General features: G+C 54.2%; 113 protein-coding genes, 3 tRNA genes, 1 other RNA gene, 1 pseudogene and 1 other annotated feature (1 of these 119 cut by a window edge). Of the genes and pseudogenes, 58 read left to right on the top strand and 60 right to left on the bottom strand.

All coding sequences use genetic code 11. The features are described from left to right. On the top strand, positions 1–349 hold the final stretch of the coding sequence (locus IAI47_RS11120) for a YchO/YchP family invasin (protein ID WP_181405298.1). The gene continues 1,085 nt to the left of window position 1, outside the view; the window shows 349 of its 1,434 coding nt (coding positions 1,086–1,434); its start codon lies beyond the left edge, outside the window; its stop codon occupies positions 347–349. A gap of 69 nt (positions 350–418) precedes the next feature. Here IAI47_RS11120 and IAI47_RS11115 read toward each other — a convergent pair whose 3' ends face one another. Next, on the bottom strand, positions 419–619 hold the full coding sequence (locus IAI47_RS11115; protein ID WP_223296454.1) for a hypothetical protein: 201 nt from the start codon (positions 617–619) through the stop codon (positions 419–421). 91 nt (positions 620–710) lie between these two features. Further along, complete coding sequence (locus IAI47_RS11110) at positions 711–1,205, bottom strand: MarR family winged helix-turn-helix transcriptional regulator (RefSeq protein WP_033743259.1); 495 nt, start codon at positions 1,203–1,205, stop codon at positions 711–713. An 890-nt stretch (positions 1,206–2,095) separates the two neighbouring features. Between IAI47_RS11110 and IAI47_RS11105 the strand changes: the two genes are divergently transcribed. Continuing rightward, complete coding sequence (locus IAI47_RS11105) at positions 2,096–3,652, top strand: bifunctional diguanylate cyclase/phosphodiesterase (protein ID WP_187961127.1); 1,557 nt, start codon at positions 2,096–2,098, stop codon at positions 3,650–3,652. A gap of 76 nt (positions 3,653–3,728) precedes the next feature. On the opposite strand, the gene IAI47_RS11100 is transcribed toward IAI47_RS11105, so the two are convergent. Beyond that, positions 3,729–4,802: a porin gene (locus IAI47_RS11100; RefSeq protein ID WP_008926170.1), complete on the bottom strand. Its 1,074-nt coding sequence runs from the start codon at positions 4,800–4,802 to the stop codon at positions 3,729–3,731. Between the two features lie 926 nt (positions 4,803–5,728). Here IAI47_RS11100 and IAI47_RS11095 point away from each other — a divergent pair. From IAI47_RS11095 to spy, 6 genes are all read left to right on the top strand, one after another. Then, on the top strand, positions 5,729–6,949 hold the full coding sequence (locus IAI47_RS11095; RefSeq protein ID WP_003848361.1) for an aspartate aminotransferase family protein: 1,221 nt from the start codon (positions 5,729–5,731) through the stop codon (positions 6,947–6,949). Beyond that, positions 6,946–7,977 (top strand): arginine N-succinyltransferase, encoded by a 1,032-nt coding sequence (gene astA / locus IAI47_RS11090; protein WP_008926171.1) that lies wholly within the window; start codon positions 6,946–6,948, stop codon positions 7,975–7,977. The genes IAI47_RS11095 and astA overlap by 4 nt, the downstream gene beginning before the upstream one ends. Then, complete coding sequence (gene astD, locus IAI47_RS11085; protein ID WP_008926172.1) at positions 7,974–9,443, top strand: succinylglutamate-semialdehyde dehydrogenase; 1,470 nt, start codon at positions 7,974–7,976, stop codon at positions 9,441–9,443. Before astA ends, astD begins: the two co-directional genes overlap by 4 nt. Beyond that, on the top strand, positions 9,440–10,768 hold the full coding sequence (gene astB, locus IAI47_RS11080; RefSeq protein WP_008926173.1) for an N-succinylarginine dihydrolase: 1,329 nt from the start codon (positions 9,440–9,442) through the stop codon (positions 10,766–10,768). Before astD ends, astB begins: the two co-directional genes overlap by 4 nt. Positions 10,769–10,818: 50 nt before the next feature. Beyond that, the gene (gene astE / locus IAI47_RS11075; protein WP_003848357.1) at positions 10,819–11,814 is read left to right on the top strand and encodes a succinylglutamate desuccinylase; all 996 of its coding nucleotides are present in this window, start codon (positions 10,819–10,821) and stop codon (positions 11,812–11,814) included. A gap of 308 nt (positions 11,815–12,122) precedes the next feature. Then, positions 12,123–12,617, top strand: a complete 495-nt coding sequence (gene spy, locus IAI47_RS11070; RefSeq protein WP_003848356.1) for an ATP-independent periplasmic protein-refolding chaperone Spy — start codon at positions 12,123–12,125, stop codon at positions 12,615–12,617. Positions 12,618–12,691: 74 nt separating this feature from the next. On the opposite strand, the gene cho is transcribed toward spy, so the two are convergent. The 5 genes from cho to IAI47_RS11045 form a co-directional block, all read right to left on the bottom strand. Then, entirely contained in the window at positions 12,692–13,552 is an 861-nt protein-coding gene (cho, locus tag IAI47_RS11065; RefSeq protein WP_039660501.1) for an excinuclease Cho, read from the bottom strand. Positions 13,553–13,618: 66 nt separating this feature from the next. Continuing rightward, entirely contained in the window at positions 13,619–14,509 is an 891-nt protein-coding gene (yddG, locus tag IAI47_RS11060; RefSeq protein WP_008926175.1) for an aromatic amino acid DMT transporter YddG, read from the bottom strand. Between the two features lie 60 nt (positions 14,510–14,569). Beyond that, positions 14,570–15,394, bottom strand: a complete 825-nt coding sequence (gene nadE, locus IAI47_RS11055; protein ID WP_008926176.1) for an ammonia-dependent NAD(+) synthetase — start codon at positions 15,392–15,394, stop codon at positions 14,570–14,572. A gap of 133 nt (positions 15,395–15,527) precedes the next feature. Continuing rightward, on the bottom strand, positions 15,528–16,715 hold the full coding sequence (locus IAI47_RS11050) for a multidrug effflux MFS transporter (protein WP_003848351.1): 1,188 nt from the start codon (positions 16,713–16,715) through the stop codon (positions 15,528–15,530). Between the two features lie 75 nt (positions 16,716–16,790). After that, positions 16,791–16,964, bottom strand: coding sequence for a hypothetical protein (locus tag IAI47_RS11045; RefSeq protein ID WP_008926177.1), 174 nt, complete (start codon positions 16,962–16,964; stop codon positions 16,791–16,793). A 49-nt stretch (positions 16,965–17,013) separates the two neighbouring features. Between IAI47_RS11045 and osmE the strand changes: the two genes are divergently transcribed. Then, on the top strand, positions 17,014–17,349 hold the full coding sequence (gene osmE, locus IAI47_RS11040; RefSeq protein ID WP_003848350.1) for an osmotically-inducible lipoprotein OsmE: 336 nt from the start codon (positions 17,014–17,016) through the stop codon (positions 17,347–17,349). 65 nt (positions 17,350–17,414) lie between these two features. On the opposite strand, the gene IAI47_RS11035 is transcribed toward osmE, so the two are convergent. From IAI47_RS11035 to hxpB, 6 genes are all read right to left on the bottom strand, one after another. Next, the gene (locus tag IAI47_RS11035) at positions 17,415–17,822 is read right to left on the bottom strand and encodes a DUF6515 family protein (RefSeq protein ID WP_003848349.1); all 408 of its coding nucleotides are present in this window, start codon (positions 17,820–17,822) and stop codon (positions 17,415–17,417) included. 188 nt (positions 17,823–18,010) lie between these two features. Further along, entirely contained in the window at positions 18,011–19,402 is a 1,392-nt protein-coding gene (locus tag IAI47_RS11030) for an L-cystine transporter (RefSeq protein ID WP_003848346.1), read from the bottom strand. Positions 19,403–19,553: 151 nt separating this feature from the next. Beyond that, a complete protein-coding gene (locus IAI47_RS11025) occupies positions 19,554–20,144 on the bottom strand; it encodes a metal-dependent hydrolase (RefSeq protein ID WP_003848345.1) in 591 nt (196 codons plus the stop codon). A 140-nt stretch (positions 20,145–20,284) separates the two neighbouring features. Next, positions 20,285–21,046, bottom strand: a complete 762-nt coding sequence (kduD, locus tag IAI47_RS11020; RefSeq protein WP_008926178.1) for a 2-dehydro-3-deoxy-D-gluconate 5-dehydrogenase KduD — start codon at positions 21,044–21,046, stop codon at positions 20,285–20,287. A gap of 16 nt (positions 21,047–21,062) precedes the next feature. Further along, the gene (gene kduI, locus IAI47_RS11015; RefSeq protein WP_008926179.1) at positions 21,063–21,899 is read right to left on the bottom strand and encodes a 5-dehydro-4-deoxy-D-glucuronate isomerase; all 837 of its coding nucleotides are present in this window, start codon (positions 21,897–21,899) and stop codon (positions 21,063–21,065) included. 174 nt (positions 21,900–22,073) lie between these two features. Continuing rightward, a complete protein-coding gene (gene hxpB / locus IAI47_RS11010) occupies positions 22,074–22,742 on the bottom strand; it encodes a hexitol phosphatase HxpB (protein ID WP_003848339.1) in 669 nt (222 codons plus the stop codon). Positions 22,743–22,887: 145 nt separating this feature from the next. Here hxpB and IAI47_RS11005 point away from each other — a divergent pair, with 145 nt between their 5' ends. Next, entirely contained in the window at positions 22,888–23,424 is a 537-nt protein-coding gene (locus tag IAI47_RS11005) for a YniB family protein (RefSeq protein WP_003848337.1), read from the top strand. A 12-nt stretch (positions 23,425–23,436) separates the two neighbouring features. Here the strand turns inward: IAI47_RS11005 and IAI47_RS11000 are convergent, their stop codons facing one another. Both IAI47_RS11000 and ghoS read right to left on the bottom strand, forming a co-directional pair. Continuing rightward, on the bottom strand, positions 23,437–24,330 hold the full coding sequence (locus IAI47_RS11000; RefSeq protein WP_008926180.1) for a fructosamine kinase family protein: 894 nt from the start codon (positions 24,328–24,330) through the stop codon (positions 23,437–23,439). Positions 24,331–24,408: 78 nt separating this feature from the next. Continuing rightward, a complete protein-coding gene (ghoS, locus tag IAI47_RS10995; protein WP_003848334.1) occupies positions 24,409–24,729 on the bottom strand; it encodes a type V toxin-antitoxin system endoribonuclease antitoxin GhoS in 321 nt (106 codons plus the stop codon). A 351-nt stretch (positions 24,730–25,080) separates the two neighbouring features. Here ghoS and IAI47_RS10990 point away from each other — a divergent pair, with 351 nt between their 5' ends. From IAI47_RS10990 to IAI47_RS10920, 15 genes are all read left to right on the top strand, one after another. Further along, the gene (locus IAI47_RS10990; protein ID WP_003848331.1) at positions 25,081–25,842 is read left to right on the top strand and encodes a YdiY family protein; all 762 of its coding nucleotides are present in this window, start codon (positions 25,081–25,083) and stop codon (positions 25,840–25,842) included. Between the two features lie 247 nt (positions 25,843–26,089). Continuing rightward, positions 26,090–28,018 (top strand): threonine--tRNA ligase, encoded by a 1,929-nt coding sequence (gene thrS / locus IAI47_RS10985; protein ID WP_008926181.1) that lies wholly within the window; start codon positions 26,090–26,092, stop codon positions 28,016–28,018. Between the two features lie 3 nt (positions 28,019–28,021). Next, entirely contained in the window at positions 28,022–28,573 is a 552-nt protein-coding gene (gene infC, locus IAI47_RS10980; RefSeq protein WP_033732471.1) for a translation initiation factor IF-3, read from the top strand. Between the two features lie 99 nt (positions 28,574–28,672). Further along, positions 28,673–28,870: a 50S ribosomal protein L35 gene (rpmI, locus tag IAI47_RS10975; protein ID WP_004157374.1), complete on the top strand. Its 198-nt coding sequence runs from the start codon at positions 28,673–28,675 to the stop codon at positions 28,868–28,870. Positions 28,871–28,914: 44 nt separating this feature from the next. Beyond that, positions 28,915–29,271 carry a 50S ribosomal protein L20 gene (gene rplT, locus IAI47_RS10970; protein WP_003853267.1) on the top strand — a complete coding sequence of 119 codons (357 nt, stop codon included), beginning with the start codon at positions 28,915–28,917 and terminating at the stop codon, positions 29,269–29,271. Between the two features lie 117 nt (positions 29,272–29,388). Further along, positions 29,389–29,514, top strand: a sequence feature (Phe leader region). Next, on the top strand, positions 29,394–29,438 hold the full coding sequence (pheM, locus tag IAI47_RS10965; protein WP_106120997.1) for a pheST operon leader peptide PheM: 45 nt from the start codon (positions 29,394–29,396) through the stop codon (positions 29,436–29,438). It overlaps the preceding feature by 45 nt. A gap of 71 nt (positions 29,515–29,585) precedes the next feature. Next, positions 29,586–30,569 carry a phenylalanine--tRNA ligase subunit alpha gene (pheS, locus tag IAI47_RS10960; RefSeq protein WP_003853264.1) on the top strand — a complete coding sequence of 328 codons (984 nt, stop codon included), beginning with the start codon at positions 29,586–29,588 and terminating at the stop codon, positions 30,567–30,569. 14 nt (positions 30,570–30,583) lie between these two features. After that, positions 30,584–32,971, top strand: coding sequence for a phenylalanine--tRNA ligase subunit beta (pheT, locus tag IAI47_RS10955; protein WP_105099235.1), 2,388 nt, complete (start codon positions 30,584–30,586; stop codon positions 32,969–32,971). A 4-nt stretch (positions 32,972–32,975) separates the two neighbouring features. Further along, on the top strand, positions 32,976–33,278 hold the full coding sequence (gene ihfA / locus IAI47_RS10950; RefSeq protein WP_003853259.1) for an integration host factor subunit alpha: 303 nt from the start codon (positions 32,976–32,978) through the stop codon (positions 33,276–33,278). 178 nt (positions 33,279–33,456) lie between these two features. Further along, positions 33,457–34,440, top strand: coding sequence for a vitamin B12 ABC transporter permease BtuC (gene btuC, locus IAI47_RS10945; protein WP_008926184.1), 984 nt, complete (start codon positions 33,457–33,459; stop codon positions 34,438–34,440). A gap of 49 nt (positions 34,441–34,489) precedes the next feature. Beyond that, the gene (locus tag IAI47_RS10940; protein ID WP_008926185.1) at positions 34,490–35,035 is read left to right on the top strand and encodes a glutathione peroxidase; all 546 of its coding nucleotides are present in this window, start codon (positions 34,490–34,492) and stop codon (positions 35,033–35,035) included. Continuing rightward, entirely contained in the window at positions 35,036–35,785 is a 750-nt protein-coding gene (gene btuD, locus IAI47_RS10935) for a vitamin B12 ABC transporter ATP-binding protein BtuD (protein ID WP_003853253.1), read from the top strand. A 68-nt stretch (positions 35,786–35,853) separates the two neighbouring features. After that, complete coding sequence (locus IAI47_RS10930; protein ID WP_003853251.1) at positions 35,854–36,312, top strand: C40 family peptidase; 459 nt, start codon at positions 35,854–35,856, stop codon at positions 36,310–36,312. Positions 36,313–36,606: 294 nt separating this feature from the next. Further along, positions 36,607–37,353 (top strand): EAL domain-containing protein, encoded by a 747-nt coding sequence (locus IAI47_RS10925; RefSeq protein WP_008926186.1) that lies wholly within the window; start codon positions 36,607–36,609, stop codon positions 37,351–37,353. A 79-nt stretch (positions 37,354–37,432) separates the two neighbouring features. Further along, on the top strand, positions 37,433–38,884 hold the full coding sequence (locus IAI47_RS10920; RefSeq protein ID WP_008926187.1) for a protein adenylyltransferase SelO: 1,452 nt from the start codon (positions 37,433–37,435) through the stop codon (positions 38,882–38,884). 7 nt (positions 38,885–38,891) lie between these two features. On the opposite strand, the gene IAI47_RS10915 is transcribed toward IAI47_RS10920, so the two are convergent. Next, positions 38,892–39,938: a 3-deoxy-7-phosphoheptulonate synthase gene (locus tag IAI47_RS10915; RefSeq protein WP_008926188.1), complete on the bottom strand. Its 1,047-nt coding sequence runs from the start codon at positions 39,936–39,938 to the stop codon at positions 38,892–38,894. Positions 39,939–40,090: 152 nt separating this feature from the next. Continuing rightward, positions 40,091–40,918 carry a pyruvate, water dikinase regulatory protein gene (locus IAI47_RS10910; protein WP_003853242.1) on the bottom strand — a complete coding sequence of 276 codons (828 nt, stop codon included), beginning with the start codon at positions 40,916–40,918 and terminating at the stop codon, positions 40,091–40,093. Between the two features lie 436 nt (positions 40,919–41,354). On the opposite strand from IAI47_RS10910, the gene ppsA reads away from it, so the two are divergent. Next, on the top strand, positions 41,355–43,739 hold the full coding sequence (gene ppsA, locus IAI47_RS10905; RefSeq protein ID WP_008926189.1) for a phosphoenolpyruvate synthase: 2,385 nt from the start codon (positions 41,355–41,357) through the stop codon (positions 43,737–43,739). A gap of 68 nt (positions 43,740–43,807) precedes the next feature. On the opposite strand, the gene rprA is transcribed toward ppsA, so the two are convergent. Then, positions 43,808–43,915: antisense sRNA RprA (gene rprA / locus IAI47_RS10900), an RNA gene on the bottom strand. Between the two features lie 292 nt (positions 43,916–44,207). After that, positions 44,208–45,326 (bottom strand): AI-2E family transporter YdiK, encoded by a 1,119-nt coding sequence (ydiK, locus tag IAI47_RS10895; protein ID WP_003853236.1) that lies wholly within the window; start codon positions 45,324–45,326, stop codon positions 44,208–44,210. A gap of 205 nt (positions 45,327–45,531) precedes the next feature. On the opposite strand from ydiK, the gene IAI47_RS10890 reads away from it, so the two are divergent. After that, complete coding sequence (locus tag IAI47_RS10890) at positions 45,532–48,585, top strand: FAD-binding and (Fe-S)-binding domain-containing protein (protein ID WP_187961126.1); 3,054 nt, start codon at positions 45,532–45,534, stop codon at positions 48,583–48,585. A gap of 33 nt (positions 48,586–48,618) precedes the next feature. On the opposite strand, the gene IAI47_RS10885 is transcribed toward IAI47_RS10890, so the two are convergent. Further along, the gene (locus tag IAI47_RS10885) at positions 48,619–49,023 is read right to left on the bottom strand and encodes a hypothetical protein (RefSeq protein WP_033743294.1); all 405 of its coding nucleotides are present in this window, start codon (positions 49,021–49,023) and stop codon (positions 48,619–48,621) included. A gap of 388 nt (positions 49,024–49,411) precedes the next feature. On the opposite strand from IAI47_RS10885, the gene sufA reads away from it, so the two are divergent. From sufA to IAI47_RS10850, 7 genes are read left to right on the top strand one after another with little or no spacing between them, the layout of a single operon-like run. Further along, positions 49,412–49,786: a Fe-S cluster assembly scaffold SufA gene (sufA, locus tag IAI47_RS10880; protein WP_003853229.1), complete on the top strand. Its 375-nt coding sequence runs from the start codon at positions 49,412–49,414 to the stop codon at positions 49,784–49,786. A 7-nt stretch (positions 49,787–49,793) separates the two neighbouring features. Then, positions 49,794–51,287 carry a Fe-S cluster assembly protein SufB gene (sufB, locus tag IAI47_RS10875; protein ID WP_003853227.1) on the top strand — a complete coding sequence of 498 codons (1,494 nt, stop codon included), beginning with the start codon at positions 49,794–49,796 and terminating at the stop codon, positions 51,285–51,287. Positions 51,288–51,329: 42 nt separating this feature from the next. Beyond that, positions 51,330–52,076, top strand: coding sequence for a Fe-S cluster assembly ATPase SufC (gene sufC, locus IAI47_RS10870; RefSeq protein ID WP_003853225.1), 747 nt, complete (start codon positions 51,330–51,332; stop codon positions 52,074–52,076). Then, positions 52,051–53,331, top strand: coding sequence for a Fe-S cluster assembly protein SufD (gene sufD, locus IAI47_RS10865; RefSeq protein ID WP_008926193.1), 1,281 nt, complete (start codon positions 52,051–52,053; stop codon positions 53,329–53,331). Before sufC ends, sufD begins: the two co-directional genes overlap by 26 nt. Then, positions 53,331–54,554, top strand: coding sequence for a cysteine desulfurase SufS (gene sufS / locus IAI47_RS10860; RefSeq protein ID WP_033743296.1), 1,224 nt, complete (start codon positions 53,331–53,333; stop codon positions 54,552–54,554). The genes sufD and sufS overlap by 1 nt, the downstream gene beginning before the upstream one ends. A 21-nt stretch (positions 54,555–54,575) precedes the next feature. After that, positions 54,576–54,992, top strand: coding sequence for a cysteine desulfuration protein SufE (gene sufE / locus IAI47_RS10855; RefSeq protein WP_003853221.1), 417 nt, complete (start codon positions 54,576–54,578; stop codon positions 54,990–54,992). A gap of 56 nt (positions 54,993–55,048) precedes the next feature. Further along, positions 55,049–56,074, top strand: a complete 1,026-nt coding sequence (locus IAI47_RS10850) for a L,D-transpeptidase family protein (protein WP_008926195.1) — start codon at positions 55,049–55,051, stop codon at positions 56,072–56,074. A 79-nt stretch (positions 56,075–56,153) separates the two neighbouring features. Here IAI47_RS10850 and IAI47_RS10845 read toward each other — a convergent pair whose 3' ends face one another. From IAI47_RS10845 to IAI47_RS10820, 6 genes are all read right to left on the bottom strand, one after another. Continuing rightward, the gene (locus IAI47_RS10845; RefSeq protein ID WP_003853216.1) at positions 56,154–56,390 is read right to left on the bottom strand and encodes a major outer membrane lipoprotein; all 237 of its coding nucleotides are present in this window, start codon (positions 56,388–56,390) and stop codon (positions 56,154–56,156) included. Positions 56,391–56,693: 303 nt separating this feature from the next. Continuing rightward, positions 56,694–58,106, bottom strand: coding sequence for a pyruvate kinase PykF (pykF, locus tag IAI47_RS10840; protein ID WP_003853214.1), 1,413 nt, complete (start codon positions 58,104–58,106; stop codon positions 56,694–56,696). A 345-nt stretch (positions 58,107–58,451) separates the two neighbouring features. Continuing rightward, a tRNA-Val gene (locus tag IAI47_RS10835) sits at positions 58,452–58,528 on the bottom strand. Between the two features lie 11 nt (positions 58,529–58,539). Then, a tRNA-Val gene (locus IAI47_RS10830) sits at positions 58,540–58,616 on the bottom strand. 3 nt (positions 58,617–58,619) lie between these two features. Further along, a tRNA-Val gene (locus IAI47_RS10825) sits at positions 58,620–58,696 on the bottom strand. A 152-nt stretch (positions 58,697–58,848) separates the two neighbouring features. Beyond that, positions 58,849–60,222, bottom strand: a complete 1,374-nt coding sequence (locus IAI47_RS10820) for an MATE family efflux transporter (protein WP_008926196.1) — start codon at positions 60,220–60,222, stop codon at positions 58,849–58,851. Positions 60,223–60,425: 203 nt separating this feature from the next. Here IAI47_RS10820 and IAI47_RS10815 point away from each other — a divergent pair, with 203 nt between their 5' ends. Beyond that, positions 60,426–61,085, top strand: a complete 660-nt coding sequence (locus tag IAI47_RS10815) for a riboflavin synthase (protein ID WP_008926197.1) — start codon at positions 60,426–60,428, stop codon at positions 61,083–61,085. Positions 61,086–61,305: 220 nt separating this feature from the next. Here the strand turns inward: IAI47_RS10815 and cfa are convergent, their stop codons facing one another. Beyond that, positions 61,306–62,454 (bottom strand): cyclopropane fatty acyl phospholipid synthase, encoded by a 1,149-nt coding sequence (gene cfa / locus IAI47_RS10810; protein ID WP_003850297.1) that lies wholly within the window; start codon positions 62,452–62,454, stop codon positions 61,306–61,308. Between the two features lie 309 nt (positions 62,455–62,763). After that, complete coding sequence (gene punC, locus IAI47_RS10805) at positions 62,764–63,966, bottom strand: purine nucleoside transporter PunC (protein WP_008926198.1); 1,203 nt, start codon at positions 63,964–63,966, stop codon at positions 62,764–62,766. 107 nt (positions 63,967–64,073) lie between these two features. Between punC and punR the strand changes: the two genes are divergently transcribed. Continuing rightward, positions 64,074–64,979, top strand: coding sequence for a DNA-binding transcriptional activator PunR (gene punR / locus IAI47_RS10800; protein WP_003850292.1), 906 nt, complete (start codon positions 64,074–64,076; stop codon positions 64,977–64,979). On the opposite strand, the gene purR is transcribed toward punR, so the two are convergent. Then, positions 64,976–66,001, bottom strand: coding sequence for an HTH-type transcriptional repressor PurR (purR, locus tag IAI47_RS10795; protein ID WP_008926199.1), 1,026 nt, complete (start codon positions 65,999–66,001; stop codon positions 64,976–64,978). The two genes, punR and purR, sit on opposite strands and share 4 nt — an antisense overlap. 281 nt (positions 66,002–66,282) lie before the next feature. Between purR and IAI47_RS10790 the strand changes: the two genes are divergently transcribed. Continuing rightward, a complete protein-coding gene (locus IAI47_RS10790; protein WP_010245592.1) occupies positions 66,283–66,372 on the top strand; it encodes a YnhF family membrane protein in 90 nt (29 codons plus the stop codon). A gap of 43 nt (positions 66,373–66,415) precedes the next feature. On the opposite strand, the gene IAI47_RS10785 is transcribed toward IAI47_RS10790, so the two are convergent. Further along, positions 66,416–67,225 carry a C40 family peptidase gene (locus tag IAI47_RS10785; RefSeq protein WP_033743298.1) on the bottom strand — a complete coding sequence of 270 codons (810 nt, stop codon included), beginning with the start codon at positions 67,223–67,225 and terminating at the stop codon, positions 66,416–66,418. 364 nt (positions 67,226–67,589) lie between these two features. On the opposite strand from IAI47_RS10785, the gene IAI47_RS10780 reads away from it, so the two are divergent. Continuing rightward, the gene (locus IAI47_RS10780) at positions 67,590–67,925 is read left to right on the top strand and encodes a Grx4 family monothiol glutaredoxin (RefSeq protein WP_170933470.1); all 336 of its coding nucleotides are present in this window, start codon (positions 67,590–67,592) and stop codon (positions 67,923–67,925) included. Positions 67,926–67,968: 43 nt separating this feature from the next. Here the strand turns inward: IAI47_RS10780 and rnt are convergent, their stop codons facing one another. The 4 genes from rnt to IAI47_RS10760 form a co-directional block, all read right to left on the bottom strand. After that, positions 67,969–68,637 (bottom strand): ribonuclease T, encoded by a 669-nt coding sequence (gene rnt / locus IAI47_RS10775; protein WP_003850282.1) that lies wholly within the window; start codon positions 68,635–68,637, stop codon positions 67,969–67,971. 120 nt (positions 68,638–68,757) lie between these two features. Continuing rightward, positions 68,758–69,165 (bottom strand): lactoylglutathione lyase, encoded by a 408-nt coding sequence (gloA, locus tag IAI47_RS10770; protein WP_008926200.1) that lies wholly within the window; start codon positions 69,163–69,165, stop codon positions 68,758–68,760. A 116-nt stretch (positions 69,166–69,281) separates the two neighbouring features. Further along, positions 69,282–70,379, bottom strand: coding sequence for an alkene reductase (locus IAI47_RS10765; protein ID WP_003850277.1), 1,098 nt, complete (start codon positions 70,377–70,379; stop codon positions 69,282–69,284). Positions 70,380–70,429: 50 nt separating this feature from the next. After that, a complete protein-coding gene (locus tag IAI47_RS10760) occupies positions 70,430–71,026 on the bottom strand; it encodes a TetR/AcrR family transcriptional regulator (RefSeq protein ID WP_008926201.1) in 597 nt (198 codons plus the stop codon). A gap of 183 nt (positions 71,027–71,209) precedes the next feature. Between IAI47_RS10760 and IAI47_RS10755 the strand changes: the two genes are divergently transcribed. From IAI47_RS10755 to IAI47_RS10740, 4 genes are all read left to right on the top strand, one after another. Continuing rightward, positions 71,210–71,449 carry a DUF1289 domain-containing protein gene (locus IAI47_RS10755; protein ID WP_003850275.1) on the top strand — a complete coding sequence of 80 codons (240 nt, stop codon included), beginning with the start codon at positions 71,210–71,212 and terminating at the stop codon, positions 71,447–71,449. A gap of 68 nt (positions 71,450–71,517) precedes the next feature. Further along, positions 71,518–72,414, top strand: a complete 897-nt coding sequence (locus IAI47_RS10750) for an aldo/keto reductase family oxidoreductase (protein WP_003850274.1) — start codon at positions 71,518–71,520, stop codon at positions 72,412–72,414. A gap of 84 nt (positions 72,415–72,498) precedes the next feature. Beyond that, positions 72,499–73,017, top strand: a complete 519-nt coding sequence (gene sodC, locus IAI47_RS10745; protein ID WP_003850273.1) for a superoxide dismutase family protein — start codon at positions 72,499–72,501, stop codon at positions 73,015–73,017. Between the two features lie 130 nt (positions 73,018–73,147). Next, complete coding sequence (locus tag IAI47_RS10740; protein WP_003850272.1) at positions 73,148–73,615, top strand: hypothetical protein; 468 nt, start codon at positions 73,148–73,150, stop codon at positions 73,613–73,615. On the opposite strand, the gene IAI47_RS10735 is transcribed toward IAI47_RS10740, so the two are convergent. The 3 genes from IAI47_RS10735 to IAI47_RS10725 are packed head-to-tail and all read right to left on the bottom strand — an operon-like array spanning position 73,616 to position 76,712. Further along, the gene (locus tag IAI47_RS10735; RefSeq protein ID WP_003850271.1) at positions 73,616–75,616 is read right to left on the bottom strand and encodes an FUSC family protein; all 2,001 of its coding nucleotides are present in this window, start codon (positions 75,614–75,616) and stop codon (positions 73,616–73,618) included. Continuing rightward, positions 75,613–76,470, bottom strand: a complete 858-nt coding sequence (locus tag IAI47_RS10730) for an HlyD family secretion protein (RefSeq protein WP_003850270.1) — start codon at positions 76,468–76,470, stop codon at positions 75,613–75,615. The genes IAI47_RS10735 and IAI47_RS10730 overlap by 4 nt, the downstream gene beginning before the upstream one ends. Before the next feature lie 5 nt (positions 76,471–76,475). Continuing rightward, on the bottom strand, positions 76,476–76,712 hold the full coding sequence (locus IAI47_RS10725; protein WP_003850269.1) for a DUF1656 domain-containing protein: 237 nt from the start codon (positions 76,710–76,712) through the stop codon (positions 76,476–76,478). A gap of 150 nt (positions 76,713–76,862) precedes the next feature. Between IAI47_RS10725 and slyA the strand changes: the two genes are divergently transcribed. Next, positions 76,863–77,300, top strand: coding sequence for a transcriptional regulator SlyA (slyA, locus tag IAI47_RS10720; protein ID WP_003850268.1), 438 nt, complete (start codon positions 76,863–76,865; stop codon positions 77,298–77,300). Positions 77,301–77,340: 40 nt separating this feature from the next. Here the strand turns inward: slyA and slyB are convergent, their stop codons facing one another. After that, on the bottom strand, positions 77,341–77,808 hold the full coding sequence (gene slyB, locus IAI47_RS10715) for an outer membrane lipoprotein SlyB (RefSeq protein WP_003850267.1): 468 nt from the start codon (positions 77,806–77,808) through the stop codon (positions 77,341–77,343). A 282-nt stretch (positions 77,809–78,090) separates the two neighbouring features. Here slyB and anmK point away from each other — a divergent pair, with 282 nt between their 5' ends. Continuing rightward, a complete protein-coding gene (gene anmK, locus IAI47_RS10710) occupies positions 78,091–79,212 on the top strand; it encodes an anhydro-N-acetylmuramic acid kinase (RefSeq protein WP_003850265.1) in 1,122 nt (373 codons plus the stop codon). Positions 79,213–79,259: 47 nt separating this feature from the next. On the opposite strand, the gene IAI47_RS10705 is transcribed toward anmK, so the two are convergent. The 3 genes from IAI47_RS10705 to IAI47_RS10695 form a co-directional block, all read right to left on the bottom strand. After that, positions 79,260–79,493 carry a DUF4060 family protein gene (locus IAI47_RS10705; protein ID WP_003850264.1) on the bottom strand — a complete coding sequence of 78 codons (234 nt, stop codon included), beginning with the start codon at positions 79,491–79,493 and terminating at the stop codon, positions 79,260–79,262. A gap of 228 nt (positions 79,494–79,721) precedes the next feature. Continuing rightward, positions 79,722–80,933 carry a diguanylate phosphodiesterase gene (locus IAI47_RS10700; protein WP_003850263.1) on the bottom strand — a complete coding sequence of 404 codons (1,212 nt, stop codon included), beginning with the start codon at positions 80,931–80,933 and terminating at the stop codon, positions 79,722–79,724. A 98-nt stretch (positions 80,934–81,031) separates the two neighbouring features. Next, positions 81,032–81,556, bottom strand: a complete 525-nt coding sequence (locus IAI47_RS10695) for a GNAT family N-acetyltransferase (RefSeq protein ID WP_003850262.1) — start codon at positions 81,554–81,556, stop codon at positions 81,032–81,034. A gap of 288 nt (positions 81,557–81,844) precedes the next feature. Between IAI47_RS10695 and IAI47_RS10690 the strand changes: the two genes are divergently transcribed. Beyond that, the gene (locus IAI47_RS10690; RefSeq protein ID WP_003850261.1) at positions 81,845–82,078 is read left to right on the top strand and encodes a hypothetical protein; all 234 of its coding nucleotides are present in this window, start codon (positions 81,845–81,847) and stop codon (positions 82,076–82,078) included. 154 nt (positions 82,079–82,232) lie between these two features. On the opposite strand, the gene IAI47_RS10685 is transcribed toward IAI47_RS10690, so the two are convergent. Continuing rightward, entirely contained in the window at positions 82,233–83,381 is a 1,149-nt protein-coding gene (locus IAI47_RS10685; protein ID WP_008926202.1) for a sugar MFS transporter, read from the bottom strand. After that, positions 83,378–83,920, bottom strand: a complete 543-nt coding sequence (locus IAI47_RS10680; RefSeq protein WP_008926203.1) for a TetR/AcrR family transcriptional regulator — start codon at positions 83,918–83,920, stop codon at positions 83,378–83,380. Before IAI47_RS10680 ends, IAI47_RS10685 begins: the two co-directional genes overlap by 4 nt. A 543-nt stretch (positions 83,921–84,463) precedes the next feature. Between IAI47_RS10680 and IAI47_RS10675 the strand changes: the two genes are divergently transcribed. Beyond that, positions 84,464–84,739 carry a hypothetical protein gene (locus IAI47_RS10675; RefSeq protein WP_003850257.1) on the top strand — a complete coding sequence of 92 codons (276 nt, stop codon included), beginning with the start codon at positions 84,464–84,466 and terminating at the stop codon, positions 84,737–84,739. A 100-nt stretch (positions 84,740–84,839) separates the two neighbouring features. Here IAI47_RS10675 and IAI47_RS10670 read toward each other — a convergent pair whose 3' ends face one another. From IAI47_RS10670 to treZ, 4 genes are all read right to left on the bottom strand, one after another. Further along, positions 84,840–85,604, bottom strand: a complete 765-nt coding sequence (locus IAI47_RS10670; RefSeq protein WP_003850255.1) for an SDR family NAD(P)-dependent oxidoreductase — start codon at positions 85,602–85,604, stop codon at positions 84,840–84,842. A gap of 127 nt (positions 85,605–85,731) precedes the next feature. Then, positions 85,732–87,807 carry a glycogen debranching protein GlgX gene (gene glgX, locus IAI47_RS10665; RefSeq protein ID WP_003850253.1) on the bottom strand — a complete coding sequence of 692 codons (2,076 nt, stop codon included), beginning with the start codon at positions 87,805–87,807 and terminating at the stop codon, positions 85,732–85,734. A 56-nt stretch (positions 87,808–87,863) separates the two neighbouring features. Then, complete coding sequence (gene treY, locus IAI47_RS10660; RefSeq protein ID WP_008926204.1) at positions 87,864–90,392, bottom strand: malto-oligosyltrehalose synthase; 2,529 nt, start codon at positions 90,390–90,392, stop codon at positions 87,864–87,866. After that, entirely contained in the window at positions 90,389–92,173 is a 1,785-nt protein-coding gene (gene treZ / locus IAI47_RS10655) for a malto-oligosyltrehalose trehalohydrolase (protein ID WP_008926205.1), read from the bottom strand. Before treZ ends, treY begins: the two co-directional genes overlap by 4 nt. Positions 92,174–92,599: 426 nt before the next feature. Here treZ and IAI47_RS10650 point away from each other — a divergent pair, with 426 nt between their 5' ends. Further along, complete coding sequence (locus IAI47_RS10650) at positions 92,600–92,893, top strand: hypothetical protein (protein ID WP_008926207.1); 294 nt, start codon at positions 92,600–92,602, stop codon at positions 92,891–92,893. Between the two features lie 55 nt (positions 92,894–92,948). On the opposite strand, the gene IAI47_RS10645 is transcribed toward IAI47_RS10650, so the two are convergent. Beyond that, positions 92,949–94,205: a mechanosensitive ion channel family protein gene (locus tag IAI47_RS10645; RefSeq protein WP_003850244.1), complete on the bottom strand. Its 1,257-nt coding sequence runs from the start codon at positions 94,203–94,205 to the stop codon at positions 92,949–92,951. Between the two features lie 222 nt (positions 94,206–94,427). Here IAI47_RS10645 and IAI47_RS10640 point away from each other — a divergent pair, with 222 nt between their 5' ends. Next, a complete protein-coding gene (locus tag IAI47_RS10640) occupies positions 94,428–96,086 on the top strand; it encodes a methyl-accepting chemotaxis protein (RefSeq protein ID WP_008926208.1) in 1,659 nt (552 codons plus the stop codon). A 97-nt stretch (positions 96,087–96,183) separates the two neighbouring features. Here the strand turns inward: IAI47_RS10640 and katE are convergent, their stop codons facing one another. Then, positions 96,184–98,448, bottom strand: coding sequence for a catalase HPII (gene katE, locus IAI47_RS10635; RefSeq protein ID WP_003848945.1), 2,265 nt, complete (start codon positions 98,446–98,448; stop codon positions 96,184–96,186). A 387-nt stretch (positions 98,449–98,835) separates the two neighbouring features. Here katE and zinT point away from each other — a divergent pair, with 387 nt between their 5' ends. Further along, entirely contained in the window at positions 98,836–99,486 is a 651-nt protein-coding gene (gene zinT, locus IAI47_RS10630) for a metal-binding protein ZinT (RefSeq protein ID WP_143756070.1), read from the top strand. A 66-nt stretch (positions 99,487–99,552) separates the two neighbouring features. Here the strand turns inward: zinT and IAI47_RS10625 are convergent, their stop codons facing one another. After that, positions 99,553–99,918, bottom strand: coding sequence for an MmcQ/YjbR family DNA-binding protein (locus IAI47_RS10625; RefSeq protein WP_008926210.1), 366 nt, complete (start codon positions 99,916–99,918; stop codon positions 99,553–99,555). 102 nt (positions 99,919–100,020) lie between these two features. Between IAI47_RS10625 and IAI47_RS10620 the strand changes: the two genes are divergently transcribed. Further along, positions 100,021–101,031 carry a UV damage repair endonuclease gene (locus tag IAI47_RS10620; protein ID WP_008926211.1) on the top strand — a complete coding sequence of 337 codons (1,011 nt, stop codon included), beginning with the start codon at positions 100,021–100,023 and terminating at the stop codon, positions 101,029–101,031. Here IAI47_RS10620 and IAI47_RS10615 read toward each other — a convergent pair. The 3 genes from IAI47_RS10615 to IAI47_RS10605 form a co-directional block, all read right to left on the bottom strand. Then, positions 101,024–101,887: a glucose 1-dehydrogenase gene (locus IAI47_RS10615; protein WP_008926212.1), complete on the bottom strand. Its 864-nt coding sequence runs from the start codon at positions 101,885–101,887 to the stop codon at positions 101,024–101,026. The genes IAI47_RS10620 and IAI47_RS10615 overlap by 8 nt on opposite strands. 62 nt (positions 101,888–101,949) lie before the next feature. Next, entirely contained in the window at positions 101,950–102,798 is an 849-nt protein-coding gene (locus IAI47_RS10610; protein WP_008926213.1) for a manganese catalase family protein, read from the bottom strand. A 279-nt stretch (positions 102,799–103,077) separates the two neighbouring features. Continuing rightward, positions 103,078–103,272 (bottom strand): biofilm development regulator YmgB/AriR family protein, encoded by a 195-nt coding sequence (locus tag IAI47_RS10605; protein WP_223296455.1) that lies wholly within the window; start codon positions 103,270–103,272, stop codon positions 103,078–103,080. A 607-nt stretch (positions 103,273–103,879) separates the two neighbouring features. Between IAI47_RS10605 and IAI47_RS10600 the strand changes: the two genes are divergently transcribed. Next, positions 103,880–104,104, top strand: a complete 225-nt coding sequence (locus IAI47_RS10600; protein WP_003848959.1) for a hypothetical protein — start codon at positions 103,880–103,882, stop codon at positions 104,102–104,104. Between the two features lie 107 nt (positions 104,105–104,211). Here IAI47_RS10600 and IAI47_RS10595 read toward each other — a convergent pair whose 3' ends face one another. Next, positions 104,212–104,463, bottom strand: coding sequence for a hypothetical protein (locus IAI47_RS10595; RefSeq protein ID WP_003848961.1), 252 nt, complete (start codon positions 104,461–104,463; stop codon positions 104,212–104,214). Positions 104,464–104,800: 337 nt separating this feature from the next. Between IAI47_RS10595 and umuD the strand changes: the two genes are divergently transcribed. Beyond that, positions 104,801–105,220, top strand: coding sequence for a translesion error-prone DNA polymerase V autoproteolytic subunit (gene umuD / locus IAI47_RS10590; RefSeq protein WP_003848963.1), 420 nt, complete (start codon positions 104,801–104,803; stop codon positions 105,218–105,220). A 2-nt stretch (positions 105,221–105,222) separates the two neighbouring features. Continuing rightward, on the top strand, positions 105,223–106,491 hold the full coding sequence (umuC, locus tag IAI47_RS10585; RefSeq protein WP_003848965.1) for a translesion error-prone DNA polymerase V subunit UmuC: 1,269 nt from the start codon (positions 105,223–105,225) through the stop codon (positions 106,489–106,491). A 40-nt stretch (positions 106,492–106,531) separates the two neighbouring features. Here umuC and IAI47_RS10580 read toward each other — a convergent pair whose 3' ends face one another. Beyond that, positions 106,532–107,416, bottom strand: coding sequence for a LysR family transcriptional regulator (locus tag IAI47_RS10580; RefSeq protein ID WP_008926215.1), 885 nt, complete (start codon positions 107,414–107,416; stop codon positions 106,532–106,534). 281 nt (positions 107,417–107,697) lie between these two features. Here IAI47_RS10580 and IAI47_RS10575 point away from each other — a divergent pair, with 281 nt between their 5' ends. The 5 genes and pseudogenes from IAI47_RS10575 (at position 107,698) to IAI47_RS10555 (ending at position 111,033) form a co-directional block, all read left to right on the top strand. Beyond that, positions 107,698–107,910 (top strand): hypothetical protein, encoded by a 213-nt coding sequence (locus IAI47_RS10575; RefSeq protein ID WP_008926216.1) that lies wholly within the window; start codon positions 107,698–107,700, stop codon positions 107,908–107,910. A gap of 257 nt (positions 107,911–108,167) precedes the next feature. After that, a complete protein-coding gene (locus tag IAI47_RS10570; protein WP_003848969.1) occupies positions 108,168–109,418 on the top strand; it encodes an MFS transporter in 1,251 nt (416 codons plus the stop codon). Between the two features lie 147 nt (positions 109,419–109,565). Further along, positions 109,566–109,721 (top strand): annotated as a pseudogene (locus tag IAI47_RS10565) (DUF4113 domain-containing protein); the annotation flags it as partial. A 402-nt stretch (positions 109,722–110,123) separates the two neighbouring features. After that, complete coding sequence (locus IAI47_RS10560) at positions 110,124–110,738, top strand: TetR/AcrR family transcriptional regulator (RefSeq protein ID WP_008926218.1); 615 nt, start codon at positions 110,124–110,126, stop codon at positions 110,736–110,738. Between the two features lie 154 nt (positions 110,739–110,892). After that, positions 110,893–111,033, top strand: coding sequence for a hypothetical protein (locus tag IAI47_RS10555; RefSeq protein WP_223296456.1), 141 nt, complete (start codon positions 110,893–110,895; stop codon positions 111,031–111,033). Positions 111,034–111,055: 22 nt separating this feature from the next. Here IAI47_RS10555 and ycgZ read toward each other — a convergent pair whose 3' ends face one another. From ycgZ to IAI47_RS10535, 4 genes are all read right to left on the bottom strand, one after another. Next, on the bottom strand, positions 111,056–111,295 hold the full coding sequence (ycgZ, locus tag IAI47_RS10550; RefSeq protein WP_003848978.1) for a regulatory protein YcgZ: 240 nt from the start codon (positions 111,293–111,295) through the stop codon (positions 111,056–111,058). A 229-nt stretch (positions 111,296–111,524) separates the two neighbouring features. After that, positions 111,525–111,797, bottom strand: a complete 273-nt coding sequence (locus tag IAI47_RS10545) for a hypothetical protein (RefSeq protein WP_008926219.1) — start codon at positions 111,795–111,797, stop codon at positions 111,525–111,527. Between the two features lie 465 nt (positions 111,798–112,262). Next, positions 112,263–112,493 (bottom strand): YgdI/YgdR family lipoprotein, encoded by a 231-nt coding sequence (locus IAI47_RS10540; protein ID WP_003848985.1) that lies wholly within the window; start codon positions 112,491–112,493, stop codon positions 112,263–112,265. Between the two features lie 15 nt (positions 112,494–112,508). Beyond that, entirely contained in the window at positions 112,509–112,742 is a 234-nt protein-coding gene (locus tag IAI47_RS10535; RefSeq protein WP_003848987.1) for a YgdI/YgdR family lipoprotein, read from the bottom strand. Positions 112,743–112,958 lie beyond the last annotated feature (216 nt).

Raw genomic sequence — 112,958 nt, 5'->3', positions numbered from 1 at the left:
AACGCCGCCATGGCAACTGAGCAGTGGCGAGAGTCTGCCGCTGAAGCTGCAGGTGCGGGCCAGCAATGACATCAGGGCGGTAAGCTGGCAGGGTGATACGCAGGCGCTGAGCCTGACGCCACCGGCCAATAATGCCGATCCGCAGGGCTGGAGTGTCATCTTACCGCAATGGGATCCCTCACCAGAGGCCAGCAATGAATACCGCCTGTCGGTAACCCTTGAGGACAGCAAGCAGCAGCGTGTGACCTCTAACTGGATTACCTTAAAAGTTGAGCCGCCCATGGGCCTGGACACGGCTCCGCAGAACGATCGCTATGATTTGATGGCGCCTGCTGGTGCAGCACTTTAGCGGGTAAGTTCTGCTAAAAGAGAGGAAGGAGGGCGGTCTGGAACGCCGTCAGGCAGAGTGATCTGATGATCAGTTAACCAGTTTTGTCACAACGCGAACGGCTTTAGCGTAAATTTCTCTCTGGCCGTTGAACGATCGCGCCTGTTGAGATTGCAGAAATGCGATGATTTCCAGTACACCCGCAGTCTGGCCTGACTTCAGCAGGCTTGATACAGCATGGCCGACAACGGCATGGACATCATCCATATCCCCCGGTTTATCGCTACTCAAAAGAAACTCCAGCGGTAACTGGTTGGCTGAATTGCGCATAACGAAATACGCTGATTATTTAACATGTTCATTCGTTTATCAAAAGCCCCTTTCATGGCAGAGCCCTGAGCAATTTTTCGCGCAGCATGGCGACCTGGGTTGTCAGCAGGCCGAGCTCACTACAGTCAGTATCCATTACCGACACCATATCCGCCGGGACGCCAGCCGCGTCGATTTTAAGCTGGTGGCCCTGTTCTGTCAGAGAGATGAACACCCGGCGCTCATCGTTACCGGTGTCACGCTGGCGGCAGAGGATGCCCGCACCTTCCAGCCGCTTCAGAAGCTGGCTAAGCGTGCCGGAATCGAGCCGAACGCGGGCACCAATCTCAGAGACGGTCAGGCCATCTTTTTCCCACAACACCAGCAGCACAAGATATTGCGGATAAGTGAGTCCCAGCGGTTTTAGCCGGGATTGATAGAGCTTTGTCATGGCAAGTGAGGCGGAATAGAGCGCAAAGCAGAGAAACTGATCAATGGTTTCAGGCGCTGCGCTGGCGGGAGGCGTTTCAGAGTTCCCCGCGATTTCGTCATTCATACTTTTACTCATTCTGAGTCGGGGGAGATAAAGCCCGATGACGGGCAGTTTGCCAGCCTTGAATTCTCGCTAAGTGTCTCAGGAGAAATGGCTTGTTGCAGCCTCTCTTTGCTGGTGTCAGACATCAGATGTTCAGGCGCTATCGCGACGGAGGGAGCAGGCTACAGTGCACGTCTGACTGAAAGAAAGCACAGTATTGAGTCAAACTAAATTGAAGTCAATATAACCGGATGTACCTTCCGGCTTACCTCGCGCTTATTGATGTAATACAGAGTAAATCGACTGCAAAATTTAAGCACTTTGGCGGGCTGACAGGAGCACATTGCCCGTGTAATCGACCTTCGGTGTCAGCCTTTCCGGGAATCGGGTGTGCTTTTAACGCGTCAGGGCGCGGCGTCCAGCTGCTGGCGATTTTATTATTTCCGTTAAGGACCACTGCGCACGAGTGTCCAGAGAAATGAGAGGTTTTCCGTCCCTCTGTCTCATGCGTTCACCCTGTTGTAATAGCGTGGATAGAAATAAGAGGCCAATAGATTGATAAACCTGTTTTTATCGTCTAATGCCAGGGCTTGCTTTCCTCAGAGAACCCGCAGGCTGTTCATACTGCTTAAGCGGTTAAAGCCGTCCGTGTTCACAAATATAACTGGACTGGCCTGTTAATTTTGCCCGCGCTGCCGATAGAACACTCAGCAGGATTGATGACGGAACCGACATGTTCGGGGCTCCGCCGATCGTTTGTCTTGCTGCCGTAAGGCTGAGAACGGGCGAATGCTATGTCCAGACATAGCGGAGGCGGGCTTATTGCAGACGGCTTAACTGACAGGGTATGAGAAGTACGCCCCGGTTTTTTTACTGATCATTAAAACAAAACTCTGATACTTGCCATCACCGGGAACTAACGCATGCGCCTGAAACTTTTCTGGCTCGCAATGCTGAATATTGCGACCATTATTTTACTCTCCACACTGTGGGAGTTTGGGCTTGAAGCGCGGATTTGCCGCCTGCTTGGCCTGGGCTACGATACAAGTTTTGAAATCAGCGAGCGATTGCGGTTTATTCTCACCTCCTCCTCGTTTGCCGTGCTGGCGATGGTTGTTCCTGCGCTGCTTATCGCGGGGCTGATTCGCAAAACCCGAAGGGCGGAAAAAAACGCACTCAGGCTAGCCGGAACCGATGAGCTGACCGGTGTTATGAACCGCCGATCCTTCAATGCACACATTGCTTCGCTTAAAGCATGCGGGGCGGCCTACACTCTGACTCTGCTGAACGTTAATCACTTCAAGAGTATCAATGATCTGAATGGCCATCGTCAGGGTGACGCGACCCTGATCGCACTGGCTGATCTGCTGACCGCTTCGGCAGGCAGCACGAGCAAGGTGTTTCGTGTGGGCGGGGATGAATTCGCCATTGTTGCCGAAGATTCACAGGCTGAGCAGGCGCAGACTTTCGCCGAAAGTTTATGCGAACAGGCAGCATCGATACGGACAGGGCCGCACACCTTTCTGAGCCTCTCAGCAGGCATTGCAAGTTCCGCCTGTACGGGGCAGGCTGATGTCATGCGGGCGGCCGACCTGGCGTTATATGAAGCGAAGCAGGATAAGTGCTCTCATCTGGCACGATTCTCCCCGGACATGGAGCTGCGCTTTCGCCAGCGTGAATGGCTGGAGCAGGAGGTGGTGGCCGCCGTCAGCGGTCACGCCATCGTTCCCTTTCTCCAGCCGCTGGTCTCTTTGCGCACCGGAAACATTACCGGTTTTGAGATACTGGCACGCTGGATCACTGCGTCAGGCCAGACGGTTTCACCCACAGAGTTTCTGCCGGTGGTGGAGCGACTGGGGCTTATGGACAGTATGACCGTGGCGCTTCTGCAGGATGCGGTCAGTGCCACCCGTGCATGGCCCGCCGGGCTCTGCCTGTCGCTGAACATCACTCCGGAACAGCTGCTGAGACCGTCACTCACCAGCTGTCTGTCTCGCATTATGCAGCATGCCGGACCGGTAATGCTGGAACTCGAAATCACCGAACAAAATGTTATGGCCATTTCCGATGATGCCCGCGAGGCGATTCGTCAGCTGAAAGAGACAGGTATCGGCGTGGTACTGGATGATTTTGGCACCGGCTATTCCAACCTGTCGGTATTGCTGGGGCTGGGTATTACCAAAATCAAAATTGATCAGTCATTTATCGCCGGCATCGTGACCGGATCGGAGCAGCGGAAAGTCGTTGAAACGCTACTGGCGCTCTGTCAGGGGTTGAATGTGGTGATCACGGCAGAGGGGATAGAAGATGTCGCCACGCTGAGATGGCTGAGAAAACGCGGCTGTGATTACGGTCAGGGCTATCTTTTCACTCGTCCGGTGCCTGCCGGACAGGCAACCACGCTGCTGGCGTCTGCCAATGTGGAAGAACTGATGCAGGAAGCGACGGTAGCCGTCAGCTTAGTCAGGGCACTGGGTTAACGCCGCGTGACGGTGTCTGAAGTGTGGCGTGAGACAATAAACGGGCCTGGCGTGAAGTGCCAGGCCCATAATGACATCAGAACTGGTAAATCAGACCCAGCGCGGTAATGTCGTCGGTTGCCAGACCCAGCGGATTGTTATCTTTCAGCAGGTTAATGCGGTATTCACCATAAACCGACATGTTCTTGTTGAAGTAGTAAGTCGCACCCACTGCGGTGTATTTAATGATGTCGGCATCGCCGATATTCTCAATGTCCTTGCCCTTTGATGAGACGTAACCCAGGGATGGACGGAAACCGTTCAGGAACTGGTACTGCGCCACAGCTTCAAAATTCTGCGCTTTGTTAGCGAAGCCGCCGCTAATTGGGGTGGCATTCAGGGTCTCACCGTACATGGCGGCCAGATAAACCTGGTTCGCATCATATTTGACCGACGTCGCCCAGTGCTGGGCTTTCTCGCCTTCACCACGTGCGGCTCTGTTTTGCGCGGTCGTGCGATCAAGACTGGCAAACGCGCCAGCGAAGCTCAGACCGAAATCAAAGTCATAAGACGCGGACAGGGCGAAACCATCACCGTTGGAGCGACGTACGCCATCGATATTATTGCTGCGGTCGTTTTTGCCCTGATACTGCGCTGCAAGGTTTAATCCGTCTACCAGACCAAAGAAATCACTATTACGCCAGGTGAGCACGCCGGTTGAGCGGCCAGAGAGGAAGGCATCGGTATAACCGGAGTCGCCGCCGAAGAATGGCAGCATATCCGTATAGCTCAACACGTCATACACCAGGCCATAGTTGCGGCCATAATCCAGCGATCCCGCCTGGCCAAACTTCAGGCCTGCATAACCCAGACGGGTACGGTTGGTCGCCTGCGCATCACTGCCTTCGGAGTTGTGAAGGCTGTACTGATACTGCCAGAAACCATAGCCAGTGAGTTGATCAGTAATCTTTGTCTCACCTTTAAAACCAAAGCGGGCATAAGAGGAGGTATCACCGTTGTTATTATTATCATCTGAAAAAAGGTGAGATACGTTAATCTTGCCGACCAGATCCAGCTTATTGCCATCCTTGTTATAAACTTCTGCGGCCTGTGCGGAGGAGAGACCGATCAGTAACGGCATAACAACCGCCAGTGAAGTGCGCTTCATCATTTAATTATTATCCTGTCTTCATTAATTATTATTCCCCTGATGCGGGGCGAAAAGAAAATGACACAAAAAGATAAATTTACAAAGTGGAATATAAGTAACAAAATGTGATTTAGATATTCCGCAGGCAGGAAAGCGATAGAGAAGGAGATTAACTGAAAAGATAATAAGATTTTCTTCTTATATAAAATTATGGGTAATTTTAACTTAATCCTTTATAATCATGGGTTTGATTTGTTCCAGGGTGACATTAACAAATCCCGTCTGTTCATTTTTAAATCAACGCGTTCAATGCATTAATTATGAGTAACAGGTGTAGAAGAATAAAATTGTAATGTTTTCATTCTAACCATTAGCGTGCATATTAATATCTGAACATATTTTAATGAATAATATTTTTATTCCATATAATCACGCCAGAAATAATCTTTCCAGTCACTGATCAAATTATCGTCTGGTTGCTGATTAATTAATCAGGTTCAGATGCACGGATCTCTGCGTCAGTCGCGATAAATGAAATTATTTTGTTAAATCTAAACGATCAGCGTCTTTTGGAAGGATGACTCATCGATCCCGCGCTGCACCAGTGTGAGGCAAACCGCGCTAAAACAGGGCGCCGGCGGGGGTTTTCTGGAGAGATAATTTATCAGCGATCACAAAAGCGATATTTCATCCCGTGAATGCATAATTCCGCTGTTTAAAACCCGGCTATGCCGCTGCAATCAGACAATTATTCACTATATATGCAAATTAAGTGAATATTGATTGGTTGTAAGTTATTGATATTACGTTGTGAAGACCATTTTATGCATTAATTCTCTGGCTGGCACGTTAACTGCACTCTACAGTAGGGCAGCATTACAACATCTTTTAACAATTTTAAAACATAAGCTTTACCCAGCCGGTAAAGTCACGCAGGAGAATGGGTTATGGCACTGCACGTTTCACGTCACGATTTCGATCAATGGATGATGCCGGTTTATGCACCTGCGACCTTTATACCGGTTCGCGCGGAAGGCTCCACCGTCTGGGATCAAAACGGCAAGGATTATATCGACTTTGCTGGTGGCATTGCCGTCAATGCGTTAGGACATGCGCATCCGGCTTTACAACAGGCGTTGCAGGACCAGGCCGCACGGTTATGGCACACCGGGAATGGCTACACCAACGAACCGATCCTGCGGCTGGCGAAACAGTTAATTGACGCCACTTTTGCTGACCGTGTGTTCTTCTGTAACTCCGGCGCGGAAGCGAACGAAGCAGCCCTGAAACTGGCGCGTAAAGTGGCGCATGACCGGGTCGGGCCGCATAAAAGTGGTATCGTGGCGTTCAAAAATGCGTTTCACGGACGCACCCTGTTTACTGTGTCAGCCGGAGGGCAGCCCGCTTACTCAAAAGATTTTGCACCGCTGCCGCCAGAGATTCAGCATGCGCCATTTAACGATCTGGCCGCTGCGGCTGAACTGATTAATGACCACACCTGCGCGGTGATTGTTGAACCGATTCAGGGTGAGGGCGGCGTGTTGCCTGCCGATCCGGCGTTTCTGCGCGGACTGCGTGAACTTTGTGATAAGCATCAGGCCGTGCTGATTTTTGATGAGGTGCAGAGCGGCGTTGGCCGCACCGGCTCGCTTTACGCCTACATGCATTATGGTGTCACGCCGGATGTACTCACCAGCGCTAAAGCGCTGGGCGGCGGCTTCCCGATTGGTGCGATGCTGACCCGCGAAGATCTCGCAATGGTGATGGGCGTTGGCACCCACGGCACCACTTATGGCGGCAATCCGCTGGCGGGTGCGGTGGCCGGTAAAGTGATGGAGCTGATCAATCAGCCTGAGATGATGACCGGTGTCACACAACGTCACGCGTGGATTGTTGCGGCACTGGATGAGATCAACCAGCGTCTGCATCTGTTTAAAGAAGTGCGCGGTCTGGGGCTGCTGATTGGTGCCGTACTGAGCGACAACTTTGCCGGTAAAGCCAAAGAGATCAACCTGGCCGCCGCTGAGATGGGCGTGATGGTGCTGATTGCCGGTGCCAACGTGGTGCGTTTTGCCCCGGCACTGAATATCAGTGAGCAGGAAGTGAAGCTGGGCATGGCTCGCTTTGCCGAGGTGTGTGAGCGTCTGGTCCGAGGGTCCGCATCATGATGGTAATCCGTCCCGTTGAACGCGATGACTTAAGTCAGCTGATGGCACTGGCCGGCAAAACCGGTGGCGGGCTGACCTCGCTGCCCGTCGATAGCGCAACGTTACAGGCGCGTATTGATCGATCGCTGCAGACCTGGGAGGGTACGCTGCCCCGCGCTGAACAGGGCTATGTCTTTGTGCTGGCGGACAGCGAAGATAACCGCGCCGTCGGCATCTGTGCCATTGAAGTGGCTGTCGGCCTGCAGGAGCCCTGGTATAACTTTCGTGTCGGCACGCAGGTGCATGCCTCAAAAGAACTGAATGTCTATGCCGCGCTGCCAACCCTGTCACTGAGTAACGATCACACTGGCAGCAGTGAACTCTGCACGCTATTTCTCGATCCCGATTACCGTGACGGCAAAAATGGCTACCTGTTGTCGAAATCCCGCTTCCTCTTTATGGCTAATTTCCGTGAGCACTTCACGAATCGGGTTGTAGCTGAGATGCGTGGCGTCAGCGATGAGCAGGGGCATTCGCCATTCTGGGAGAGCGTGGGCAGCCGCTTCTTCTCAATGGAATTCAGCAAAGCCGATTTCCTCAGCGGCACCGGCCAGAAATCCTTTATTGCTGAGCTGATGCCGAAGCATCCGCTCTATATTGATTACCTGACGCCAGAGGCGCAGGCGGTCATCGGACAGGTGCATCCACAAACGGCACCTGCCCGTGCCGTGCTGGAGGCGGAGGGCTTCCGCTACCTTAACTATGTCGACATTTTTGATGGCGGCCCGACGCTGGAGTGCGATATCGACCACATCCGCGCCGTGCGTAAAAGTCGTCTGCGCAGCGCTGAACGGGGTGAAAATCCGGCGGATGCGCCACTCTGTCTGGTTGCTAATAACAATTACCGCCAGTTCCGTGTGGTGCTGATCCCGGCCCATGCCGACAGCGACAGCGTGCAACTGACGGATGAACAGATGCGGGCGCTCCACTGTCAGCCGGGCGACAGCCTGCGCGTAGTGACGCTCTGCAAAGAGGAGAAAACAGCATGACGCACCTGATAAAGGGAGAATGGGTAGACGGTGACGCGGAGGTCCTGACGAAAGCGGATCCGGTCAGCGGCGAGACGTTATGGCAGGGCAAGGCGGCATCAGTCGCACAGGTCACGGCAGCCTGTGACGCGGCGCGCGCTGCCTTTCCGGGCTGGGCCAGACGCCCGCTGGCGGAACGGCAGGCGATTATTGAGAAATTTGCGGCCGGGCTTGAGGTTCACAAAACAGACCTGGCAGAAACCATTGCCCGTGAAACCGGCAAGCCACGCTGGGAAGCACTGACCGAAGTCGGTGCGATGATCAACAAAATCGGCTTTTCGGTGAAGGCGTACCATAGCCGCACCGGTGAGCAGCATGAGGGCGAAAGCTCGCTGCGCCATCGTCCGCACGGCGTGCTGGCGGTATTTGGCCCTTACAACTTCCCCGGCCATCTGCCAAACGGTCATATTGTTCCGGCGCTGCTGGCGGGCAACTGCGTGGTCTTTAAACCCAGTGAACTGACGCCGCTGACCGCCGAAAAAACGGTTGAGATCTGGCTGGCTGCGGGTTTGCCTGCAGGTGTACTGGCGCTGTTGCAGGGTGGTCGGGAGACCGGTCAGGCGCTGGCAACCTGCAGCCAGATCGATGGCCTGCTGTTTACCGGCAGCGCCCATACCGGCTATCAGCTGCATCGCCAGTTTGCCGGTCAGCCTGAGAAGATGCTGGCGCTGGAAATGGGCGGGAACAACGCCCTGATAGTGGAAGATCCGGCTGACCTGGATGCCGCCGTCAATATTACCGTGCAGTCAGCCTTTATTACTGCGGGTCAGCGCTGCACCTGCGCCCGGCGTCTGCTGGTTAAACGTGGTGATGCGGGCGATGCCTTTCTGCAGCGGCTGACAGAGGTGGCGGGGCGACTGCAGCCGGCCGCCTGGAATGCTGAACCGCAACCCTTTATGGGAAGCGTGATCTCTACCGGCGCGGCAGAGAAGATTATAGGTGAGTGGCAACGGCGGGTTGATGCGGGTGGCGAGGTGCTGCTGGCGATGCGCTGGCCGGATCGTCACAGTGCCATTCTTACACCGGGCATTATCGATTTAACTGGTGTGCAGGGCATCCCGGATGAAGAGGTCTTTGGTCCGCTGCTCGGCGTAATCCGCTATGACACCTTTGACGAGGCGATAGCGCTGGCGAACCAGACCCGTTACGGCCTGTCGTGCGGATTGATATCGCCTTCACGTCAGCAGTTCGATCAGCTGCTGCTGGAAGCCCGTGCCGGTATCGTCAACTGGAACAAACCGCTGACCGGCGCAGCCAGCACCGCGCCATTTGGTGGCATCGGCGCTTCGGGCAACCATCGCGCCAGTGCCTGGTATGCGGCGGATTACTGTGCCTGGCCAATGGCCTCACTGGAGACGCCGGACCTGACGCTGCCCGCCACATTGTCGCCGGGACTCGATTTCTCCGCGCCGGAGAAGCGCTCATGAAGGCAACCGAAGCCAACTTTGATGGGCTGGTAGGATTAACGCACCACTATGCCGGGCTCTCTTTTGGGAACGAAGCCTCGACCCGCAACCAGCTGCAGCCGTCGAATCCCCGTCTGGCGGCAAAGCAGGGGTTGCTGAAGATGAAAGCGCTGGCTGATATGGGCTACGTGCAGGGCGTGATCCCGCCGCACGAGCGACCCAACATTGCGGTGCTGCGTCAGCTCGGCTTTAGCGGCAGTGATGAGCAGGTGCTGACGTCAGCCGGTAAAACCGCGCCGGGATTACTCTCCGCCGCCAGCTCCGCGTCGGCGATGTGGGTCGCCAATGCCGCTACGGTTTCGCCGTCCGCAGACAGTCTGGATGACCGGGTTCACCTGACGGTGGCGAACCTGAACAACAAGTTTCATCGGGCGATAGAAGCGCCAGAAACCGCCTGGCTGCTGCGTTCCATCTTCCGCGACGATCGCCATTTTGCCGTGCACGATGCGCTGCCGCAGGTGGCGATGTTTGGTGATGAAGGGGCGGCTAACCACAACCGTCTCGGCGGTGCCTATGGCGAGCGCGGCGTGCAGCTGTTTGTGTATGGCCGCGACAGCAGCCACGAAGGCAAAGCGCCGCAGCGCTATCCGGCGCGGCAAACCCGTGAGGCCAGCGAGGCGATTGCCCGCCTTCATCAGCTCTCACCCGAAAGCGTACTGTTCGCCCAACAGAATCCTGCGGTGATCGATCAGGGCGTATTTCATAATGATGTGATTGCGGTCAGTAACCAGCAGATGCTGTTCTGTCATCAGCACGCCTTTGTTGATCAGCCTGAACTGCTCGCGCAACTTCGGGCGCGCATCCCCGGCTTTGTCGCTCTGGAAGTGCCGGCAGACCGTGTCTCGGTGAAAGATGCGGTAGAGACTTATCTGTTTAACAGCCAGCTGCTGAGCCGTCCCGACGGCACGATGATGCTGGTATTGCCGGAAGAGTCACGCCAGCATCCGGGTGTGTGGCGCTACCTGTGTGAACAGGTCGAGGCGGATACACCACTGAAAGCTCTGAAGGTGTTTGATCTGCGCGAAAGCATGTATAACGGAGGGGGGCCTGCCTGCCTGCGTTTGCGGGTCGTGCTGACGCCAGAGGAGCAGCAGGCAGTGAATCCGGCGGTGCTGATGAACGATAACCTCTTCAGCACACTGAATAGCTGGGTTGACCGTCATTACCGCGATCGCCTGACCCAGGCCGATCTGGTCGACCCACAGTTGCTGCGTGAGGGACATGACGCGCTGGATGAACTGACGAAGCTGCTAGACTTAGGAAATGTTTACGCATTTCAGCAGTGAAGCAGGAGGCAGCACAGTCTGCCGTCTGCTCAGGGCGCAAAGGAGGAATGATGCAGGACTTTTTACAGCAAACGCTTTCCGGCGAGGTGCCGCGTAAGCGTAGTGGTGAAACGGCGCATCTTCGCTGGCAGTGGTTGTATCACGGCATACTGTTGATGGAGCCGACGGTGCCGGTTAAACAGGCGCTGGTGCTCTCTGCCGGGATCCACGGCAATGAAACGGCCCCGGTAGAAATCGTAAACCAGCTGGTTAACCCGCTGCTGCGAGGCGAAAAGCCGTTACAGCAGCGCATGCTGGTCATTCTGGGTAATCCCTCAGCGCTACGCGCCGGTAAGCGCTATGTGCGTTATGACATCAACCGGCTATTTGGCGGACGCTGGCAGCAGATTGATGATGGTGATGAGGCCCGCCGCGTGTTGCGGCTGGAGCAGGCGCTGGAAACCTTCTGGCAGTTGGGTGAGTGCGATGAGACGCGCTGGCACCTCGACATGCACACCGCCATTCGCGGCTCTTATCACCCTCAGTTCGGGGTGATGCCGCATAACGAGCGTCCCTGGCCGCCTGCATTTTTGGACTGGCTGGCCGCTGCCGGGCTGGAAGCGCTGGTGTTTCATCGCTCGCCAGGCGGTACCTTCACGCATTTCAGCTGCGAGCACTTCGGTGCGGCCAGCTGCACGCTTGAACTGGGCAAGGCGCTGCCGTTTGGCGAGAACGATCTCAGCCAGTTCAGCGCGGCGCAGCAGGCGCTGGCTTCTCTGCTCTATGGCGAAGCGATGCCTGTCGCGAGGGTGAAACCGCGTCACTATCGGGTTGCGCAGCAGATCACCCGACTGAGTGAGCACTTTACGCTGCATATGTCGCCGGAAACGCTGAACTTTACCGCGTTTCCTCAAGGGACGTTGCTGGCGGAAGATGGTAATACGCGCTATTACGTGCAGCAGGCGCGGGAATATGTGCTGTTCCCCAATCCCAACGTGGCCGCCGGGCTGCGTGCCGGACTGATGCTGATTGAAGAGGGTGAACAGACTCAGGCGCTGCCGGTGTGATAACCGTTCTTACTGTTGCAGTTCATCGGCGCTAAAAAAATCGACAGGAAAGCGGGAGATCGCCTTCCGCTTTCCAGTCGTAACCATTACACTCCTCCATGATTTCTGCCAAATTCGCTTTAAATTCATAAACTTTTTCAATTCCTCACGCCTTTCTTCTTATTCTCTTCATGATTGCCCGTTTTTTATCTTTTATGCTTTCACGGCTTTACTCAGGCTCTGAGTAGTTGACGTTCAGCGTCGTATGCTTGTTTCCGAAGACGCGACAGAGTGCTGTCGTCATTATCATGAATTATAAGGACACTATTATGCGCAAACTGACTTCCCTTTTACTGGCTTCTTCGCTGGCGTTTGGTGCAGCCAGCGCCGTCCATGCAGCAGCAGATAACCTGACTCCACCGCCAGCGGGCAGCGAAAAGGCGATGCACAAACCGCCAATGCGCCACGGCATGGAGATGATGTTTAAAGGTCTGAACCTGACCGACGCGCAGAAAACCCAGATGCGCGACATCATGAAAGAGAGCCACAAAGAGATGAAACGTCCGTCACTGGACGAGCGTCGCGCGGCTCACAGCATTATTGCGTCTGACAGCTTTGACCAGAGCAAAGCCGAAGCGCAGGCAGAGAAGATGTCCGCCAACGCGAAAGAGCATGCGCTGAAGATGCTGGAAACTCAGAACAAGCTCTATAACGTGCTGACGCCGGAGCAGAAGAAACAGTACAACGCGAACTTTGAAAAGCGTCTGACTGAGAAAGCCCCGCACGACGGCAAAATGGCGCCCCCAGCAGAACCGGCTGAATAATATTCGTTAAGCGAACGGTCTGAGACCGCCGACGCTGTCCACTGAACGTGAGTGGGCAGCGTCGGCGGTTTTTTTTATAGCGGAAGAATAGGGTAGACACCCGACAGAATCGGGCGGCAGAGGATTTTATAGCCGTCGTGATCAAAACCGCCTTTGGGCCGCTGGAGTTTTCTGGCCTCATCCATGCTGCTCACCGAACCGAGATAGAACCAGTGATCGATAACATGGATCTGCGTCATCTCTTTGCCTTCCTCCACCAGACCTACGGCACCCTGCCACGGCCAGCAGAAAACCCGCACATTTTCCAGTGCCTCCAGCAGCCGATCCTGATGGTCGCTGACCGGCTCTTTACCGCAACAGGCTCCGGCGCAACGACGCAGAGCCGAGCGGAAGCAGCCGCGTCCCGCACTCAGCGCTTCCAGACCCAGCAGCCCATGACAGAGCTGATACTCATCCGCCAGTTGCTTGAGCCGTTCCAGCGCCGCAAAGCGGCTGCGATAAAGTCCAAACAGGTTGGGTGACTGACTGAAATCGAGATCTTTTGCGTAAACCACATTCGGTTTGCCGTCGGTAATCTGCAGCGAACAGAGCTGGCGATTTTTGCGCAGTCGCTTATTGAACAGCGGCTGCTGGGTTTTGATCATCTGCGCTTCCAGCAGCAGCGCACCGAGATCGCCTGCTGTGGGGATCCAGCTTACGCGCCGTGACTGGCGCAGCATTTTCGCCTCGTCCGGCGTGCGGAAATGGGACATCACTCGCGAACGCAGATTGACACTTTTACCGATATAAAGCGGCAGTGACTCACTTTCGCCATGAAAGGTGTAGACGCCAGGATGATTCGGCAGGCCTTCCAGCCATTCACGCAGGTGTTCGGGATATTGATAAATTGTATTCGCGTCGGGTTCGGGGCGAAGAATGGCAGCACGTCTGACCAAAATGGACTCCATTTACTGGTTGTCCATACAGCATAACAGGCAGGTGAAATGATCGCCAGCTGTCTGTTAAAGACGCCGTGTCGCCAGCCAGCAAATCAGCGAGCCCAGTGTAATCATCGCAACGCCCTGCCAGAAAGCCAGCGGCGGCGTCAGACCCAGCCACAGCGATCCCAGCAGAGCCGACAGCACTGGCGTGAAGTAGGACGCGGTGGCCAGCAGCGTCAGATTGCCCTGCTGAATCCCATGATTCCAGGCGGAATAGGCGATAGCAGTGGAGAGGCCGACAAACAGCACCTCCATTATCGGTATCAGATCGAACGTTAACGGCACAGGACGATCGCTGAAGGCATATTTCAGCCACAGCGCCAGTGCGGTCAGTATAAAAAACAGCGTGACGCCGTTCGAGCCGCGGGCAAAACGGCGGGTAAGGTTGTTGTAGACCGCCCATGTCAGGGCGGCGATAAAGGCGAGTGCATAGGCGACAGGGTTGCGCAGTATATTCTGCCACAGTAGCGCGGGCGAACTGCTGCCACTGCCTTTCATCACCCAGACGATCCCCAGCAGCGACAGCAGCAGCCCTGGCCAGAGCCAGACACGGAAGCGCTGCTGATTAAACGGAATCGCCAGCACGATGGTCAGGCAGGGCCAGAGATAATTGATCATTCCCAGCTCCAGCGACTGGGTGCGATCGCTGGCCAGCCCGATAGCCAGCGCCAGGCAGATCTCGTAACCGACAAAGAGGGCACCGCCCAGCCACAGGTAGAGCGCGGGCAGTGCGCCAGGTCTGGGCAAACCGCGGGTCAGGCAAAGCAGGATCGCCGTGGTGGTGTAGATCAGCGCCGCGCCGCCAGTGGCACCGAAGGCTTCACTGACGCTGCGCAGCAGACCCACGGTGGTGCTCCAGAGCAAAATGGCGATAAGCCCGATGAGGGTAGCGCGCGAGACGGTGGGAGGCATGCAGCGTTCAACAAATTAAATGAGTGAAGCCTCCTTTGCCGGAGCAAAGGAGGCGCAGGATTACTTCCAGAAGTCGTCGAACACAGTGATCGGCGGACGACGTTTGTGCTCAGTTTTCAGATACCAGCCTTCGATAATACGGGCGTTGTCAGGATCGATGCTTTTGCCTTCCAGATAGTCATCAATCATCTCGTAGGTGACACCCAGCGCCACTTCATCCTGCAGGCCTGGACGATCATCTTCCAGATCGGCAGTCGGTTTCTTCAGATAAAGATGTTCCGGGCAGCCAAGATGCTTCAGCAGCTGTTTGCCCTGACGCTTATTCAGGCGGAAAAGGGGATTGATGTCAGTACCGCCATCGCCATATTTGGTGAAGAACCCGGTGACCGCTTCAGCGGCATGGTCGGTGCCGACCACCACCCCTTTGGTCATGCCGGCGATGCTGTATTGCGCCTTCATTCGCTCGCGCGCTTTTTCATTGCCGCGCACGAAATCAGACAACGTGATACCGGCATCTTTCAACGCGCGCTCACTGGCCAGCACGGACTCTTTGATGTTCACCGCCAGCGAACGGTCGGGCTGAATAAAGGCCAGCGCGTCCTGACAATCCTGCTCATCCGCCTGCACGCCATACGGCAGACGCACCGCAATAAAGGTGTAGTCGTTATCGCCGCTCTCCTGACGCAGCTCGCTGATCGCCGTTTGCGCCAGCTTGCCCGCAAGGGTTGAATCCTGACCGCCGCTAATCCCCAGCACCAGCGTTTTCAGTCCGCTGTGACGTTTCAGATAGGCTTTAAGAAAATCGACGCTGACACGCACTTCCTGGTCGGCGTCGATAACGGGCTTGACACCCAGTGCTTCAATAATTTCCTGCTGCAGTGACATGAACTTCTCCTCAGGTCAGTGGCCAGTCGGCTCGATGCGAACGTTTTAGTAAAGCTAACGTGCCGAAGCGAAAACAACAAGCTTAAGCGGCAACTGATTGCGGCTAAACGTTGCGAAATCAGTGAGTTTTTAATTACGACAGCGGTTTTTTCGCCAGCACGTTAAACATCAGAATCGCCATCATAAAGCAGCCAAAAATGGTGGCGCACATGCTCAGTACCGACGTGCCGCCAATGCCGGTGAGCGGCACGGTAATCGCACCCAGCGTGAACATGGTGACGCCAATGACTGCAGAGGCGCTGCCAGCACGGTGGCCCTGACTCTGCATCGCCAGTGACGAGGCAGTGGTAGCGATCACGCCGTTGCTGGCGATGGTAAAGAACAGCGCCAGCAGCAGCAGCGCTAACGGTGCGTGTAGTAGCGCGGCCAGCAGCAGCAGGCTAGAGGCGACAAAAGCCAGTGTCAGACCGCCTTTCAGCACCCGATATTCGCCCCACAACGGACAGAGGCGAGCGCTGGTCTGCGAAGCAATGATCAGGCCAAACCCGTTGGCCGCAAAGCAGAAGCTAAAGGCCTGGGGCGACAGGCCATAGAGTTGTTGCAGCACAAACGGCGAGGCACCGATATAGGCGAACATGCCGGACATCATAAAGCCCTGGGTCAGACAGAAGCCCATAAAGGGTCGATGGGTGACCACCTGACCGAGTGCCGCGTAGGCGGAGAAAATCGAGCCCTGGTTGCGGCGGGCTTCAGGCAGGGTTTCATGCAGCTTCCAGCGCGCCAGCAGGATCAGCAGAATGGCAATGCCGCCCAGTACCATGAAGATGCCGCGCCAGTCGACTATCGTCATCAGCACACCACCCAGTACCGGCGCGCCGACTGGAGCCAGACCGTTAACCAGCATCAGCAGCGCGAAGAAGCGCGTCAGCTCATGACCACTGTACATATCGCGTGCAATCGCCCGCGACAATACCGCGCCGCCCGCCCCCGCTAATCCTTCAAACAGCCGCGCCACCAGCAGTTGGTGGATGTCCTGCGCCAGCGCACAGCCGATTGAGGCGATAAACAGCAGTATCAGTGACAGGGTTAGCGGACGCAGGCGACCGAATTTGTCACTCATCGGGCCAAACAGCAGCTGCCCAAAGCCCAGGCCCAACAGACCGGCGGTCAGACTCAACTGCGCGGTCGCAGTTTCGGTGTGCAGATCCTGCGCCATTTGTGGCAGGGCTGGCAGATAAAGGTCGATACAGAGCGGGCCCAGTGCGGCCAGCAGGCCCAGTGTAATCGCATAAACCAGGCGGTCAGAGTGAGCAGGGGTCATTGTTCCTCGGGATAGTCAGCGATGGGTGAACAGAAGCGGGCATGACAAGCGAACAGCGTCCGAAGGGCGATAATCTCACCGCTCTGCGCGGATACCCATGAGGCAGAGGGTGTCTGAATCGGCGGGGCTATCCAAAACCTGTTTTGGCGGAAAGTATACGGCCGCATTGACAACAAAACAGCCTTCTTTACGAAATCCTGACATTTGATGCACCACTAATTGTTCCTCATAAACTTGATAAATCAGCATTTATGTTCCAGGCTTGTTTCCACATGGACAATAAATGAGGAACAACAAGATGAATAAAGTGATGGGATGTATCGCTGCGGCGCTGACACTGGCTGCACTGTCTGGTTGTACGACTTACGATCGTGCGGAAAGCTACGTGACTAAGCCAGTGGTAAAGGATGTTAAAAAGGGTATGACACGTGATCAGGTTCGTCAGATCGCGGGTGCACCTTCTACTGAAATCACCATGGTCCACGCGCGCGGCACCTGCCAGACTTATGTTCTGGGTCAGCGCGACGGTAAAGCGCAGACTTATTTCGTGAGCTACAACGACACGGGCCGTGTGATGAACTACGGCTTCCAGAGCTGTGCGGAATATGATACCGATCCGCAGGTTCAGCAGTAAGTTTTCGTCTCTCTGAATAGTAAACGGCCCGTAATTTGACGGGCCGTTTTTCGTTGTGGCGCTGACTACAATCCTGCCGGGCGCGGCACCTCAACATAATCACCGTCTATCTGCCGCTGGTAGAAATGACCTGCCTGCACATAGAAGCGTTTGCCGTTAAAGTCGAGTACCCGCATCTCACTGCTGACCCGCGACTCTGCTGGCGGCTCTACCACCACATATTCATCGCCGTGGCGCTGATAGTAACTGCCATTGAGCAGGTAGTAGGTCAGTCCGCCGATCAGCACCGCCGTTGCGGCTTCAGGCAGAAAGCGAATCGGTCCAGGTCCGCCCCAGTGATGTCCGGGACCGATCCAGTGTGGATCGGGTCCGCCATGTCGACCCCATCCCGGGCCCCAGTCGCCAGGATGGGCGAAAGCCAGAGCGGGTGTCAGAAGCGTCAGCGTCAGAAGCGAGGCGATTATCTTTTTCATCAGGTGTTCTCCTCATAATACTGGATGCAGAATTCGCCTTTTACCGGGCAAAGACAAGCACTAAAGCGCGGATTTTTCGCCTGTTTACCATGCTTAACGCTTTCTTAACGGCGTCGCCATCAATGGGGGAGATTATGGAGAAGAGAGACGGAAAAAACCTGGCGCGGGCGCGCCAGGTTTAAGGCAGATTAACGGTGCGCCAGCTCGGCGTTGTCGTCACTTTCCAGTACGCGCTTATCGGTCATGCCTAACCAGCGGCTGGTCAGGGAACCTGCGGTCATCGAACCGTTGACGTTCAGTGCTGTACGGCCCATATCAATCAGCGGCTCAATGGAGATCAGCAGCGCCACCAGGGTCACCGGCAGGCCCATCGCAGGCAGGACAATCAGTGCAGCAAACGTTGCACCTCCACCAACACCGGCCACACCGGCTGAGCTCAGCGTGACTATCCCAACCAGCGTGGCAATCCACAGTGGATCAAACGGGTTAATCCCGACGGTTGGCGCAACCATCACGGCCAGCATGGTCGGATAAAGACCGGCACAGCCATTCTGGCCGATTGTGGCGCCAAAGGATGCCGCGAAGCTGGCAATCGACTCCGGCACGCCAAGACGACGGGTCTGGGTTTCAACGCTCAACGGAATGCTGGCTGCGCTGGAACGGCTGGTGAAGGCGAAGGTGATAACCGGCCACACTTTACGGAAGAAGCGCATTGGGTTGATACCATTAACCGACAGCAGCAGGGCGTGGACACCAAACATGATGGCCAGACCGAGGTATGAGGCGACCACAAAGCTGCCCAGTTTGATGATGTCCTGCAGGTTTGAACCGGCAACCACTTTAGTCATCAGCGCCAGCACACCATACGGCGTCAGCTTCATCACTAAACGCACCAGCTTCATCACCCACGACTGCAGCGTATCGATCGCCACCAGCACGCGCTGACCTTTCACTTCATCATCTTTAAGCAACTGCAGTGCAGCCACACCCAGGAACGCGGCAAAGATCACGACGCTGATGATTGAGGTCGGACTGGCGCCCGTCAGATCGGCAAACGGGTTTTTCGGGATAAAGGAGAGCACCAGCTGTGGCACGGTCAGGTCAGCCACTTTGCCGACATAGTTGCTCTGGATCGCACTGAGACGCGCGGTCTCCTGCACGCCCTGTACCAGACCTTCTGCGCTCAGACCAAACAGGCCGGTGACGAAGACGCCGACCAGTGCTGAGATGGCGGTGGTAAACAGCAGAACGCCGATGGTCAGCACGCTGATTTTTCCCAGCGAAGAGGCGTTATGCAGACGAGCGACCGCACTCAGAATGGAAACGAACACCAGCGGCATGACGACCATCTGCAGCAACTGGACATAGCCATTACCGACGATGTTAAACCAGCTAATCGACTCTTTAACCACTGCGCTGTTTTCGCCGTAGATCAACTGCAACACCAGGCCGAACAGTACGCCGATCACCAGACCGGTCAGCACTTTTTTCGACAGGCTCCAGTTATGACGGCTGAAGCGGGAGAGCAATACCAGCAGCACCACAAAGGCCACGATATTAAGCGTAAGAGGAAGGTCCATGCTGAAACTCCAGAGTAATGCGGCCTTCCGTCATGGGAAGGCCGCATAATGTTAATCACGAATTAAGACAGCAGGAATGGTAACAGCAGGTGCAGAGGGTGCCTTATATCCAAATGGCATGGTTTATAACTAAATGGCGTTTTGCGCGTTTTTATTGCGCAGTATGACTGGAAATTAATCGCCCGACGCCATTTTGTAGCGTATCGAACAGCTGAGATGGCCAGCCGTTTGCACCAAAAGATGGCATCCCTACCGGGAACCACAGCGCATAGCCTACCAGTCCCAGACACAATGCCCGCTCCAGCTGATTGCCCTTCTGGCTGCGCAGAATCGGCAGGCGGAAGCGCCAGCGGCAGGGCCACAGCAGCGGAACCCCGGCGGGCGTCAGCATATCGGCCACTATATGGCTCAGGTAGCCGAGCGTCAGACCCTGCAGCACATCCGGTGGAATCGGTGACGACTGAGGCAGGTTAATCTGAAAAAGCCATAAACCGGCGGCAATCGCCAGCAGACTGTGGGTAAATCCCCGATGGCCGAACGCCCGTGCAATAGGATGAGAGAGCCAGCTGAGTCGCTGTCCCAGCAGAGATTTAGGATGATCGATGTCGGGCAGCAGACAGGTCAGCAGGGCTGAGGGAACAAGATGCCACCAGTCGGCCTGTGCCAGCACGGGTGTCAGCTCAGCACGCTTGGCAAAAATAGCGCTGGCAATGGCAAAAATGATGTGGCCTTCGCCCGTCATGATAGAACCTGGTTACAAAGAAAACTGTCGATGCATCCAGTATAGGGATTTATCCAGTAAATGAGAACATGTGACGCTGTAACGAAGCGTGAATTTTATTAATAAAATGGACAGTGCCAGGACACTGCCCGTTGGGGAAATTAACGCGCCAGCCAGCCGCCATCGACGGCCAGGGTGTAGCCGTTGACATAATCAGACGCAGCAGAAGCCATGAAGACTATCGGGCCCATCATGTCATCAGGCACGCCCCAGCGTCCGGCCGGTATCCGGCCCAGGATCTCTTCGCTGCGGGACGCGTCATTTCTCAACTGCTCGGTATTGTTGGTCGCCATGTAGCCAGGTGCGATGGCATTGACGTTAATGCCATGCTTTGCCCACTCGTTTGCCATGAGACGGGTCAGGCCCATCACGGCACTTTTCGAGGCGGTATAAGAGGGCACCCGAATTCCGCCCTGGAAGGAGAGCATGGACGCGATATTGATAATCTTGCCGCCGTGTCCCTGTGCGATAAATTGACGGGCAACCTGCTGAGACAGGAAAAACAGGCTCTTGCTATTGATATTCATCACGTCATCCCAGTCCTGCTCGCTGAAGTCCAGGGCGTCTTCCCGGCGAATAATACCGGCATTATTGACCAGAATGTCAATTTTACCTGCAGCGGCCAGCGCCTGCTCAACCACAGAGGCTACTACGCTGGTCTGCAACAGATCGGCCTGCACCGGCCAGAAGCGGCGACCCAGCGCCTCCACCTTGCTTTGGGTGTCATCCGGGCCGTTACGGTTAACGCCGACAATATCGCAGCCCGCCTGTGCCAGACCCAGCGCCATGCCCTGACCTAAACCGGTGTTGCAGCCGGTTACCATTGCCACTTTACTTTCCAGGCTAAACGTATTCAGTACCATAGTATTTCTCCTCTGCTTAGCGCAGTTCACTGATTTTGACGTGATCCATGTCATCAAAGACCTGATTCTCACCCACCATGCCCCAGATAAAGGTGTAACGCTGGGTACCGACACCGGCGTGAATTGACCAGCTGGGTGAGATCACCGCCTGCTCGTTATGTACCAGCAGATGACGGGTCTGCTGCGGTTGCCCCATCATGTGGAAGACGGCGCTCTCTTCGCTCATATCGAAGTAGAAATAGACTTCCATGCGACGTTCGTGGGTGTGGCAGGGCATGGTGTTCCACAGGCTGCCTTCATCCAGTTTGGTCAAGCCCATGGTGAGCTGACAGGTGGGCAGCACATCCGGCACGATGAATTTATGAATGGTTCGGCGGTTCGAGGTCGCGGCATCGCCCAGCGTGGCGGTAGCCGCCTCCTGCAGCGTGATTTTCCTGTCCGGGAAGGTGCTGTGTGCGGGTGCACTGTTGAAATAGAATTTGGCGGGCTGAGACGGATTCAGACTGCGGAACAGCAGGTTGCGGGCACCTTTGCCGATGTAAAGCGCCTCTTCGTGACCGATTTCCCACGCTTTACCGTCCACTTCCACACGCCCCGGTCCGCCAATATTGATCATGCCCAGCTCGCGGCGCTCGAGGAAATAGCTGACGCCCAGCTGTTTTCCCATTTCATCACCCATCGTCACGGGCGCGTTTACCGGCATGACGCCGCCAATGATGATGCGGTCGATGTGGCTGTAAGTCAGGGCGTAGTCATCGGCAGTGAAAATCGTTTCAATCAGGAACTCACGGCGCAACGCATCGGTGTCGAGTTGTTTAGCGTGATCGCTGTGAATGCTTTGACGAATGTCCATCTCAGGCCTCTCTGCAGGTCAGGTTTTTATGCCCCGAATGGGGACGCTTCGGGCATCTTAGGCAGAGTGGTACTGGAATTCAATAAAAATGAAACGTTGTTTTATTTTATTGCGAGTGAGATCAAGTGAGAAGATTGCCAGGCAAAAAAAAGCCCGCATCAGGCGGGCGGTTCTTCATCCCTGCAGATGCTGCAGGCTGAGCTGTGTCAGAGCATCCAGCCGGACATCCGCCAGCGCCCAGCGAGGGTCGTCACGGTGTTCAGCGGCGGGTACCACAATTGACCGCATACGCGCCGCTTTGGTGGCGATCATGCCGTTAAAGGAATCTTCCAGCGTGACACAGTTAAGCGGATCGATTGCCAGGCTGTCGGCTGCGTTGAGATAGACCTGCGGATGAGGCTTACTGTAGGGCAGGGCTTCTGCGGAAGAGAGCACATCGAAATAGTGGCGCAGATTGAACATCTCCAGCACCTGCTCAAGCATCCTGAGCGGTGAGGCTGAGGCAAGGCCGATTTTCAGTCCCTGTTCGCGGCACAGTTGCAGCGCCGTTTCCACGCCTGGCAGCAGGGGCCGCGTCTGATCCACCAGCGTCATCGCACGGGCAATAATACGATCAGTAACCTCCTGCTGCGAAGGACCCTGCCAGGGCAGTGTTTCGTACCACATCCGTACAGTCTGATCGATGCGCAGACCCAGAGTGTCGGGCATTTCACTGCGACGTGACAGGTCAACATCCAGCGTTGAAAAGATATCCAGCTCAGCCTGATCCCACAGCGGCTCAGAATCGATCAGTAAACCATCCATATCAAACAGGGCGGCGAGGACAGGGCGGTGATACGGCATCAGAGTTCTCCTTATAAAGTCGACTTTACCTTAACATCATTCTCTGCGGGCGCACTCTCTGCCCGATCGACCACGCTTTATTTGGGAAATTTCACCGTTGGCAGGTAGACTGACGGCAAATTGGATTCCAGGTTCAGGAGATATCATGACCTATCAACAGGCTGGCCGTATCGCCATCCTTAAGCGCGTGGCGGGCTGGGTGCTCTTTTTAGTGGCGCTGATGTCGACCATTATTTCTGTGCTGAGCTTTATGTTTAAGCACAGCGAAAAGCAGCCCGGCATTGATGCCGTTATGCTTGATTTCGTTCATGTCATTGTCGATATGCTGCGCTTCAATACGCCGTTCCTGAACGTTTTCTGGCATAACTCGCCGGTACCCGAATTTAACGGTCAGATGAACCTGGGCTTCTGGCTGATCTACATTCTGATTTTTGTCGGGCTGGCGCTGGAGTCGTCAGGCGCGCGGATGGGACGTCAGGCGCGTCACGTTAAAGAGGGCATTGAGGACCAGATGATTCTGGAACAGGCAAAGGGCCCGGAAGGGCGCACCCGTCAGCAACTGGAAGAGAAGGTGCGCGTCCCCCGCCACACCATCTTCCTGCAGATTTTCCCGCTTTATGTGCTGCCAGTGGTGATTGCGATAGCCGGTTATTTTGCACTGTCGCTGCTGGGTTTTATCTGACGGTAAACCTCGTCAGGCCGGCCTGGCCTGACTGTTGCCGAGTGCATCTTCATCCAGCAACTCGCCAATAGCGAACTGTGCATCGCCAGGCCAGTGCCCGCCAAACACGTTAGCCCGGTTCAGCAGATAGTAAAGCTGATAAACGGGCAGGCGCTGTGAAAACCCATCGGGTAACGGCCACACCGACTGATAACCGTCGTAAATCTGGCGGGGCAGGTCGGGGTACCAGCTTAGCATCGCTAAATCACATTCACGGTCACCCCAGTAGCAGGCGGGATCGAACAGCCAGGGGCCCTGGTCGCTGCTGGCGCAGTTAGCGGGCCAGAGATCGCCATGCAGCAGCGACGGTTGCGGATGATGGGACGCGAGCACCCGCTGCACGGAGGCGATAATCAACTCCGTATCGCCGTACTGAATGCCTTTTTCCGCCGCCAGCTGCAATTGCCAGCCAATGCGCTGTTCGGCAAAAAACACCGACCAGCGCCGCAGCCAGCTGTTAGGTTGTGGCGTGGTGGTAATATTATTGTCGAAATCCAGTCCGAACTGGGTCTGCTCGCTCCACTGGTGCAGGCGAGCCAGTTGCTGTCCCAACTGAAACGCGCTCTGTTCATCCAGCGGCTGTGGCCGGATATATTCCAGCAGCAGAAAGCTCTCCTCACGGTGATGACCCACACCATAGACTTTAGGCACCCGAACTGTGCCGGTGCGCGCCAGCAAGGCCAGCTGATCGGCTTCCCAGGTAAAAAGCGAAAGCATATCGCGGCTGTTACTTTTGACAAAGACGTCATGTTCACCGTAGCGGATATGCCAGGCAGGATGGATATCACCACCCGCAAGGGCGTGACGTTGAGTGATTTCGGCGTTGCCTAACTGCTCGCTTAACAGACGACTAATGGCTGACCACATTGGGCTATCCTCGTTATTCGCTGCGTAAGAACGATTGTATTGCCTAAATATTCACCAAAACGCGCACGATTGCACCTCTTATTCTGGCGCGGAGGTGGCGGGGCGAGAATCCGCCGTGTTGCGCAGATACTCTTCAACGGTCATGACAGTCACTTCAGGTTTCTGACCCAACGCGCTTTCACCGGCCGCCGTAACCTGTTGTCGCAGATCTTCAGCCTCCAGTGAACTGACAATGCCATAGCTGTTCGTTCCCAGCTCATGGGGGTGACCGTCGTTGTCAGTCAGCGTGGTGGTAAAACCGGCGGCGGTCATTGCGCTGGTCAGTTCCAGGATGTCACTCAATCCCGACTCCTGATAATGAAAGGTCACAATGTAGCGGGTTAAATCATTGCTGCTCATGCGGTACCTCCAGGGGAAAAGAAACTGAACTGAGCGTAGACCATGGCGAAAAATCAGGCGAATTATGAAGGAGATGCCGGGTATCGGACGTGACGCACAGCGTAAATCTGTGTAAGGAGCCAGGAGGATGATGAAAAATTCTTCTGCCGTTACGTCTGGCTTTTCATTTGTGCAGCACTATAATGCGCGACGTTAATAAGATGAGTCCCAATTAACAGGGGTTGTCAGGGCAATTCCAGGCATTTTGTGTAAGTTAATAATTTTTTACAAAACTTACCGTAAATTGCATTGAATGCCTGGCAAAACGCTTCAGACTCTCCGTTTTTTAAACAGTCGCACGGATCACATTTAATGAAAGCCTATAACAAGCTGTCTGCTGTTCTTTTGCTCTCCGCCGGAGCTTTTTGTCACCAGGCACTGGCCGATAACGCCGTATTTACATCAATGGATGACCCTTCTACCGCTAAAAAGCCATTTGAAGGTTCTGCTGCTGCGGGATACCTGGCGCAAACCGGTAACACGACCAGCTCATCCACAACGGCCCAGACCAATATGACCTGGTATCAGTCATCTATGGCATACAGCTTGTGGGGTAACGCAGCTAATACCTCTTCAAATGATGAGCGCTCTTCTGAGACCTACAACATTGGTGGTCGTTCACGTTACAACCTTAACTCGTATGACTACCTGTTTGGACAGGCGAGCTGGTTAAGCGATCGTTTCAACGGTTACGATTCACGCGACGTCCTGACTGCCGGTTACGGTCGTCAGATTCTGAATGGCCCGGTACATTCGCTGCGTGCGGAATTCGGTCCGGGCGTACGTTATGATGATTACCACGCCGGTGGCCATGAGACCAAGGCGCTGGGATATGGCGCAGTCAGCTATCAGTGGCAGCTGACCGATACCACTAAATTCATTCAGGGTGTCTCCGTGCTGAGTACCTTCGGAGAAGACACCACGGTGAACTCCGAAACCGGTCTGCAGGTAGCGATTAACAGCCATTTCGCGCTGAAACTGGCTTACAACGTGAGCTGGAACAACCATCCGGCTGAATCTGCGCCGGATCGTACGGATACCAAAACCTCAATCATGCTCTCTTACGCCATGTAAGCGCATTTTTGCCTGGGGTGTATCCGGCGGCCTGACAGTGTGTCAGGCCGCTTTTTTTTGTCCTCTCCATGGCTTAGGGAAAAGGGGATGGGTTTTTCTCAACGGGGAAAACTGCTATTATCTGCCCCGCACTAAAATCCTGGCGACATTCCGACAATGTGGGTCTGATATCACGCCAGGTCACTCATTCTACATTACATTGCATGTAGGCTTTCGTGTGGCTTACCACTGCAAATAAGGATATGAAATGCCTGTAATTACGCTTCCTGATGGCAGCCAGCGTGTCTTTGACCGCCCCGTCAGTGTGATGGATATTGCGATGGACATCGGTCCGGGTCTGGCAAAAGCCTGCATCGCTGGCCGTGTTAACGGTGAACTGGTTGATGCTGTCGATCCCATTACCGAAGATGCTGCTGTTGCGATTATTACCGCTAAAGATGAAGCGGGCCTGGAAATCATCCGTCACTCCTGTGCGCACCTGTTAGGGCATGCGATTAAACAGCTGTGGCCGGATACCAAAATGGCGATCGGTCCGGTCATTGATAACGGCTTCTATTATGATGTCGACATCGATCGTACCCTGACTCAGGAAGATATCGACCTGCTGGAAAAACGCATGCATCAGTTGGCTGAAACCAACTACGATGTGGTGAAGAAAAAGGTCAGCTGGCAGGAAGCACGTGACGTCTTTGCGGCGCGCGGCGAAATTTACAAGACCACCATACTTGATGAAAACATCAGCCATGACGATAAACCTGGCCTGTATCATCACGAAGAATATGTCGACATGTGCCGCGGTCCGCACGTGCCGAACATGCGGTTCTGCCATCATTTTAAACTGCAGAAGATCTCCGGTGCCTACTGGCGCGGCGACAGCAGCAACAAAATGCTGCAGCGTATTTATGGCACCGCATGGGCAGACAAAAAGCAGCTGGCAGCCTATCTGCAGCGTCTGGAAGAGGCGGCGAAGCGTGACCATCGTAAGATTGGTAAGCAGCTGGATCTCTACCATATGCAGGAAGAAGCACCAGGCATGGTCTTCTGGCATAATGACGGCTGGACCATCTTCCGCGAACTGGAAGTGTTTGTCCGCAGCAAATTAAAAGAGTACCAGTACCAGGAAGTTAAAGGTCCCTTCATGATGGATCGCGTCCTGTGGGAAAAAACCGGGCACTGGGAAAACTACAAAGAAGCGATGTTCACGACCTCGTCTGAGAACCGTGAATATTGCATCAAACCGATGAACTGTCCTGGGCATGTTCAGATCTTCAATCAGGGTCTGAAATCTTACCGTGACCTGCCATTGCGTATGGCGGAGTTCGGTAGCTGTCACCGTAATGAACCATCAGGTGCGCTGCACGGTCTGATGCGTGTACGTGGCTTTACCCAGGATGACGCGCACGTCTTCTGTACTGAAGAGCAGGTACGTGACGAAGTAAACAGCTGTATCCGCATGGTTTATGACATGTACAGCACCTTCGGCTTTGAAAAGATCGTGGTGAAGTTATCCACCCGTCCTGAGAAGCGCATCGGTACTGATGAAATGTGGGATCGTGCCGAGGAAGACCTGGCTGCCGCGCTGAACGAAAACAATATTGAGTTTGAGTTCCAGCCTGGCGAAGGTGCGTTCTACGGTCCTAAAATTGAGTTCACGTTGTATGATTGCCTTGATCGCGCCTGGCAGTGCGGCACAGTTCAGCTAGACTTCTCCCTGCCAAAACGCCTTGAAGCAACGTATGTGGGTGAAAACAATGATCGTCAGACGCCAGTGATGATTCACCGTGCGATTCTGGGATCAATGGAGCGTTTCATCGGTATTCTTACCGAAGAATTTGCCGGTTTCTTCCCAACCTGGCTGGCACCGCTGCAAGTCGTGGTAATGAATATTACCGATGGACAAGCGGAATATGTTGAGTCTTTGACGCGTAAGCTGCAGAATGCTGGCATTCGTGTGAAAGCAGACTTGAGAAATGAGAAGATAGGCTTTAAAATCCGCGAGCACACATTACGTCGCGTCCCTTATATGTTGGTCTGCGGTGATAAAGAGGTGGAAGCTGGCAAAGTTGCCGTTCGCACCCGCCGTGGTAAAGACCTTGGGTCGATGGATGTCGATGTGTTTGTTGCGAAATTGCAACAAGAGGTTCGCAGCCGAAATCTTCAACAATTGGAGGAATAAAGTATTAAAGGCGGAAAACGAGTACTACCTACGCGTCCGAACAAGATTAACAGTGAAATTCGCGCAACTGAAGTGCGCTTAACAGGCATGGATGGCGAGCCGATTGGCATTGTCACATTACGCGAAGCTTTGGAAAAAGCTGAGGAAGCGGGCGGCGACTTAGTCGAAATCAGCCCGAATGCCGAACCGCCGGTCTGCCGTATTATGGATTACGGCAAGTTCCTCTATGAAAAAAGCAAATCTTCTAAGGAACAGAAGAAGAAGCAGAAAGTTATTCAGGTTAAGGAAATCAAATTCCGTCCTGGAACCGATGATGGCGACTATCAGGTCAAACTACGCAACCTGATTCGCTTTCTGGAAGATGGCGATAAAGCCAAAATCACGCTGCGTTTCCGCGGTCGTGAGATGGCGCACCAGCAGATCGGTATGGAAGTGCTTAACCGCGTCCGTAAAGACCTGTGTGAAGATCTGGATTTGGCCATTGTCGAATCCTTCCCTTCGAAGATCGAAGGCCGCCAGATGATCATGGTGCTCGCTCCTAAGAAGAAACAGTAGGCTTTCAAGTAGCAGTAATCGCGCAACGCTTGCGTTGTGCGATTGTCTGTTCGCCTGTCTGGGTCATGTTATTAACAATGCGAAGTGGATATTTTTAAAATGCCAAAGATTAAAACTGTACGTGGCGCGGCTAAGCGCTTCAAGAAGACCGCTTCTGGCGGCTTCAAGCGTAAACACGCAAACCTGCGTCATATTCTGACTAAAAAATCTACTAAGCGTAAACGTCACCTGCGTCCGAAAGGCATGGTGTCTAAAGGCGATCTGGGTCTGGTTATTGCCTGCCTGCCGTACGCATAAGTAAATTTTTTTCTTTAATTCAGAATATTAAACAGGAGAGCTAAATGGCTCGTGTAAAACGTGGTGTAGTTGCTCGCGCACGTCACAAAAAAATCTTAAAACAAGCTAAAGGCTATTACGGTGCACGTTCACGTGTTTACCGTGTTGCTTTCCAGGCTGTTATCAAAGCTGGTCAGTATGCTTACCGTGACCGTCGTCAGCGTAAGCGTCAGTTCCGTCAGCTGTGGATCGCGCGTATTAACGCAGCGGCACGTCAGAACGGCATGTCATACAGCCGTTTCATCAATGGTCTGAAGAAAGCAGCCATTGAGATTGACCGTAAGATCCTGGCCGACATCGCTGTATTCGACAAAGTGGCATTCTCTGCACTGGTCGAAAAAGCGAAATCAGCCCTGGCGTAAGTCAGATGGAAAAGGGAGCTTGCTCCCTTTTTTATTGCCTGTAACTTACGCAAATGATTGACATTTTAGTCGCTGAGCATTTCAATAGTACCCCTGTATAGCATCACAAGGTAACCGCAAGCATGAATGCTGCTATTTTCCGTTTCTTTTTTTACTTTAGCGCCTGACATTCGGGGGCTTTTGCGCATAAGAGAAGAAACGAAAAATCGCGCTGAAAGCCTCCCTCGTGGAGGCTTTTTTGTTTCTGGCGCTAGCATATTGGACCGGCAGGTCCCAACGAGAACTGACCAGCCTGACTGGAAAAAGAGGAAATTATGTCCCAACTCGCAGAACTGGTGGCCAGCGCCACGGCGGCCATCGACGGGGCGACGGATATCGCCGCCCTTGACGCGGTGCGCGTCGAATACCTCGGTAAGAAAGGACATCTGACACTGCAGATGACCACATTACGCGAGCTGCCAGCCGAAGAGCGTCCTGCAGCGGGTGCTGTTATCAACGAAGCGAAACAGCAGGTCACCGAGCGTCTCAATGCACGCAAAGATGCGCTGGAATCCGCAGTGCTGAACGCCCGTCTTGCGGAAGAGACCATTGATGTTTCTCTGCCGGGCCGTCGTATTGAGAATGGCGGTCTGCATCCTGTGACCCGCACCATGGATCGCATTGAGACTTTCTTCGGTGAGTTAGGCTTTGCTGTCGTGACCGGACCAGAAATTGAAGATGATTATCATAACTTCGATGCGCTGAATATTCCTGCCCATCATCCGGCGCGTGCCGATCATGATACCTTCTGGTTCGACGCTACCCGCCTGCTGCGCACCCAGACCTCTGGCGTACAGATCCGTACTATGCAGGCTCAGCAGCCGCCAATCCGCATTATTGCACCAGGCCGCGTCTACCGTAACGATTACGACCAGACGCATACGCCGATGTTCCATCAGATGGAAGGGCTGATTGTTGATAAAAACATCAGCTTTACCAATCTGAAAGGGACGCTGCACGATTTCCTTAACAACTTCTTCGAAGAAGATTTGCAGATCCGTTTCCGTCCTTCTTACTTCCCGTTTACTGAGCCGTCCGCAGAAGTGGACGTGATGGGTAAAAACGGTAAATGGCTCGAAGTGCTGGGTTGCGGCATGGTACATCCAAACGTGCTGCGTAATGTCGGCATCGATCCGGAAGTCTATTCCGGCTTCGCCTTTGGTATGGGCATGGAGCGTCTGACCATGTTGCGCTACGGCGTGACCGATCTGCGTGCTTTCTTCGAAAATGATTTACGTTTCCTCAAACAATTTAAGTAAGGGCAGGATATCCAATGAAATTCAGTGAACTCTGGTTACGCGAATGGGTAAATCCAGCCCTGGACAGCGCTGCGCTGTCTGAACAAATCACCATGGCTGGCCTGGAAGTAGACGGCGTTGAGCCGGTTGCGGGTGCGTTTCATGGCGTCGTGGTCGGTGAAGTGGTGGAGTGCGGTCAGCACCCCAATGCCGACAAGCTGCGTGTGACCAAAATCAATGTGGGCGGCGAGCGTCTGCTGGATATCGTCTGTGGCGCGCCGAACTGCCGTCAGGGACTGAAAGTCGCCGTCGCGACCGTGGGTGCCGTGCTGCCAGGTGATTTCAAAATCAAAGCGGCCAAACTGCGTGGCGAGCCGTCTGAAGGTATGCTCTGCTCGTTCTCCGAGCTGGGCATTTCCGACGACCACAACGGCATTATCGAACTGCCTGCCGATGCGCCCATTGGCACCGACATCCGCACATACCTGCAGCTGGATGACAACACCATTGAAATCAGCGTCACGCCTAACCGCGCCGACTGCCTGGGTCTGATCGGTATCGCCCGTGATGTCGCTGTGCTGAACGGTTTACCGCTGAACAAGCCGCAGATGCAGCCGGTCACGGCTACGCTCAACGAGACATTCCCGATCCAGGTTGACGCAACAGAAGCCTGTCCGCGCTATCTGGGCCGCGTAGTGAAAGGGATTAACGTTGCGGCGGCGACGCCACTGTGGATGAAAGAGAAGCTGCGTCGCTGCGGCATTCGTTCAATCGATCCGGTTGTAGACATCACTAACTACGTTCTGCTGGAACTGGGTCAGCCGATGCACGCCTTCGACCTCGACCGCATTGACGGCGGTATCGTGGTGCGCATGGCGAAAGAGGGCGAAAAGCTGACACTGCTGGATGGCACTGAAGCCAGTCTGCAAAGTGATACCTTAGTGATCGCCGATCACCAGAAAGCGCTGGCCATGGCCGGTATTTTTGGTGGCGAACATTCAGGTGTGAACGGCGAAACGCAAAACATCCTGTTCGAGTGCGCATACTTTGACCCGCTTTCTATCACCGGTCGCGCACGTCGTCACGGTCTGCATACCGACGCGTCACATCGCTACGAGCGTGGCGTTGACCCGGCGCTGCAACACACCGCGCTGGAGCGTGCGACCGAGCTGCTGCTGTCAATCTGCGGCGGTGAAGCGGGCCCAGTCATCGATCAGACCCATCAGACAGCACTCCCTGTACCGGCGACGATCACCCTGCGCCGTGAAAAACTGGACCGTCTGATTGGCCACGTCATTGCGGATGATCAGGTTACTGACATCCTGACCCGCCTGGGCTGTGAAGTCACTGTGGGTGAAGGGCAGTGGCAGGCTGTGGCCCCGAGCTGGCGTTTCGATATGGCGATCGAAGAAGACCTGGTCGAAGAAGTGGCGCGTATTTACGGCTATAACAACATTCCGGATGTGCCAGTACAGGCCGGGCTGGTAATGACCCAGCACCGCGAAGCGAACCTGTCGCTGAAGCGCGCTAAAAACATGCTGGTGGATAAAGGTTATCAGGAAGCGATTACCTACAGCTTCGTTGATCCAAAAATCCAGCAGCTGCTTCATCCGGGTGAAGAGGCGCTGCTACTGCCAAGCCCGATCTCCAGCGACATGTCGACGATGCGTCTGTCACTCTGGACTGGCCTGCTCAGTGCAGTGGTTTACAACCAGAACCGTCAGCAGAGCCGCGTACGCCTGTTCGAGAGCGGCTTACGTTTTGTGCCCGATAGCCAGGCGGATTTAGGTATCCGTCAGGATCTTATGCTGGCTGGCGTGATCAGTGGCAACCGCGTTGAAGAGCACTGGGATCTGGCGCGTCAGACCGTTGACTTCTATGATTTGAAAGGCGATTTAGAGTCGCTGCTCGATTTAACCGGCAAACTGGATAACATCAGCTTCCGTGCTGAAGTGAATCCGGCGTTGCATCCAGGACAGAGCGCGGCGATTTATTTGCATGATGAACATATCGGTTTTATCGGCGTGGTTCATCCTGAGCTGGAACGTAAGCTTGATCTTAATGGCCGCACCTTAGTCTTTGAACTGCTTTGGAATAAGGTCGCAGACCGCGTCCTGCCTGACGCGCGCGAGATTTCTCGCTTCCCGGCGAACCGTCGTGATATTGCTGTTGTGGTGGCTGAAAACGTCCCTGCAGCAGATATCATCGCAGAGTGTAAGAAAGTTGGCGTAAATCAGGTAGTTGGCGTAAACTTGTTTGACGTGTACCGCGGTAAGGGCGTTTCTGAGGGCTACAAGAGCCTCGCAATCAGCCTGATTTTGCAGGATACCAGCCGGACACTCGAAGAAGAGGAGATTGCCGCGACCGTTGGCAAATGCGTTGCGGCATTAAAAGAGCGATTCCAGGCAACCTTGAGGGATTGAACCTATGGCGCTTACAAAAGCTGAGATGTCAGAGTACCTGTTTGAGAAACTCGGGTTAAGCAAACGCGATGCCAAAGAGTTAGTGGAGCTGTTTTTCGAAGAGGTTCGCCGCGCTTTGGAAAATGGAGAACAGGTTAAACTGTCTGGGTTTGGTAATTTCGACCTGCGTGACAAAAACCAGCGTCCTGGCAGAAACCCGAAAACGGGTGAAGATATTCCGATTACTGCGCGTCGCGTAGTAACGTTCCGCCCAGGACAGAAGCTGAAAAGCCGCGTAGAGAACGCTACACCCAAAGAGACTGACTGAATTTCAGCGTTTCAAAAAGGCCGCGAAAGCGGCCTTTTTTCATGGTTCCGGCACACAACATCACCGCTCCCCGCGCCGTTAATCGCCACGGCAGGCCTGCGCAAACCGCCTCATCAGCCTTTCTTTTTTCTGCAATCTCTCTACAATCAAATCACTGTTTTCTCAGCTAATCCTGCTTATGTCTCTGCTCGACACGTTCGCGCGCCAGTCCGACCAGCGCGGCCAGAAATGGCTGAGTGCGCTGGCTCTTACGCTCTGTGCACTGCTCTGTCTCAGCCTCTGTGCCGGAGACAGCTGGATCGCGCCCGCAGCGTGGTTCACCGAGAGCGGCAGACTCTTTGTCTGGCAGTTGCGGTTGCCCCGCAGCCTGGCGGTGGTGCTGGTGGGGGCGTCTCTGGCGATATGCGGTGTGGTGATGCAGGCGCTGTTTACCAATCCGCTGGCAGAGCCTGGCCTCCTTGGCGTCTCGAACGGCGCCGGTATTGGCCTGGTGCTCGGCGTGCTGCTGGGCAGCGGCTCGCTGTGGAGCCTCGGGCTGGCGGCGATGGCCGGTGCGTTGATTATTACGCTGATTCTGCTGCATTTTGCGCATCGTCAGCTTTCGGTCACCCGGCTGTTGCTGACCGGTGTGGCGCTGGGGATTATTTGCAGCGCCATCATGACCTGGGCGGTCTACTTCAGCACCAGTCTCGATCTGCGTCAGTTGATGTACTGGATGATGGGGGGATTCAGCGGGATTGACTGGCGCTATGGCTGGATGATGCTGGCGCTGCTGCCGGTGATGCTGGCCCTGGGAGCGACCGGGCCAATCCTCAATCTGCTGGCGCTGGGCGAGACATCCGCCCGTCAGCTCGGACTGTCCCTCTTTTACTGGCGTAACCTGCTGGTGCTGGCGATGGGATGGCTGGTGGGTATCAGCGTCGCGATGGCCGGTGCCATTGGTTTTGTCGGGCTGGTCATCCCGCATCTCCTGCGCCTGAGCGGTATCAGCGATCACCGTTATCTGCTGCCGGCCTCGGCGCTGGCGGGCGCGGCGGTGCTTCTGGCCGCCGATATCGTGGCACGTCTGGCGCTGACCTCGGCGGAATTGCCGATAGGTGTCGTGACCGCGACACTGGGCGCGCCGCTGTTTATTATTTTACTGGTGAAATCTTCGCGCTAGCTTCGGCTGGTTATTCTGGATCCACAACAGCATCCACAAAGGAAATAGCATGAACATTTATGAGACTGAACTGGTTACGCTCGATGGAGAAAAAACCACGCTGTCACAGTGGCAGGGCAAGGTTCTGCTGGTGGTCAATGTGGCCTCTAAATGTGGTCTGACGCCGCAATATGAAGAGCTGGAAAACCTGCAGAAAGCCTGGCAGGATCAGGGCTTCAGCGTACTCGGTTTCCCCTGCAATCAGTTTCTGGAGCAGGAGCCGGGCAGCAGTGAGGAGATCAAAACCTTCTGCAGCACGACCTATGGCGTCACGTTCCCGATGTTTGCCAAAACCGAGGTCAACGGCGAAGGTCGTCATCCACTCTATGCGCAGATGATCGCGGCCCGTCCTGACGCGGTGCGTCCGGAAGGCAGCGGCTTTTACGAGCGTATGGAGAGTAAAGGCCGCGCGCCGAAAGCGCAGGGCGACATTCTGTGGAATTTCGAAAAATTCCTGATTGGCCGTGACGGCAGCGTGATCCAGCGTTTTGCACCTGATATGACGCCGGAAGATCCAATCATTCTGGAAACCATTAAGCAGGCGCTGGCAAAATAGATGCTGTTACGCCTGCATCAGGCTGCTGTTCCCGGGCGGCTGCTGCCAATGAACGGTGAACTTGCCGCCGGTCAGCTGCTGCACGTGGCAGGCCCGAATGGCGCAGGTAAAAGCACCTTACTGAGTGTGATTGCGGGTCTGCAACCCGCCTCAGGGAGGGTGCTGCTGGATGAAAAGCCGCTGATTGACTGGCGCGGCGCGGCGCTCTCCAGGGTTCGGGGCTGGCTGCCCCAGCAGCAGGCGCCGCTGAGCCAGATGCCGGTCTGGCACTATTTACGTCTGCATCTGAAGCAGGCGGGGTCGCAGTCCGATGTCCGGCTCAGTACGCTGCTGCAACAGCTGCAGCTGCAGGATAAATTAACCCGTTCCCTGACCAGACTCTCCGGCGGTGAATGGCAGCGCGTCAGGCTGGCGGCAGTCTGTGCGCAGATTGATCCTCTCATCAATCCCCACGGGCGATTGTTAATTCTTGATGAGCCAATGACGGCGCTGGATATCGGCCAGCAGAAAGCGGCAGACGATCTGATTGCGGCGCTGTGCGCGGCAGGTATCAGCGTTATCGCCAGTAGTCACGACCTCAATCACAGCCTGCAACACGCCGATCGGGTCTGGCTGATGAACAGGGGACAGGTGGTTGCGCAGGGCGAACCGGCAAAGGTCCTGACGCCGCAGCGCCTGACTCCGCTTTACCAGATAACTTTCCGGCAGATTCAACTCGAAGGACGCACGCTACTGACCGTCCTGCCCTGACACTTGCTACATGGCGGGCTTTACCGCTACATTAAGCCGGTTGTAACTTCTGATAAGGACATTTGGCGATGCGCCTGGGTTTGCTGATTTTAGTTCTGCTGCTGACGGGATGCAGTCATCACGCTCCGCCGATTAATGGCCGTCTTTCCGATTCGATCACTGTGATAGCGGAACTGAACGATCAGCTCGGTCACTGGCGTGGCACGCCTTATCGCTATGGCGGCATGAGTCGTAACGGCGTTGACTGCTCTGGCTTTGTCTATCTGACCTTCCGCGACAAATTTTCGCTACAGCTGCCGCGCACCACCTCAGCCCAAAGCGATATTGGCACCCGAATCAGTAAAGATGAACTGTTGCCAGGCGATCTGGTCTTTTTCAAAACCGGACGTGGCGAAAATGGCCTGCATGTGGGTATTTATGACACCGATAATGCCTTCATCCACGCGTCAACCAGCCAGGGCGTAGTCCGCTCTTCGCTCGACAATGTCTACTGGCGGAAAGTGTTCTGGCAGGCGCGCCGTATTTAAACGCCGTTCGCCAAATCTGACTTAAGTCCAATTTTAAATAGAGCCGAAACAGAGAGTAAAAGCTTTATTTTAAATGACAGTTATTGACTGTGGGTTTTAATAACCAGAATAAATGCTTTTTTAATTCCACTAATAAGCGGTATTTTATCGCTATTATTTGGCTTAAGCGTGACTGCCTGTTGTCAAACGGCGATGGAAGGGCAAAGAAGTTCGTCTCTTCAATGATTTGGCACTATTGCCTGTACCCAACCATTACTATACGATATCTCCATCGCCGCTTATTCTGGCATCAAAATGAAAATTCATCTCTCGGCCGACTATCAGTCGGAAATCTGGTTCTATCCTGTCTGTGATGTTCACGGACGGTTGACCGCTGTCGAGCTGGTAACGCAGTTGGTGCATGAAAGTGCTCCCATCACTCTGCCGCAGGATCTGTTGCTGCCGCAGCTTGATGAGTCGCAGCAGCTGCGCCTTCTGCAAAGTCAGATTGGATTGCTGGAGCAGAATCGCGCGTTATTTGAAGCGCATTCTGTGTCAGCACTTATCCGTATTGATGAAGGGATGGCCCGGACACTGCTGGCCAGTGAATTAGTTATGCGGAAAATAAAGCAGCTGCCGTTCATTCTGTTGAATATCACTGAAACGTTTCCGCAACTGAAACTGGGCAAAAATAATCCCTTACTGGCTGACCTGCACGCTGAATTTAATTTAGCACTTTCACATTTCGGCGCGGGTAAGACACCCTCTAATGCAGTCTACGATAATTTATTCAGTTGTATCTGTCTGGATAAAGAGTTTATTCATTCGCTGGCAAAACGCGCGTCATTCGTGCCGTTTATTCAGAGCATTATCGATAATTTTCGCGCCCATTGTGACCGACTCATTATTTGTGGCATTGACGATGAAGTGTTGTTCGATAAAGTCAGCCAGCTGAACGGTGTCGACTTCCAGGGTGCGCTCTTCCCGGTAGTAAAATCGGATGCACTGCGTTCACTGCTCTGCGCCGATGATCGTATGCCATCTTCTCAGCATCCTGGTTGATACCCTCTTTTAATCCCCGCTATCAGCGTTACACTAGAGGACTCATCTACGTACCGCTGAGCAGCGCATGGGAGAAATAATGTCTTCTGGTAAGGCCACTTTTGACAACACCTGGTTTCGGGAACTGACAGGGTGTTACACCGCGCTAAACCCCACACCGCTGACAGGCGGACGCCTGCTGTATCACAACGCACCGCTTGCAACCTCAATGGGTCTGGATCCCGAACTCTTTGCCGGTAACGGTCATGACGTCTGGCACGGCGCAGCCCTGTTACCCGGCATGCAGCCGCTGGCGCAGGTCTACAGTGGCCATCAGTTTGGCGTCTGGGCGGGCCAGCTTGGCGACGGGCGCGGCATTCTGCTGGGTGAGCAGCGCCTTGAGGATGGCAGTAAACTTGACTGGCATCTCAAGGGCGCAGGCCTGACGCCATACTCAAGGATGGGGGATGGTCGCGCTGTAATCCGTTCCAGCGTGCGAGAGTTCCTCGCCTCAGAGGCGCTGCACCATCTTGGCATTCCCACCACGCGAGCATTGACCCTGTCGATAGGCGATGAGCCGGTCTACCGCGAAACCACCGAACGTGGCGCAATGCTGATGCGTATCTCACCGAGCCATCTGCGGTTCGGGCATTTCGAGCATTTCTTTTATAGTCAGCAGCAGGAGAAAGTGCAGCAGCTGGCCGACTACGCGATTCGTCATCACTGGCCGCATCTGGAAGCGGAAGCGGACCGCTATCAGCAATGGTTTACCGACATTGTGTTACGTACCGCGCGGCTGATTGCCCTGTGGCAGAGCGTGGGCTTTGCGCATGGGGTGATGAACACCGACAACATGTCGATTCTTGGCCTGACCATCGACTATGGCCCCTTTGGTTTTCTGGATGATTATCAGCCTGACTTCATCTGCAATCACAGCGACTATCAGGGTCGCTACAGCTTTGAAAATCAGCCGATGATTGGCCTGTGGAATCTTAACCGGCTGGCGCACGCGCTTTCGGGTCTGCTGACCACGGAGCAGTTGCGGACGGCACTGAGCGCCTATGAACCTGAACTTATGCGGGTCTGGGGCGAGCGGATGCGGGCGAAGCTCGGTCTGTTGACACAGCAGAGCAACGATAATGAGATTCTGACCGATCTGCTGGCCCTGATGACCCAGGAGCACAGCGATTACACGCTGACGTTCCTGCTGCTAAGTGAGACTCAACAGGCTGAAAGCCGCTCACCGTTGCGCGATGAGTTTATCGATCGTGAGGCGTTTGATGGCTGGTATCAGCGCTATCGCAGCCGTCTGATGGACGAGCAGGTCAGTGATACGGAACGTCAGGCAGTGATGAAGGCCGCTAATCCGGCGGTGATTCTGCGCAACTATCTGGCACAGCAGGCGATTGAAGAGGCGGAGCGGGGCGAGCAGGGTGCGCTGGCACGCCTGCATCAGGCGTTACAGCAGCCCTTTAGCGATGAGACGGCCGCTGAATATCGTCAGCGGCCGCCAGACTGGGGCAAAACGTTAGAGGTGAGCTGCTCCAGCTAACTGAAAATCAGAGGCGATGAGAAACCGCCTCGGCCAGCAGGGCGAGCACTTTTTCGCTCTCCTGCCAGCCGAGGCAGGGATCGGTAATCGACTTGCCGTAAACCAGCGGTTCGCCGCTCACCACTTTCTGATTGCCCTCTTCCAGGAAGCTCTCAATCATCACACCGGCAACAGCCCGCGATCCTGCTTTAATCTGCTCCGCTACCTCTGCCGCCACATCCATCTGACGACGATGCTGCTTCAGGCAGTTGCCGTGACTGAAGTCGATTACCAGCTGCTCTGGCAGATTAAAGGCAGACAGACTCTCCGCCGCTGCAGCGACATCACTGGCATGATAGTTAGGCTGCTTGCCACCACGCAGGATCACATGTCCATGCGGGTTGCCGCTGGTCTGATAGATCGTCATCTGCCCCAGCTTGTCCGGCGACAGGAACATATGGCTGGCGCGTGCGGCGCGAATCGCATCCACGGCAATCTGAACGTTACCGTCGGTGCCGTTTTTAAAGCCGACCGGGCAGGAGAGGGCCGACGCCATTTCACGGTGGATCTGGCTTTCGGTGGTGCGTGCGCCAATCGCTCCCCAGCTGATCAGGTCGGCAATAAACTGGCCGATCACCATATCCAGAAACTCTGTGGCGGTAGGCAATCCCAGCGTGTTGATATCAATCAGCAGTTTGCGGGCGATACCAATGCCCCGGTTTACATCGTAGCTGCCATCCAGGTTCGGATCAGAGATTAAGCCTTTCCAGCCCACCACGGTGCGCGGCTTCTCGAAGTAGGCGCGCATCACAATCTCCAGCCGATCGTCATAGCGGCTGCGCAATGCGTTCAGACGCTCTGCATACTCCAGGGCTGCTTTCGGGTCGTGCAGTGAGCAGGGGCCAATCACCACCAGCAGGCGGGGATCTTCACCGGTCAGAATACGGGCTATACGTTTACGGGCAGCCGTGACATTGTCGGCAATGGCCGGGGAAACGGGATGGTCAGCCGCCAGGCTGGCGGGGGTAATCAGACTACCAATGCGTGCGGTACGCAGTTCGTCGGTTTTGTTCATGAGTTTCTCGAAAACGGTTCTTCGCAGCGGTGAAATACCGGGAAGTGATGGTGGTCACAATAAACCATTAGCCTGCGAATTCAACCCGGGATTTGATAATGAAATCAAAAGCGACGGCAGCATCGCTTTACAACTCAGCATCGATAACACTCTCAGTACATGCGGCGCGTCAGACCCATGATGTCGAGAATTTTGGTGGCAATCTCTTCCACCGAGTAGTTGGTGCTGTTGAGATAGCGGATCTGATGGGTGCGAAACAGCGCTTCTACTTCGCCCACTTCCAGTCGGCACTGACGCATTGAGGCGTAACGGGTATTTTCCGCCCGCTCCTGACGTATCGCCGCCAGGCGTTCCGGATCGATAGTCAGCCCGAACAGTTTATTCTGATGCGCGCGCAGCGCGGGCGGCAGTTTGAGGTTATCCATGTCATCTGCGATGAACGGGTAGTTGGCGGCGCGCACACCAAATTGCATCGCCAGATAGAGGCTGGTGGGAGTTTTACCACAGCGCGAGACACCCAACAGAATAACCTGCGCATCCTCGAGTCCGCGCAGCGAGATACCGTCATCATGCGCCAGTGCGTAATCGATCGCCGCAATACGCGCATCATATTTACCCAGATTACTGGCATCCAGTCCGTGAGTACGGTGAGCAACCGGTGCGGGGGACAAACCCAGCTCCTGCTGCAGCGGTGCCACCAGCGCCTGCACGATATCCTGACAAAAGCCGTCGCTCTGCACGATGATGTCGCGCACTTCCGGGGTGACGATCGAGAAAAACACCAGTGGCCGCACACCGCTCTGCTGATAAAGGGCGTTAATCTGGGCTTTAACCGCCAGCGCACGCTGGACATTTTCTACGAAGGGCAGCGTCAGACTGGTGATATTAACCGGAAATTGTGACAGCACCGCATGACCCAGTACTTCAGCCGTAATGGCCGTACCATCGGAGATATAAAAAACGCTTCTGTCAGTTGTCATAACGTAATCAGCCTCAGACAAGAGTGAGCCGTTAGCATGAGCCATGCGCTTAAATAATTCATCTCTGATTTTAGTTTCTGTAATGCCTGTCCGGATTTTTTGTCTGCTGTTTCATCAGGATAATTAAAAACTAACCGCGGTTTCGCTTCACCGGGATGCTTTAAACCCTTATTACGCTGCAAATAGTCACGCAACTGTTGCGCAACAAAACAGAGGGATTAAATGGCTGAAAATCTGTCATTTCCTGCTGCATCAATCATTTAGCGAAAAATAGCGTCATTGCGCAACAGCAAAAAATTTCGCTCACAATTCTGAAACTGTTGCTGAAATTCTGCTTTAACGATTCAACACATCGTTATTGAGGGGGTGATATGCCAGGCTGAAAAGAGATAACTCCCTGTGTCCATTCATTGTTAATTGATAAAGGATAAGCGCAATGTCCATTAATGGCGAACAGCCACTCGTGCTCTGGTATAACCAGCTTGGTATGCATGATGTTGATCGGGTAGGCGGTAAGAATGCCTCTCTGGGTGAAATGATTACTAATCTCTCTTCGCTGGGTGTTTCTGTACCCAATGGATTCGCGACGACATCCTATGCCTTTAACCTGTTTCTTGATCAAAGCGGGCTCAATCAGCGAATTTACGCGCTGCTGGACGAGACCGATATTGATGATGTGAATGCGCTGGCATCAGCGGGTAAGCAGATTCGTCAGTGGGTGGTGGAGACCCCTTTTCTGCCGGAACTGGAGTCCGCCATTCTGGATGCCTATCAGCAACTTTCTGCCGATGATGAGGCCGCGTCGTTTGCTGTCCGCTCCTCGGCCACCGCGGAAGATATGCCCGATGCCTCCTTTGCTGGTCAGCAGGAAACCTTCCTGAATGTGCAGGGTATCGACGCCGTGATGGTGGCGGTGAAGCATGTCTTTGCTTCGCTGTTTAATGACCGCGCTATCTCTTACCGCGTGCACCAGGGCTATGATCACCGTGGCGTGGCGCTCTCTGCGGGTATTCAGCGCATGGTGCGCTCTGACCTGGCCTCTTCAGGTGTGATGTTCACCATTGATACGGAGTCTGGCTTTGATCAGGTGGTCTTTATTACTGCTGCGCTGGGACTGGGTGAAATGGTGGTGCAGGGTGCCGTTAACCCGGACGAATTCTACGTCCACAAGCCCACGCTGGCAGCGGATCGTCCCGCTATCGTGCGCCGCAATATGGGGTCGAAAAAGGTTCGCATGGTCTATGCCGATTCTCAGGCGCATGGCGAGCAGGTTCAGATCGAAGATGTGCCTGAAGCCGAACGCGATCGTTTTTGCTTAAGTGATGAGGAAGTGCAGGCCCTGGCTAAACAGGCTGTCTTAATTGAACAGCATTATCAGCGTCCGATGGATATTGAGTGGGCCAAAGATGGGCACACCGGTAAGTTGTTCATCGTTCAGGCGCGTCCTGAAACTGTGCGCTCAAATGGTCAGGTCATGGAACGTTATACGCTGCAGGGTCAGGGCAGCGTGGTGGTGGAAGGCCGTGCTATCGGTCATCGTATTGGCGCAGGCGTGGTGAAGGTCATCCACGATATCAGCGAAATGCACCGCATTGAAAAAGGTGATGTGCTGGTGACGGATATGACCGATCCGGACTGGGAACCGATCATGAAAAAGGCGTCAGCGATTGTCACTAACCGTGGCGGACGAACCTGTCATGCGGCAATCATCGCGCGTGAACTGGGTATCCCTGCTGTCGTTGGCTGTGGCGATGCAACCGATCGTTTGAAGGAGGGTCATCAGGTCACGGTTTCCTGTGCTGAGGGCGACACCGGCTACGTCTACGATCAGCTGCTTGATTTTGATGTCACCAGTTCTCAGGTCGATTCGCTGCCTGAACTGCCGCTGAAAATTATGATGAATGTGGGCAACCCCGATCGTGCCTTTGATTTCGCCTGTCTGCCTAACGAAGGTGTCGGTCTGGCGCGTCTGGAATTTATCATTAACCGTATGATTGGCGTCCACCCTAAAGCGCTACTGGAATTCGATCAACAGACACCGGAACTGCAGCAGCAGATCCGTAAAATGATGAAAGGATTTGATAATCCGGTCGAGTTTTACATTGGCCGCCTGACTGAAGGAATTGCCACACTTGGCGCGGCATTTGCACCGAAACGTGTAATTGTCCGACTTTCCGACTTCAAAACGAACGAATATGCCAATCTCGTGGGCGGTGAGCGCTACGAGCCTGAAGAAGAAAACCCGATGCTGGGGTTTCGTGGTGCAGGTCGCTACGTAGCGGACAGCTTCCGGGATTGTTTCGCGCTTGAGTGTGAAGCGGTGAAGCGTGTTCGCAATGAGATGGGCCTTACGAACGTTGAGATCATGGTTCCGTTTGTCCGTACCGTGGATCAGGCGCAGGCGGTGGTGGAAGAGCTGGCACGTCAGGGACTGAAGCGCGGCGAAAACGGACTGAAAATCATTATGATGTGCGAGATTCCGTCCAATGCGCTACTGGCGGATCAGTTCCTGCAGCACTTTGATGGCTTCTCAATTGGATCTAACGACATGACCCAGCTGACGCTGGGGCTGGACCGCGACTCCGGCGTTGTCTCTGCACTGTTTGACGAGCGTAATGAAGCCGTGAAAGCGCTGCTTTCCATGGCGATCAAAGCGGCCAAAAAACAGGGTAAATATGTCGGAATCTGTGGGCAGGGACCGTCCGACCATCAGGATTTTGCCGCATGGCTGATGGAAGAGGGCATCGACAGCCTGTCGCTGAACCCGGATACCGTAGTGGAAACCTGGGTGAGTCTGGCGCAGTTAAATAAAACCGCCTGATCCCCGGTTGTAGCAAGCATAAAGGCCCGCATTGCGGGCCTTTTCTATTTATAGCTGGCTTATTTCAGGCAAAAAAAAGCCCATCACAGGGGATGGGCAAAGACTACACACAGCAATTCTTTACTCTACTCAGGGGAATAAGTTTGTCTGAAAATCATCAGGTTGATTTCGAACATAGGAAACATGTTATTCATACGGCTGGCTGTCGTCTTTAAGAATCCTCTTATTAGTTTAAAGCCGATAATCTTTTGTCATCTTTACCTGGTCATTTGGCTTAAGAAACAGTGCAGAAAGTAATCTTTTTTAGCCCTGAATGGTCGTTTTTAGGTCAAAGATGGCTTTTTTATTAAAAATCGCTAATGAAAAACAGAATTTATCTGAATGATGAAGAGAGGTGCGGTTAATCATCATTAACCGCACTAATCAATGTACATCAGGGGGATTGGCGCAAAGTGCCATTGCACCGCATTATACAGCTGGTGGGGTACCCTCGTGATCGGCCAGTGCATCAGCCGAGGCCATCGGGTCTTTATCCGGGGCGGGCGCTTCATGTACCCAGACCGAAACCAGACGGTAGGAAACCGCCAGAACCACCGGGCCGATAAACAGACCAATCATGCCGAACGCGAACAGGCCACCAATCACGCCTGAGAGGATCAGAATCATCGGCAGGTCTGCACCCATACGGATTAACATCGGGCGCAGAACGTTATCCATCGTGCCGACCACACAGCTCCAGACCAGCAGCACGGTGCCCCAGGTGGTATCGCCGCTCCAGTAGAGATAGATGATGGCAGGAACCAGCACCAGCAGTGGACCGAGCTGTACCAGGCAGCAGAGGATCATCAGTACCGTTAACAGCGTGGCATAAGGAATACCGGAAATCGCCAGACCGATGCCGCCCAGCACACCCTGCACCAGCGCCGTCACCACCACACCCAGCGCTACGGCACGAATGGACTGTGCCGCCAGCAGCACCGCAGCATCACCGCGTCGTCCCGCCATGCGAAACGCGAAGTGACGGATGCCCTGGGCAGCCTGTTCGCCACGCCAGTAAAGCAGCACGCTGAACAGTAACATCACGCCCAGATGGATCATAAAGCGCCCGAAATGACCGGCCTGAGCCACAAAAAAGCCTGTGGTGCGGCCGATGTAAGGCTGTATTTTCGCCATCACGCCGGCACCGCCACTCGCCACCAGCGTGTCATAACTGACATACAGCTTTTTACCCACCATCGGGATTTCCCTGAGCCACGTCAGTTTCGGCATCGTGTGGCCCTGGGTCACCCAGGCAATCACAGGCGCACTGTTATCGATCAGGCTGCTGACCAGCAGGGCGATGGGAATAATAAACAGTAAGAGCAGCAGCAGTGTCATGACGATCACCGCGAGTGAACGGCGTCCCCATAACAGTCGCTGGAATTTCAGCATCAATGGCCAGGTGGCAATCACTACCATGCTGGCCCAGGCAAAGCCCAGAATAAACGGCTGCACCACCCATAAACAGGCGACGATCAGCAGCAGAATGAACATCAGGGTGAAGAGTATTTGCGGTAAATCCATATCCCGGTACTGGCTTTTCATCATTGACTCATAACCTCGTCTTAATCCTTCATTTTCGGGCATTCGGATGCCCGTTTTTATCATGATCTATTTGCCAGGGATTAAACAGCGTCGTGGTGAAAGGTTTTTGCCTTTTCTGAAAAAAGGGCAGACGCAGGAAAAATATGATAAAACGAGAAATCGCTAACGTATAAACGCAAACGTTTACAACACCTTCGGTCAGACAATCATGATCCCACAGATTTCGCAGGCGCCGGGCCTCGTTCAACTGGTGCTGACGTTCCTTGAGTCACTGAAAGAGCAGGGTTTTACCGGTGACATGGCAACCAGCTATGCCGATCGTCTTTCACTCTCTACCGATAACAGCATCTATCAGTTGCTGCCCGACGCGGCGCTCTTTCCACGTTCAACCGCCGATGTTGCACTGCTCGCCCGCGTGGCCGGCGAAGCGCGCTTTGCCAGTCTGGTTTTTACCCCACGTGGCGGCGGCACTGGCACCAACGGGCAGTCGCTGAATCATGGGATTGTGGTGGATATGTCGCGCTACATGAACCGCATCCTGGAGATTAATACGGATGAGGGCTGGGTGCGGGTTGAAGCCGGGGTGATTAAAGATCAGCTGAATGCCTGGCTGAAACCATTTGGCTTTTTCTTCTCGCCAGAATTATCGACCAGTAACCGTGCGACACTGGGCGGAATGATCAATACCGATGCGTCTGGTCAGGGCTCGCTGGTTTACGGCAAAACGTCGGATCACGTTCTGGGCTTGCGGGCTGTGTTGCTGGGCGGCGATATGCTTGATACGCGGCCCATGGCGACGGCGCTGGCAGAAACACTGGCACAGACGGCCACCCCGGAAGGGCGGATCTATCAGCAGGTGCTGACGCGTTGCCGCGAGCATCGTGCGCTGATTCTGGAAAAGTTTCCAAAGCTGAATCGGTTCCTGACCGGCTATGATCTGCGCCACGTTTTCAGTGACGATATGCAGACCTTTGACCTGACACGCCTGTTGTGCGGCGCTGAAGGAACGCTGGCCTTTATCACCGAAGCGCGACTCGATATCACCCCGCTGCCAAAAGTGCGGCGGCTGGTGAACATTAAATATGACTCTTTTGACTCGGCCCTGCGCAACGCGCCATTGATGGTGGAAGCGCAGGCGCTCTCAGTCGAGACTGTTGACTCTAAAGTACTGAATCTGGCACGTGAAGATATCGTCTGGCACTCGGTGAGTGAATTAATTACTGACGTACCCGACAAAGCGATGCTGGGTCTCAATATTGTTGAATTTGCCGGTGACAACGCAGCGCTGATCGATCAGCAGATTGAACAACTTTGCGCCCGCCTTGACGCGCTGATGGCGCAGCAGCAGGGAGGCGTCATTGGCTATCAGTTCTGTAACGATCTGGATGGCATTGAGCGCATTTATAACATGCGTAAAAAAGCGGTGGGTCTGCTGGGGAATGCCAAAGGCCGCGCTAAGCCGATTCCGTTTGTGGAAGACACTGCCGTTCCGCCGGAAAAACTGGCGGACTATATTGTCGAATTTCGCGCCCTGCTTGATAGCCACGGTTTGAGTTACGGCATGTTTGGTCACGTCGATGCAGGCGTCCTGCACGTGCGTCCGGCGCTGGATATGTGCGATCCGCAGCAGGAGATGATGATGAAACAGATCTCCGACGATGTGGTGGCACTGACTGCGCGCTACGGCGGCCTGCTGTGGGGCGAACATGGCAAAGGTTTCCGCGCCCAGTATAGTCCGGCATTCTTTGGCGAGACGCTGTTTAACGAACTGCGCCGCATCAAAGCCGCCTTTGACCCGTTAAACCGTCTTAACCCAGGCAAAATCTGCACGCCCTTTAACCGTAACGACGAGATGATGCAGGTGGATGCAGTGAAGCGCGGCACCTTTGATCGGCAGATTCCGGTCACGGTGCGCGATGAATGGCGTGGGGCGATGGAGTGTAACGGCAACGGCTTGTGTTTTAACTTTGATGTTCGCAGCCCGATGTGTCCCTCCATGAAGATTACCCGCAACCGCATTCACTCTCCTAAGGGACGGGCGACGCTGACGCGGGAATGGCTGCGGCTGCTGGCTGAACAGGGTGTCGATCCCCTTGTACTGGAAAAGCAGCTGCCGGAAAACACGCTGTCGCTGCGCGGCTTGATTACCCGCACACGCAACAGCTGGCACGCCAGCAAAGGGGAGTATGACTTCTCTCACGAGGTAAAGGAGGCGATGTCGGGCTGCCTGGCCTGTAAGGCCTGCTCGACCCAGTGTCCGATCAAAATTGACGTACCCGCGTTCCGTTCGCGCTTCCTCCAGCTTTACCACACCCGCTATTTGCGTCCGGTCAGCGATCATCTGGTGGCGGCGGTTGAAAGCTATGCACCACTGATGGCGAAAGCGCCGAAGGTGTTCAATTTCTTCCTGCGTCAGCCCTGGGTGAAAGAGTTAAGTAAAACGCATATCGGCATGGTCGATCTGCCTCTGCTCTCGGCGCCAAATCTGAAACAGCAGCTCAGCGGTCATCCCGCCATGAACATGACGCTGGAACAGCTGGAAGCGTTGCCAGCTGCCGATCGCGCTAACTGTGTGCTGGTGGTGCAGGATCCGTTTACCAGCTTTTATGAAGCCCAGTTGGTAAATGATTTTGTCAGGCTGATTGAGAAGCTGGGCTACCGTCCGGTACTGCTGCCATTCTTGCCTAACGGCAAAGCGCAGCATGTGAAAGGTTTCCTGCAGCGTTTTGCACGCACGGCAGCTCGCACCGCCGATTTTCTTAATCGGGTAGCAAAACTGGAACTGCCTATGGTGGGTGTGGATCCCGCTACCGTGCTCTGCTATCGCGATGAGTATCGTCAGACGCTGGGTGAGTCGCGCGGCGACTTCAGCGTATTGCTGGTGCATGAGTGGTTAGCGCGTGCGCTGTCAGAACGTGACGTGCAGGCAACAGGCGGGGAATCCTGGTATCTCTTCGCGCACTGCACTGAGGTGACCGCGCAGCCCTCCACACCGAATGAGTGGCAGGGGATCTTTGCCCGGTTTGGTGCAAAGCTGGAAAACATCAATGTCGGCTGCTGCGGCATGGCGGGCACCTACGGCCACGAAAGTAAAAACCTCGAAAATTCGCTGGGAATCTATGCACTCTCCTGGCATCCACAGCTTCAGCGACTGCCTCGTCAGCGCTGCCTGGCCACGGGTTATTCATGCCGTAGTCAGGTCAAGCGTGTAGAAGGCAATGGCATGCGCCATCCGCTTCAGGCATTGTTAGAGATAATGTAAAAAAATTGTGCGCGACGTCACGCCGTGGCTGGATTAGAATATCCAGCCTGCGTGACGCATAAAGTCACTTTGCAGCACGGTGGCTTTGTTCCATTCTCCGACCATGGCCAGTTGATGGCAGAGTCGGGTCAGGGACAATCGCGCCAGTTGATAAGCCTGAAGGCGAAACAGGCGATCGCGATCGTTGTTTCCCATCTCCTGCAGCAGTCGGTGATGCAGTTTACCCATGGCGTGCAGGTAACTCTGATCGTCACCGTTCATCTGGCAGATTTCTGCCATATCCTGACAGGCATCATTGAACTGACGTAGCTGATGGATCGTGCAGTCGGCCCGGTCAAGTTTTGCCTGTGCCATATAAAAGTCGACGGTGATATCCCGCATCGAAAACTGGTATTCGTCGATTTTATGCTGCAGCCAGGCTGAGACAGAAAGGGTCATCGCGTCGCCCTGAATGTTAATGATAATAATTATCATATTCATCCCGGCCGTGATTGCAACGGGTGGGCAGAAAAATTTATCGATTTATCCTGCCTGTCGGTATAATCGGAAATAACAATCTGTTTACATCAAAGAAAGGCGTAACCTATCAATAAGCACTTTGATCAAAAATGGTTTTTTTAAAAAGAGTGATTTATTAATAGGTTATCACCCGCTTATTGACGCTGATTCTCTTACCGCAGGGTGAGCGGGAGCAGCTATGCTTAATAAATAAGCAGATAAAACAGCACTAGATGATTATCCCTGCAAAACAAGAGGTTGAAGTGATTGTACAGATCACTACCATAGGGGGATAGCCTGAAAAGGTCCGGACTCAAGAGGTATCAACATGGCATCCGTTAATACAGACTCTTTCTCACCCGACGATTTTGTCTGGAAAGGGTTGACGCTGACTGAAACCGCAGCACAACAAATTCTCAATCTGGCGGCTCAGGATCCTGAAGTCAAGGGTCTGCGGCTTGGCGTGAAACAATCCGGTTGCGCCGGGTTTGGCTACGTCATGGATCTGGTTAAAGAGCCTGTCGAAGACGATTTGCAGTTCTCATTCCACGGCGCAACGCTGTTTGTGCCGCTTCAGGCGATGCCATTCGTTGATGGCACCGAGCTGGATTACGTTCGCGAAGGCCTGAATCAGATTTTTAAATTCAATAACCCTAAAGCTCAGCACGCCTGCGGGTGCGGTGAAAGCTTTGGCGTCGAGTAAGTGAAATATGTCACGACACAGCGAAACATCTGACGATGTACAAATCTGGGAAGGCAAGCTCAACTATAAAGAGGGCTTCTTTACCCAACTGCAGACCGAAGAATTTGCCAACGGCATCAATGAAGATGTGGTGAGGGCGATCTCGGCCAAGCGTAACGAGCCAGAGTGGATGCTGGAGTTTCGTCTTAAGGCTTTTCGTGCCTGGCTTGAAATGGAAGAGCCACACTGGCTGAAAGCCCACTACGAAAAACTCGACTACCAGGATTACAGCTACTACTCCGCGCCCTCCTGCGGCAACTGCGATGACAGCTGTGCTTCCGAGCCGGGTGCCATGCAGGCTTCAGGCAGCGCGCCAGCCAGCGACTATCTGACGCAGGAAGTGGAAAATGCGTTTAATCAGCTGGGTGTACCGGTACGTGAAGGCCGTGAAGTGGCGGTTGACGCCATTTTCGACTCCGTGTCGGTCGCGACCACCTATCGTGGCAAGCTGGCGGAGCAGGGGATTATCTTCTGTTCATTCGGCGAAGCCATTCAGGAACATCCTGAGCTGGTGAAGCAGTACCTCGGCACGGTGGTTCCGGCGAATGATAACTTCTTTGCTGCGCTGAACTCAGCGGTCGCCTCAGACGGCACCTTCGTCTACATCCCGAAAGGGGTGCGTTGCCCGATGGAGCTGTCGACCTATTTCCGTATTAACGCGGCGAAAACCGGTCAGTTCGAGCGCACCATCCTCATTGCCGATGAAGACAGCTACGTCAGCTACATTGAAGGCTGTTCCGCGCCAGTACGTGATACTTACCAGCTGCACGCGGCCGTGGTGGAAGTGATTATCCATAAAAATGCTGAAGTGAAATATTCGACCGTTCAGAACTGGTTCCCTGGCGGCGAAGGTGAGGGCGGTATCCTTAACTTCGTGACCAAGCGTGCGCTGTGTGAAGGTGACCACAGCAAAATGTCCTGGACGCAGTCTGAAACCGGTTCTGCTATCACCTGGAAGTATCCGAGCTGCATTCTGCGCGGGGACTACTCGGTAGGCGAATTCTATTCAGTGGCATTGACCAGCGGTCGTCAGCAGGCCGACACCGGCACCAAGATGATCCACATTGGTAAAAACACCAAATCGACCATTATCTCTAAGGGGATCTCGGCCGGTAAAAGTCAGAACACCTATCGCGGGCTGGTGAAGATCATGCCAACCGCCACCAATGCCCGTAACTTTACGCAGTGTGACTCGATGCTGATCGGTCCGGATTGCGGTGCGCATACTTTCCCGTATGTCGAAACCCGCAACAATACCGCCCAGCTGGAGCATGAAGCTACTACCTCACGTATCGGCGAAGATCAGATGTTCTACTGTCTGCAACGCGGTATCAGTGAAGAAGATGCGATCTCGATGATCGTGAACGGCTTCTGTAAAGACGTATTCTCGGAGTTGCCACTGGAATTTGCCGTGGAAGCCCAGAAATTGTTAGCCATCAGCCTTGAGCACAGTGTGGGCTGATGCCGTCACACGCCTTGCCGGAAGCAATGTGAAGGAATAAGAATGTTAAGCATTAAAGATTTGCAGGTCAGTGTTGAAGATAAAGCCATTCTGCGTGGCCTGAATCTCGAAATTAAACCAGGCGAAGTGCATGCCATCATGGGCCCGAACGGCTCAGGTAAAAGTACGCTGTCGGCTACGCTGGCAGGCCGCGAAGATTATGAAGTCACGGGCGGTTCGGTGACCTTCAAAGGCAAAGATTTGCTGGAACTGGCGCCTGAAGAGCGTGCCGGTGAAGGTATCTTTATGGCCTTCCAGTATCCGGTAGAGATTCCGGGCGTCAGCAACCAGTTTTTCCTGCAAACCTCGGTCAACGCGGTGCGCAAATATCGTCAGCAGGAAGAGCTGGATCGCTTCGATTTCCAGGACTTCATTGAAGAGAAAATTCAGCTGCTGAAGATGCCGGAAGATTTGCTGACCCGTTCAGTTAACGTCGGCTTCTCCGGTGGTGAGAAGAAGCGTAACGATATTCTGCAGATGGCAGCGCTGGAACCTGAGCTCTGCATCCTGGATGAGACCGACTCCGGTCTGGATATTGATGCCCTGAAAATAGTTGCGAATGGCGTGAACAGCCTGCGCGACGAGAAGCGCGCCTTTATCATCGTGACGCACTACCAGCGTATTCTGGACTACATCAAGCCAGACTTCGTTCATGTGCTGTATCAGGGCAAAATCGTGAAATCTGGCGACTTCTCGCTGGTGAAACAGCTGGAGGAGCAAGGTTATGGCTGGCTTACCGACGAAGAGTGATTCTGCGCTGCAACAGTGGCATCACCTGTTTGAATCGCGTGGCGACGTGCGTTCTCTGCAGGCTCAGCAGCACTGGCAGCAACTGATGCGCGTTGGCCTGCCAACCCGCAAGCATGAAAACTGGAAGTACACGCCGCTGGACACGCTGTTGTCCCAGCAGTTTGTGCTGCCCGATGCGCCTCAGACCCTGAGCGCTGAACAGGTTGATGCGCTGGCACTGCCGCTGGATGCGATCCGTCTGGTGTATGTTGACGGTCAGTTTCAGCCTGAATTCAGCAGCCGTGATGTCGAACTGTTTGAGGTTCAGCACTGCGTGGCCGCAGAGCATCGTCCGCTGCCCGCTGCGGTTCAGCCGGAAATTTTCCTGCATCTGACAGAAAGTCTGGCGGAAGAGGTCACGACCCTGCGTCTGGCACGCGGTAAATCCGCTGCGCGTCCGATCTACCTGCTGCATATCACCAGCGGCCAGCAGACGGGCATGAATACGGTTCACTATCGTCATCACCTGCAGCTTGAAGAGAGTGCAGAAGCGGAAGTCATTGAGCACTACGTTTCCCTGGATGAGCGCGCCCATTTCACTGGCACGCGCTTTACCTTTGCGGTCGGCGACAATGCAAAGCTGACCCACACTAAGCTGGCCTTTGAAAGCAGTGCCAGCTACCACTTCGCGCACAACGATCTGGTGATTGGTAACGATGGCCAGGTCAGCAGCACCAGCTTCCTGCTGGGTGCCGGCCTGTCGCGTCACAACACCAGTACGCAGCTGAACGGCGAAAATACCACGCTGGCGATTAACAGTCTGGTGCTGCCGGTGAAACAGGAAGTGGCGGACACCCGCACCTACCTGGAGCACAATAAAGGCCACTGTATGAGCCGCCAGATGCATAAAACCATCGTGCGTGATAAAGGCCGCGCGGTGTTTAATGGTCACATCAAAGTGGCTCAGCATGCGCTGAAAACTGACGGGCAGATGACCAACAACAACCTGTTGCTGGGCAAGCTTTCTGAAGTCGATACCAAACCGCAGCTGGAAATTTATGCGGATGACGTGAAATGCAGCCACGGTGCCACTATTGGTCGCATCGATGATGAGCAGATGTTCTACCTGCGTTCGCGCGGTATTGAACAGGATGCGGCGCAGACCATGATCATTCATGCATTTGCTGCAGAACTGACAGAAACGCTGGAAAACACTGTGATGCGTCAGGCCGTGCTGCAGCGTATTGCTGAACGCTTTCCCGGAGGCGACGTATGATGAACTTCGATCTCCAACGCATCAGGGCTGACTTTCCCATCCTGAAGCGTGAGGTCAACGGTCATCCGCTGGCCTATCTTGACAGTGCAGCCAGCGCACAGCGTCCACTCTCGGTGATTAACGCCGAGAGTCATTTCTACCAGCATGGCTATGCGGCCGTGCATCGCGGCATCCATACGCTGAGCCAGCAGGCAACCAGCGATATGGAGAATGTGCGCGAACAGGCTGCCCGTTTCATCAATGCGCAGTCGCAGGAAGAGATCGTCTTTGTCAAAGGCACCACCGAAGGTATCAATCTGGTGGCGAACACCTGGGGCAGCAGTAACCTCCAGGCGGGCGACAACCTAATCATCACCGAGATGGAGCATCACGCCAATATCGTTCCCTGGCAAATGCTGGCACAGCGTACGGGCGCAGAAGTGCGCGTGCTGCCATTAAATGACAATGGTGAGCTGGCCCTGGAGCATCTGGCGGGTCTGATTGACAGCCGCACCCGGTTACTGGCCGTCACGCACGTTTCAAACGTACTCGGCACCGTTAACCCGGTTAAGGCGATCGTAGCCCAGGCCAAAGCTGCCGGCGTCCTCACGCTGGTGGATGGCGCGCAGGCGGTGATGCATGACAAGGTCGACATGCAGGATATCGGCTGCGACTTCTATGTCTTCTCCAGCCATAAACTCTATGGCCCGAACGGCGTCGGGATTCTTTACGGCCGCAAAGCGCTGCTGGATGAGATGCCACCGTGGGAAGGCGGCGGTTCGATGATCGGTCAGGTCATGCTGCCCACCGGCACCACCTGGAACAGTGCGCCGTGGCGTTTTGAAGCGGGTACGCCGAATACCGGCGGTATCATCGGCTTTGGTGCGGCACTGGACTATGTACAGGCGCTGGGGCTGGACACCATTCATCAGCGTGAAACTGCACTGATGAACTACGCGCTCGATAAGCTGGGCACCGTACCCGATATTCAGATTTACGGCCCGCAGTCACGTGCCGGTGTGATTGCCTTTAATCTGGGCAAACACCACGCCTACGACGTCGGCAGCTTCCTGGATCAATATGGTATTGCGATTCGCACCGGGCATCACTGTGCGATGCCGCTGATGCAGCACTACAATGTTCCGGCGATGTGCCGTGCCTCCTTCACCTTCTATAACAGTGAAGAGGAAGTGGATCGTCTGGCTGCCGGTCTGACGCGCATTCATCGTCTGCTGGGCGGCTGAACAGTTTTAACGGAGTGAGTGATGGCGACTTTGCCTGAAAAAGAGAAACTGGTTCGCAACTTTAATCGTTGCGCCAACTGGGAAGAGAAGTACCTCTACATCATCGAACTGGGTTCAAAGCTCCCGGAATCTTCTGAAACCTTACACCAGCCGGAAAACGTGATTTCGGGTTGTCAGAGTCAGGTGTGGATCAGAATGACCCCGCAGGAAGATGGTTCGATTGCGTTTGAAGGCGACAGCGATGCCGCTATCGTTAAAGGACTGATTGCTATCGTATTTAGTCTCTATCAGAACCTTCAGCCCGCCGATATTCTGGCGCTGGATGTGCGCCACTGGTTTGGCGAACTGGCCCTGATGCAGCACCTGACTCCTACCCGGTCGCAGGGGCTGGAGGCGATGATTCGGTCTATTCGCCATACCGCTCAGAACCTCAGCTAAGTTACACTCCACAGACGCCATCCGGCGTCTGTTTTTTTATCTGACGAGAAAATTGCATGAAACCTGCTTTACGTTTAGCCGGTGCATTGCTGCTGACCTGTTTTGGGCTCTCTGCACCCGCGTTCGCCACCGAATATCCGCTGCCACCGCCTGACAGTCGCCTGATTGGCGAGAACGTCCTGACACAGGTTCCCGATGATAAACAACCCCTGGAATCGATCGCGTCCCGTTACCAGGTCGGCCTGCTGGGTCTGCTGGAGGCAAATCCCGGAACCGATCCCTGGCTGCCCAAAGCGGGCACCCAGCTGACGGTGCCGCTGCAGATGATCCTGCCAGATACGCCGCGCGAAGGGATTGTGGTGAATCTCGCCGAGCTTCGCCTCTACTACTATCCCAAAGGGGAAGATAAAGTCATCGTCTATCCCATCGGCATTGGCCAGCTGGGGGCGGCAACACCCGTCATGGTGACGCAAATCAGCCAGAAAATCCCTAATCCTACCTGGACGCCCACTCCGAACATCCGCAAGCGTTACGCCAAAGAGGGCATTACACTACCCGGCGTGGTCCCGGCCGGACCGGATAACCCGATGGGGCAGTTTGCCATGCGTCTGGCGCGCGGCACTGGCCAGTACCTGATCCACGGCACCAATGCGAAGTTTGGCATCGGCATGCGCGTCAGTTCAGGCTGCATCCGCCTGCGTTCAGAGGATATTGAAGCGCTGTTTAACGCGGCGCCAAAAGGCACGCGTGTTCAGATCATCAATCAGCCGGTGAAGTACGCCGTGGAGCCGGATGGGAAACGCTACGTGGAAGTACACCAGCCGCTATCGCATAGCGACAAAGACGATCCGCAGACCATGCCGATTGCGATCAGCGGTGACCTGAAGAAGTTTATGAAAAGTGAGAAGAGTGATAGCGCGCTGATTAAAGCCAGCTTAACGCGCCGCTCAGGCATGCCTGTGCTGGTGAGCAGTGGAGAGCCGGTACAGAGTGATACCGTGCCGCCTCCGGGGCTGGAGAGTGCTTCTGCGAGCGCGGAGAACCCGGTTTCACAGACTGAAGGTAAAGCGGTTCAACCCTGAAGCAACACGTACCCGAAAGGGCACTGAATTCAGGCAAAAAAAATGGCGCCATAAAGGCGCCATTTTTAAACCAGAACTCTTACTTACGGTAAGAGTGAGCCTGGTTGTCCAGACGCTGGTTAGCGCGAGCTGCGTCATCTTTAGCAGCCTGAACGTCTGAACGCACTGCGTTCACGTCGTTGCTCAGCTGGTCAACTTTAGCGTTCAGAGTCTGAACGTCTGAAGACAGCTGGTCGATTTTAGCGTTGCTTGAGCAACCAGCCAGCATAGTTGAAGCCAGAACTACCGCGCCCAGTACCAGTTTAGTACGATTCATTATTTATACCCTCTAGATTGAGTTAATCTCCATGTAGCGTTACAAGTATTACACAAAGCTTTTTAAGTTGAGAATAAATTTTTGATGAGAAGATGCTTAAATTTGATCGTTCGCTCAAAGAAGCAGCGGATCACAGAATATGATAAAAAAATTAAGGGAAAACAGAGAGATTTAATCGGATTAACCTTAATATTAAGAGTATTTGAATAGTTATTTTCGATTGGAATTTTCTGGTATTTGGTTTAGGTAGAAATAAAAAAAGCGCCTGACTCAGGCGCTTCAAAATAATGGCTTAAGAAAGTTTTACAGGACGTGAACGGAAGCGGTGTTGGTAGTTCCGCTTGGTACTAATGCACCGGACACCAGAACCACGACATCACCTTTCTGGCCAAAGCCACTTTCCAGCGCCGCTTCTTTACCCAGACGATAGAAATCGTCGGTTGATGCGATCTCAGTCACCAGACGCGTCTCAATGCCTTTACTCAGGATCAGCTGACGTGCAGTGGTCGGATTGGTAGTCAGCGCCAGGATAGTTGCGTTCGGGAAATATTTACGTACAGATTTCGCCGACTTACCGCCTTCGGTAGCCACCACAATCAGTGGCGCTTCCAGCTTCTCAGCGGTCTCAACAGCACCACGGCAGACGGCTTCTGTGATACGCATTTTGCGGTTATCACTCTGGCTGTCGATGCGTGACTTCATCACACGGTCGGTACGTTCGCAGATGGTCGCCATAATGGTGACTGACTCCAGCGGATAACGGCCTTTGGCGCTCTCACCTGACAGCATGACAGCATCAGTCCCATCAAGGATGGCGTTGGCGACGTCACCGGCTTCTGCGCGGGTAGGGCGCGGGTTCTTGATCATGGAATCAAGCATCTGGGTGGCTGTGATAACCACTTTGCGTGCTTTATTACATTTTTTGATCATCATCTTCTGCGCGAAGATCACTTCTTCAACCGGGATCTCAACGCCCAGGTCGCCACGTGCAACCATGATGCCGTCTGACGCTTCGAGGATTTCGTCGAAGTTATTCAGGCCTTCCTGGTTTTCAATTTTGGAGATGATCTGGATGTGTTCGCCACCGTTCTGTTTCAGGTGCTCACGAATTTCCAGCACGTCTGAACGTTTACGGATGAAAGAGGCAGCGACAAAGTCAACGCCCTGCTCACAACCAAAAATCAGATCGCGCTTATCTTTTTCAGCCAGAGCGGGCAGCTGGATAGAAACACCTGGCAGGTTAACGCCTTTGTTCTCACCCAGATCGCCATTGTTCAGGACTTTACACACCACGGTATTTTCAGTGACTTCGGTCACTTCCATGCCGATCAGGCCATCATCGACCAGCACTGTGTTGCCGATTTTCAGGTCAGCCGTGAAGCCTGGATAGGTAACTGCAACGCGTTCGCTGTTACCGATCACGCTCTGATCAGTCGTAAAGGTAAATGTCTGGCCGGCTTTCAACGCCGCATCGTTACCGCCTTCCAGCTTCATCGTGCGGATTTCAGGGCCTTTGGTATCCAGCAGAATCGCGGCCTGACGACCGGTTTTTTGCATAACGGCACGCATATTGGTGATGCGCTGACCATGCTCGGCATAGTCGCCGTGAGAGAAGTTAAGACGCATGACATTCATGCCAGCTTCGAGGAGCTGAGTCAGCATCTCTTCGGATTCGGTTTTCGGGCCGATTGTACAAACGATTTTAGTCTTTTTCATGACGGATTTTCTGTAAGTTGTGATGGATGAATAAGGGCGGAATTCGATGGCAGCGCATCGAAGTGAAATTTCTGATTGAGACTGAAAAGGGCAGTACTGAGTAAGAATAGGTGACGAAGGCCAGGCGTGCAGGGAAGTTGTGCGGTTACGGTTGGTAACCACCACGCTGTTGTTGCGCAAATCATTTGAGTTATCGCAGTAAGCACGTGATCGCTGAAACCTTTCAAGTAAGCAACGCGGGACAGTATAGACGCTAAGTATGCGAAAACCAATCAAAAAGCAGAGGGGAGAAGCGATGCAGATCAATAAAAGGAGGCGTTGCGCAAACTGAAGGAATTCTGAAAGTGGTGCGCTCTAATGGACTCGAACCATCGACCCCCACCATGTCAAGGTGGTGCTCTAACCAACTGAGCTAAGAGCGCATACTAAATATTGGTGCGTCCGAGTGGACTCGAACCACCGACCCCCACCATGTCAAGGTGGTGCTCTAACCAACTGAGCTACGGACGCACTTGGTGCGCTCTAATGGACTCGAACCATCGACCCCCACCATGTCAAGGTGGTGCTCTAACCAACTGAGCTAAGAGCGCAACATGCTGTCAGGGCGACAGCGGGGACGAATATTAACGGCAGTGTGTAAGCCTGGCAAGGGGAAAATAGTTTTTTCGCCATGACTGAGCAGCAACTGTGCTAACCGTCGTTTTTTTCGACATTGCGGGCCACGAATGACCCGCGTTTAAAGCTATCGTGCTGCACGTGTCAGGATGATGTCCGCCGGTAACTGCTGTAACCGCCTGATACGCCAGAGCATCATCAAAGCCGCTGAGGTCAGACCGATAATAAAACCGCACCAGAAACCCGCCGGACCCATCCGCGGCACAATCCAGTCGGTCAGTGCCAGCAGGTAGCCCGCGGGCAGTCCCAGCAGCCAGTAAGCGATAAAGGTAATGAAGAAAATCGACCGCGTATCTTTATAGCCGCGCAGGATCCCGCTGCCAATCACCTGTATCGAGTCCGAAAACTGATAAATGGCCGCCAGCAGCATCAGCTGTGCCGCCAGTGTCACCACCTCGGAATTATCGTTATAGAGCAGGGCGATCTGATGACGAAACGTGACGGTAAAAATCGCGGTCAGCGCGGCCATGCTGATGCCCACGCCCTGGGCGGTCCAGGCCGCGACCCGTGCCTGCTCGGTGGAACCCTGACCCAGACGATAACCGACGCGAATGGTGGTCGCGACACCCAGCGACAGCGGCAACACAAACATCAGTGAACTGAAGTTCAGCGCAATCTGGTGACCCGCCACATTGACGATACCCAGTGGCGAGACCAGCAGAGCAACAACGGCAAACAAGGTGACCTCAAAAAAGAGTGCCAATGCCACTGGCAATCCCAGCGTCATCAGGCGGCTCAGAATTGGACGCGAAGGAGGCGACCAGCGGCTCTCAAGCCGGATATCACGCATGCTGCCCATCCGGCGCACCCAGAAGCGCATACAGATAAACATCACCCAGTAAACAGAGGCGGTCGCTACACCACAGCCGACACCCCCCAGGGCAGGCATGCCGAAGTGCCCATAAATAAAGACATAGTTGAGCGGGATGTTGAACATCAAGCCCAGAAAGCCCAGCACCATGCCGGGTTTGGTTTTCGACAGCCCCTCGCACTGGTTGCGCAGCACCTGGAAGAAGAGGTAGCCAGGCGCGCCAAACAGCAGGGCATGCAGATAGCCTTCTGCTTTCAGCGCCAGCGCAGGATCGATGTCATGCATCGCCCGGATGAGATAGCCTGCATGCCATAACAGCACCATAATCAGCAGCGAGACGAAGAAAGCGAGCCAGTATCCCTGGCGAATCTGTTCGCCGATGCGTTCGCGGCGACCTGAACCGTTGAGTTGCGCAACGGTGGGCGTCAATGCAAGCAGAAGACCATGGCCAAACAGGATGGCCGGAAGCCAGACAGAGGTGCCGACAGCAACGGCGGCCATATCCGTGGCGCTGACTGCACCGGCCATAATGGTATCCACAAATCCCATTGCGGTTTGCGCCACCTGAGCAAGGATGACTGGAATCGCAAGGGCCAGCAATTGACGCGCTTCTGTTAAATACTTCTGCACGTTAACACCTGACTTGTTGAAAGAATTAAAAGGGCAGAAAAGCCCAGGAAATTGCGCGGGCTAGTGTAACTGGCGCAATAGCATTCGCCAATCTTTGTCACACAATGCGTTTTACGCCGTCATTAAATAGAGGGCGTCGGCTGAAATCTAACACCTGACCTGAGCTGTGATAAACTAGCGCAAACTTCGCAGAGGCAAAGACTATGTTTACCGGTATTGTGCAGGGCACCGCAGAAATCGTGTCCATTGAAGAGAAAGAACTGTTTCGTACCCACACTGTCCGACTGCCGGACGCGCTTTTACCGGGTCTGGCGCTGGGCGCATCTGTCGCGCACAACGGTTGCTGTTTAACCGTGACGGCAATTGACGGCGACTGCGTCAGTTTTGATTTAATTAAAGAGACCTTGCGGGTAACTAACCTGGGTGATTTACGTCAGGGTGATGTGGTCAATATTGAGCGTGCAGCCCGATTCAGCGATGAAATAGGCGGTCATCTGATGTCAGGTCATATTATGACCACCGCTGAGATCTGCAGGATTATCCAGTCAGAACATAACCGCGAAGTCTGGTTTAAAATCCAGGACCCGACGCAGATGAAATATATTCTGCATAAAGGTTTTGTCGGCATCGACGGTATCAGCCTGACAGTCGGCGATGTGACGAAAACCAAATTCTGCGTCTATCTGATCCCGGAAACGCTGGAGCGCACCACGCTGGGCGCGAAGACGTTTGGCGATCGGGTTAATATTGAGATCGATCCACACACGCAGGCAATCGTAGAGACCGTTGAGCGGGTATTAGCACAACGCGATGCCGCAGCAGCGATGAGCATGCTGACCGGCCAGACTGACGCCGAGAGCTAATAAGCGGCAAAGATTGCTGGGGAGCCCATCCGGGTGAATCTGGCAGCGATATAATAGCCTGAAGCACAGGGAACACAGTCAGAAGAGGAAAGCGTCCCCCGCCACGGATAACGGGTTTGTCTCTTTCAAATCTTTCTGTGTTCCTGTGCTGTTACACGCTCAAAACTGAACAGGCCCCTTTTTAAAGCCCCTGGCGCGGCAGCATCTTCTTAACATGACCCTACCGCGCCACCCGTAATCCGCCCTCAACACCGCGACTGAACACAATCTGCCACAGCTGAATATCACGCGCCCGGAAGGCACCGGCACAGGCATTGAGATAATAAGAGAACATCCGCTTAAAGCGTTCACCATATTTATCCGCCAGTTCTGGCCAGGCCTGCACAAAGCGTTCATGCCAGGCCATCAATGTTTTGTCGTAATCAGCACCAAAGTTATGCCAGTCTTCCAGAATAAAGTGGGGCTCGCTGGCATCCGCCACATGACGCACTGACGGCAGACAACCATTGGGGAAGATATATTTATCGATCCAGGGATCGACGCTCATATCGGTCTTAATTGCACCAATAGTGTGAAGCAGGAAAATACCGTCAGGTTTTAAATTACGATCGACCACATCAAAATAGGTGGCGTAATTTTTTGGCCCGACATGTTCGAACATTCCCACTGAAACAATACGATCAAACTGCTCATTCAGATCGCGATAATCCTGCAACAGAATTGTGACGTCTAATCCGTTACAGCGCTGCTGCGCCAGTTTTTGCTGTTCGGCGGAAATCGTCACGCCATGCACTTTGACGCCGTAATGACGTGCAGCAAATTCCGCGAGTCCGCCCCAGCCACAGCCAATATCCAGCAGCGACATCCCGGGTTCCAGCGCTAATTTCCGGCAGATCATATCCAGCTTGGCTTCCTGTGCTGTCGCCAGCGTCGTGGCCTCTTTCCAGTAGCCACAGGAATATTGCATATAAGGATCAAGCATCAGTGAAAAAAGATCGTTGCCGAGATCGTAATGCTCTTTACCGACAATCCAGGCCCGTTTTTTTGATTGCAGATTCGTTAAGCGAGCGGCGGCAATGCGCAACGTATCTTTAAAGTGGTGAGGCAATTGCTGATCGAGTTTATGTTTAAGTACGTGGTGAAAGAACATATCCAGCCGGTCACACTCCCACCATCCATCCATATAGCTCTCACCGAGCCCAAGTGAACCCTCCTGCAGAACACGTTTAAAAAAACCTGGATGCGTAACATGAATATCCCATGGACGTGAACCATTGATTTCGACATCCGCTGATTCCAGCAGTTCATGAACGATGCGATACCAATGGTTCTCTTCCGGGCTCACTACTTCAGCATAAGATGAACTCATAGCTTTTCCACCACCTGTCCAATCTGAACCTGAACAAAGAGTAGCCAATTTCGTCAGGCATTGAGAAACGTTACGGATGACTCCGCACACCGGTTATTGTGTGATACAGAGGACTGGAATAGCCTGCAGCTGGACGGGCAAGATGAGAATAACGCGCGCGAATACCTTCCCGGCAACAGGGTGCCAATCAGATTATTACGTTATTATATTGTTGATTTATTACAGATTTGTTGACCCGAATGAGTATATTCTCACGCGGGTCAATATTCAATGACTTATTGTTAGGATGCTAACTAAGAAGTCAGTGTGTCAGTGATTATCCTGGCAGGCAGGTTGCGCTGAGGCAACAACACTTTGTGCGCTGGCGGCACGCTGCATGGCGAAGCCGAACAGCGCGAGCACAATGGTCGCCGTCATCGTGAGTGTGGTGGTAAACAGCGCCTGAGTTAATCCGGCTGATACTGCCAGGCTTGCGGCGAAGCACAGACCTAACTGCAGTGTGTTCTGCAATGCGGCCGCTTTGCCGGTAGCATTCGGGAAGGGCATTAATGCACTGGAGACCACAATCGGATAGATCGCGCCGTTCGCCAGCGCCATGCCGCAGAATGGAACCATCAGGTTAACCAGCGTGCTGTTGCCGGCAAGCGCAACAGCAAACAGCGCCAGAATGCTCAGGCTGTAGATACCCAGTAACCAGGGCAGCAACTGTGAACCGTTAAAGCGGTTGAGCAGGGCGCGACAGCCGAAGCCACCTATTAAAAAGGCGAGGGTCTGTGGCACATAACTCAGGCCGATGTCGGCAGGCGAGAGACCCAAATCTGCCAGAATAAACGGCGAACCCGTCAGCCAGGCAAAGAAGCTGGCAGAACAGGCAGAGTAAATCAGCACGTTGCCGCTATAAACCCGCGATTTGAGCAGAGTAAAGAAACCCGGCTGTGCCTTTTTTTCACCTGCGACTTTGCGAACAGTGGGCAGACGCAACGTGGTCAGAATCAGCGCTACCGCAATCAGGGTCAGCACCAGGAAGATTGAACGCCAGTGGAAATGACCAATCAGCCAGGCGCCCAGCAACGGGGCCAGTGCCGGAGAGAGTGCAACCAGCGGCATAATGGTGGCAAAGACTTTGTTGGCACGTGCGGCAGGGTAGCGATCCACGACCAGTGCCTGCCAGCTAACAGCAGCAGCACAGACGCCAATCGCCTGAACAAAACGCAGCGCCAGCATCAGATAGATATCATTGACCCACAGCATGCCTGCACAACCGACCCCAAACATGACCAGCCCGGTCAGCAGCACAGGTTTACGGCCGATGCGATCGGAGAGGGGTCCCCAGAAGAGCTGACCCACAGCGAAGCCTCCCAGAAAGAGACTCATACTGGCGCTGATCAGGCCGGGTGAGGTGTTAAACGTTTGCTGCATCGCGCCGAAGGCGGGCAGGTACATATCGGTGGCTAAAAAGCCGAGCATGCTCAGCAGGGCAAGGTAAGGCATAAATCCTTTATTCGACAACATCTCATTCTCATTTTTGCAGGATAAACGCGGCAGAGTGTAAAAGGTGCGTTTGCTGCTGTGAAACGGTAATATTTGCCGCTTGCTGTTAAAAATTTTGAAGGCAGATTATGTGGTCAGAATATGCATTAGAAGTGGTTGACGCAGTCGCCCGTGGCGGCAGCTTTAGCGCTGCTGCGCAGGAGTTACATCGGGTGCCCTCTGCCATCAGTTACACGGTGCGGCAGCTGGAGAGCTGGCTGGCGGTGCCGCTGTTTGAGCGTCAGCACCGTGAAGTGGTACTGACTCCGGCAGGCGAGCATTTTGTCCGTGAAGGGCGCAGCGTCATCAAAAAAATGCTAGCCACACGACGACAGTGTCAGCAGCTGGCCAACGGCTGGCGCGGTCAGCTCAGCATCGCGGTTGACCGTATCGCTAAACCTCAGCGCACCCGGCAACTGGTTAAAGATTTCTATCGCCATTTCCCCGACATGGAGCTGATCATCAGTTATGAAGTTTTTAACGGCGTCTGGGATGCGCTGGCCGATGGCCGGGTAGAAGTGGCCATTGGGGCCACCCAGGCGATTCCGGTGGGCGGACGTTTTGCGTTTCGCGATATGGGCACACTCAACTGGCGCTGCGTGGTCGCGCCCGATCATCCCCTGACGCAGGCGAGCCAGATCGATGACGACACGCTGCGTAGCTGGCCGTCACTGGTGCTGGAAGATACTTCACGCGCACTGCCGCGCCGAATGACATGGACGCTGGATAACCAGCGCAGGCTGGTGGTGCCGGAATGGCAAACCGGGCTGGAGTGCGTGCAGGCGGGATTGTGTGTGGCGATGGTGCCCGGTCATCTTGCCAGGCCACTGCTCGACAGCGGCGATCTGGTTGAACTGACTCTGCCGGTGGCGTTTCCGGACAGTCCCTGCTGTGTCAGCTGGGCTGAGGATCGCGCATCACCGGCGACTGGCTGGTTGCTCAGCTACCTGGGTGATGCGCAAACGCTTAATCAGGAGTGGTTAAGCGAGGATTAACGGCGATAGTCGCGGAATGGACCGTCGGCCACCGAGCGGCGCTCAATCAGCGTAGGGTGTACTTCAATCGTCTGTGACACTTCACGCTTACTGGTGATGCGGTCCAGCAGCATATCCAGCGCTTTTTCACCTAACTGAGCTTTAGGCTGATGCACGGTGGTCAGGGCCGGTGCGAAATAGCGGGCGTTGCGCACATTATCATAACCGATCACCGAAATATCCTGCGGTACGCGCAAACCCATTTCGTCGGCGGCGCAAATTGCACCCATTGCCATGATATCACCACCGCAGAACACCGCCGTCGGGCGCTGTTTCTGTGACAGGATCTGCTGCATCGCCTGATAGCCCGACTCCGGCTCAAAGTCACCCTGGACAATCCACTCGGCGCGCGGCTGAATACCTGCTTCTTCCAGCGCCTTCAGGAAACCGGCATGACGTCCGCCACCGGTATTGCGCTCCATCTGACCGGGAATAGCACCAATGTCGCGGTGACCGCGTTCAATCAGATAGCGTCCTGCCAGATAGCCGCCCTGGAAAGCATTATCGAGCACCGTGTCGGTGAAGTCGGCGCGCGATTCGCCCCAGTCCATCACCACCATTGGAATATTACGGTTCTCTTCCAGCATCTGCAGCAGGTCGTCTGGATATTCTGAGCACATCACCAGCAGACCATCGACACGCTTCTGCGCCATCATGCTGAGATAGGCGCGCTGTTTTTGCAGATCGTTATGCGAATTCCCCAGAATCAGCGTATAGCCTTTGTCAAAACAGTGATTCTCAATCGCTTCAATAATCTCTGCGAAATAGGGGGCTTCGCTGGAGGTCGCCAGCAGGCCCAGCGTTCTGGTGTGATTCACTTTCAGGCTGCGCGCCACGGCGCTTGGCGAATAGTGCAGTTCTTTTATCGCCTGCCAGACCGCGTTGCGCGTCTCTTCTGCGACAAAGCGGGTTTTATTGATGACGTGCGAAACTGTCGTCGTTGAGACGCCAGCGCGTTTCGCCACATCTTTAATTGTTGCCATGAAAATCGGACTCCAGTGCTTATCTAACTCTATGATAAGCGTAGTGTTAAACGTTTGCGTCTGCTCAGGGTTTTTTCCGCAAAAATGCCGCGTTTCTGGCCGGTTTACAGGCCGCTGGCGAAAATAAAACGCCTGAAAACCGGCGCAAACGGAATCAGGATTGCGCGCGTTGCGCAACAAAGGCGGGATTCTAACAAGGCTGAACGGATAAAACGAGATTTTTACCGGGCCCTGTGGGAAAATGCGATATCCCCACAAATTGTGTGACTAAGGAGCAAACAATGAGTACCGATCTTAAACTGGCTTTAATGACGACTGCGGGCTGTCTGCTGATGATTGTAGCCTTTAGTTTTACCGCCATTCTGCACTAAAAAAAAGCCGGGAATCTCCCGGCTTTTTACGACTGTTTTCTGGTTAGCGTATGGTTTTCGGCGTCATCACACGACGGGCACCAATGTAATGACGCTGCCAGTAATCTTCCCCTAATGCGCTAATCTGAATGTCTTTTCCGGTACGCGGTGACTGGATAAACTTGCCATCTCCCAGGTACACGCCAACGTGATCCGCTGTACCGCGACCATTAATACGGAAGAAGACCAGATCGCCTTTCTCCAGCGACTCACGCTTGATGGGTGCGGCGTCACGCAGGTGATACATCTCATTAGCGGTACGCGGAATCTTAAACTTCACCAGATCTTTATAGGCGTACCAGACCAGGCCGCTGCAATCGAAGCCGGTATGCGGCGAAGTGCCGCCCCACTGGTAGGGTTTACCCAGCTGGCCCATCAGTTTGGTCATCGCGGTTTCGCGAGCCTTCTGATAACGCTGACGGTGGGATTTGCTCATTTTAATCGTGCCCGGCTCGCTGGTGGTGACCTCAGCGGTTTTTAGCAGGCGCTGATGGCCATAGCGTTTCTTCTCTTTGTTCTTTTGCAGGCTTTTGCTTATACGGGCGGTTTTAAGCGAGGTCTTCTTAGCAGGCGTCTGTTTGGCAGTGAGTTCGACTTTTTTCTGTTTTTTCGTTTTAAGTTTTTGAACAGGGCTGAGGCGAGTCTTTTTCGTCACCGTTTTTACCTGGCGACGTTTGCGGCGTTCATCGTCGCGCGCACTCTTTTTTTCTGCTTTATGCGTACTGACGTTCACCGGCGTGTGCGGTGAAGCAGCAGCGACGTTGAAAAACAGTTGCGCAATGGCCAGCATGAAAAGCGTAATGATTAAACGCATAGTCCGTTGATTAGTTAAGTTGTCAGGGCCACTACGCACCGCGACAAAGTTGAGATTAATCTGATCCAGGATCAGGGCCCAGGCCATTCTAGTCCAGTTCGTTTAAAAACTGTAATGCCTTTTAATATTAATCTGTGCAACCCACGTAATCGCGCTGAAAATGAACATTTTCAGCGTCTTATATCAGCGAAATTATTACGAATTATTAAACTGTTACCCGCTGTTAATAATCAGAGGGTCGTGCATCCCGCTGCAGGACTTAACAATGATGGCGGTATAATCGGTAGCGGACAAAATCTCGTTTTCAGTCACGCTGCGAAGTCGCTACAATAAACAAACACGAAGTCACGATTTAAGGAAGGCAATTATGAGTACTGTAGAAAAAATTCAGCGCCAGATCGCAGAAAATCCGATCCTGCTGTACATGAAAGGTTCCCCGAAACTGCCTAGCTGCGGTTTCTCTGCACAGGCGGTACAGGCGCTGTCAGCCTGTGGTGAGCGTTTTGCTTACGTGGATATTCTGCAGAACCCGGACATTCGTGCCGAGATGCCGAAATTCGCTAACTGGCCAACCTTCCCGCAGCTGTGGGTTGATGGCGAGCTGGTCGGTGGCTGCGACATCATCGTTGAGATGTTACAGCGTGGTGAACTGCAGACGCTGATCAAAGAGACTGCAGAAAAATTTAAAGAAGCAGAATAAAAAAAGGCCGACATCACGTCGGCCTTTTCCATTGCAGCCTCCCTTATGCGGATGCACTGGCTTCTGCATCGCCTTCCGCGAAGGGCAGTGGCCAGCCACCTAAGCGTTTCCAGCGGTTCACCAGCTCGCAGAACAGTGTTGCTGTCTGCTGCGTGTCATAAAGCGCCGAATGCGCCTGGGTACTGTCAAACTCCATTCCCGCCGCAATACAGGCTTTCGCCAGAACAGTCTGACCCAGCACCAGTCCGCTGAGTGCCGCGGTGTCAAAGGTGGCAAAGGGGTGAAACGGATTGCGCTTCAGGCTGGCACGCTCTGCCGCTGCTGACATAAAGTTCAGGTCAAAAGTGGCATTGTGCGCCACCATAATGGCGCGATTGCAGCCACTGTCCTTAATCCCCTTGCGCACCATTTTGAAAATGGCATGCAGCGCTTCATATTCACTGACTGCTCCGCGCAGCGGATTGCTGGGATCGATACCGGTAAACGCCAGCGCTTCAGGATGCAGCAGCGAACCGACAAAAGGTTCGACGTTGAAATGCAGCGTCTGGTCAATCTGAATCCAGCCCTCTTCATCCATTTTCAGCGTGATGGCAGCAATCTCCAGTAACGCATCGGTTTGCGCGTTGAAACCTGCGGTTTCAACGTCGATCACCACCGGATAGAAGCCACGGAAACGTTGATTGAGTGCATTAGGGGAATTCGATTCAGACATCAGGATCTCGTTGCAGAAAAAGGGCAGCGCGTATTATGGCAAAAAACGGGGCCGGGTGCAGCAGATGAAGCGCAGAGAAGGGGATTCAGCCCACCCGAACGGGCAGGCTGAGGGGCAGGTTTAGTTGCCCAGGCCGTTGCCGGCATCTTTGTTTTCGATCAGCTCGATTTTGTAACCATCGGGATCTTCAACAAAGGCAATAATGGTAGAGCCGCCTTTGACCGGGCCAGCCTCACGCGTCACGTTGCCGCCATCTTTACGGATGCGTTCGCAGGCAGCTGCCGCGTCATCGACGCCCAGTGCAATGTGACCATACGCATTACCGAGGTCATACTTATCGACGCCCCAGTTATAGGTCAGTTCGATTACCGCACCTTCGCTCTCGTCGGTGTAGCCCACAAAGGCCAGGGTATATTTATATTCGGTGTTTTCGCTCTGACGCAGCACGCGCATGCCGAGCACACGAGTGTAGAAATCGATTGAACGTTGCAGATCGCCAACGCGCAGCATGGTATGAAGTAAACGCATAACATCCTCTTTTAAATAAAACGCCATCGCCGGATGACCCAGGCGATAAGTATAGCGATGAAAATCGCCATTGAATAATGGCTGCCGTCATCGTCCCGGACGGCAGCCCAAAACGATTACAGCGTCGGGTAGTCGATATACCCTTCAGCGCCGCCGCCGTAGAAGCTTTCCGGGCGCTGTGGATTGAGCGGCGCATCCTGCTGCAGACGCTCAACCAGGTCCGGGTTAGCTATGTAATCGCGACCAAAGGCAACGGCATCGATCAGACCACGACCAATCAGGTCATCGGCTTTCTCAACGGTGTAGGCACCTGCACCGATGATGGCACCCGGGAAGAGATCACGCACTTTCTGGCGGAAAGCGTCGGTGTAAGGCTGACCACCGGCCCAGTCTGGCTCAGAGAGGTGCAGATAGGCGATATTGCGTTTTGCCAGCTCGCCGATGTACCACAACGCCGCTTCTTCTTCGTCCGGACCGTTATCCAGATTCTGGAAGCTGCCGATAGGTGATACGCGAATACCAATGCGATCGGCAGACCAGTTAGCAATTACCGCATCAACTACTTCAAGCGCAAAGCGACCGCGTTTTTCAATGCTGCCACCGTATTCATCGGTACGCTGGTTGGAGTCTGGTGCCAGGAACTGGTGAATCAGATAACCGTGCGCCGAGTGCAGCTCAAGCAGATCAAAGTCCGCTTCACGTGCGTTGGCCGCAGCCTGACCGAAATCGGCCACGATCTGCTTGATCTCCGGCACGGTCAGTTCACGCGGTGTTGAGGTATCTTCGCGATAAACGCTGCCATCTTCCGCACGCAGTGAAGTACGGGTGCCTGCAGCAATCGCCGAGGGAGCCACCGGTGCTTTACCTTCCGGCTGCACGCTGTTATGAGAGATACGACCGGTATGCCAAAGCTGCACGGCGGTGTGGCCGCCAGCCTGATGCACGCCTTCGTTAATCGCTTTCCACGCTGCAATCTGTGGCTGCGTATGTAAGCCTGGTGCACCAGCATAGCCTTTCGCCTGGAAAGAGATCTGGGTTGCTTCAGTGATGATCAGACCGGCGCTGGCGCGCTGACGGTAATATTCCGCCATCATCGGGGTAGGGATGTCGCCAGGCTCGATGCTGCGCAGACGGGTCAGCGGTGCCATGAATACGCGGTTTGGGACGGTAATTGCGCCGACTTTCAGCGGATTAAACAGCTGGGTACTCGCCATAATAGCTCCTGATTAGTAGACCAGTCGTCTACAAATGCGTTTTTTAAAAATCAGTGGCTCTTAAGCCACTGTTCGATGGTACTCAATGCCAGGCGCAGTGGCTGCGCCTCGCGGGAAATTTTGCTCTGCAGGCTGGCGCCAAGCCACAGCAACGACAGTAATTCCGCCATCTGCGCGGGAGGCTGTGGCAGGTTCATCGACTCCTGCTGTTCTGCAGCGATCAGCGTCCGGGCGTAGAGGGCCGTGATTTTCGCTGCGCCCTGCTGCAGTGCGTCACGCATTGGCTCAGAAAGATCGCATACCTCAGCGGAGATCTTAACGCCCAGACAACCCATAATGTGACCCTGCTGCACAAACAGCTCAACGGCCGCACGAAAGTGGTTCAGCAGACGCTCACGCGGGGTGCCGCTGGTCTGGTTGAGCTGCAGCTCGACATCCTGCAGGAAACGCGCAAAGTAACGTTCCAGTAACGCCACGCCAAACGCTTCTTTAGAGCGGAAATAGTAGTAGAAGGAGCCTTTCGGCACCGCCGCCTGCGTCAGCAGCTCACTGAGGCCCATTCCGGCAAAGCCGCGCTGAAGACAGAGTGTCTCCCCTGTCTGGAGCAGGTGTTCACGGGTTTCATTACGTTGCAGCGTCTTATTCATGGCTCTGAGATTAGTAGACCAGTCGGTCTAACGCAACTCAGTCTGTTGCATTTGGCACAGAGTGTTCACCCCAGAGAGAAAGAAAAGGATAATTCTGACCGGTCAGGATTTTCTTCCTGCGCAACCAGGCTACGCTTTTGAGTGGACTGATTTTGCTTTTTATTTAATGAATCTGGAGTCGTGGTGGCCGAGCAGCTTGAGTTTTTTCCGGTTCCCAGCCCCTGTCGCGGCATCTGCCAGACGGATGCACGCGGTTACTGCCTGGGATGTTTACGCAGCCGCGATGAGCGGTTCAACTGGCTGCGCTTTAGTGATGCGCAAAAGCGTGAGGTGATACGCCTTTGTCAGCAGCGTCGACAGCGTCTGCAGCGTCAACAGAAAGGCGACGAGCCACCCGAGCCACAACAGCCAGAGTTATTCTGACGACTTTGCGCTTTCCGTTATACTCTCTGACACATTAATTACAGCCCACGCGCAACAGGGAGAACGTCATGTTAGAACCGCAAGCCATCGCTTCACAGGGGCCAGAATTTTCACCGCTGGTTATGGGGTACTGGCGCCTGATGGAGTGGGGCATGTCACCTCAGGAGCGCGTCGCGTTTATTGAGCACCATCTGCGGCTTGGCATTACCACCGTTGACCATGCCGACATCTACGGTGACTACCAGTGTGAAGCGGCATTTGGCGAGGCGCTGAAACTGGCACCCGGACTGCGCGACCAGCTGCAGATTGTGACCAAATGCGGTATTGCTACCCGCGCCCGGCCTGAGCATCAGATTGGCCACTACATCACCGATAAAAACCATATCCTGCAGAGCGCTGAAAACTCGCTGCGCCATCTCCACACCGATCGCCTTGATTTGCTCCTGATCCATCGCCCCGATCCGCTGATGGCGGCTGACGACGTGGCTGAAGCCTTTATGGCATTGCATCAGAGCGGCAAGGTTCTGCATTTTGGCGTCTCAAACTTCACACCCTCTCAGTTCTCCCTGCTGCAATCCCGCTTGCCGTTCTCGCTGGTCACCAATCAGCTGGAGATTTCACCGGTTCAGCAAAGCGTGCTGCTGGATGGATCGCTGGATCAATGCCAGCAACTGCGCATTCGTCCGATGGCCTGGTCCTGTCTGGGAGGAGGCCGCCTGTTTAACGATCCGCACTATCAGCCACTGCGTAACGAACTGGAAGCTGTGCGGCAGGAAACCGGCGCCACCAGCCTGGATCAGGTCGTTTATGCCTGGATACTGATGCTGCCGTCGCGCCCACTGCCCATTATCGGTTCAGGTAAAACATCCCGGGTCAGCGAAGCCGCTGGTGCACTGAATGTCATGCTGACACGTCAGCAGTGGTTCCGCATTCGTAAGGCGGCGCTGGGTTTTGATGTGCCCTGAAGCGTAAAAGTGCGTCAATCTTCAGCAAAATAGCGCAACAGCGACCAGACTTACCTCAATCCCTGGGATGAAAAAGGAGTCATCATGAAAATGAAAGCTGTTGCGCTATTCGCCCTGATCGCCTGCGGTGCAGCACAGGCTGCCAGCGAGCAGGTTACGGTCCATCAGGTTACCGCTGAAGGCATCGGAAAATCGGTTGGCACGGTAAAAATTGACGAGACACAGTATGGTCTGCAGTTCACGCCCGATCTGAAAGGCCTTCAGCCAGGCATTCATGGTTTCCATGTCCATGCTAAAGGCAGCTGTGAGCCGGGCGAGTCTGAAGGCAAAGTGGTCGCCGCCGGTGCTGCGGGCGGTCACCTTGATCCTGCCAACAGTGGCAAACATCTGGGGCCTTACGCTGAGGGACATCTCGGGGATTTGCCTGCGATTTATGTCGATGACAAAGGCAATGCAACCTATCCGGTGCTGGCACCTCGTCTGAAATCCTTAAACGAGATCAAAGGAAAAGCGCTGATGGTGCATGCTGGCGGGGATAACCACGCCGATCATCCTAAACCGCTGGGCGGCGGCGGGGCGCGTTATGCCTGCGGTGTAATCTGAGTGTCAGGGCGGCAGATAATGGCCGCCCGATTTTCTCCTGACTGTTTATGAAATGTTGTACCATCCCTGACATTTCCCCCCTATGATGTTGATTCAGGTAAGAAAGCGTGATGGGGAAAGGAGCAGGATAATGAAATTCAAGGGCGCATTACTGCTATGTCTGCTGCTGGTGGGATGCGATAAACCCAATGATACGCAGCTGGTGACCGAAACCGGTCGGGAACTTCAGCGCACCATTGATACCAGCCCGATGCGTGCCACCTGTGAAAAGATTGCTCAGGGTCGTGAATGGCTGAGTCGCAGCAGGGTGCGTAAGCTGGAGGCACAGGGTTGTGATCAGGTTTTTCGTAGCGCAACCGAAACCAATTTCACGGATACCACCATCTATCGTCGCACCATGACGATGGTGTGTGGTGGCATCCACGGTCAAAGTTTTACCGGCACTGAACTGACACGCCGTTTCATCTTTTCACCCGACGAGAAAGCGCTGGTCATTGAACCGATGACCGAGATGGATAAAACCCGCTTTGAAGGTCATAAAACGCTGCAGCAGTTGCAGGAAGATTTTAACCGGCAGCAACAGCAATATTGCCAGTAATCACGCCGGTACCGCCTGTTTCAGTTGTGCAAGCGAACAGCGCAGACGCCAGATAATGCCAGCCAGTTCGCTGGCTTCGTTGTTTTCCAGCGCCAGTAATGCGGTGATACTCTCCTCCAGTTCCCTTAGCATCTGATCCAGCGAGCTGTGGCGCACGCCACGGCTGCTGATGATCTGCTGCAGATTGTGCAGACTGCTATCACGAAACCCTGTCAGGGCCGCCGAACCGGCGCGCCATTCACGCAGTTGCCAGACAATATGTGAGCAGTTGAGTAGCACTACGCCCCAGCGAAGTAGCCAGGTGCGCGCCTGCTCATCCCGGCTATGGCTGAGCTGGCTGATGCGGTGGTAAATCTGCGATTCGAAGCGACTCTCACTGAGTCGTGGCCGCTGCCGCAGCTGATCGAGAAATGCCAGCCGCAGCGCGCGGATATGGCGTCGGCTGCGCCGCGCATCAGAGCTGGGCCGCAGAATCTGGAACGCCAGCCAGGCGAGCAGCACCCCGCAGACTTTGGCAATGTTATCGTTGAAAAAGTCCTGGTAATCCCAGGTCGGTGGGTTCGTCACCGCGATAAACGAGCCCATAAAGACGATGAACTGTCCCCACATCCCGGCGCGCTGTTTCTGCTGCAGCTTGAAGAGTTGTAACGTCACCAGCAGCGGAAAGAGAAACAGTAAAAACGGCCACAGCTGACTGATCTGCACCATCAGGCCAAACTTCATCACAAAGCTAAACGCAAACAGCCACAGCAGGGTTTTCAGCAGCAACGTGACGCTGCCGCCGGGTGAGGGCACGGAGGCGTAAAGCACGCAGGCAATAGCGGTCAGGGTGAGCGCGGAAGCGCCGGAAGACCATTGCGTATTGATCCAGAAGGCGCAGCCCAGCACGATCACACAGAAGGTGCGCAGGGCGCTCCAGCCCGCTTCGGCACTGTCACTGTCGCGCGCCAGCGCCGGAACGGGCGGGGGTTGAAAGCGGGTATCGGCATCGGCACGATCCAGCAGACGAATCCAGCGCAGTACGTTGAGGTACATCCAGCAGAAGTAGCGCAGCCGCTGACAAAACGCGCGCTGCCGGTAGTCGCCGTCTGCGCCAGGCGTCACGCTGCGCAGGATTTGCGCAAGACGATATTTATCACACGCCGGTTTCGCCAGCTCAGCCAGCAGGCGCTGCAAGGCTTCAAACAGCGGCTCTGGCGCATCGGGCCAGTTCAGCAACATGCGCCGCAGGCTCGAAAGCACGCTGGTGAGTCGCAGCTGCTGATGCAGCACATAGTTCAGGACGTTGTTCTGTCGGCGAAAGCGGTAGTGGCTCCAGAACGCCTGAATCCGCAGCAGATTCATGGTCAGGATCTGGCTGATGACGTTTTCATGCGCGACACGAATGGTATCACTGGCCGAGGGCTGCAGCAGTAACACCGCATGCTCCAGCAAACGGGCATGCATCTGCTTCAGTGAGGTAATCAGCGCCTCGCCATCCGAGGTACTCGGCAGCACCATCATCATCAATCCGGCGCAGAGAATGCCGGAGATCACCTCGCAGACGCGTGCCTGCGCAATCGTCCACAGCGTGGTGATATCGGTGATATTCACGCTGCTGAAAGCGATGATGGCAGCGGTGTAACCCGCCAGTGAAAACGCGTAAGCGACGTTGTTCTGGTAGTGGTTCGAAATGCCGGTGCAGAGCGCCAGCCAGCCGGCAATGGCAAAGGTAAACAGCCAGGGCTCGTTCAGGGTGTGGCCGGCGATCAGCAGTGCGGCGGTGGCCCCCAGCAGGCTGCCGACAATGCGGCCAAGACTTTTGCTGATCGCGCCGCCAACGGTGGGAAAGCTGATCACGGCGGCAGAGGTCATCGCCCAGTAGGGTTCATCGAGATCCAGTCCATAGGCGATGCTCAGTGCCAGACACATGGCGATCGCGTTACGTAACGCATAGCGCCACTGGCCTCTGTTCGCTTTAATCCAGGGCAGTTGATCCCAGGCCAGCCACTGAACATTCATGGCTGGATGGTGATGGTGCAGCTGGTGCCGGCCACCAGATCAGCATTGGCCGGAAGCGAATCGAGACGAATGCGTACCGGTACCCGCTGCGCCAGCCGCACCCAGGGCACGTTTGGCTTGATATCGGGCACCAGGCCGCTGTCAGTCTCAATGCTCTGGTCATAGATGGCGCGGCCAATGCTGTCTACCTTGCCCTGCAGCCGCATGCTACTGCTGTAGAGCACCACCTGTGCCGTTGCGCCTGGATGAATATGGCGCAGCTTGGTCTCTTCGAAATAGCCCATGACGTAGTAAGAGTGGCTGTCGACCAGGGCAAACAGAGGAGAACCCGCAGTGGCATAGCTGCCGGGCCGAAGCGTGAGATTAGTGATCCAGCCATCCGCCGGTGCGGTCAGCGTTGTCTGTTGCAGATTCCAGCGCGCCCGTTCCCACTCCGCCTGCGCGGCTTTAGTGCTGGCAGCCGCAGCTCCGGCGCTTAAGCGTGCCGCATCGAGATCCTCGGCAGAGATGATGTTGCGCGGCAGGCTGCTGCGCCGGTTAAACTCGTGCTGCGCTTTCGCCAGGTCCGCTTGCGCTTTGCTGAGCTGAGCGGCGGCGTTGTCGAGCGCAATCTGCCACGGCACCGTGTCCAGCGTGACCAGCAGCTCGCCCTTGTGCACAAATTGATTGTCTTTGACCTTCAGTTCCGTAACCCGGCCCGAGACCTGAGGCGTGATATCCACCAGCTCTGCCCGCACTTTCCCGTCACGGGTCCAGGGCGACTGCATGTAGTAGTTCCACAGCCAGCCGCCGGCCAGTAACGCCAGTGCAAAGACAATGAGCGTTGAAAAATATTTTACCGCGTTAAATTTCATATCGATTATCCATGACCGATGAGCCAGAGAGCGGCGGTGACGCACAGCACAAACAGCGAGAGATCAAACAGGGTGGGATGCCAGATATCACCGGAGTAGATCCAGCCGCGCACCAGCGGGTGAATCAGCAGCCAGAAAAAGAAACCGAGGATCACCGCCTTGAACATCGGCGGGAAAAAGAGTGAGGCGCCAACCACCAGATCGGTCAGCGGGTTCTCACCTGAAAAAGCAGGAGTGAGCACGTGATAACATCCTTCGTTAACCCAAACAGCAGACGGGATGCGCTGCCGCGTTATCGTGGCCTGGCCCGGGATTTGTAATTTGTCCTGTAAACTCGCAGAATAGTGTAAAATCTGGCTTGATAGCTAGCAAGCTAATTATAAGGAGATGAAATGGATACGCCCCTCGGAACGGATTTATCTCGCCTGGTGCGCATCTGGCGCGCGTTGATTGATCAGCGGCTGAAACCGCTTGAGCTGACTCAGACACACTGGGTGACGTTGCACAATATTCATCAACTGCCGCCAGAACAGTCGCAGATTCAGTTAGCCAAAGCAATTGGGATTGAACAACCTTCGCTGGTGCGCACGCTGGATCAGCTGGAAGAGAAAGGACTTATAACCCGTTCGACCTGCGCTAACGATCGTCGTGCCAAGCGAATTAAGCTGACGCAGCAGGCTGAGCCAATTATCGAACAGGTTGAGACGGTAATTGATGAGACGCGGGATGACATTCTTTCCGGCATCAGCCAGGAAGAGATCCGTCAGATGGTGACGCTGATCGCCCGGCTTGAGAAAAATATTCTCGAACTTCAGAACAAAGAGAAATAAAAAAACCGACGCACAGGCGTCGGTTTTTTGTTTCACAACATCAGCGAGGTGAAACCGTCACCTGGCTGCCGTTGGATGCCATTGCAACACGCTGGCCAACAGAATAGCGCGAGGCGGCCTGCTTCTGAACCACCATGATGGTGTTGCCATCATCCTTACGGATTTCCAGCTCTACGCCATCCGTTTTATTCACTGCGCCCTGAACGCCCTGACCCGCAACGCCACCCAGAACGGCACCACCGGCTGTCGCCAGGCTACGTCCGGTGCCGCCACCAATGGTATTACCCAGGAAGCCACCTAACACCGCACCACCAATGGCACCGATGACGTTGCTCTCATCGCCGCCCTGGATCTTCACAGGACGAACGGAGACTAAGGTACCGTACGAAACGCTCTGGATTTGCTTTGCTTCACTGGCACTGTAGGTATCACCCGACAGCGTACTGGTATTGCTACAACCTGCGAGCATAGCACCGGTCAGAGCGACCACAATTACACGCTTAATCATTTGAAACTCCTTTAGTCGAGAAGGCGCCACGTTTACCGCTGTATCCTGCACACAGTATAAGACACAAACCTGGCAAATTAATCCCTGTCCGAATAAAACACGGTTGAACGAAGCATAGACTATGCAGGATTAACAATAATTCAATCGTGGTCTAAAAATAGTCCCATAACGTTATCAGTGAGCACGATTGGATAAAAACAATTTAATCATAGAATTAGCGATCATTATTTGTCAGGCTAGCCGCAGACGAATTGCACTTCCTGCCGGAAGTAAGGAATAGCTATGAAATCAGGACGCTATATCGGTGTGATGTCAGGCACCAGCCTGGATGGGGTGGATGTGGTGCTGGCTGCCATTGATGAAAATATGGTGGCACAGCAGGCAAGCTACTGCCATCCGATGCCAGCCGCGCTGCGTCAGGCGATTCTGGGAGTGTGTCAGGGGCAAACTCTGACGCTGTCGCAGCTTGGCCAGCTTGATACCCGCCTCGGCCAGCTCTTTGCTGAAGCCGTGGTGACATTGATGAAGCGTGAAGCGCTGGAGGCCAGTGACATCACGGCGATTGGCTGTCATGGTCAGACCGTCTGGCATGAGCCCCAGAGTGACGCACCTAATACGCTGCAGATAGGTGACAATAATCAGATTGTCGCGGCGACCGGCGTGACGGTGGTGGGTGACTTCCGCCGCCGTGACATGGCGCTGGGTGGGCAGGGTGCGCCGCTGGTGCCTGCCTTTCATCAGGCGCTGCTGATGGATGCCACTGAACGCCGCATGGTGCTGAATATTGGTGGCATTGCCAATCTCTCGCTGCTCATCCCGGGTCAGCCAGTGCGCGGCTTTGATACCGGCCCTGGGAATATGCTGCTGGATGCCTGGATCTGGCGCAATCAGGGGCAGCCGTATGACAAAGATGCACAGTGGGCGCGCAGCGGAACCGTGATTCAGCCACTGCTGGAGGCGCTGTTGCGTGAGCCATGGTTTGCGTTGCCGCCGCCGAAAAGTACCGGGCGCGAACACTTCAATCTTGGCTGGCTTGAACAGCATCTGCGCTATTTCCCGGGGCTGGCCCCACAGGATGTGCAGGCCACACTGGTTGAGCTGAGCGCCATCACTATCACGCAGCAGGTGTTACTCAATGATGGCTGCGACCGTCTGCTGGTGTGTGGCGGCGGGAGTCGTAATCCCCAGCTGATGGCGCGCCTGGCGGCGCATCTTCCTGGAACGGAAGTCACCCCTACTGATGCGGCGGGAATCAGTGGCGATGACATGGAAGCGCTGGCATTTGCGTGGCTGGCGTTTCGCACACTCTCCGGCCTGCCGGGCAATCTGCCTGCGGTAACGGGCGCACGGGAAAAGAGTGTGATTGGCGCAATCTATCCGGCCAATTCTCTCTATCGCCGTTAAGCGGGGATGGCGGGGGCACTTTGCCCCCGCGCTATGACAAGCGGCCGTCAGGCGGCGCCGGAGAGGTGTGTCAGATTGCGGACTCCGGTAATGACCGTAGCAACCATGGTTTCGCGTCGGGTAATCACCTCAACCTGGTAAAACCGGCTGCGGTAGGCGATAGAATAGATAATGGGATGGTACTTATTACCTTCTCCGTAGCGTGAGTAGTGCGCTTCAAGCGCACGGGTCGCTGCCAGGATATGGGAGGGCTCTTTATCACCGCGGATGATTTGCTTCATTCAGTTCCTCAAATGCTGTCCCTGGAGTCACGTCGCACGCATGGCGCGTAGCGCTGGCCTAAACACTGAACATCTGACTGCTAAACATTTAATCACTGACTGGGTAAGGTCTGACTGTGACGCGGGAAGATGACAGAAAGATGATCCCCCGGCGCTGTTAATTATTTAGCAGCCGCCGGGAAATCCAGCAAGGCAGGGGATTGAAAATTCATCCAAATCGCAGTGGAATTAAACCAGCTCGGGCCAGGCGACGGCTGCAAGGCCATTAAGTTGCGGTTGTGAGAACAGGAAACCCTGGAACTGAGTCACGCCTGCCGCTTCAAGCCACATCCACTCTTCTGGCTTTTCAATGCCCTCGGCGATAACGCCGATCTCCAGCGAGGAGCAGCATTTCAGAATGGCATGAATGATCGCCTGCTTGGGCCCGCTTTTATGCACATCCGAAATGATGGCACGATCAATCTTAATCTTGTCGGGCTGAATGCGGGTCAGCAGCGAAAGCCCGGCAAAGCCGGCACCAAAATCATCCAGCGCCAGGCTGATGCCGGCGGCTTTCAGCTGCCTGATAGCGGCTTCAAATGCCTCAGGTTGCGAGATGATTTCATTCTCGGTGAATTCCACCATAATCTGCTCCGGTACCAGCCCCTGGGCAGCAATCTCAGCCAGCAAAAACGGCACCGCGTCGGGCATTTCCACCAGAGTCATCGGCAGCAGATTGATCGACAAGGTCATCCCCTCGATCCCCAACTGCTTTGCCTGGGCAAACGCGACCTTTTTAGAGGTCAGATCAACCTGATAGAGCTGCTCCCGAGACAATCGGGAAAAATAGGCCAGCGGGGATTCACCCTGTGGGCCACGCAGCAGGGCCTCCAGCGAGACAATTTCGCAGGCAAAAGGATCGACGATAGGCTGAAAAGCAAAGCTGACGGCATTCTCAGCCAACAGTGCCGCGTCGCCTTCGCGCTGTTCTGATTCGTTACGGATAAACGTCCAGCCGCTGGCGGCTGGAATTTCAAAATAGTTCTCTTTTTCCCGCGCTTCGACAAAAGTTCGCAGGAACTGCAGGGCACGATCAGCGTAGGTCAGCTGATATTTCGTGGTGCATTTTGCCAGCACCGCTTCCAGCACCGTCTCTTTATCATGCAGCCGCAGATCGAACAGCTCCATTCCGACGTGACCAAAACGACGCGCTGGGGCGTAGTCACGCAGCAGTTCGACCAGATTATGATGGCGCGGGTCCTGGCAAATCCGGCTGTAGACCGCCTTAACCGCCGCCTCTGGACCTTCGAGCAGTTGGAAAAAGTGCGTGCCATTGAACAGCAAAATTCCGGTGACATTGGATGATTTATTGATTTTATTCGCTTTTAACGCCAGATCATTCAGGGTTTTCAGCGGCACATTCTCTGTAATGTGGCTGCGATAAATGATTGTCGACAACATAAAGTTTTCCGGAATTTTTAATTTTTGTTAACACACTTTACCAGAAGGTTCTCTACGGGAGAACGTGGGGCCGTGTGCCTTTCTCGCCAGCGCAATATTTAGTCTTTACTCGGTAACGCTGAATCGCCCAGTCCCAGAGTACGCTGCATAAAAACGGTATCCAGCCAGCGGCCCTGTTTAAAACCCACCGATCGCAGAATGCCGGTCATTTCAAAGCCCGCGGCGCGATGCAGGGCAATCGAACCCTGATTCTCGCTGTCACCAATGTTAGCGATCAACTGGCGATATCCTGCCTGCTCAGCCCACCTGATGGCATGTGCTAACAGATGTGAACCGGCTCCACGCTTTTGAAATCCGGGATCGATATAAATAGAGTCTTCCAGCGTATGCCTGTAGGCGTGCCGTGGACGATAGGGGGCCAGATAGCAAAACCCACGGACGTCACCCTCACTGACAGCGACGAACCACGGCAGGCCCGCCTGCTGAACTTTACCTATCCGCTCGCCAATCGCGTCAGCGTCGGGCGGCACGGTCTCAAAGGAGCCGGTTCCGTTAATGACATGCCAGGCGTAGATTTGCTGAATCGCTGTGATGTGGCGCTCATCAGCCTCAAAAATTTCCATTATCTGGTTTTACCCCAAAAGTCTGCACCTGGTGAAAAAACAACGGTATAGCGAGAGGTAAGAGGTCGCAATATAAATATTTCGCCTTTCAATGATTTTTTATAGCGCCGTTCTCCAGGAAAAGTCCTGGCAGGTATAGTTAAATAAAACAGGTGGATTTAGTGCCACGACTCAATGGCGGTTAAGCCTATTCTGAAAACGGTGTTCGTCAGATGATCCGGGCCAGAGTTAACGTTATTATCTTTACAATCAGGGCAGGGGCGATTATTTATCTGGAGGCGTGGCGTGATGCGATTTGTGGATTTTCTGAATAGTAAGCAGGGGCTGCATGCAGCCAGAAATCACTGCTTTGAATTAAATGGCGTGGTGCTGGGCCATTTCACGGCGCTATTTCTGCACGACAATCAGATTATTTTCACTAAAGACGGTAAGCAGTGCGCTGTGCCTTATTACCTGGGTCCTGAAGACGATTTACTCCAGCAGCAAATTAATCCTCGCATTAAAAATATCCGCGCTATCTGATTCGCGCGGGTGATTGTTATCACGCGATAGAGTCCGCCACGTAAAATTATTACGCCTCATTCTCCGGATACCTATTTTCGGGCTGTCTGGCATGGCACGTTAGCGACTATTAATTACGTTTGCCGGCGATTTTATTTCTTTCATCTCCGCCTGTTTATTTAACCGCCTCACCGCTGTTCTCTGCCGGTAAAACAAACAGCAACAGCAGAGCAACGATCGCAAAGAGCGTTAAGGCCGTAGTGGCACCCCAGCAGGCGTAGAGCTGGCCAAACAGCAGCGATCCCACAACCTGACCTACCGCCAGCATAAAAAACAGGATGCCGACGCCAGTCGCCGGGTCTTCGGCGGTGGCGCGAGCGCCCCAGACCAACAGCACGCCCGACAGGGTAACGTAACCTGCGCTGCAACAGGCAACCGCGATACCTAAGCCGATAGATTCACCATGACTCAGGGCCAGCACCAGCAGCGGCAGTGCCATACCACACAATGACAGCCGGTAAACGCCATTTAGCCCTATACGGGCAGCGACCAGGCCGGTTGCCGCACCCACAATGCCTGCACTTCCCGCAATCAGCCAGAGTAAGCGGGCGGTATCTGCATCAACACCGACATGCTGACGCAGAAGCGCCGACCCAAAGCTCCACCAGGCTGCACTGACCAGGCCCGACGTCAGCGCGATACCCATCAGCTGACGCATAGCGCGGCGATACAATCGCTGCTGCCAGTGACGCACTCTGGAGGTACGTTCCGCCGCTTGATCCTTTAACACGCGTATTACCGGCAGCACACAGAACAGTGATAGCAGGGCAAACAGCAGGCAGGCCGCGCGCCAGCCGCCTGGCAGCATGCTCAGGATCACTACCGTCAGGATAATGCCCGCGCTGGTACCTGCATTAATCAGCGTATTTATGCGCGGCTGACGTGCTGCAGGAATTCTGTGACTGACTGCCGCGGCCAGTGCGGGTGAAGCCAGACCAGAACTCAATCCGGCGATAAACAGTCCGGCCGCCAGCATCAGTACTGACGAGGCACTGGCGAGCAGAAGCAGACCTGCCGTTGCACTGAGTGAGGCCAGCAGCGCGGTCACGCGTGTGCCATAGCGATCTGTCAGCGCGGCTGAAGTGAGAATAGTGAAGCAGTAAGCCGCAAAGCTGCATGCCGACAGCAACCCCGCCTGCTGTGGGGTAAACGGGATATCTGACGAGATAGCGGGCAGCATCAATCCCCATGAGAAGCGGGCCATGCCATAAGTCGCGGCGATCAGACTGAAGCCGGTGAGTGCCAGGGCGGTAGACGATCTCATCCGGCCACGCCGTTTTGACGCAATAGCTGACGGGCGACCTGAGCCGCCTGTCGGGCTGCGGCGGGACCGGTGAGCAGCGCCGTAGTAATCGCGCCTTCGAAGAGTATCCAGATGGCATCACTCAGTTGCCGATCTTCAGCACCGTACAGATGCGTCACACACTGTGTTATGTAGTGGCGCATTGTGGCACGGAAGGCCAGTGCCTGAGCGGCCAGCTCACTGTCACGCTCAGCGTATTCCCCCCAGGCTTTCAGGAAGAAGCAGCCGTGGGCACCGTTCGCCCTGGTCCAGTCGCCCAGCACCACAAACAGCTGCTCTATCGCCTCTGGCTGTTGCGGTGGCAGCAGTTCAGCCATAAAACGCTGCTCGCGCGCACTCAGCACGGCAGAGGTCAGTGCTTCGCGTGAAGCGAAATGATGATAAAACGTACGCGTAGAGACGCCGGCTTCCCGACAGAGTTGATCGGTGCTGGTGGCGTGAAAGCCATGTGTGTAGAAGAGCCGCTCGGCAGCCTGAATGATATCGTTTCTCTTTTTCATGACTCAAAAGTAAACCGATCGTTTTACTTTTTCAAGCCCATTCCTATTCTTTGCACACGGCGGTATTGATAAATCCCCGACGGCGGGCACACTGGCGCTTCGCTTAAAGGGGCGCTGGAGGCTGCTTTTTATTCTTTTTCAGTCTCTGTTTATCAATACTCATACTTACCCCGGCGGGGGTTAATTTTGTTAGTTGTGACTCTAATCATAACGGAGGGTACTTACAGGGAATGCTTGCCGGTTTAATCATTAGACTGTTGTTTTTAATGCATTATTTTAAGTTTTGCTGATTTATTGATGCATTAGCATTACAAATACAATCGGGGGTGTAAAACGGGTGGGAATGTTTCAGTGCGTCGAATGCCTGAAGCGATGTAAACGGTAAAAAAGGGTATATTCTCAAAGTCAGTTTGAGTTACGCAATAAAGTGGTTTTAGGGATAATTCTCAGTTAGTTTAGTAACACTTCAGATTACAACAAAAACCTCTTACGAATTTTGGTTCGTTTTTTAAGATACATACAGCAACTATCAGGATGACTACCATGCTTAAAGCCAGCTATTATTATCTGTGCCCGCGCCCCATGGGTGGATGGATTTTACACAAAGAAGGTTGCGTTAATCTGTCAAAGAACGACAAACGCATTTTTATTGGTTCACTTTATACCCGCCAGCAGGCGCTGGCCGTGGCAAAAGTTCATCACGCAAATGCTATGCTCTGTAATGCCTGCCTTAGCACGTTTATTTGCCCGACCAGTAGCAGTACGGCAATTAAAACGGCGCGTGCGGCAACGCCAACCCGTCATACGCCAAGACATTAATGTTTTCACATTAATTTGCTGTATAAAAAAGAGAATAAAGCGAATTAATCAGGACAGGTGCTCAGAATATACAGGCAGCGTAATAACGCTGCCCTGATATTTATGCCTGCTTAGGCTGACCATTTGATGCGGTAATTCCGCCATCGACCGGCAAATTAACACCTGTAATATAACTGGCTTCTTCGCTGGCAATAAACAGAATGGCATGGGCGATATCATCGGCTTTCCCGGCGCGCTGCAGCGGAATACGATCGTAAAAGCGCTCCATCAACTCCTGGTCCTGACTGGCATCTTCAGTCAGATCGGTTAAGGTAAAGCCAGGACAGATTGCATTGACCCTTACGCCATCTGCGCCGTAGTCCATAGCCAGCGCACGGGTGAAGTTGGTAATCGCCCCTTTGGCTGCATTATAAATGCTCATGCCCCAGTCGCCGCCTAAGCCGGAAACGGAAGAGATGTTGACCACGTTGCCTTTGCTTTTTAGCAGGGCAGGCATGAAATAGTGCACACCATGGAAAACGCCATCAAGGTCGGTTTTCATCAGGGTTTTCCATGCGTCGAGTCCGACTTCATGAACGCGGCCCTGCACGATAACACCTGCATTATTCACCAGCACGTCAACACGGCCATATTTCTTCAGCACGGTTTCTGACAACTGCTTAACCTGTTCGGCTTCTGAGACGTCGCATGCTGCCACCAGGTGGTCGCCCGGTGTCATCCCAGCCAGCGTCTCTTCCAGTTTCTGTGCGGTACGTCCCACCAGCACCACTGATGCCCCTTCTTCAGCGAAGCGCTTCGCGCTGGCTTCGCCAATGCCGGACCCGGCACCTGTCACAACCACAACTTTCTGCGTAAATCTGGACATCATGCCTCCTTATCAGCATCAATTCTTACTATTAACAACCGGTTAAGCCTGGCACCCATTGGCAGAAACACAAGCGCAGCGCGAAATGCGCTGCGCCAGATGACGGCTTTTTAACCGGAGTTAACGGCTAGGGACGTCTGAAAAGGGCGAAACTGCGTCCTTCCAGTTCGAAATCCTTCTCTTTGGTGATCACCAGACCGCGCTTCGCGGTGTCGCTGGTGGTCAGCTCCAGCACCCAGCCACCTTCACCGAACTGCGGAATGCGGAACGGCACATTGCCTTCAAACGGGTTAAGCAGCATCAGTACGTCATGCCAGATGCCTTCCTCGGTCTGCAGATCCGGCCGGCCGATATAAACCCCCAGCGTTGAGCCTTCATCCCACTGCTCAGACTGCTGGAAGCCGCCACCGGCGTTAAACCATTTGATATCCATACCGTCGCGCCAGTTTTCGCGGCGCAGCAACGGCTGTTGAGCACGCAGCGTCAGGATCTGACGAGTGAACTCGCGCAGTGCCTCAGCAGACTCGGGCAGGTTATCCCAGTGTACCCAGGAGATTTCGCTGTCCTGACAGTAGCCGTTGTTGTTGCCCATCTGGCTGCGGCCAAATTCGTCGCCTGCCAGCAGCATCGGCGTGCCGTGAGAGAAGATCAGCGTTGCAAGGAAGTTACGTTTCTGACGCTCACGCACCGCGTTAATGCCTTCGTCATCGGTCGGGCCTTCAACGCCGTAGTTGTATGAGCGGTTGTCGTTGTGACCGTCGTTATTATCTTCGCCATTCTCATCGTTATGTTTGTCGTTGTACGACACCAGATCGTTGAGGGTGAAACCATCGTGTGCGGTAATGAAATTGACGCTGGCCCACGGACGACGGCCGTGCTGATCGTAAAGGTCGCCAGACCCCAGCAGGCGGGCGGCAAAGTCGGTAGAGACGTTATTGCCTTTCCAGTAATCACGCACGGTATCGCGGTACTGATCGTTCCATTCTGCCCAGCCAGGCGGGAAGCTGCCCACCTGGTAGCCGCCCGGACCGATATCCCAGGGTTCGCCAATCAGCTTTTTCTGCGACAGGATAGGGTCCTGCATGATGGCATCGAAGAAGCCGCCGCGCGGGTCGAATCCATCGGGCTCACGACCGAGAATGGTGCCGAGGTCAAAACGGAAACCGTCGATATGCATCGACTCTGACCAGTAACGCAGGGAGTCGAGCACCATCTGCAGCACGCGCGGATGTGAGGTGTTGACGGTATTGCCGGTGCCGGTGTCGTTGATGTAGTAACGATGCTGGTCTGGCATCGTACGGTAATAGGAGAAGTTATCGATGCCCTTAAACGACAGCGTCGGGCCCAGCTCATTGCCTTCGGCGGTGTGGTTGTAGACCACGTCGAGGATCACTTCGATACCGGCATCATGGAAGGCACGCACCATGTCACGGAAGCCCTGAATGCCGCGCGGCCCGAAATAGCGTGTCGCGGGCGCAAAGAAGCCCAGCGTGTTGTAACCCCAGAAGTTTTTCAGCCCTTTATCCAGCAGATGCTGATCATCCGGGAACCAGTGCACTGGCAGCAGTTCAACCGAGGTAATGCCCAGGCTTTTAATGTAGTTGACGGTCGATTTATGGCTCATGCCGTCAAAGGTGCCGCGCATCTCCGGTGGCAGTGCCGTGTTGAGCTGCGTGAAGCCTTTGACGTGGGTTTCATAGATGACGGTTTTCGGCCACGGCACGTTCGGGCGGTTTTGATCGTGCCAGTCGAATTCATTAGGATCGATAACCCGGCACTTTGGTGTAAACGGTGCGCTGTCGCGGGTGTCGAACGTCAGATCTTTATCGTCGTGGTAGAGATCGTACGCGAAGTGTGCCTCGTTCCAGGCGATATCACCCGCCAGTTCACGCGCGTACGGGTCGAGCAGTAACTTGTTCGGGTTAAAGCGATGACCATTTTCCGGATCATAAGGGCCATAGACGCGATAGCCATAGAGCGCGCCGGGTTTCAGCCCCGGAATGTAGCCGTGCCATACTTCATGGGTATATTCCGGCAGTTCCAGCCGGGCAATTTCCGTTTTGCCGCTGGGATCGTACAGACAGAGTTCAACCCGCTCGGCGTGGGCGCTGAACAGGGCGAAGTTCACGCCCTGACCATCAAAGTTGGCCCCCAGTAAATGGCTGTAACCCGCCGTAATTTCAAAACGCTGACTGTTTGACATTTATGCCTCGTTATTCAATGAACAGATTGACGCGTATAAAACATTAATGCCGGTTGTCATTTTGCGACCAGCACAGCGCACCACTGTGCCGCCAGCGCTGTAAGCGGCAACTGGTCGCCTGCATCAAGCGTTTTACCGCTCAGGACATCCTGATACTTACGCTGGCTCAGTGCCGCAGGCAGGGCGATGACCGTATCAGCCCAGCGCGCGGCAGGTGGCTGATCGAGATTCTCTGGCAGCGCGTTAAACACCCGGCGTGACACAATTACAATCACCGCCTGATCCTGAAGCGTGCGGGCAAAAGCCAGCACCTTATCCTGCTGCTCGCCCTCCGCCGACAGCGCCAGATAGTCGCCGCGACGGAACAGCTCAGGCTGCTGCTGACGCAACGCCAGCAGCTTCACAATTGCCTGCTGATTGACCTGACCATGCAGCCAGTGCGCTTCGCTGCCGTCGTGCTGTGGCGCCGTAAGCATCGCCGCCAGGGCATCGAAATCAGGCTCGCGGCGGTTATCGGGATCGACCAGGCTGAAGTCCAGCGCCTCGCTGCCCTGGTAAATATCGGGTACGCCAGGTGCGGTAAGTTTCACCACGGTCTGGGTCAGACTGTTAACCAGTCCGGCACGCATAAAGGGTTGCAGCGACTGGCAGAAGTCATTGAGGAATGCGCTGTTAGCGGGCGCGAGCAGGTGACGGGCATAACCCAGCACCGCCTCTTCATAGGCGTCGTTGTTATCGGCCCAGTCGGTGCGGAGTTTGGCTTCACGCAGCGCTTTCTCCACATAGACCACAAAGCGGGCTCCCAGCGCCGCTAGGCCGTCGGCATCCTGCGGCTGAAGCGTCGTGGGCCAGACCCCGGCCAGTGCTTCATACAGCATCCACTCGACGGCCGGCTCCGGTGCCGGACCATCTTTCAGCCGAACGACATGGTCCTGATTGATCTCCCGCCAGCGGCTGACGCACTCGGCCCAGCGCTGCGGCGCTTCGGTCAGCGTATAGAGACGCGCACGGGCATCTTCACCGCGCTTGGTATCGTGCGTTGAGGTGCCTGACAGCGCATCGGGCTGATGTTCGCGCCGCGCCTGCATCTCGGCATGAAACTGATCCAGCGAGAAGTGACGTGCCAGCGGTTCAGCGCCGACTTCATTCAGCGCCAGCGCCATATGCTGACGGAAGAAGAGGGTGTCCTCGACTGATTTCGCCATCAACGGCCCGGTCAGCTGCTGGAAGCGGGTGCGGAACTGCGTGGCATCGTCGCGAGCAGCGTCGGCAACGTCAGCGCGCAGAATACGCGTCAGGAAGTCGAGCGCCTGGGTGTCTGGCGCGTGGTCGCTGGCTTTGACCTCGCTGACCACCTGTTGCAGCAGCGCGGTGTCGGCGGGTGTCAGGCCTTCTGGCGTGCCATAGGTGCGATAAACCGGAAAGGCAACCAGCAGTTCCCGCAGCGCATTTTTCAGTTCCGCCTCCGGCTGTGGTTTGCCGTCTGCATCGGCAATCTTCAGTGCCAGTTGTTGTAACCGGTTAAATTCACCGGCGAAATTGCGGTTCGCCATCAGTAGTTTGGCGGCACGCAGCTCTGCTTTCATGTCAACGGTTTTGCCGATAACGGCCTGATACGCCTTGCGCAGGCCGCTCAGGCGGTCGCTGTCGACCAGCAGATTGGCGAGAGCAGCCATAAACTCATACCCGGTGGTGCCGGAAACCGGCCACTCGTCAGGCAGCTGTTCATTGTCGCCGAGGATTTTCTCCACGGTAAGATAGCAGTCGGGACCGGCAGCCTGGCGTAACTGCTCCAGATAGCCGCGCGGGTCGGCCAGACCATCCACGTGGTCAACGCGCAATCCCTGCACCGCGCCGCTGTGGACCAGTTCGAGGATCAGCTGATGTGCGGCATCAAAGACCGTTTTATCTTCCACACGCACGCCCACCAGACCGGTCACTTCGAAGAAGCGACGGTAGGAGAGATTGTTGGGCGCATCGCGCCAGGAGATCAGTTGCCACGGCTGCTGGTCATGCAGTTCAGCAATCTGTGCGGCATCACGCAGGGCCAGTACGGCCTCTTCCCGATCCTGCCAGGTCTCCGGCTTCAGCGGATAGAAATTATCGAAGTAGGCCAGCGCCGGTTTGCCGGTTTGCGGATCGCGCTGCACGCTGATCTCACCTTTTTCCAGCACCGCCTCAAAAGTGTCACCGAGGAACGGCAGCGTCAGGCGGCGCGACCAGTCGATATCGAAATAACGGGCATAGCGACTCTGTTCGCCATGCTCAATAACGTCGCGCCACCAGGTGTTCTCCAGCGAGGCGGCCATATGGTTAGGGACGATATCGAGAATCAGCCCCAGACCGGCGGCTTTCAGCGCGGCAGCCATGCGATCAAAGCCTTCACGGCCGCCAATCGACGGCTCGATCTGGTTAACGTCGGTCACGTCATAGCCGTGAGTCGACTCTGCGGTCGCGCTGAAGATCGGCGACGCATAGAGGTGGCTGATACCCAGCTGTTTCAGGTAGGGCACCAGCGCCGCCGCACGGTCAAAGGTCATGCCGTTGCGGAACTGAATGCGGTACGTTGCGGTTGGAATATTCATTCTGCTTCTCTCTTTTCCAGACGCACGACAATCGCGTTGGGAATCAGTTCGGTGGCGGTCTGCGGCCAGGCAAACAGGGTTTCGCCCGGTAAATCCGGGATCGGCTGCGTGCTGTCGCCGACGTTCAGCGCCAGTGACAGTGTACCCAGCGGGAAGTCCCAGCGAACGGCCAGGAAACCTTCTGACGTTTTCACTATCTGACCGGCATCACCCCCGGCCGTCTGCAGCAGCGGCACAATATGTTCCTGACGCAGCGCCAGCAGATGACGCGTCAGCGCCAGCCACTGCTGACCTTCCGGCGTTTCTGTGCGCGGCCAGTTAAGCTTCGACTGTTCAAAGGTGGTGACATCATTGGGATCCGGCACCGTTTCGCCGTGACCGGCATGGCCTTCAAACTCGCGGGCGCGACCTTCACGCACAGCTTTCGCCAGATCGCCGTGGAAATCGGTAAAGAACAGGAACGGCCGGGTTTCACCATACTCTTCACCCATAAACAGCAGCGGGATGTGCGGCGAGGCCAGTAACATGGCCAGCAGCACCTGCGTCCGCTCTGCACCTGCCAGCGAGACCAGCCTTTCGCCCTGTGCACGGTTACCCGTCTGATCATGGTTCTGGATAAAGTCGACAAAGGCGACAGGCGGCTGACGGCTGCTTTTCACGCCGCGTGGCTCACCCGACTGCGGTGAAACCTCGCCCTGATAGACAAAGCCTTCGGCCAGCGCCCGCGCGACCCGCTGTTCCGGCTGGTCGGCGAAATCCTGGTAATAAGCGTGCGTTTCACCGGTTGCCAGCACATGCACGGCGTTATGGAAGTCATCGTTCCATTCGCCGGTGAACAGCGGCGCTTCTCCGTTTTCATCACGCGGATGCAGGAAGGTGACGTTACGGCAGTCTTCGGTAGTGAGATGAACAGGGCGGTCGGTAATGGTGGCGCGGATGCGCTCAGCAATCTCAATCAGCACATGTTTTTCGCTCGGGTCATCAATCTGATCGATGGCGTCGAAGCGCAGGCCATCCAGATTAAACTCCTGCAGCCAGTAGAGCGGCGCTTCCACGATATAGCGGCGTACCGCATCCACGTCATAGGCGATACCCGCGCCCCACGGCGTCTGGCGCTCTTTGTGGAAGAAGTCTGGCGCCAGCAGCGGCAGATAGTTGCCCTCCGGGCCGAAGTGGTTCAGCACGATATCCAGCACAACAGACAGACCATGGCCGTGCGCCGCATCGATAAAGGCTTTGAAATCATCGGGCGAACCGTAGGCAGCATGGGGTGCATAGAGCAGCACGCCATCGTAGCCCCAGCCGCGATTACCGCCAAACTGCGACACCGGCAGCACTTCAATCATGGTGATGCCGGTTTCAGCCAGCATCGGCAGTTTTTCAATTGCCGCCCGGAAGGTGCCTTCAGGCGTAAAGGTGCCGATGTGCAGTTCATACACTACCGACTCCTGCCACGGACGGCCCTTCCAGCCTGTGTTTTGCCACTGATACGCATCAGGATCGATCACCAGCGACGGGCCGTTAACCTCCGCTTTCTGAGCGCGGGCGGCGGGATCGGGCATGGTCGTGCCATCCGCCAGCACAAAATCATATTCGGCATTTGCTGCCACACCCGCGACCTGGGTTTCAAACCAGCCATCCGCCTGCGGTGTCATTTCAATGTCTTTACCGGAGAGCCGCAGCGTCACGCGTTGCTGACCGGTTGCCCAGAGGCGGAAACGCACCTCATCACTGGCAACCCGTTCAGCGCCCCAACTTTTAAAAAAAGATTTGGATTCCATTCAGTTGCCTCATTTAGCCTGGAAATACGCGATGGCGGCCACCGCGTGAAAAGGATGTCGATGACGTAAGCGTCAGAAATCATAAACCGTGCAGCGAGACCAGGATGCCAGGTGGGCTGGCGCGTCTCTTCAGCCAGAACGCAGGACTGATGTTCAGCGTTATGCGGCGGGAAGGGGGGAGTGAGACCGCTTCCACGCGGCATACAGAAAGTAATCATAGACTAAGATGTTGCAATCGCAGGGCGGCGAGGTGTCTGGTGGCATTAATTTGCGTTAATTACCCTGAATCGGCCTCTGCCTGGGGAAAGGAGACGGTGCAGGCGCAGAAAACCCTGCCGGATAGCGAGGATTCGCTATAAGCTTAAGCGCGATCGCGCAGGTCGTACTGGATGACCTGCGGCGCTGAACACTTCAAAAGGATGTTACGTGAGGAAACGCGTTCTGTTAGCCACGCTCTTACTGCTCGCCGCCTGTTCTAATCGGGTCGGACATCGGCTGGACAACAGTAATCTGCAGCAGATTCATGCCGGTCAGACCACCAAAGCTCAGTTGATTGCGCTGTTTGGTCAGCCTGACAGTGAAACGCCTTACCCGTCCGGGCAGCGGCTGCTGAAATGGACCTACAGCGAGGCGCGCACCCTGAACACCACCGAGGGGCAGACGCTGACCGTGCAGATGAAAAATGACAAAGTGCTGAACTATGCGCTCAGCAAGAGCTAAGGCTTAGCTAAGTTTACTACGGCGGTGGCAGGAGATTGCCACCGCGCATCATCGGTTACTGTATGCCGCTCTGCTGCGCATCCCGGCTCTCGGGCCGTGGCTGAGCCAGTCGGGCGAAATCGGAACCTGCCGGATGCTGGTAGATTTGCAGTTCAAACACGCGGGCTATTGCATAGATATACTCAAAAATCGCCGCCTGGGTATTTTCATAATCCGCCCAGAAAATTGATGAGGTGAAGCAGTAGATCTCCACCGGCAGCCCATCCGGCGACGGCTTCAGCGGTCGTACCACGATATACATCTCTTTCATAATGTCATCGCGTTGGGCCAGCCAGGCAGACAGGTATTTACGGAACACCATCAGGTTAGTGATGCCGTTCTCCATAAACCAGCGTTCGCCGACGGCATTGATATCACGTCCATCCAGCAGCTCAGTGATCGTTTCACCTGCAAGGCGGATCTGGCTCATCGATTGCAGCATCTCCTGATTCACAAAGGTGATCGACTTCTGATCCAGATGAAAGCTGCGCATGATGCGGCGCGCACCCGACGAGAACATCGCCTGCCAGTTGGTGTAGGTTTCGGTAAGGAAGTTCTTGGTCGGAATACGTGAAATAGTGTTATCCCAGTTGCGGATGGTGATGGTATGCAGCGCAATGTCGATCACCTCACCGCTGATATTTCTGTCCGGCATCTCAATCCAGTCGCCCAGTTGCAGGACATCGTTGGAAGAGAGCTGAATGTTCGCCACCAGCGACAGGAGCGTATGCTGGAAGATCAGCATCAACACCGCAGCAACCGCACCCAGCGAGGAGATAATAATGGCAGGTGACTTATTGGACATAATCGCCAGAATCATGATTGCGGCGATGATATGCACCAGGATTTTGCCAATCTGGATATAGCCCTTGATCGAGTGATTCTTGCGCTTGGATTTGCGCGTATAGGAGTTGTTAACAATCTCCAGCACTTCGTTGAAGAAGATCGACAGATAGACAAAAAACAGGATGCCGCAGATGGTCTGAATCGCCACTTTCAGGTTTTCAGGCAGGCCTGGCATAAATTGCAGAAAGTTGTAGACCACAATTACCGGCACAAAATTTGACAGCTTCTGAGAGAGGCGAATGTCCTTATCCAGTGGCACACCCTTTTTATGGCTGCTGAAAAAGACCTTCCTGATCACTTTGACGATGAAGAATTTGCAGATCAGGTGAGTGACCAGCCCGGCCACGATCAGCAGCAACAGGCTAAAGCTGATCGACAGCACTCTGTTTCCCTCTATAAAACTCATCAGACTCTGAATGTAATGCATGTTAACCACGTGCGAAAAAGTAAGGGGCGAATTCAACCACAGCACAGGGTCGGTTGTTAAGCGTCAAATGCGTTCAGGCAGAGCCGCAACTTTATTCTGTCCTGAGCGGCGCGCTGGCTGCGCCCGGCAGGTGGCGTCTTGTTAACTTCTTTGTTCGCAGACTCAGATAAATCTCAAGCCAGCCGATAACCACTCTAACTTCTCTGATATGAGCCTGCAGACATGCTTAAAAATCTTAAAATAACCCACGGTATTCTGGCGGTGCTTGCCGTCTTTATTACGTTACTGACCCTGACCGGATTTCTGTTTTACAACGGCGTCTCAAACGCCGACAAAAACTTCGTGGCAGCAGAACAGCTGACCCTGCAGCAGCAGCACCTGAGCGATGCGGTGAAAACCCTGATTAAAACCCGCGTTACCATCAACCGCGTCGCTATCCGTTTCCTGAAAAACCAGCAGGATCCTAAATCACTGGCCGCCATCGCCACGCTGCTGGAGCAGGCGGGCCAGTCTGCGGACAGAGCCGATGCCGACTTTAAAGCCTGGCAGGCGATGCCACGCAAAGAGGGGCAGAGCGAAGCGCAGTCGGCGCAGGTTCAGACCGCCTATCAGCAGATGCATGAGACCATGCTGGCCTCAATTACCTTTTTAAAGCAGGGTAATTACGCGGCCTATGGCAACCTCGAAGCACAGGCGGCGCAGGACCAGCTCGACAGTGCCTATGAGGCCTGGCGTGCGGTGAACATCCAGCTGATGAAAGATACTTCAGAACATAACCAGCGTAGTCTGACAGATGCGCTCTGGGCGCTGCTGACGATTAGCCTGATCACTGGCGTGATTGGCGTGGCGGTCTGGTTGGGACTGCAAAAATTGCTGATTAGTCCGCTGGCCAGGCTGACAGGGCATATGCGCACCATTTCGGCAGGTGATTTAACCTCTGATATTCAGCACGAAGGCCGCAATGAGATGGGCCTGCTGATTCAGGAGCTGCAACAAATGCGCGATGCGCTGGTGGTGACCATTACTTCGGTCGATGACGCGACCCGCTCTATTTTTACCGGTGCAGCGGAAATTTCCGCTGGCAGCACCGATCTCTCTTCCCGTACTGAACAGCAGGCTGCCGCACTGGAACAGACCGCCGCCAGCATGGAGCAGCTCACCTCAACGGTGAAGCTCAACGCAGACAATGCGCAGCAGGCGACAACGGTGTCGAAAGAGGCGTCAGCCACCGCCCTGCAGGGCGGCGAAACCGTTGCCCGCGTTATCGCCAACATGGATCAGATCAGCGAAAGCTCGAATCAGATCGCCGGTATTATCGCCATTATCGACAGCATCGCCTTCCAGACCAATATTCTGGCGCTGAACGCTGCGGTTGAAGCCGCGCGTGCCGGTGAGCAGGGGCGTGGATTCGCCGTTGTCGCAGGTGAAGTACGCTCGCTGGCCGGACGCAGCGCCAGTGCCGCGCAGGAGATTCGTGGATTGATTGACCGCTCAGCCGAGCGCATTAAAACCGGTGCCGGTCACGCTTCCCAGGCGGGCATCGCCATGGAGAGCATCGTGAAGTCGGTGAGCCGGGTGACGCAGCTGATCGAAGAGATCGCTGCCTCCTCCACTGAACAGACCCGCGGCATTGAGCAGGTCTGCATTGCGGTTTCTGAGATGGATGGTGTAACGCAGCAGAACGCCGCGCTGGTGGAGGAGTCTGCGACTGCTGCTGCCTCACTGGAAGAGCAGGCGAGCTACCTGCGTAAAACGGTATCGGTCTTTAAAACCGGCAGCATGCACGCCGCGTTCTCCGCCGCACCGGTTGCGAAGGCGATTGCCGTGCCCAAACGTCAGCCTGTCGCCGTGACAGACAATGAGAACTGGCAGACTTTCTGATAACGGAATATCTGACGGATCACTGCGCACGCGGCCGTGCTACAGTTTCAGCATAAAAAAACCGCCCCCAGGGGCGGTTTTTTATTCACTTAACGCATCAGGCAGGAACGGACTGTGCCTTCTGGCTGCGTGACCAGACGCGGTGCGCTTTCATCGCCTGCGTAAAATCAGACATCAGTGCGTCCTCCGCCGCGTCGCCCTGCACAATGCCTTCTTCCTGATCGGCATCTTCCAGACCGAACTGCGCTTTAAAGCGACGCGCGTCGCCCACCAGACCAATCACCTTGAGGTGTTTGTAGGCTTCCAGCAGGAAGTAGCGGGCATCGCCGCTTAACAGCAGGGCATCAATATTACCATTCGGCACCATCACCGCATCAAAAGTCAGAGACGGCAGGCCGGCGAAGGTGGCATCGATCGGCAGCACAGAACCGTCATCCGCGCGCACCTGGCCCATATGCGGCGCCAGCAGTTTTGTGTGCACACCTTCCGCTTTCAGCGCCTGCAGAATCGCCAGCACATCCGCCGCCTTCACACCATCGCTCAACAGCAGCGCCACCTGACGGCCTTTAATCTCACCATCCGGGATAGCGTAGAGGCTCAGGCTGTCATCTTTCGTCAGGCCATTCACCGCCGCAGGAGGCTGGATATTGCGCTGCTCATCGGTCAGGGCGAGTCCCAGATTATCCGCTACGCCCTGTGCCAGTTTAGTATCGATACGCGCCAGAAGATCCACCACGCGCTCACGGATGTAGGCACGGCCCACTTTACTCAGTTCAAACGAGTAGGCACCAATGATGTGCTGCTGTTCGACTTCTGTCTGGCTGTTCCAGAACAGGCGCGGCTGGGAATAATATTCACCAAATGACGGGCTGCGCTCGCGCACTTTGTGGCCCTCAACCCGCTCCTGATAGCTCTCGAAACCGCCGCCTTTCGCAGCCGGTGGCGTTTCGCGCGGCCAGTTGTCGTTGATCGAGTTTGGCTCGTAGTTCGCCGGGTTGGTGTCGATGTCCTGGCGATGCATGCCCTGACGCTGGAAGTTATGGTACGGGCAGGTTGGACGGTTAATCGGGATCTCATGGAAGTTCGGTCCGCCCAGACGACTGATCTGCGTGTCGGTATAGGAGAACAGACGGCCCTGCAGCAGTGGATCGTTGGAGAAATCCAGGCCCGGCACGATATGGCCCGGGTGGAACGCCACCTGCTCGGTTTCCGCAAAGAAGTTATCCGGGTTACGGTTCAGCACCATCTTGCCGACAATCTCCACCGGCACCAGCGCTTCCGGGATCAGCTTGGTGGCATCCAGAATATCGAAGTCGAATTTGAATTCATCCTCTTCCGGGATTAGCTGCAGACCCAGTTCATATTCCGGGAAATCACCGGCTTCAATCGCTTCCCACAGATCGCGGCGATGGAAGTCGGGATCGCGACCGGTCAGTTTCTGCGACTCATCCCACAGCAGCGAAGCTTTACCGGCCACCGGCTTCCAGTGGAAGCGGACAAAGGTCGCTTTGCCTTCGGCGTTGATCAGGCGGAAGGTGTGAATGCCAAAACCTTCCATGGTGCGATAGCTGCGCGGAATACCCCGGTCAGACATCGCCCAGATGACGTTGTGCATGGTTTCCGGCTGAAGAGAGACGTAATCCCAGAAGGTGTCATGGGCACTCTGACCCTGCGGGATTTCATTGTGCGGCTCCGGCTTAACGGCGTGCACAAAGTCAGGGAATTTATGGGCATCCTGAATAAAGAATACCGGCGTGTTGTTACCGACCAGGTCAAAGACACCTTCTTCGGTGTAGAACTTGGCGGCGAAACCGCGGATATCACGTACGGTATCCGCGGAGCCAGCGCCACCCTGAACCGTGGAGAAACGCACGAACACCGGCGTGGTCTGCTCGGGGTCGCTCAGGAACTGCGCTTTGGTCAGATCTTTCAGTGAGCGGTAAGGCTGAAAATAGCCGTGTGCGGCAGAACCACGGGCGTGAACGATACGCTCCGGGATACGCTCATGGTCAAAATGCGTGATTTTCTCACGCAGTATAAAGTCTTCCAGCAGCGTCGGACCTCGCGAACCCGCGAGCAATGAGCTTTGGTCATTGGCGATGCGCGTGCCCTGGTTCGTGGTGAGGGCCTGATGGGTGCCGTTTTTACGGCTGGCTTCAAGCTGGTCAAGTTTGGCGCTGTGTGTCTGCGGCGCTTTCAGACTGCCCGGGGCGGTGGGCTGTTTGCCTGGCGGGGTCGGTTCGGCTGGGGGCTGATGCGAACCATCTTTCGGTGCCAGCGATCCCAGACCCGGTTCTGATGATTCCGGACCGGTGGTGGGGGCGTGTTCGCTCAGGGGTTTCTTCTCTGTTTCTTTCGACATGAATCTATGCTCCAGCTGTTATTTTACTTTCGACGACACTAAATATAGAACAACCTGAACAATACTGAGGGTAAACCGGCCATTTAACCGCTGTCACTGTCCCTTTTTTGTCCGGCAGAAAAACCACGCTTACGTCTGAATGTCTGTTATCGCTTCGCTTATCCACGCCTTGTGCCGTCTGGCTTAGCGGCGTGTCAGCCCGCACCCGCTATGCTGGCTACCTGCTTTGTAACCCTGTCAGATTCGCCTCTCGCCGGACTGCGTGATATTCCGCGAGAGGGTGAAAATCTATAAATAAAATTAATAGGGAGAGGTGTCATTCCTGATTGAGTTTAGAAATGTTATATCATAACATTTCATTTTGTAATGTTGACTGAGGATCAGGCTTTGACGAATCATGCAGGTAAATGGATGGGAATCATGGGCGCGCTGCTCATCAGCCAGCAGGCGCTGGCACATAGCACGCATACACATGGCAAACCGCTATCAGTAATGGAGCAGAAAGCAGCCGAAGGGGTTTTTGCTGACAGCGACGTGAAAGATCGCCCACTCTCTGACTGGGACGGGCTGTGGCAGTCAGTTTATCCGCTGCTGCAAAGCGGCGAGCTGGATCCGGTCTGGCAGAAGAAAGCGCAGCAGGACAAGAGCAAAACGGCAGAGGAGATTAAAGCTTATTATCGCAAAGGCTACGCCACCGACGTCGATACTATCGGTATTGAAAACGGGGTAATGGAGTTCCATGTCGGTGATCGGGTCAGCGCCTGCCACTATCGCTATGCAGGCCACAAAATCCTGACCTATACCTCAGGTAAAAAAGGGGTGCGTTACCTGTTTGAGTGTCAGGACGCCAGCAGCAACGCCCCGAAATATGTGCAGTTCAGCGATCATACCATCGGCCCACGCAAGTCTGCTCACTTCCACATCTTTATGGGTAATCAGTCTCAGCAGACGTTGCTGGCTGAAATGGACAACTGGCCAACTTATTACCCTTACCAGATGACAAATCCACAGGTCGTGGAAGAGATGCTGCACCATTAAGTGAAGGGCCGGGATCGGATGGCCCGCTGATGACAGCGGGGTTTCTGTGACGCGCTGTCACTGCCTTTATCCCACCCAGGCCGGACGGCGTGAGGCGGGGATGCCGCGCACCACTCGCTGATACGACTCTTCAACCAGTTGCTGAATCAGGCCGGGTGAGAGGCCGTCACCCGGATACACCGTGATCCAGTGACGTTTATTCATATGATAACCGGCGGTGATCGAGGGATAGATCACCCTGTGCAGCTCTGCCTGCTGCGGTTCACACTTCAGGGTGATAATCGGCACGCCCCGCAGTTCCGTCAGCAGTAAAAACACTTTTCCACACACTTTATAAACCTGATGTTCCGGCCCGAAGGGATAGCCTGATTCGGCGGCGGGCAGCCGTTCAGCCGCGTCGATAGCGGTGCGCTGGATCTCGTGACCCTGCATAGTGATTCTCCCTGTCATGGTTAACCCCGATCTCTGTGGCCCGCGACTGGCTGGTCGCCAGAGGCCTGTTACACTTCTGATAAGCATAAATCAGGAGCAGACATGAAATTAGGTTTTGCATGTAAGTATCTCAATAGCGACGGTAAACAGTTTTTCCCGTTTCGCGCCACCACCCGTAAACGATTTCTGAGTTTACCTCAGGCTGAACGTCATCAGCTGATTCATGAGATTACCGTTACTAACCTTAATAATCTCTACCTGACACTGGAGCATCTGGCTACGTTACCGGCGCCACTCAGAATGATGCGCATCGGCAGCGACCTGCTGCCGCTCTATACGGTTCCCGAAGCCACGCCGCTCTTTGCGGAATTTCTGCCTGAGCTTTATCCACTCTTTGCCCGCAGTGGCGAGCTGGCGCGGACGCATCAAATCCGGCTCTCATTCCATCCGGGACAATATACGGTGCTGGCTTCCGATAATCCGGATGTGGTGACGCGCGCACTGGAAGATGTGGAGTATCACGCGCTTTGCGCCTGTCTCATGGGCTACGGTAAGACCTTCCAGGATTTTAAAATCAACATTCATATGAATGGCAGGGCGGGATTCGACGGTTTTAAACGCGCGTTTACTCAGCTCAGCCCGGAAGCGCGGCGGATGCTGACGGTTGAAAATGATGAGATTTCCTGCTCGCTGGATGATGTGCTGCAGGCGGCACCCCTCGGTCCGGTGGTGCTGGATATTCACCATCACTGGGTAAAAGAGAGTGAGTTTATTCAGCCGGATGACGCGCGTGTTGCCAGCGTCATTGACTCATGGCGGGGTGTGCGGCCGGTGCTGCACTATTCGATTTCTCAGGAGGGAATTATTCCGGAGGAGGGCTGGCCCGATCAGCAGCAGCTGGGTGTGAGCAAAAGCAAACTGCGGGCGCACTCCGACTACTTCTTTAATCCGACGCTGAATGCGTGGGCACTGTCGTTCCAGGATTTCGATATCATGTGCGAAGTGAAAATGAAGAATCTGGCGCGGGAACCGCTTTATCAGTGGGGGATCGCGCAGAAACTGATAGGAAATTCCCTGGCCGAAGAGACCAGGGAAGCGGCGAACGTTAAATAATAGCCACGCCGCCCGTAACGGCGATAGTCGCGCCGGAAATGTAGCTGGCTTCGTCACTGGCCAGTATCACGTAGGTGGGTGCCAGCTCAGCAGGTTGACCGGCACGCTGCAGCGGCACTTCACTGCCAAAGTTTTTCACCTGTTCAACCGGCATGGTCGAGGGGATTAGCGGTGTCCAGATAGGACCGGGCGCGACCACATTAGCTCGGATACCTTTCTCTGCCAGCAGGGCAGCCACGCCTCCGGAGAAGTTAATAATGGCGGCTTTAGTCGCGGAGTAGGCGAGCAGCTTCGGTTTCGGCTGGTCGGCATTGATCGAGGCGGTGTTGATGATCGATCCGCCCGCTGGCATGTGCTTTGTGGCCGCTTTAGTGATGTAGAACATCGCGTAAAGATTCGTTTTCATGGTGCGATCAAACTCGTCGTCGCTGATCTCCTCCAGCGACTCGCGTGTCATCTGATATGCCGCATTATTGACCACAATGTTAATCTCACCAAAGGCTTCAACGGCTTTATCAACCAGCGCATTACAGTGTGAGGCATCGGTGATGTCGCCTGGCACCAGCAGCGCTTTCTGACCGGCGGCCTCGACAAGCCGGGCGGTGTCCTGCGCATCCTCATGCTCATCAAGATAAGAGATCAGCACATCGGCACCTTCCCGGGCAAAGGCAATGGCCACGGCCCGGCCAATGCCAGAATCCCCGCCGGTAATAATCGCTTTTTTACCCGCCAGACGGCCGGAACCCTGATAGCTCTCTTCGCCGTGATCGGGCTGTGGCTGCATCGCGGCAGTACTGCCTGGCCACGTCTGCTGCTGCGCGGCAAAAGGGGGGAGTGGACGCTGAGTGGATGACATGACTTTTCCTCCGTAAAAAGGGATCAACCCTGTCAGGGCATTGGACCCTGACAGGCGAGGGATTAAGGTTTTGGTGGTGTGACGCCATCGATCTGTTCTGACTGTGCACCGGAACCGGGACGGGCATTGCCGAGTATCGGTTCATCACCCAGAATATCGGGCTGCTGTTTCGCGCTGAACTGACCATGACCATCGTAAGCTGGACCACTGCTCCAGCGACCTTTCGGCAGCGGTTTATCCAGCGAGGTATTCAGGCAGTAGTAAGCGTGCTCCTGCGCTTCATGTTCCTGCGGGAAGCTGTTGGGGATCGGCAGCGACGCGTTCAATCCGCCCATCTCTTCGATCACCGCCAGCCACTGCTGCTGGTGCATGGTGTCACGGGCAATCAGGAAGGAGAGGAAATCCTTCATGCCTTTGTCTTCGGTCATGTTGTAGAGGCGGGTCGCCAGAACACGACCGGTGGCTTCTGCGGTGACATTAGCCAGCATATCGGCGGCCACGTTGCCGGACGCGTAGATGTGGCTCATGTCGAACGGCATGCCGTTGGCGTTTACCGGCATCGCGGCCAGACCGGAAGAGAGAATATGGCGTGGGTTCATGCCGCCCAGAATGGCATTAACCACCGGGTCTTTGGCTGATGCTTCCTGGTAAGAGAGCGGTGCGCCTTCAAGGTTCAGCGCCACAGCGTAGCCCAGCATTTCGATATGACTCAGCTCTTCGGTGGCGGTGGAGATCAGCAGATCCCGAATCCGCGCATCACCTCGCGCGCCCATCGCCTGGAAAAAGTATTGCATCGCTACACGAATCTCACCTTCGACGCCGCCGATGGCTTGCTGTAACAGCATGGCAAACTCTGGGTCGGGCTTCTCTACACGAACCGGGAATTGAAGTTTTGATGAATGATGAAACATAGCTATTTTCCTCGCCTGTGTTTGCAGTAGATGCAGGAAAAGCCTGGACACAGATATCGGATAAATAAAGCGAAACGAGAGCAATTAATCGGAATTTACGGTAAAAAAAGCGGGGAAATAGGTCATTTTCGGAGCTATATCTGGTACGACAGGACAGGCAATATCAACGATGAGAAAGTGACATATGACTCAGTGCAGAAGAGATAAAAAAGCCCCCATTAAAAGGGGCTGATTCAGTACGGGAAAGCATCCTCACTTCCGCTATAGCTGTTTAACAATTCAGCTTTCACTGGTGGCCGTTGCACGTTGCAAAACGTGTTCCAGAGCCTGACGGTAAATATCCTGCTTAACTACGTCACGCTCGCTCTCCAGGCGATGAATCAGGCCCAGCACAATGTCTTTATCTGAGACATGGGCTTTTGAATGGGCGAGTTCAGCGTGAACCGCAGCGATAACCTGTTTTTCTGTCGTCATCGCGGCGCCAGAGTTCATAAAGTAATCAGAAATCTGAGACTCTGTATTCATTGTTGTTTGCATGTCAGGCCTCATAAAGAATTGGGGAGTGTGCGTCGGTTGATAGCCGGTTGCCGGCTGACGCAAAAAAATTGCATCTGAAGGTGGAAATCCACAACACCTTCAGATGCGGTGCAAAGCACCTCGTTACAAGTGATTTAACATCACGAGATAAAGTTATACAGCAATTTAAAAGTTGTACAAGAAACTTTGACAGAATATTTCATTTTTTTAGCCTGGTATAAGCCGTGGTAAAGTGCGCTGAATGCGATTTTTTTATTTAATTAAACTAATACAATAAGTTATGAGTTTTTTTGTCAGGCGGGTTTTTTTGAGGCGGCCGTTTCTGCGTTTTTTACCCGGATTGTCTGACGGGGTGAAAACGGTTTTTCAGGAGAATTTTAGCAAAAGCTGTACAGCTTTTTACACCACAAATGGAGAGCAGTGTCAGAGTGCGGTGGCAGGCTGCTGCAATCTTGTGCTTCTGACGGCACAGGCTGCATAATTCACTTCCCACGCCTGATGCAGAAAGCTAAGGTGGCCTCTTATTCATCACAAGGAAATGATCATGGTTCACGACTATTTCGCGATTCCGCCTGCGGGCGTGACTCAGGAACAACATAAACGTTCAGTTGCTGTGGCGGCCGCGCTGTCAGTGGCAAAGGAGTCCGTCAGCGCTTCTACGTCGGCAACCGGCTCAAAAACCTCCTGGGACCTGCAGGCTGTGGCGAATGAAATTGGTAATCTGGCCGATGCGATTCAGGATGCGCTGGAGAGTGACAGCCAGCCTTAATCTCTGACCGCTTCGCCTGAAACGGCTGCTGAAGCAGGCCGATCAGGGAAGGGCAGCGTTCAGGAGCCGATAACGTCGTCGGCAAGCGAACGTTGCCCAGCGTTTGCTTATTCCATTGCGGGCGGTTCATATTTAATATATTCACGCAGGGCATCATGGATGGCCTGATTATTACCTTCCTCCAGACCGCGTTCGGCATATTCTTTCGCCAGCGCCGCCAGTACATCGTCAAACTTCCCTTTGTAATTGAGATTATTCAGTGCAATTTGCTGACCGAGTATCGCTTTTAATACCGTCGTCTCAACGGTTAACTGTGCGACTGCCTCTTCCAGATGTTTGATGCGATCGTCGTCTGCCATAACCCCTCCATGCTTTAAAAAGGCAGAATAACCAGCCCGCGCTAAATATTCAAACCTCACCCCATGCCAGAGAGTCGTTGTCGGATTTTCCTTAAGTCAAAATAATCGGCGGATTAATTTATAAGAGGCGTGACTGTAAGTAAAAAGCGAGACTATTACCGCAGTGCGGCGAAAGTAACCTGTTTCCGTTTATTCTCACACCAGTAAGAGAAAAACGGTTAAAAAAAAGTGCATTACCATCAATCTCTTCGCGTAAAAGGGGTCCACGTCACTTGATTAAAAGGGGGATTAGCTATTACTGTATTTATATACAGTAATCTGAAAAAGGAGTGAAATTGTGGAATTCATTAAACCTGCGGACGTCCGCGCCGTCATGTCTTTACCGCTTTATATCGAACGTGTGCCGTGTGGATTTCCCTCACCGGCGCAGGATTATGTCGAACAACGTATCGATCTCAATGCGCTCATGGTTCAGCATCCCAGCGCCACCTATTTTGTGCGGGTCAGCGGTGAATCAATGATTGAGGCGGGCATCAATGATGGTGACATGCTGGTCGTCGACAGCTCGCTCACCGCCTCACACGGCGATATCGTGGTCGCTGCCGTCGACGGTGAATTCACCGTTAAACGTCTTCAGCTTCATCCCTGCCTGCAACTGATGCCGATGAACACCAAATTTAAACCGATCGCTATCCAGACCGAAGATGCGCTGGAGGTGTTTGGCGTAGTGACGTTTGTGATTAAAGCGACACATTGAGCATGTTCGCGCTGGTGGATGTGAACTGCTTTTATGCGTCGTGCGAAACCGTTTTCCGGCCTGACCTTAAAGGCAAGCCCGTCGTCGTGCTATCGAACAACGACGGCTGTGTGATTGCGCGCAGCGCCGAGGCGAAGAAAGCCGGCATCAAAATGGGCGCGCCCTATTTCAAAATGCGCGAAGCGCTGACCCATCACAATGTACAGGTTTTCAGCTCAAATTACGCGCTTTACGCCGACATGAGCCTTCGGGTGATGACGATTCTGGAAGAGATGGCGCCGTCGGTGGAGATCTACTCGATCGATGAGGCCTTTATGGATCTCACCGGCGTGCAGAACTGTATGGCGCTGGAGAGCTTTGGTCACCAGGTCAGAGAGCGGATACGCAAAGAGACCCATCTGACGGTGGGCGTTGGCATTGCACAGACCAAAACGCTGGCCAAACTGGCGAATTTTGCGGCCAAAAAGTGGAGCAAAACCGGCGGCATTGTCGATCTGTCGGATCCCGAACGGCAGAAAAAGCTACTGGCCCTCGTCGATGTGGCTGAGGTCTGGGGTGTCGGTCACCGTATCGGCAAGCGGCTCAACGCCATGGGCATTACGACGGCGAAAGATCTGGCCTGCCAAAGCACCGAGTCTATTCGCAAACAGTTCAGCGTAGTGCTGGAACGTACCGTCAGAGAGCTGCGTGGTGAATCCTGCCTGGAGCTGGAGTCGGTGATACCGGATAAACAGCAGATCATGTGTTCGCGTTCGTTCGGCAGCCGTATTTCCAGCTACGACCAGATGCGCGAAGCCGTCTGCGCCTATGCTGAACGTGCGGCAGAGAAACTACGTCGTGACAATCAATATTGCCGTCAGGTAGGGGTCTTTGTGCGTACCAGCCCCCATGCTACGGATGAACCCTTTTATGGTAATCAGTCTACCGGTCAGTTGCTGATCCCGACGCAGGACACGCGCGACATTGTCGGCGTTGCGATGGCGTGTCTGGATAACATCTGGATTGAGGGGCATCGCTACATGAAAGCGGGCATCGTACTGGGAGATTTTTTCAGCCATGGCGTGGCCCAGCTTGATCTGTTTGACGAACATCAGCCACGCCGCAATAGCGAAGAGCTGATGACGCTGATCGATAAGATTAACAAAAGCGGCAGCGGCAAACTCTGGTTTGCCGGGCAGGGGATCAACAAGGCCTGGGCGATGAAGCGCGAGATGCTGTCACCTGCCTATACTACGCGGGTAACGGATTTGCCGGTGGCGGCGGTTAAGTAGGTTGGGTGGTTTTCCTCAGCTACTGAAACCGCAAGGTCTGCTAAATTTCTTTTAACCTGGTTTCTTCCGCAAAGCACTGCTCCAGCGCCGTAATCACTGCCCTGATACGTGCGACTTTTTGCAGATCCGGATGGAGCACCAGCCAGATATCAACCGGGTCGCGCTTTTCAGGAAATACCGGGATTAATTGCGGATCGCAGTTAGCTAAAAATGTCGAAAGCAGGCCGATGCCAATCCCGCGTTTAATAGCGGATTGCATCAGCAGTTGTGTATTACATTCCAGCACGACTTGCTGGCTGTTTACTGCAAAGCCACACAGGTTTTGTCGATGACGAGGCACCATGTCTGCCGGAAACATGACCAGTTGATGATCAGTCAATCCGCTTTCTTGCTGCGGTTCTCCGAGCCGATCAAAATAACGCTGGCTGGCGTAAAGCCCCATATCAATGGTCGCTAGTCGTTTAACTATTAACTCTTCAGAATCGGGTCGGGCACCACGAATGGCTATATCCACACTACGGTAAGAGATATCGGAGAAGCCTATTCCGGTCAATAAGGTTACGGTGATATCCGGGTATTGTTCGCGCAGGCGCTGAATGGCAGGTATGACAAACACAGTGGCGAGTGTGTCTGTGCTGGCGATGCGAACGTTACCTGCAGGGATGCTATCGCCGCAGGCGGCTTTACGACTCATCGCCTGCATAGCGCTTTCCATAGCACTGGCTTCTGCCATCACCTGTTCGCCAAACTCGCTCAGCATAAAAGCGCGGGGCGTACGTATAAATAACCGGGAACTGAGCGCGCTTTCGAACGCGGCGATACGGCGCCCGACTGTCGCCTGATCGACGTTCAACGATTTTGAGGCACCCCGCAACGTTTTTTGTCTCGCTAATGCGAGGAAAAAGCGAACATCATCCCAGTTCATCCACTGCTCCATGTTATTTTTAACTAAACGGATATCTTCAACGTGGCTAAAAAATTATCAAAACTCATAAGCCATATCATAAACAGCACCATAAAATTATAAGTATTTCTGCATTGTTGTGAAGCATTAATGCAACTTTAAAAATTTCGAATTGTGACTATGATGGGCCGTTTTTTGGATATAGGCGCGATGTGTTTTGTTATGTGAAGCCTTTCATATAACGCACATTTTTTCCTCATTACTTCTGATTATCTTTATTTTTATTCTAATGGATTTAGAAAATGAAATTTTTTGAAGATGATTTTTTTAACACTACCTGCCCGGCGTTTACCTCAGATAAAGTTGTTGGAAGAGAAACTATCAAAGCAGATGTTGCTTTGAATTATGCCGAGGCCCTTATTGCTCAATTACAGAATAAGCAAATCAGTCACATTTATACGAGTGGTTATCTATCCTTCCATATGTTTGAGCTTATGGGGATCGAAAAGCGGTAGTTATAAATGATTAATAGCAGCGCTAATTAATCATTTTTCATGGGCAGGCCTTATTAGCGATTTGCATTGCTATAACCCGTATCCAGCGTAACACGACACATTCAGTGCGGATTATCAAGCTGCATAAATGAATGCTTGTGATGCAATCTTGTCTCTACCATAGGGAATAAGCAGGTTTTATCATCACTTTGTTTGCTGCTCTGTGGTATTCGCATTCGCTGCACAGAGTTGATTTATCTACAGCTCAGGAAATAAAAATGTCAGAAGTGTTAACTATTGATAGTCGTCCGACAGACAAAAAGAATTCTGCTTCCAAAAAGAGCGTTTTATTCTTTCTTGCACTGGCGCTAGTCGCTGCCTTATTGAACAGCAGTGCACCAACGCCGCTTTATCCCCTCTATCAACAGCAGTTGGGCTTAACCGCCGTCAGCCTGACAATCATTTATGGCGCGTATGCGGCAGGTGTTTTGATTGCGTTGTTCAGTGTAGGAAATCTTGCAGGGAAAGTTGCTGACCTGCGCAGCCTGATGATGCCTGCACTACTGGCCGTCTTCGCAGGTGCATTGCTGTTTTCACTCGCCGATTCGTTTGCCTGTCTGTTTATGGCACGCCTGCTGGCGGGCGTAGGAACCGGGGCATTAACCGGCGCAGCTAATATTGCCCTTTTGCGTTTTGGCCCTAAAGATGGCGGTAAAGCTGCAGCTCTGCTCGCAACGCTTTCTTTCACCACCGGTCTGGCACTGGGGCCAGTTTTTAGCGGCGTGGCGATTCAGACAAATTTCCACAGCCAGACGTTGCCGTTTCTGCTGATTATGATCACGGCTGCGATTGCCCTGATCGGATTACGTTTTAGCTGGCCAGCGCGTCATCACGACCAACCCAAGGCTGCGCCATCCTCGTCTGCCATTTCAGCGGGTACGACACTTAAAGCCGGACTGAAAGCGACTGGCATACGTTTTTTCCTGTGCGCTGGCGCTCTGTTTATGAGCTGGGCGTTTGCCGCCAGTATTTTGTCGATTGGACCGGCAGTATCGGAGCATCTGCTCGGCATTCATAGTCAGGGCGTTTATGGCTATGTGATTGCGGTATACTTAATGGTGGCCGGTATCAGTCAGATTTTGAGCCGCCGGATTAGCGCTCGCACATCTCTTGCTGCCGGCTGTCTTACTCAGGCCATTTCGATTGTGTTTTTTACCTGGGCTATTAGCACCCACTCTTTAGTATGGGCATGCACAGGACTGCTTGTGGCTGGATATTCCTATGGCGCCATCTTTGTGGGAAGTGCGACCCTGCTAAATATGATCTCTCCTGCAGCCAGTCACGCAAAACTGATTTCATTGTTCTACGTCATTGCCTATATCGCTAACTGGGTGCCCGTGCTGTTAGGTGCGGTGGTGGATCATGCCAGCCTGAATCTGGCTGTTGATTTGCTGTTCAGCGTCGGTGCTGTTATCTGTCTACTGCTGAGCATCGCGGTATTTTGGATAAAGATGGAAAAACGCGACTAATTCAGAATCAGACCGTGCCTGATTCCTCCCAGGCCGGTCTGAGGACCAGCGAATGGACGCTTAAAATCACATCAACTGACTGACTGTCTCGGTCAGCAAAGCCGTGCTTCGCATCATTTTGCTATTGAGGAATACACCACTCGTCGTCTGATGCCGCTGATTAATAAAATTAACAAACCTGGCAGCAGAAAACTCTGGTTTGCCGGGCAGGGGATCAACAAGGCCTGGGCGATGAAGCGCGAGATGCTGTCACCTGCCTATACCACGCGGGTAACGGATTTGCCGGTGGTTGTGCTGAAGTAGATGCTGGTCCGCCATCATCATGAATATGAGCTTTACGCGGTCGACGATAACAGCGATATAAAAAACCGACTCTTTTTATATGTTGCTGACAATGAGAACCACGCCAGGCTGTTAATTAAGCCGCTCAGATTATGGCTGACCATAATAAACACACAGCAACGGGCTGATTGCCGCAAAAAAAACGCGTTACTACCTGAGTGAATCATGAGCGGTTTGTCCTGTAACCTGAGCCGGATTGCAGGTCACAACCGGTTACACCCCCTCTGCCATTCAGCGACAGGAACAGAGATCTGTCCGAATGTATGCTGCGGGCTGATCGCCGCCAGCTATACTTGTTACCCGAGCCTGGGATAGAATCCCTGTTGATTCTGACAGGAACGCACTTCTTCAGGCCGGTAATTAATGAGCACGACAGCGACAGCGCATAAAAACAAAGAGCGGGGACGGCCCAGGGAGTTCGACATTGAACAGGCTCTGGATCGTGCCATGATCGTTTTCCGGCAAAAAGGCTATCACGCGGCATCAATAGGCGATCTGGGGGAGGCGATGAACCTCTCCGCAGGCAGCATCTATAAAGCGTTTAAAGACAAACGCTCCCTCTTTCTGCTGGTGTTCGAACGTTATCTGTTGCTGAGAAATACCGAACTGCGCCGCCGTCTGGCACCCTGTGTCAGCGGACGGGATAAAATCACGGAGTTGTTACAGTTCTACCTGGATTCGGCGCGTGCCATTGAGGGGCGATGCGGCTGTCTGGTGGTGTCCAGCGCCATTGCGCTGCAGACGATGGATGAAGATCTTGCGCAGCGCATTGATGATGTCATCAAGCGTAGTCAGCGCTTCCTGGTTTCATTGCTGGAGTTGGGACAACAGGATGGCTCTATCAATCGCACGCTGGACAGTGAAGCGGCAGCCGGTTTAATTCTCTGCATCGCATACGGTATGCGCGTGTCGGGCAAAGTCAGTGATGTGATCCATGAAGAGCAGACGCTGGCGCTGGCATTGAAAATACTGGGATAAGTGTTCTGAGTGGGGACAGCAGCATCCGTAAACAGGCGCTTCTCTGATATACGCTTTCCGGACAGAGAAATTCTTCCGCTTCCTTTCCCCGGGTCTGATTATGTGCCAGGCTTTTACGCTTTATTCTATTGCGTGGAAAATTAAGGCCCGTTTCGTGAAAACTTCAATCTTACTGACACTCGTGGCAGCCATTGGCTGTTCTGTTTTTGCCGCCCGTGGTGGGTTTGAAACCCAGACAGCGAAACATCCTCAGGCACAGCGGGTGACGGAGAGTGGGGAGCCACTGACGCGCTGACCGGGGCGAAGCGTGGCGATGATTAACGACCAAACAGCAGGCTGATGAGCGCGCGATAGTGGCGCTCTTCTTCCTCAGTGGACGCTGTTTCGAGGCGACGCAGGAGTTTGGTACAGATCGACTTACGGTTCACATTCCCGCCGGCATGCAAAATTTCCACGACTACCTGTCCCAGTGTCTCCTGCTGTGAGGGCAGGCTTGCCGCATTGAAATAACGGGCGATATCGTCTGCCGTCCGCGGCAGTCTCGGGTTCGGGTACATGGTGCGTTTCCTGGCTGTTGATGTAAAAACGATCGAATAGCCGCGAAGTTATACGCAAAAAGTGAATCTGTACAGTTATTTCAGCGTAATGATGAATGACGTTTTTTGGTCAGGATGCCGGGCAGCGAGAGAGCGGCCGTAAAGAGAAGCAAAGGGACAGCAGTATGAAGCGCATGAGAGCCAGAAGGGCGTCCGGCTCTCATGAGAAATGAACGTCGAAGCCTTATGACTACCGATAATCTTTCAGGGAAACCGGTGCCTGCCCGGTCTCGACCAGCCAGTTTAATTCGGCGCGGTCACGAGGCGAATCTTCAATGAAACCTTTGAGCCAGTGTCGTGCATCAGCAATCTGCTCTACACGTTCATCGCTGCACTCCTTTTCGGCCATTTCGCCCAACTGACGAATCAGCGATACCAGTGTAATATCCTGTTCTTCAAATGCCAGATTAATTGCTGCTTCACCAAGAATCATATGACCAGTCGTTGTATCGTGATAAATCATTTATAGCCTCCTGATTGATAGCGATATAAATAGTCTAGTTAAAGAGGCAGTGGAGTAAAAGGTTACAATTTACAGGCGGCATCAGATAATTTTGTTAAAAATAAAGGGAACCTTTGTGTCATGATATAACTTCATGATAGTAAATAATAAAAAACAATAGATTATTTTTGAAGTGAACAGGTTGAACTATTGTTCTGGTTAAAGAAGCAGACGTTTGCCTGAAATTCAGATAAGTGATGTGGCCTGTGCGCAACAGCATTTTCCAGTCGGTTTTTTACGCCTGTATAAACGATAAATTGCACAGTTCCTTATAATGCTTTGCAATATTATTGCCATATCGCATCGGATATTTCTGCTTTAAAAAAGCCCGCTCTGAGAGTGGGGCTATATCAGGTAAAAGGCGAAAAAAAGGCAAAAATAAAGCCGCTCTTAAGCGACTTTATTAACGCGAGAACAGCATTGCGATTATTTGTGCGGAACTTCAGAGACGGCTTTAACGTCTGCTTTATTAATCTGCTGCTTCACACCATTGGCATCGGTATAGGCCAGCAGGCCAGCGTCCGATTCAGAAGGCTTGCCATCACTAATAATGGTGCGTCCATCGTTAGTCTGAATCGCATAACTGGTACGGGTGCAGCCAGTTAATACGGTCATACCAATCAATGCGGCGAGAGGTAAAATCAGCGCTTTTTTCATCGTCTTCACCTTATATTAGTTGTCGAGTTCGCTCATATTACTGATTTCATTACGATTGATCTGCTCAGTTTTTCCTGTCTGAGCATCACGGTAAGAAACAAGACCGGTATCTGAATCAATCTGCGGTTTGCCGTCAGTCACAATCGTGCGGCCATCGGTCGTCTTAATAGACTGATTCGAGGCGCAACCTGCAAGTGTACCTAAAGAGAGTGCCAGCAGCGCAATGGCTGACAGGGTTTTCATTTTCATTTTTCTGCTCCATGAAGTATATCCAGACGTTTACAGCATAGACGGCTTTATAAATTTTGCTGGCTCTGTCGCGCGTCGATGCCTGTTTTTTATACAAAAACAGAGTGTATTGCGTTAATTAGCAGGCATGGCGCCGGCGAATAGCATTTATTGCAAATGCATGCGGCTGTTTATGCGTTTCAGCTGAGCCCTGACCGCATCGAAATAAAAAACGGA

Source organism: Pantoea sp. MT58 (genome assembly GCF_014495885.1).
Taxonomy (GTDB): domain Bacteria; phylum Pseudomonadota; class Gammaproteobacteria; order Enterobacterales; family Enterobacteriaceae; genus Pantoea; species Pantoea eucalypti.
The sequence above is the reverse complement of the archived record's forward strand: the minus strand, read 5'-3'. Positions and strand labels throughout refer to the sequence as shown.

Excerpts from the sequence above, each read along its gene's own strand:
- kduD (WP_008926178.1), bottom strand. The coding sequence starts at position 21,046 with ATGGTACTGAATACGTTTAGCCTGGAAAGTAAAGTGGCAATGGTAACC.
- slyA (WP_003850268.1), top strand. The coding sequence starts at position 76,863 with ATGGATACGCCCCTCGGAACGGATTTATCTCGCCTGGTGCGCATCTGG.
- hxpB (WP_003848339.1), bottom strand. The coding sequence starts at position 22,742 with ATGCCGTATCACCGCCCTGTCCTCGCCGCCCTGTTTGATATGGATGGT.
- IAI47_RS10920 (WP_008926187.1), top strand. The coding sequence starts at position 37,433 with ATGTCTTCTGGTAAGGCCACTTTTGACAACACCTGGTTTCGGGAACTG.
- IAI47_RS10930 (WP_003853251.1), top strand. The coding sequence starts at position 35,854 with ATGCGCCTGGGTTTGCTGATTTTAGTTCTGCTGCTGACGGGATGCAGT.
- punC (WP_008926198.1), bottom strand. The coding sequence starts at position 63,966 with ATGTTGTCGAATAAAGGATTTATGCCTTACCTTGCCCTGCTGAGCATG.
- pheS (WP_003853264.1), top strand. The coding sequence starts at position 29,586 with ATGTCCCAACTCGCAGAACTGGTGGCCAGCGCCACGGCGGCCATCGAC.
- IAI47_RS11000 (WP_008926180.1), bottom strand. The coding sequence starts at position 24,330 with ATGTGGTCAGCCATTAGTCGTCTGTTAAGCGAGCAGTTAGGCAACGCC.
- IAI47_RS10605 (WP_223296455.1), bottom strand. The coding sequence starts at position 103,272 with ATGACGACAGAAAAACAGGTTATCGCTGCGGTTCACGCTGAACTCGCC.
- ppsA (WP_008926189.1), top strand. The coding sequence starts at position 41,355 with ATGTCCATTAATGGCGAACAGCCACTCGTGCTCTGGTATAACCAGCTT.
- katE (WP_003848945.1), bottom strand. The coding sequence starts at position 98,448 with ATGTCGAAAGAAACAGAGAAGAAACCCCTGAGCGAACACGCCCCCACC.
- thrS (WP_008926181.1), top strand. The coding sequence starts at position 26,090 with ATGCCTGTAATTACGCTTCCTGATGGCAGCCAGCGTGTCTTTGACCGC.
- astD (WP_008926172.1), top strand. The coding sequence starts at position 7,974 with ATGACGCACCTGATAAAGGGAGAATGGGTAGACGGTGACGCGGAGGTC.
- slyB (WP_003850267.1), bottom strand. The coding sequence starts at position 77,808 with ATGATTAAGCGTGTAATTGTGGTCGCTCTGACCGGTGCTATGCTCGCA.
- IAI47_RS10600 (WP_003848959.1), top strand. The coding sequence starts at position 103,880 with ATGGTTCACGACTATTTCGCGATTCCGCCTGCGGGCGTGACTCAGGAA.
- IAI47_RS10610 (WP_008926213.1), bottom strand. The coding sequence starts at position 102,798 with ATGTTTCATCATTCATCAAAACTTCAATTCCCGGTTCGTGTAGAGAAG.
- IAI47_RS10790 (WP_010245592.1), top strand. The coding sequence starts at position 66,283 with ATGAGTACCGATCTTAAACTGGCTTTAATGACGACTGCGGGCTGTCTG.
- IAI47_RS11050 (WP_003848351.1), bottom strand. The coding sequence starts at position 16,715 with ATGACCCCTGCTCACTCTGACCGCCTGGTTTATGCGATTACACTGGGC.
- anmK (WP_003850265.1), top strand. The coding sequence starts at position 78,091 with ATGAAATCAGGACGCTATATCGGTGTGATGTCAGGCACCAGCCTGGAT.
- IAI47_RS10675 (WP_003850257.1), top strand. The coding sequence starts at position 84,464 with ATGCTTAAAGCCAGCTATTATTATCTGTGCCCGCGCCCCATGGGTGGA.
- pykF (WP_003853214.1), bottom strand. The coding sequence starts at position 58,106 with ATGAAAAAGACTAAAATCGTTTGTACAATCGGCCCGAAAACCGAATCC.
- sufD (WP_008926193.1), top strand. The coding sequence starts at position 52,051 with ATGGCTGGCTTACCGACGAAGAGTGATTCTGCGCTGCAACAGTGGCAT.
- pheT (WP_105099235.1), top strand. The coding sequence starts at position 30,584 with ATGAAATTCAGTGAACTCTGGTTACGCGAATGGGTAAATCCAGCCCTG.
- umuC (WP_003848965.1), top strand. The coding sequence starts at position 105,223 with ATGTTCGCGCTGGTGGATGTGAACTGCTTTTATGCGTCGTGCGAAACC.
- IAI47_RS10680 (WP_008926203.1), bottom strand. The coding sequence starts at position 83,920 with ATGAAAAAGAGAAACGATATCATTCAGGCTGCCGAGCGGCTCTTCTAC.
- kduI (WP_008926179.1), bottom strand. The coding sequence starts at position 21,899 with ATGGACATTCGTCAAAGCATTCACAGCGATCACGCTAAACAACTCGAC.
- IAI47_RS10910 (WP_003853242.1), bottom strand. The coding sequence starts at position 40,918 with ATGACAACTGACAGAAGCGTTTTTTATATCTCCGATGGTACGGCCATT.
- IAI47_RS11100 (WP_008926170.1), bottom strand. The coding sequence starts at position 4,802 with ATGATGAAGCGCACTTCACTGGCGGTTGTTATGCCGTTACTGATCGGT.
- astE (WP_003848357.1), top strand. The coding sequence starts at position 10,819 with ATGCAGGACTTTTTACAGCAAACGCTTTCCGGCGAGGTGCCGCGTAAG.
- treZ (WP_008926205.1), bottom strand. The coding sequence starts at position 92,173 with ATGGAATCCAAATCTTTTTTTAAAAGTTGGGGCGCTGAACGGGTTGCC.
- btuC (WP_008926184.1), top strand. The coding sequence starts at position 33,457 with ATGTCTCTGCTCGACACGTTCGCGCGCCAGTCCGACCAGCGCGGCCAG.
- IAI47_RS10535 (WP_003848987.1), bottom strand. The coding sequence starts at position 112,742 with ATGAAAATGAAAACCCTGTCAGCCATTGCGCTGCTGGCACTCTCTTTA.
- IAI47_RS10670 (WP_003850255.1), bottom strand. The coding sequence starts at position 85,604 with ATGTCCAGATTTACGCAGAAAGTTGTGGTTGTGACAGGTGCCGGGTCC.
- astA (WP_008926171.1), top strand. The coding sequence starts at position 6,946 with ATGATGGTAATCCGTCCCGTTGAACGCGATGACTTAAGTCAGCTGATG.
- IAI47_RS11045 (WP_008926177.1), bottom strand. The coding sequence starts at position 16,964 with ATGCTGATTTATCAAGTTTATGAGGAACAATTAGTGGTGCATCAAATG.
- ycgZ (WP_003848978.1), bottom strand. The coding sequence starts at position 111,295 with ATGTACCCGAACCCGAGACTGCCGCGGACGGCAGACGATATCGCCCGT.
- sufB (WP_003853227.1), top strand. The coding sequence starts at position 49,794 with ATGTCACGACACAGCGAAACATCTGACGATGTACAAATCTGGGAAGGC.
- IAI47_RS11035 (WP_003848349.1), bottom strand. The coding sequence starts at position 17,822 with ATGAAAAAGATAATCGCCTCGCTTCTGACGCTGACGCTTCTGACACCC.
- IAI47_RS10850 (WP_008926195.1), top strand. The coding sequence starts at position 55,049 with ATGAAACCTGCTTTACGTTTAGCCGGTGCATTGCTGCTGACCTGTTTT.
- IAI47_RS10560 (WP_008926218.1), top strand. The coding sequence starts at position 110,124 with ATGAGCACGACAGCGACAGCGCATAAAAACAAAGAGCGGGGACGGCCC.
- IAI47_RS10990 (WP_003848331.1), top strand. The coding sequence starts at position 25,081 with ATGAAAGCCTATAACAAGCTGTCTGCTGTTCTTTTGCTCTCCGCCGGA.
- IAI47_RS10890 (WP_187961126.1), top strand. The coding sequence starts at position 45,532 with ATGATCCCACAGATTTCGCAGGCGCCGGGCCTCGTTCAACTGGTGCTG.
- osmE (WP_003848350.1), top strand. The coding sequence starts at position 17,014 with ATGAATAAAGTGATGGGATGTATCGCTGCGGCGCTGACACTGGCTGCA.
- sufC (WP_003853225.1), top strand. The coding sequence starts at position 51,330 with ATGTTAAGCATTAAAGATTTGCAGGTCAGTGTTGAAGATAAAGCCATT.
- IAI47_RS10740 (WP_003850272.1), top strand. The coding sequence starts at position 73,148 with ATGAAATTCAAGGGCGCATTACTGCTATGTCTGCTGCTGGTGGGATGC.
- IAI47_RS10620 (WP_008926211.1), top strand. The coding sequence starts at position 100,021 with ATGAAATTAGGTTTTGCATGTAAGTATCTCAATAGCGACGGTAAACAG.
- btuD (WP_003853253.1), top strand. The coding sequence starts at position 35,036 with ATGCTGTTACGCCTGCATCAGGCTGCTGTTCCCGGGCGGCTGCTGCCA.
- IAI47_RS10580 (WP_008926215.1), bottom strand. The coding sequence starts at position 107,416 with ATGAACTGGGATGATGTTCGCTTTTTCCTCGCATTAGCGAGACAAAAA.
- IAI47_RS10730 (WP_003850270.1), bottom strand. The coding sequence starts at position 76,470 with ATGAAATTTAACGCGGTAAAATATTTTTCAACGCTCATTGTCTTTGCA.
- rplT (WP_003853267.1), top strand. The coding sequence starts at position 28,915 with ATGGCTCGTGTAAAACGTGGTGTAGTTGCTCGCGCACGTCACAAAAAA.
- IAI47_RS10705 (WP_003850264.1), bottom strand. The coding sequence starts at position 79,493 with ATGAAGCAAATCATCCGCGGTGATAAAGAGCCCTCCCATATCCTGGCA.
- IAI47_RS10615 (WP_008926212.1), bottom strand. The coding sequence starts at position 101,887 with ATGTCATCCACTCAGCGTCCACTCCCCCCTTTTGCCGCGCAGCAGCAG.
- IAI47_RS10885 (WP_033743294.1), bottom strand. The coding sequence starts at position 49,023 with ATGACCCTTTCTGTCTCAGCCTGGCTGCAGCATAAAATCGACGAATAC.
- sufE (WP_003853221.1), top strand. The coding sequence starts at position 54,576 with ATGGCGACTTTGCCTGAAAAAGAGAAACTGGTTCGCAACTTTAATCGT.
- IAI47_RS10940 (WP_008926185.1), top strand. The coding sequence starts at position 34,490 with ATGAACATTTATGAGACTGAACTGGTTACGCTCGATGGAGAAAAAACC.
- IAI47_RS10765 (WP_003850277.1), bottom strand. The coding sequence starts at position 70,379 with ATGGCGAGTACCCAGCTGTTTAATCCGCTGAAAGTCGGCGCAATTACC.
- IAI47_RS11005 (WP_003848337.1), top strand. The coding sequence starts at position 22,888 with ATGACCTATCAACAGGCTGGCCGTATCGCCATCCTTAAGCGCGTGGCG.
- treY (WP_008926204.1), bottom strand. The coding sequence starts at position 90,392 with ATGAATATTCCAACCGCAACGTACCGCATTCAGTTCCGCAACGGCATG.
- IAI47_RS10750 (WP_003850274.1), top strand. The coding sequence starts at position 71,518 with ATGTTAGAACCGCAAGCCATCGCTTCACAGGGGCCAGAATTTTCACCG.
- sodC (WP_003850273.1), top strand. The coding sequence starts at position 72,499 with ATGAAAATGAAAGCTGTTGCGCTATTCGCCCTGATCGCCTGCGGTGCA.
- cfa (WP_003850297.1), bottom strand. The coding sequence starts at position 62,454 with ATGAGTTCATCTTATGCTGAAGTAGTGAGCCCGGAAGAGAACCATTGG.
- gloA (WP_008926200.1), bottom strand. The coding sequence starts at position 69,165 with ATGCGTTTACTTCATACCATGCTGCGCGTTGGCGATCTGCAACGTTCA.
- sufS (WP_033743296.1), top strand. The coding sequence starts at position 53,331 with ATGAACTTCGATCTCCAACGCATCAGGGCTGACTTTCCCATCCTGAAG.
- IAI47_RS10760 (WP_008926201.1), bottom strand. The coding sequence starts at position 71,026 with ATGAATAAGACGCTGCAACGTAATGAAACCCGTGAACACCTGCTCCAG.
- IAI47_RS11025 (WP_003848345.1), bottom strand. The coding sequence starts at position 20,144 with ATGACGGGCGAAGGCCACATCATTTTTGCCATTGCCAGCGCTATTTTT.
- IAI47_RS10575 (WP_008926216.1), top strand. The coding sequence starts at position 107,698 with ATGAAATTTTTTGAAGATGATTTTTTTAACACTACCTGCCCGGCGTTT.
- ydiK (WP_003853236.1), bottom strand. The coding sequence starts at position 45,326 with ATGATGAAAAGCCAGTACCGGGATATGGATTTACCGCAAATACTCTTC.
- IAI47_RS10545 (WP_008926219.1), bottom strand. The coding sequence starts at position 111,797 with ATGATTTATCACGATACAACGACTGGTCATATGATTCTTGGTGAAGCA.
- IAI47_RS10695 (WP_003850262.1), bottom strand. The coding sequence starts at position 81,556 with ATGGAAATTTTTGAGGCTGATGAGCGCCACATCACAGCGATTCAGCAA.
- IAI47_RS10785 (WP_033743298.1), bottom strand. The coding sequence starts at position 67,225 with ATGCGTTTAATCATTACGCTTTTCATGCTGGCCATTGCGCAACTGTTT.
- IAI47_RS10625 (WP_008926210.1), bottom strand. The coding sequence starts at position 99,918 with ATGCAGGGTCACGAGATCCAGCGCACCGCTATCGACGCGGCTGAACGG.
- IAI47_RS11030 (WP_003848346.1), bottom strand. The coding sequence starts at position 19,402 with ATGGACCTTCCTCTTACGCTTAATATCGTGGCCTTTGTGGTGCTGCTG.
- IAI47_RS10570 (WP_003848969.1), top strand. The coding sequence starts at position 108,168 with ATGTCAGAAGTGTTAACTATTGATAGTCGTCCGACAGACAAAAAGAAT.
- IAI47_RS10700 (WP_003850263.1), bottom strand. The coding sequence starts at position 80,933 with ATGTTGTCGACAATCATTTATCGCAGCCACATTACAGAGAATGTGCCG.
- sufA (WP_003853229.1), top strand. The coding sequence starts at position 49,412 with ATGGCATCCGTTAATACAGACTCTTTCTCACCCGACGATTTTGTCTGG.
- IAI47_RS10645 (WP_003850244.1), bottom strand. The coding sequence starts at position 94,205 with ATGCATTACATTCAGAGTCTGATGAGTTTTATAGAGGGAAACAGAGTG.
- rnt (WP_003850282.1), bottom strand. The coding sequence starts at position 68,637 with ATGTCTGAATCGAATTCCCCTAATGCACTCAATCAACGTTTCCGTGGC.
- ghoS (WP_003848334.1), bottom strand. The coding sequence starts at position 24,729 with ATGAGCAGCAATGATTTAACCCGCTACATTGTGACCTTTCATTATCAG.
- IAI47_RS10540 (WP_003848985.1), bottom strand. The coding sequence starts at position 112,493 with ATGAAAAAAGCGCTGATTTTACCTCTCGCCGCATTGATTGGTATGACC.
- IAI47_RS10845 (WP_003853216.1), bottom strand. The coding sequence starts at position 56,390 with ATGAATCGTACTAAACTGGTACTGGGCGCGGTAGTTCTGGCTTCAACT.
- rpmI (WP_004157374.1), top strand. The coding sequence starts at position 28,673 with ATGCCAAAGATTAAAACTGTACGTGGCGCGGCTAAGCGCTTCAAGAAG.
- IAI47_RS10595 (WP_003848961.1), bottom strand. The coding sequence starts at position 104,463 with ATGGCAGACGACGATCGCATCAAACATCTGGAAGAGGCAGTCGCACAG.
- yddG (WP_008926175.1), bottom strand. The coding sequence starts at position 14,509 with ATGCCTCCCACCGTCTCGCGCGCTACCCTCATCGGGCTTATCGCCATT.
- punR (WP_003850292.1), top strand. The coding sequence starts at position 64,074 with ATGTGGTCAGAATATGCATTAGAAGTGGTTGACGCAGTCGCCCGTGGC.
- astB (WP_008926173.1), top strand. The coding sequence starts at position 9,440 with ATGAAGGCAACCGAAGCCAACTTTGATGGGCTGGTAGGATTAACGCAC.
- IAI47_RS11095 (WP_003848361.1), top strand. The coding sequence starts at position 5,729 with ATGGCACTGCACGTTTCACGTCACGATTTCGATCAATGGATGATGCCG.
- ihfA (WP_003853259.1), top strand. The coding sequence starts at position 32,976 with ATGGCGCTTACAAAAGCTGAGATGTCAGAGTACCTGTTTGAGAAACTC.
- purR (WP_008926199.1), bottom strand. The coding sequence starts at position 66,001 with ATGGCAACAATTAAAGATGTGGCGAAACGCGCTGGCGTCTCAACGACG.
- IAI47_RS10690 (WP_003850261.1), top strand. The coding sequence starts at position 81,845 with ATGCGATTTGTGGATTTTCTGAATAGTAAGCAGGGGCTGCATGCAGCC.
- IAI47_RS11110 (WP_033743259.1), bottom strand. The coding sequence starts at position 1,205 with ATGAGTAAAAGTATGAATGACGAAATCGCGGGGAACTCTGAAACGCCT.
- IAI47_RS10640 (WP_008926208.1), top strand. The coding sequence starts at position 94,428 with ATGCTTAAAAATCTTAAAATAACCCACGGTATTCTGGCGGTGCTTGCC.
- spy (WP_003848356.1), top strand. The coding sequence starts at position 12,123 with ATGCGCAAACTGACTTCCCTTTTACTGGCTTCTTCGCTGGCGTTTGGT.
- IAI47_RS10815 (WP_008926197.1), top strand. The coding sequence starts at position 60,426 with ATGTTTACCGGTATTGTGCAGGGCACCGCAGAAATCGTGTCCATTGAA.
- IAI47_RS10735 (WP_003850271.1), bottom strand. The coding sequence starts at position 75,616 with ATGAATGTTCAGTGGCTGGCCTGGGATCAACTGCCCTGGATTAAAGCG.
- IAI47_RS10925 (WP_008926186.1), top strand. The coding sequence starts at position 36,607 with ATGAAAATTCATCTCTCGGCCGACTATCAGTCGGAAATCTGGTTCTAT.
- IAI47_RS10685 (WP_008926202.1), bottom strand. The coding sequence starts at position 83,381 with ATGAGATCGTCTACCGCCCTGGCACTCACCGGCTTCAGTCTGATCGCC.
- nadE (WP_008926176.1), bottom strand. The coding sequence starts at position 15,394 with ATGTCACTGCAGCAGGAAATTATTGAAGCACTGGGTGTCAAGCCCGTT.
- IAI47_RS11105 (WP_187961127.1), top strand. The coding sequence starts at position 2,096 with ATGCGCCTGAAACTTTTCTGGCTCGCAATGCTGAATATTGCGACCATT.
- glgX (WP_003850253.1), bottom strand. The coding sequence starts at position 87,807 with ATGTCAAACAGTCAGCGTTTTGAAATTACGGCGGGTTACAGCCATTTA.
- IAI47_RS10915 (WP_008926188.1), bottom strand. The coding sequence starts at position 39,938 with ATGAACAAAACCGACGAACTGCGTACCGCACGCATTGGTAGTCTGATT.